Origin of the sequence: Cryobacterium sp. Sr3 (assembly GCF_004402835.1) — a bacterium.
Taxonomy (GTDB): Bacteria; Actinomycetota; Actinomycetes; order Actinomycetales; family Microbacteriaceae; genus Cryobacterium; species Cryobacterium sandaracinum.
The window spans coordinates 1-85,931 of sequence record NZ_SOFA01000009.1; the positions used below are offsets into that span (position 1 = coordinate 1).

Genomic DNA, 85,931 nt, shown 5'->3' on the forward strand with positions numbered 1-85,931 from the left:
CGTGCGTGGGCCAGGACAGCGTCGTACTGGCCGCGGTCGTGTTTGCGCATATTGCGGCGAAGCTCGCGGCTGATCGTCGACGGTGACCGGCCGAGTCGCCTGGAGATCTCCCGGATGGAGAATCCTTCTCGTCTGAACAAAGCGATCCGCTCACGTTCGATCAGGCTCAGGTACCGTTCGTGTCTGTCTGCCTCAGCAAGTCGTAGCGGCGCGATCCCACCACGTTGAGATCGCCAACGGTGACCGGTCGTGCGTCCGATCCCCACGCGCTTCGCGGCGGCGATCGGTCCGATCCCGGCAAGTATGAGTTTCCAATACTCGTCTTCGCGGTTGAGGTTTCTCTTGCGCCCACGTCTGGCCATCTTCACACTCCAAATCTTGGTGGAGTGTTGCGACGAGACCTAGAACTCGCCTGGCGTTTCTGGCCCTGTTTTCAGTTGGCGTTAACAGGCAGGCCAACGCCCACGCCGACGGCCAGATCCTCGCGTTCTGGCACGCCTTCGCTGAGCTGTTCCGCTGGGACTTCCTGCCGGTCGATTTCCTGCACGCGCTCTACGCAGACTGGATGAGCGAGGAGTTCCCGGCTGACACGCCTCTCTTGAAGAAGGCCTTCACCCGCCGCATCAAGACGGTCGCCACGGCGTCAGGCGAGTGGCTCTACACCCGCTCCCGCCCGGGGTCGATGATGGATGCGGCTGAGCCGCTCACGGCCCGGGTGCCCGGCTGGACCAGGAACCGATCCGATGACGCGCAGTATGGCTTGCGCCGGAGCAAGTCCGCGACGATTACCCGCTGAGTGCGCGGCAGCTGCCAGACTCTGTGGTTCCTGCCCGAAGCGCCCTGCTTGTTCATAGAATTAATACAGATTAATAGAAGTTAAGAGCCGTGCCTGAGCCGTTCGACCACGCCTTCCTCAAGCGCCTGCACCTGTTGGGCACAGAGAACAGAACGCTGCACCGCACCCAAACCGAGTTGCCTGATAAAGTTATCAGCGTGGAGCATAAATGCGACAGCAAGCGGGCTATGTAGCGTTCTCGCAACATATCGAGATATAGTTGCGCATATGCAACGCATCATCGACCAGATCATCGAGGGGTCCGGGCTGTCCAAGTCCGCCCTCGCGGCGCGGTCTGGGCTCGCGAGGTCGACGCAGTACCGGATACGCGATGGCCTCGTCGACCCAGCCATTGGCACCGTCCGCGAGCTTGCCCTGGCCGCAGGCTTTGAGCTCGTGCTCTCCCTGGCGCCGCTGTCAGACCCGGATGCGGCACGGGCAGCTCGGGTGATCCTTGATCCGCTGTACGAGGCTTCATACGTGCTGACTCAGCACGGCTTGACCACAGGGACGACCGGAGAGGCGAAGAAAGTCGACGAATGGGTCGAGCGTCTTCGCCGGTGGGTGCCAGACGGCAACCCGGTGGACATCGTTTCGCAGGCCGGGCAGAGCTCGAGCCTTCTGCACCGACCCGGCACTGTGTTTCTGCGCGGCCGCGTTACTGAGCTCAAGCTCGCCTCGGCCGGCGACTTCTCCCAGCAAGAATGGCTGATTTCCGGCGCTGCTGTCATCGACCGAATCGGCGTGCCGGATGACGAGGGGGCCCTGTACGGCGGTGCTCTGCCAGGCACCAGCGCCTGCCCGTACATCGTGCACACCGCAGATACTCACCGCTTCGCGCGACTCCTGGACAACATGGAGACGGTTCGCCCCAACAAGGCGAACCTCATCATCGCCGAGTACACCGCCGGCGTCGAGGTCGACTCGTGGGAGGACGGCAAGATCAAGCTCGCGGCTCCGATCCAGGGTCTGCTCGACGCCTTCGGCATCAGAGGCGCCCTCGGAATAGCCGCAGAGCGCATCGCCCGGAGCTGGTGAAGCATGGATGAGACCAGCAAGCCTCAGAACAGCTCGGATAAATACAGAGCCTGGGCCGTCAGCGCTGACCGCTTCGTGAAGCAGCCGAGACCGAAGCCGGCCAGCGCTACCGGCCGGCCGCCGGCGCCCCGTACCTCTCTCAGTTCCTCGGCAACGCAGGTCCAGCTCGAGGAGACGGGCATCACCTGGGATCGGTCCGCCGTCGATTGGTCGCTTCTCGAGCGCTCAACTGTGGACCGCGCGCGCAGCCGGTTCCGCGCCTCCCTGCCGGAGTACATCTGGGACGCTGCCGCGCTGGAAGGCAACCCGTACACGCTCCCTGAGGTGCAGACCCTCCTCGAAGGCATCACCGTCACCGGGCACCGCATCGCGGACCAGGACCAGATTCTCGCTTTGAACGACGGGTTCAACCTCACCGACGAGCTTGTTGGTGCCAGCAAGTTCTACCTCGACAAGGCAACGAGCGATGAGATCCATGCAAAGGTCGCCGTTTATGGGGCGATCGAATCGGGTCACTTCCGCGGCGAGGGCTCAGCCGGCGGTGGCGGACACGTCAGCATCGGCGCCCTCGGAACCTTCCACGCCTCCGAGCCCGGCGAGAATGGCACGACCCTCAAGCGAGAATTCTCTCGCTTGAGGGCCTATCTCCTCGAAGACGTTGAAGACCCACGTGAGCAAGCCATCGCGTACTTCTGCGCCGCGACGAGGCGACAGTTCTCCTTCGACGGCAACAAGCGCACGGCGAAGCTGATGATGGCCGGGCACCTGATGCAGAACAGCTACGACGCCATCTCCATCTCGGCCAGACGCCAGCTGGAGTTCAACCAGCTCCTCGCCCCCCTGTTCGACACCGGCGAGGCCACCGCGATGATGCAGTTCATCATCGACTCGCGTCCCGCGTAACGCAGCAGGTCACCGAGCCGGAGCGCGGCGCCGCACGACGCACGCGAACACCCGCACCACGCGACACAGCACCACCCCCGCCAGCCAATACGCTGAGCGGGCACCGACATATCCCTTGGGGGGAACCACTATGACCAAGTTTCAACGCACCATCCTCACCGCCACCGCAGCGCTCACACTCGCAGCCCTCCTCACCGGATGCAGTATCGCCGCCGGTGACGTCGCTGGACTCATCCCCGGCGCAGCCCCTGCGCCGGCCAGCGCGGCTCCCACGCCGACCGTGATCCCCGGCGACCGCGACGGCAACGGCAAGATCTCCGCGTTCGAGACGGAGCAGCTGGCCAAGAACGCGCTGCGCGACTACACGATGCCCGATGGCGGCGTCGTCACGATCGACCCGACGCAGCCGCTGCCCGAGCCTGTAGTGGAAGCGGTCAAGGCCCAGGCCGCGCCAACCGTCGCTGCGGTTGGCGCTACTTTGAATCAGCAGTACGCACTTGTCGACCTCCAGAACGAAGCCGATTCAACTCAAGATGCGACCGGCAAGGGTGTCATCTTCGTCTATCCGTGCAAGAGCGCGACCGACCTGCAAGGTGGCTACGAGAACGTGTGGGCCACCGCAGCCTCGCGTATCCGCGCAACCGGGATCGCCGCGGTCCAGAGCAAGGACATTGTCCTGTCCGATGCTCAGTTCTGGGCCAGCAGCCGCGGCTACGAAGTCATCGTCTTCGGGTAGCACGCGGTTCCCGGGACTCAGGGCCGAGCGTTGACCAGGTCATCGGCCGTGCATGATCGAGGCAAAGCGGCGACGCCGAGTACCTGTGCATCTGGCCTCCCACACACGTCCTACGAAGGGTTCAAAGCCATGTCGAATAACGAGGAACCCCAGAGCGCCACGCACCTCTGCCCCGCCTGCGGGACCTGGCTCTGCGACGACTGCGGCGCCCAGCGACCCTACGCCAGCAGATTCTCAGCCCAGGCGCAGCACTGCGCGAGCTGCCGAAGCCTGAGCGGGCACATGACGCCGGCACGTCATCGCACACGCCGCGCAGACGATCACGAGGCTTCGTATCAGTCGTGCATCGCCGACGGTCTCGCGCTGCGTTATCCGCTGGAGGACGCCCGTGGCGTCAATCAGCAACAGAACCGGGACGATGCTGCTGGTTGAGCGCGGCACGTTCACCCAGACAAGCAGAAGAAGGACGCGACAATGAACACCTCAAGCATCGACCTCGGCGCCCGCGTTGGACTCATCGGAGATGTTCACGGCAACCTCCCGTTTCTCCGCGGTAGGCCGGACTGGCCTGTGACCGCATAGCTGTTGAATTCTCTGCGGACAGCGCGCGAAGTGCTGACCAAGGTGAACTCCCGTGCTCTAGCCGAAGCTGATAGCGGTCGTTGCAACAATGCACAGAGATGTGTACAGTTGCAAGCATGACAGCGCTGCGCATGCCCGTATCCACCGCCGCCCGCAAGGGGATCTCTGCGGTTGCCGCCGATGCGGCCCAGCAGCGTATCGTGCTCACGCGAATGGGTCATGACGTTGCTGTGATCGACTCGGCAGAGCGCCTCGACGAAACAGTGCGCGTGCTCAGAGACACATCGCGTGAGGTTCTGGGGGCATACGCGAATCTCGCCGAAGCTCGAGGCGGTCAGAACTCCTTGGCTGACGTGTGCGCCCGACTGGGTCTCAACGAGACCGTCGTTCGTGAGCGAGCTGTGCGGTTGCAGGCTGCGCAGATTCCTGCTGCACGCTATTGAAGCCTGGCAACCGTCTTCCCGACGACCAGGCCGAGATCGTCTTCTCCGACGTGTTCGTCGAGCAGCTGGAAGCCTGCTCCAGCGTAGAACGCCTCGAGATCATGACGACCGTGGTCGCCCTGTGCTCTGATCCTGGCGGAAGCCACACACTCAGTGCCCGGGGCAACGACCGCATGCTCGTCGGTTGGAACACCGTAGCCGTCGTAGAAAAGACGAAACGAGTTGTCTATCGCGTCGACGAGAACGTAGCGAGCATCTACGTGCTTTGCGTCGGACCTCGACGAAACGACGAGGTCTATGACCTGGCCACAAGCCTTGCCTCCTCCGGACTGTTGACCGACGAGGAGGTCACTCAGCTCTGGGAAGCGCTGAGCCTGCTCGACGTCGCCGCCGAGTCAGTAGGTCTCGATGGCTGGGACTACCTCCCCGAGGCTGCGCCGGATGGACAGCAGCGCGCTGCTGTAGCGGCCGGGCTGCTGTCCGAGTCCATGGCAGCGCTTCTGTCGAAGGATGAGATCTCAGCCGCTCTGGAGCGCGGCTGGGGCGAGAACGGGCCCGACAAGACCAAAGCGCTCCTCGCTGCGTTGCAACGTGCCCGCGGCGGCGCACACTTCGACTCAGCCGAGTGGGTAATGACCAATCGTCAAGAAGACCGGTGCAGCAAGCAGATGCCTCGAGCGGGCCGCAAGTGCATCCGCAAGGCCGGCCACCCCGGACCGCATCGCGCCAGCGCCTAGCAAAGGACAGTTCACGATCGCGCATGTCGGCGCCCTGGCACTCCCGGCTGTGAACGATCGCGCATGTCGTCGCCCCGACGCCTGCGCTCGAGCGGGCTGCCAAATAAAGTGTCGCCGTCGTTGTCCAAATAAAGTGTCGCCCCGAGCAAGCCGCTTTGGCAGGCGACACTTTATTTGGCAATCCAACGCGCTCTTCGACACCATCAACCGGCGCAGGCCCTGCTCGACGACGTCTAGGCGCTGAAGGAGCTAAGCACCACTGTTCCTGCTCTAATTCGTGTTTAGCAATGACAACCACCATTTAGGTGCGGGCCCTCCGGCCGAAAGTTACCTGAACACCTGATTCATTGCGGAGTCACCTGATACCTGGAGGTATCAGGTTCACAGCCCGCGTGGAGGGTTCGAGGGGTCTCGCTACGGTCGGGCTGAGGGCACTGTCCTGACCGACGTTCCTAGCCGGCCTGTCCCCGACGAGTAGCAGCGCGCTTGTCCCTCAGCAGCGTCGCGTGAGCGTCCTCCCGCGCTTCCGCGACGATCTGGTCACGCACGCCCTGGTCGCTCAAGTCGCGCAGCTGTGTCGAACGTGGCGCCGTGCGCTCGATCCTGCCGGGCCGCGATGGTGACGTGAAGTGGAGACTCGCGAACGCAACGCGCACCGAGATCCTGCTTAACGGCGCCGATCTGCGGCATGCACTCGAAAAAGACATCTGGCCGGTTACGAGCTCGCTGTCTTGGCGAGAAGAGAAACTACTTCGCGGCGGGTGTCTGAGAAAGCTTGACGATCCACTTCGGCGTCTCCACGCCGACGCGGCGGTCTGCGTTCACCCGAACACGCGCGGCTACTGCCTGAGCTTTCGGGCTAGGTCGGCTGTCACTCTGACGTTGCTGAATCTCGTTGATCGTCATGTTGTGCCTCCTGTTCCTGCACTAATTATGCGTGAGGTAGCCTGAAAATACCACGTACAGCACTGAAAATTCGAGCGCGGCTGCCAATTGGTATAGGCACATCATCGTCGTCAGCGGACGGTAATTCGCTGCTCGGTGTTTCGTAGGCAGGTGCTTCGCTGGCAGGACCAGCGGATAACCCCGTAGGCCCCTTGTCCAGGAACCACTGCGTTGCCGCTTCGATAAACGCTCGTTCTGGCTTGGTCTTGGATTCGAGCGCGTCGAGCATTTCAAGGCCGGTTATCTGCGTGGTCTCCTCTGCCGCCAGGGTCAGGTTCAACGCATACTCGGCGCGCTTCCACCATTGCTCCTTGCGGGCGTTCTTCGTCGTCGCGATGTAGGCGATAACGGCAGCGACGACGGCCAAGCACCCTGCGAACCCGGGAGACTGTGCGAAATCCGGGAACCAAAAGAGGAACGCGCCGCAGAAGTCGCGCAGATTGTCGAATACCGGGCCCATCCGCCCAGCATGTCAGAGACAGGGAACGGGCCGGACGCAAATCCGCCTCGACGCGCTGCCAGCCCCCTTTTTCTGCGCAGCCTCATCTCGGTTCAAGGGGGTGGTTTTTTACCCGTGATAATCGCACTTATCCGCACTATCGGCGCTAAGTTTCTCCTGCCGGAAGCGGACGCGATGGCGGGAAAGCCTTTGCGCCGTCAGCGTGAGCAAGTACACCAAGCAGTTTCGCTTTTCACGAAGTTTCTTGAATCGCGTTGGCCGGCTGTTGGAGCCCGGCGAGGCCAACTGCAAAGGCCGTGTGCGCTTTTTCGACGCGGGTCGAAGAGGGTGCTCGGCGCCGAGTTAGCCCAGTTGGAGGTGAACCCCAGTGCTGGGTGAATTGAGCGTCGATGATCTTCTTGACCGTCCCCCGATACATCCAGAGTTGAACAGAATCATTGTGGGAACGTCCCAAAATTGTTCGTGCTCCGTTGATGTCAGCGTGGGATTTTCGTCCGCAGAACCGGCAGCGGAAGAGTTCTCCGCTCCTGTTGCGGAAGTCTATGTTGGTGCAGCTCGCGCACTGCTGGCTCGTATACGCAGGGTTCTCATACGTCACCGCGATGCCGGCCACTTCCGTGAGAGAGGTGAGTTTCGCTTTGACGGTAGCCCTCGCGGATCTGCTCAGTAGATGGTTCATGCGTGGACTCATGCTGCCGCCGCGAAAGTCGAGTCTCTCGACCACGATCGCTCGAATACTGCGCCGGGACAGCTGGTTCAGGATTCGGTTGACTTCGTTCACCGTGTGTTCGCGGATGCGGCGGGTCAGCGCCCGGTAACGCCGTGACGCGTTGGGCTTGATACCTTGCTTCTGCAGGGCGCGTGTCAGCGCGAGAAGTTCCGCATCACGCTCTTTGCGCCAGGTGAAAATGGTGTTGCCGAGCAGTTGCCCGGCCGACGTCGCAAACATGTGGGACAAGCCCCAGTCCAGGCCCAGCACAGTGCCATCCGTGCGTAGTTGTGCCAGAGCGTTCTTTCGCAGCAAGCTCACACTCACTTGGTTATCTGTGTCGACGCGCACTTGCGCGTAGTGCAGCACCCGGCCGGGCGCAGTCTCCATGTGCCTATACGACGACAACGGAACCATGACGGGGTGGCCTCGATCCAGGGTGGAAATTTTCACCCAGTAATCGAAGGTCTTCGCGCGCGAACGCTCCACGTTCGCAATCAGGCTGTCCATCTGCATCGTGCGAATTGAACCCAGACGAGGGCGCGGGTGCGACCGAGTCACCTGCTTGATCATTTGGCGCGACAACCGATACGCGGCTGCCGGTGGCGCCTCCTCATCCGTTGGGAGAAGAAGGGAACCGTCTTTGAGCCACCACGCCCGGAAGGCGTTCACCCGATACAGCCAGAATTGGGTGTTCTTCGGTATTCTCGACCCGCGAATCAGGACAGCAACGCGCTGCTTCGCTATCTCTTCCCACGACCGAGTAGCCGCAAAGGCCTGTTTCGTGACACATTGCCACTGCCGCTGAGACAAGACACTCGTCTCGGCGAGAGGTTTCGTGTCGAGGAACTTCGGAAAGTGCGCGCCCTCGAAACGCGTTCGCGTGAGCCCTGAATGCACTCGGACCAGACCCGCCTGCCAGGGGGCTAGCATCGCGACGATCGCTTCCGTTTTGCGCACGTTCGCGGAGTTCGGCAACGGATACGTGCGCACAACCTCTCGCGGCTTCCTCCCCTTCGTCAGCGGCACAACGCGATCGGTCAACGACCCGTTGCCGAGCGGCCCGAGAGGCTGGAGGATAATGGCGCTCACCGAATTTCCTTCGGTGCGCGCTCGAGCCATCGCCAATTCAGTGTCGCGAGATCAAGGAGAGCGAGATTCCGCGTCTGACCATCACGCCCGAGCGACACAACCTGCCGCCCAGAAGCGGGCAGCGTGACCTGATCGGCTAAGTGCATGTGGCCGTGGAACACCAACGACGGGGCCACGCCGTCCCAGACCCTCGTGACGAGCGCGCGTGACCGGCTTGAGTAGTCCAGGGCTTCCGGGCTCCAACGCATCGGATTGCTGCTGAGCATGTCTTCCGAGGCCGGGGTGCCACCGTCGATGGCTTCGTGCGTTAGCAGGACATCTGCCGGGCCGCCGCTGATGGCTCGCTCGACGTCTTGCTCCGTGGGTAGCTCACCGGGGAACCAATCGATACCCTCTGATCGCATCTCAGAGTCCACGGAAGCGGCGCCGCCGAACGATGCGAAGGTCCTCTTCCCGATCTCGAACCGATAACCGCGGGGGAGGACTTCAACGACTGAGCTGAGCGCAACTGGGTTTCCGGGCTCAGACGCAAACGCTTCTTCGAGCCAGTCCCAGTTCTCGTGGTTGCCCGGTGTGACGAGCACACGCGAGATGCCGGCCCGGGCGCACCAGAAGTCAACGGCGTCGAGGAATTTGCGGCCGCCTGCACCGGGCCAGATCCCGAAGTCGCCGACGTGCAGGATCGTTCGCACTCCAGGGGCGTTTCGAGCGATCGACGGGACGGCCTTGCCAATCCAGTTGACGTTTCCGTGCCAGTCGCCTGCGATGACCACGTGCGTCTCGTCGGTCGGAGTCAGCGGTGCCATCTAAGCGCAACTTCCGGATGGGTCTCGAGCTGTCCGCGGGGACGCTTGGAGGCCTCGGCGAGCTCGACGAACATGCTCACCACCAGTCGTCCGACTCGACGATTTGCTTAACAGCGTCGACGTCGCCCCCGTCACGGAGCCACTCCACGGGGGTTTGACGCCCCTCGGCGACGAGGCTTGACTGCGGCGTCGCCATGAATCCAGCGACGCTGTGCCAGTCCCACCGCGGGGTGAAGACCTGGATGATCTCGGTGAGCCCGGGAATGAGCTTGTTCGGGTGTCCGACATTGAACTGCCAGACAGGGAATCGGAACCTGCCAGAGACCTCGATCGCGTACAGGCGTCCCTCGGACACGGCAGTCCGCACGGCTTCGTCGTTCCACCCCAGAAAGACGGTGGCGTCTTCGAGCGACATCGTGGCAAACAGGTTGGACAGCCATGCCTCGGCCGCGCCCAGCTGCAGCGATCCTTTGTTGACTTCTTTTGATGTCGAGGCCAACTCTTTCGCGGTGAAGGCTCCCGATTCGATCAGGAACCGCTCCTGCTTCTCACTTAGCCAGCTCGTTGAGACGGGCCTCTGGCTCAGCAGGAATTCGGTCAAGGCGCGGGTTAGGAAGCCCGAGTCGCCCCCTACCTGGTCTATCGCTTCTCCGAGCTGTCGCAGGGCGTCATCCAATGCCGGCGGCGGACCGACTTGTCCGTCGGCGCTGTCGTGGGCGGACGTGGAATGGGTCATGAGCGGCAGACTAGAGGCATTTCGCCGTCGTTTCCAGCGTGTAGATAGACCCCCGAAGTGCCTTTTACCTTGCCGTATGGCGGATTCTTCTCTTATATGAGCGAACCGTCGACTCACCCAACGGTCAGTCAGCGCGTAGGCTCCCAGCAGATTTGCAGGTCGGGAGACGTGGCGCGGGGACGTTGTTGGTCGAGCACCCTTCCCATCGTCAGTCTTCGAGTCCGTGGCCCGGCTTGCCGGGCTTCGTGGTTGGCTCAGACTCCGTGAACCACTCGGGATGCTCCAGTCTCCTCTTGCGCTGCGCGGGCGTCATTGCCTGGTTCGCCGTGTGCTGCTCGGGTGACACTGTCGGCAAACGGAGACGGCGATTACGTCCGTTGATCGTGAGGAGTTTCTCAGCATCCTCATCCTCTTCATTAGACAGAGGCTCCCGGTTCGCCTCAGTAACGTCGGGCTCCATGGTTGCTGGGGGAGGCGTCTGCGGGGCTTCCTGAGCCTCATTGGCCTCACGCAGGGCAGAGAGCGACACACCGCCTGGAACTGAAGACGTAGCTGGCTGCTCGGGCAGCGTGGCGGCCGATTCATCGAGCTCCTGTGGTTCAGTAACGGGGGCTTTTGCCTTCATGTGCTCAGCGATCATGCGCTGGGTGTTTGCGTTCGCTTGTTCGTCGACCTCGGCCAGCGCGGCCCTCATCCGTTCCTCGATGGACGGCTTCACGGCAGGAGCGGTCATTCGCGGATCAGGGGCGATCACGGGCTGAGCCTGCGCCGTGCCGTCGGGGGAGGAGGTCGCGGTGGTCTGTGCCTGTTGCGCCTTCCGTGTCGCGTCTTTCTCGCGGTTCGCATTCGCCAGGCGGGCCAGCTCGGTGAAGTCACCAAGGCGATCGGCCTCGGTCGCCGCTTCGAAGTCTTCGAATATGGCTGGGAAGAAGTCGGCCGCCGCCTGGTCCTCGGCCTGCGCTGCGCGCTCCGAGCGGGCGAGCCGCTCGACGACGGTCTGAGCATCGGCGAGCTCCTGAGCAGAAAGCACAGGAAGTGGTTTCGGGGCGCCGACACGCTGCTTCTCGGGGCGCCGCTCTCGCTCTTGGCCAGAGGCATTGGCTTCGAGCTGCTGGATGGTGCTGTCGAAGGCGAAGTGGTCGCCGAGAGTGGTGCCGCGGACTGGCGTTTTCATGACGTCCAGCCGGTAGGACAACGCGTGCTTCTCGCCGGGCTTCCCCGCGCGACTAACACGGTGGTTCACGGTCACATCGTGCTCGGACATGACCTCGACGAAACCGCTAAGGTCCACGGAGCGAGGGTCCTCCATCGAGTCTTCGAAGGCGGCGCGGATGATGTCGTGGTTCGAGATCTCACCTTTGGCGGCCATGCGTCGGTCCCGAGTGCGGCGCTTCTCGGCTGTCCGTTCCGTCACCGAGGGGAGCTTCTGTTCGACGCCGTACTCGGCGCCATGCTGCTTGATGAAGTCATCAGCACGCTCGCGCAGCCGGCCGATGTCAGTGAGCGCGCCGGACATCTTGCGGCCGGCTTCCCAGACTTGGCCGTCAACCTCCATCCGCTCGACGACGACCGCTTGGAGGACTGCATGAACATGGAACAACGCTCGGCCCGGTGAGCCATCGAGTGTTGCCGTACCCAAACCGTCGGCCTGTCCAACGAGCTTCATTTGAACGCCCGGGTAGAGCCGGGTCATCATCGCTGTGACGAACTCAAACGACTGTCGCACCTGCTCGGGATCGTCTGGGTTCACCTCGTCGAGACCGAAGCTGACGATGACGTGCACGGCCTGAATCTCGTCGACGTAGCCGTCACCCTCGCGGCGGACGTGCGTGGCCGCGGTGCTGCCTGCTGCGACGGCCCAGTACTTGCGCCCGTTCGGACGCGCGCGCCGGACGTACGTCGCGACCTCGCCAGGCTCGGGCAGCTCGTACTTCGCTGGGACCTTCCGCTTCGCGCCCTGCTTGCCGTGCACACGGCGCACCGCGGCGAACTCCCGCTCGGCGGTGGGGACTCGGCACCGGATGCCCTCTGAGTACAGAACGCGTGGCTCAGTGCCGCCGGCTTTTTCTTTCTCGGTGTATCTCAGCAAGCGTGCGGCAACCGCCGTCTTACCGATCACTACGACTGGAATGGCAGCACCGCCAGTAGCTTCGCGTCGCGCTCAGCATCCGCCGTCATCTGCATGCGAATATCGACCAGAGCACGCTCGACGCCGCGAATCGCATCAGTGTCGACCTTGCCCATAGCGTTCGCGACCTTCGCTATTTGGTTCCAGTTGTGGCCTATGAAGTGGAGCTCGCGCGTGCGCTCGTTGTAGCTCGTCGTGACGCCTCGGACTGCGTCGCGGACCTCCGCGAGCAGAGCCTCGTCAACGGCGGCCACGGGGCGCTGAGCCTTTGCGGACTGGTGCGTCTCGTCGCGCTGCAGCGACGCGACGAGCCTGATCACCTCGCGGATTGCGTCGGGTCCTGACGCTGCGCCGAGCTCGGCTTGAACGAACGCGAGGTCATCTGCGTCGTCGGCCGTCATCCTCACGGTGACGACAACGTCCTTCACCGGGCGGGCCGAGCTGCGCTCGTCAGCCCTCTCGATCGCAACTGCGCCGCGGCTCACGGCAAAGGACTCGGCGGCCACCTGAGGGGTGTCCGCCTCGGCCATCGTCGGGCGCTCCCAGCTCTTCGCTTCGCTCATAGCCCGCGCCCTCCGTGTGGTCTGTTGACTAGCCTGTCTCGCATCCGGAACTCCGCTTCTTCGAAGCTTGGTCCCGTGCTCAGCAGTCTAGTGAACAGACCACTGGCAAGCAATCCGACCGAAATCATTTTCGCTGCGCTCCATGATTCGGTCGGACCGGGCGGTCCCTCTCGCTCCGCTCGATGGTCTGCCCTTTGCATGCGGGGGCGCTGCCCACTCGACCCCGATCAAGACGGGCGCTGCCCCTCTCGATACTCAACCCGTGCGGGAGGGCGTTGCCCTCCCGAGACGCTGCCTGACACGACGAAGCCCCGCACACCTGAACGGTGATGCGGGGCTTCGTCGTGTCAGGCAGCCGTTACAGGCCGAGCTTGGCTCGGAGCGTCTGGAGCCACTGGCTTTCGCTCATGTCGTCCGTGACGGCCTCGACGCCGTACGTCGCGTACAAGTCGGTGACCAGCTCCATGCGCTGCCGATCGCGGTTCGCGATCACCTTCGCGCGGAGTAGACCCATACGCTTTTCGGCATCGGCGAAGAGCTGCTCATCGGTCTTCGGCACTTTACGCCTGGGCTCGACCCTCGTTGCCCAGGGGCCTACCTGCGTCGCAGTGGCGGTGCTGTGGAAGTCATTCATCGGAGATCCGTTCCTTCGTTTGTTCGTTGTCGTTTGTCAGCCCCTACTAGAGGGACTCGGTCTATGGGGTGCGAAACCGATATGCGGAGCCGGTGGCCCTCAGCTGCGTTCCTGGTCTCGTTCTTTTCGATGTGCCACGTGCAGTGCCCGTCAAGGCACGCCAGCTGGTCACGGTGGTCGCGAGCGACCTCGGGCCACGCCGTCTTCTCGCTCCTGTAGCAGTCCGACCAGTCACGACCGCGCTCGGACTTGGCGGCGAGGATGAGAACGGCATCGTCCGCATCGTGCATTGCGAAGGAGAACTGCAGAGCCTTCAGCACGGCGGTCTCGGCCTCCTCAGCGCGGTCCGACGGGACCGACAAGACGATCTCGTCGTGCACGATCGCCCGCAGGCATGGCAGGCACGGCAGGCACGGCAGGTGTGATCGTCCCTGCCAGGCTCGAAAGCGGAGACGTGTGCGGGGTCCTGACGATGTGCGGCGATCGCCGGTGTCACGCCAGTTCTCCTTCTCGTGTTCCAGTAGTTCGGAAACTTCTCACCAGCTGGCGCGCAAAATGTCAGGAGCCTGCTTGCGCGCATCCGCGAGACGACGCAACACTGTCCGGTCGGTCAAGGGCTTTCCTGACTCCTCGAACTGCTGCGCCAGAGTTTCCTTTGTCACGTCGTGCCCTGTCGTGGCGCGCGACACGATCCAATTGACCTGTCCTGCCCGGTCATCCGGGATTGACTCAACTGTGTGCAAGCGCGTCATCTGATCCACGGGCGTGACAACCTCTGGCGCACGAGTGGCAGGCGCGTCAGTGACCGCGTCAAGCGTGACAACCTCTGCCGCGCCCGTATCGAGGACGGTGACCGCGGCGACAGTGTCCGCGACCGCAGTGTCATCCACCACTGTCAAGCTGACAGGCACAGATGTCATTGGTACGACAGCGTCCCCGGTAGACACCAGCTCTGCGACAAGCTCTTCTGCCGGTGTCAGTAGGCGCACGAGCATCTCGCTGGAGAGCAACAGCCCGACCGGCGGGATTGCACCCACGAAGATTGCGAACGCCATCGAGATGCCCTGGGCCTGGTCGTATACGGCTGCTGTGTGCACACCAGCACCAACCACCGACACGGTGGCGAATCCCGACAATGTGACCCATGGCCACGCTGTCGCACGGCGTGAACGACCGCGCCACGCGAAGATCACGAGCATTGCAGTGACGATGCTGCCATCCACGATCAATGGCCACGCCCACGCAATATCGGCTGGGATGCCTGAGCGGGACGCGAGGTCACGCAACACCTCAAACGACAGGACGAAGGCGAGCATGGAAATACCAGCCACCAAAACCGTGGCCACAGCGGTCAGCCAACGGGAGACGCGAACCGGAGCTGATGCCCCTCTCGTTGTATTCATGCTGCTCTTCCTTCCTGGCTTTGGTTGTCAGTGGTGTGCCACGTGCAGCCCACATAGGTGCACGTCATGAGTTCTCGGTGGTCGCGGGCGACTTCGGGCCATCCCTTCTTCTCGCTGCGGTAGCAGTCAGCCCAGTCGCGCCCTCGATCAGACCTGTCGGCCAGAACAAGAACCGAGGCCGCATCCGGCGCGATCCGGTAGGCGAATTGAAGCGCGTCCAGCACAGCCGCCTCCGCCTCATCGGCACGGTGCTCAGGGACGGAGAGCACAATCTCGTCGTGGACGATGGCCCGCAAGCCTGGCAACAACCACTCAGGCAGGCGCAAAACGCCCTCCATCATCAGATCGCGTGCTGTGCCCTGCCCGATGTGCGCAGGCGCCTGGGTGTATTCCTTGCCCGGCTGCACCCGCATCCGGCGACCAAACGCATTGGCGATTACCTGACGGGAGGCATCAGCGCGTATCCACTTTTTGAACGCAGCCAAGCCTGGAAACTTCAGCTCCAGCGTCGCGAGTTGCTTCTCAGCGTCGGCAAGGCTGTATCCGGCACTGGCCGCCAGCGCCGCTGGCCCCATGCCATAGGTTGTTGCGTGCGTGATCGCCTTAGCGTCACCGCGCCGAGGGTGATGGCCGGCGCCACGGACCCAACCGTCTCCACCGAATACCGCCGCTGCCATCTCGTCGTGCATGTCCTTGCCCGGCGCCAGCGCCGCGATGTAGTTCTCGTCCTGGCAGTGCATCGCCATTGCACGAGCATCGATCTGCGACAGATCCGCGCCGATGAGCACGTGCCCGACGTCGGGCAAGAGCATCGCTCGCTCGCAGATGTTGCCCCGATCACGCTTGCCCATGACCGACAGTCCGGGGTCGGTAATACTGATCCGCCCTGTGGCCTGTACCGCAGCCACACCCGGGTGCACACGCCCGTCTGAGCTTCTGTGCTTCAACAGCGTCTGCGCCATCGACCGCTCCCCGTTGAAACCTCGAATCGTCTGGCACAACTCCACCAAGCCCACGTTCTCCGGGTGTTGGGACTCAAGCTCGGTCAGCGCTTCCTTCCCCGTTGCCAATGCACCCGTTGGCGTCCGAGGTGGCGTGACACCGAGGTCGATGAACGCCCTCTCAAGCGCCAGCATTCCAGCCGTTGTCGTGTGCGGCTTCTTGCCCTCGAGAGGCAGACCGTAAGCTTTGTGCAGCCGCTGCTTCAGAGCGAAAATGCGCTCAGCTCGCTCGGTAACCATCCGCTGCGCCAGATCCAAGTCAACACGGAAACCGTGCTGCGCAATGTGACCCAGTCTCCACATCACACGGTGTTCTCGCCGCAGGTAGTCATCGACGACCAAGTGTTTGGACAGCTCGCGCACCAGCTCAACGTCCTGCACGAGGTACCGCACGTAGTCCGGATGGTCCACGGGGATCTTGTCGTACCCCTCGAACTCACGGGCTAGTGTCTTGAGAGCGGAGCCGCAGTCTCCTGCGAGCTTCCCGTCAAGTCCCAAGCGCTTGGCGAGGGCATCTAAGTTGTACCGGCGCGCGTCAACCTTCCCCGAAAGCGGTGGATCGTTTTGTCGGGCAGCCAGCAGTGTGTCCATCACGCGGTCCTCGCGCACCAGACCCGCCAGATCGAGGCCGTAGTACAGCTCCAAGGCAGGCAGGTCGAACCCGAGCACGTTGTGCCCGACGACGAGGTCGGCCTTCTCGATCATCTCGACCACCATGGCGAAGTCCGTGGTCGTGACCACTGGGGAATCGCCAACGGCGAAGCCGGCGAGTCGAACGAAGCCTGGGCCGTAGTCCCACAGCCGATCTGCGTCGGCGGTTTCAAGGTCCAAGAAAAGAGTGCTCACGACGCATCACCGCCCAGCTCTGCGATCGTCTTCCCGCTCATCGGAGGCATCGCCCGAGCGACCCGCTGCGTGAAGCCCTGGCGACCCGTGAACTCGATGAGCTCTCCGGGCGCAGCGCCGGCGGCAGGACGCGGGCCTGCCGGTGCAGGGGCCGCAGCGGGACCCGGGGCAGGGCGAGAGGACGGAGTAGGTAGCGGGGTGACACCGGCAATAAGCCGTTCGATGACGTACGCCTTACCCCCCGCATGTACCTTCCCGTCCTTGCGGATGCGGAGGCCTTCATACCAGCGAGGGTGCTGGCCGTAATACATAGAGAGTTTGCGTGCGTCCAGTTCATCCCACGCCTTGCCGTACGGCGGGGACGCATCCGGGTCGGCTTTCGCCTGAGCGAGCACCTCGGAAGCGCCGAATCGTGTGCCGACGGGGAACCGGCCCTCGACCCACACCCAGTGCTCACCGTTGTCCACGGCCTCGCTGTCGGCGGTCTCTCTGACCGTGAGCACGGTCGACAGGAAGCCGTTGATCCCGGCATGTTGCAGGATGCCGCCGACGACTCGCTGCCACTCCGTGAAGGACTTGAATCCGAACGGCTTTGTAGCTTCGGGCTGCCCTTCTGCGTACCAGGCCCGAACAAGCATCAGTACGGCGCGTAGGAGCTCTGCACGGTTCTCAGGTACCCACGAGTCCAGGTCGTGCCTGAAATTATCCCGCGTCTCGAGGTCGGTGCGGTCGGAGGCCAGGCGGCAGGTGTACACGCGGCGAATCATGTCGCCGGGGATCTGAACGTTGTTGCCGAGCCCGTACCAGCTCGCCATGTTCGGCAAGCTCAGGACCTCAGACGTCCCGAGCTTTCGTCCCTCATATATTTCCGAGGTGAGAACAGCGCCCAGTGAGTTGGAATCGAGACGTGATGTGCCGTCCTTATCCTGGACCTCGTCAAGATTGATCGTGTCTGCGCTGACCCGCAGCTTGGCGGTGATTCGCTTGTCCATTTCCTCGTCCGACTTCGGCGCTGTCTGAATGGACGCGGGCACGCCAAATGCGACGCGGTGGATGACGTCGAGGCAACCGCCTTTGCCGACACCGCGATGAATTCCGTCGAAGACGAGCATGGGCACCTTGCCTACGTTCGCCCGGATGACGGGTGTGATCAGGCCGGCGATGGCGTGCGTTTGATCCGCCTCAGACGCAAACGCCCACCCATCGAGCCCGCCCACACCGTCCATCGCGAAAAGCTCGTCGCGGATGAGCGCCACCGCGGCAGCGAGGTCCGCGTCGGTTGGGTGCTCGGGCACGACGATGCCCTGGACATCGGGAGCCAAGTCCAGGAAGACGCTGTTTTCCGGGTTGTACCCCGGGGTGGTGAGGACAGCGCCGTCGGTCAGGACGAGGGGGGAGCGAGTGATCCCAGACAGCCACGGCAACCGGTCGCTGTGGTCCGCGACGAGGTCGACCAGCGCGTCGGCCAGCCCGGCGGGCAGAATCGACCCGTTCGGCGTGGTGTACGGGTACACGACGTCAAGTAGCTCGCGACGCAGCGCACTGCGGGTGAGTGGGCTGGCCTTCAGCACGCCATTCTGATTCTTTCCGTCTCGGCTACGGCGCACGCGGACTAACTCGCCGTCGCGCTGGAACACCCGCACGCCGCCGCTGCCTTGGATCAGCGCATCGAGCAGGTCCAGGGACACCTGCCGCATGTCCCGGCTGACGTCAATGCCAACGCGGCCGTCGAGTAGGTTGCCGGTGGTTGCGAGGTTTGCGATCCCGGTGGCTGCCCTGTCCCGGATTGCCTTGCGCATCTGGTCTCGTTGGCGCTGGGGCAGATCGGCAGGTCGCGACTTTGCGTTCGTAACCCAGGCCTGCAGCAGCTCGTGACGGGCGTCGTCGCCGGACTGCCGGGCGAGCAGGTCGTCGAGCCCATCCTTGTCGGCTCCGGGCAGACGAGCGAACTTGACGCTTGCGGCGCCGTACCCCTCGCATGCCTCGCCGAGCGCCGCAGCGCCGTCGTAGACGCGGATGTTCGTCTTCGCGTCCGCGTCGGGGATGATCACTACTGGGCATCCCCGGACGACGGCCAGGAACGGCGTGGGGGAGCCGGACTCGTCAACGCCATCACCAGCGACTCGCCAAGCCCAGATGCCGGCAATGCGGTAGATCGACCAGGTGTCAGGGGCCCAAGCGAGTGCAGCCAGAGCCTGCTTGACGCCCTCGACAATGAGGACGACCTCGGGGTCCTTCACGGCGCGCAGCTCCGGCAGCGTCGGAGGGTTACCCTCCTTGCCAGGAGACACGTACTTGCGGAACAGCCCCGCGGGCGTCCTGACGCTGTCTGGGGCTGGCTTTACTTGCCCGGTTTCGGATCCGTCCGGGTGCGTCATCGGAAAAACAAGCGTCGGGAACACGCCGTCGCCACGATTGGCGATCCACTGTGCATACTTGGGCAGGTCATCGCGCACGTACGCGCTGCGGATGCCTTGCTCGGCCGCCACGGACGCAGGGATCGCGCTGTTGCGAAGCTCCTGCGCGTGCTCCCGAGTCAGATTCAGGTAGTCGTCGAGGGGCGAGTCGACATCGGTGGCAGAGTCACCAGATCCGGCGCGATTCTCGTCGTTTCCGTCTAGATTGGTCATTGAGGACGTCTTTCCTTCATGGCCCCGAGCAGTTCCAGCTGCTGCGGGGCCCTTTATATATTTAGGTAGCCGGTGCGTTTCGAGTCGTCAGAAGGACGCCGGCGCGACATGGTGTTGAAGTCGCAGCAACTCGAGCGCAGGGCGCGGGCGACGCGAAAGCGCTGATAGAGGCTCGCTGAGGCCCTTTGAATGGCGCGGTGGGTATGCGAGCGGACGCGAACGCGCGAGGTAAACGCTCACTGAGGAGAGCGGGAGGGCACGCCCGGTGACTGCTCTCCGTCTTGCTCTCCGAGTATTTCCCCTGAGCAGCGGCCGTTTCCACGGTGTTGGAGAGCAGGAGAGCAGGACGGCGTGCCTCAGGCCATCACGAGTGTGCGTGTGCGTGTGCGTGTGCGTGTGCGTCATGCACGTACGCACGCACAGAAGCGTGCACACACACTGCCCCGCGTAGAGATCTCCATTTCCTGCTCTCCAGCTCTCCCAGTTGAGGTACTTCCCCGTCGTGGTGCGCATCTCGGCGGAGAGCAAGGGGGATTCTGCTGCTCTCCCCTTGCTCTCCCGCTCTCCGTTTGCTCGCCCAGCGGAGCCCCGCTTCGCTCGCCAGCCACGCGCGAAACCCGAGTGGCCGGGCGTCGTTGCCATGGTCGAGTTGATCCTCGGAACCGGAGACTGTCCGAGACCCCATCGGACTCGCGGGAGTGCGGAGTCGTCGCTCTGGTGTGTACCGGGATACTCGAATGCGCGGCTTGTAACGGGTGTACGGGCCGCGGGGCTTCCACCGAAGCCTTGGTCTGCGGGCCGTCCGCCGATTGTGCTCACTTGTGACCACCGCCGCCCAAGAAGAGGCCGCGCAGTCGCAACGCCTGCTGGGCAGAGAGAGCAGGTGCAGAAGCCGCCTCAGCGCGCGCCCACGCGCGAATCGCCTCAAGTTCCGTCATCGGCGGCGACTTCTCGGTTCGCGCAAGGAGCGTGGCGGTCATCGGGTGCCCCGCGAGGGGGCGACTAGCGCCTCCAGGTACGCATCGAGGTCGGCAGGAAGGATCCGCCAGCGCCCGCCCACCTTGTAGGCAGGTAGCCGTCCGGTGCGGATATCGTCGCGAAGGACGTAGCTCGATCGCCCGCTTGTGTCCTCCGCCTGCGGTACGGTGAGCGCGCAACGCAGGTCGTCGTATGTGGGTGTCGATGCATCACTGGGTATCACGGAACACTCCTAAGTAGGTCGTGTCCCGAAGAGGCCGCCGCATCGAGATTGAGTTTTTCCGGCCATGGATTGTGTTGAGTGAAGGCTCCGCCGGATCTTGCTGTTCTGTTATGTTTGCTACATTAGTTACGTTTCCTATGCATGTCAACACTAGGAAAGGATCCGATTCGTGCCCATTACTCCAGAAACCGAACTGCGCGAACGCGACTGGAACGTCAGTGCGTCACACGGACTCATCGACGTTCACCCAGGCATTGCGATACCGCGCCTCGTGCGTGCAGGGGGGCCGCTGAGTCGTGTGCCGTCAGCCGATGTGGGTGGCGCGGCCCTCGACGAGGGGTTCCGACTCGAGATTGAAGCTGTGTACAGTCAGCTGCTCGGCTACTACACACTGCGCTCGTTTACCCTCGTGGCGCCAGAGGATGAAGAAGTCACAGGTGTACTACTGCGCACTGTGACGCCCCTCGGCGTCATGCGCTGGATACTCCCGCGCACATTTCAGCTCGACGCCTCGGCGCTCAGTGTTGCCGTCGTGGACTTCGTCGCACCCGAGCTCAAGCCATATCGGAAGGCGCCCAACGGGGGATCGGTGAGCATCGATCTGACGAATGTCGGAACTGTATATCGCCTAGCGACGATTGTGCGCTATCCGCCGGCGAAGGCGGTGGCCGAAACGTTTTGCCTCCAGGCCCGCACGGCCACCAATTGGATCGCACGAGCCCGAGCCGTCGGCCTGACCTAATCGAGGGCGGGAGGCGTCCCCACCCCGGCGTACCCCGACGGGGTGGAGCCGGCACCGGGCACCGGGGTGGAGCCAGCACCGGGGTGGAGCCAGCACCGACGCTTCTGTTCCGAGCTATCGCCAGTCGTAGGTGACCCGGTCTGGATTAGCGCCTTTTCGCCCCACCGCTTCCGGCGGTACGCGGTGAATTCTTGGGACGATTAGCTCTTTGATCACATGGCGCTGCCACACGATGTCACCGGACTTCTCCCGTTCCGCCCACCTTTCGCGGACCCGTCCGGACTGAGCCAGCTCCAGCACGAGGGGGTCAGCGGCTGCCAGCGATTCGAGCCTTCTCCGTGCATCTTCAATCTTGGGTTCCACAAGATCGCGCTGTTCTGTGAGCATCCGCAGGTCGCGGCGACGCTCGGCCTCCATCGCAACCTGCTCAAGCCATTCCTGGTGACCTCGGATCTCCTCCAGAACCGCATCGCGCTCTGCGTTGATATCCTCGTCCTGTTCGCCCAACGTTGCCAGGAAATCAGGGCGTTCCAAGCGAGCCAGCACGAGCTCCGTGATGATCAGGTCAAGGTGCTCCTCGCGCATCGAAACGTGAAAGCCTGGGCGCCCCGGCACGCCGATGCACTCATACGCGTGGTACCGAGGGCGGGGGAGTCGCTCGCCGTTCTCGTCATGCTTCTGAACTCCGCCGTTCTGCCGGCCGACACGCATGCGGGCACCGCACTCTCCACAGAGAGCGATGCCGGAGAGTAGATGCTTGGCTGGCCAATTGTTGGACTTGAAACCCCGTGAGCCCATAGCAAGCTGAAGCTTTTTCCAAATCTCCGGGTTGATCAGCGGAGGCCAGATGCCTTCGTATGTCGCGAGTTCACCCTCGGTTGGATTGTGCACGCGCTTGCCTGTGTAGACGGACATGGTCAGCATCTGCTTCACAGCGGGGGCGGTCCACCCCATCGACTTGCGGTGTACCTCGCGCGCCGGGCGTCGTGGCGGGATGCCCTTCTCGTTGAAGGTGGCTGCGATGTCGTAATAGGAGCGGCCCACGAGTACCATCGCCGCTGCTTCCTTCACGACCCAAGCTTGGTCGGGGTGTTCAATCACTCTTTCGAGGACCCGCATTCCGTTGGGTTTCACTGAGTAAATCCGCTGATACCCGTACACATTTTTTCCGTGAGGTCGCCCGCTCTTGGCGGCAGCCCGCATATCTCGTTTAAGTCGCTCGCTGGTCTTGTCGGACTCGTATTCGGCGTCGGATGCGTCTTCGCGCAGGCTATGACGGTCGCGGGAATTGCTCGGGTCGTACACGCGATTGTGCGTGAGAACCCAAATCCGAACCCCACGGTCGCGGCAGAGGTCAATGAGATCGATCCACTCTCCCGTCCTGCGAGAACCTCGGCTCGACTCCCAGATCGCGAGCAAATTAGCTTCAAATCTGCCCTCATCGAGGTCTGCGACAAGTTGCGCGAAGCCCTCTCTGCGCTTGGTCGCGAACCGACTGGCACTGCGGTTGTCATCGCGGTACAGGTTGGAATGGACCTGCCAGCCGCGCCTATGCGCCTCTGCGGTGATTTCGTCGTGTTGTTGATCGGGGCTCTTACCCGTGCCCGAGCGGTCGAGTGAGACGCGCAGATACTCACGCACGAGTAGGTTTTGGTCATCCAGCACGTTACTGACCCTATGGGGTGACCGTGTCATGCGTGAACTGTGCCGAGGCCGTGGGGGTTAACGCCAGGACGAAGCTCTGGCCGTAAGAGTTTGATCAGTGGTGCGTCGCGCGCTGGTCACAAAGTTTGCACACCAAAACCGGCATTATCGTGTGTGCCAAGTGCGGGAAACAAGTCCCCGCCTAGTTGGGTTCGCCGCAAGTTCGCCGGTGGATAACCCTGGTGCAGTGACTGGGACCAGCCGGGGATTCCGATCTGATTCAAAGACCCTTCAGGCAGATGACATCTCGACTGCTAACAGGACTTCCAGGCACCGCGCTCGTATCGCTGCTACTCCCAGTCTGCGGACGTGAGATTGAACGGATGCCATTTCCACCCCGTTCCACGCTTCCAGTGCAGAATTCCGCGCGCGGGGCGCACAAGGGTGCTCGCTATCCAAATGTCCGTAAGGTTCGGCGGTACGTCCGGTTCGTCTGCGGGCAGCGGCGCCTCCGTGTCATCGTCATCCGCTTCGAGTTGGTCGAGCGCGCTCCACGCACTTGCAGAGGCAACCCAAAGGAAGGCGTGCTGCTCGGTGCCTCCGTGTCGAGCCAGTTTGAAAGTGACATCAGCGGCGATGGCGAAGAGCCCGTCCAACCAGGTTCCGAATGTCAGGGGGTAATCCCAGCTGTTCCACCCAGCCGCGGACAGGTGAATGAACCCGCGCTGCCCTTCCAGATGGTAGGCGGTCTCAACGCCAAGCCGCGCGAGCTGGTCAGGTACAACCTCGGACAAGAGCTCAGTGTTGTACGCGGTGACTAGTGCTGGCAATCTCCGCACAAGCGTCTTGACCTTCGCGACGCTGTGCACAAGCGTGACCTCCCACGCCGGGTCCTCAGGGGCGATGTCGATTCTGCGCCCGAACTTCGCCAGTCCATGTTGCATCCTGTAGTAATCACTGTCCCAATGGCCGAAAACCTCCAATGGCGCGGAGCCTGATGAAAGCTGGATGATCGCGTCCGGCATGCTGGCGGCAGATCCGTCGTCGAACGCGACAACGGGCACGGAAAGAATGCGGGATACGATTTGCCGCGCCCACACTTCTTCTTCTCTGGGTTTCACGGGCATGTCCTCACCATAAGCCTCGGGGAAGTGTGAACGAAGCGTTGGTATCACTTAGCCGTACGGCTATGTGGGTCGCTGATGGACGCCCCTGGTAGAGGACGGTGATCCGCTCGTGGCCCAAGTCTCCACGGGGGCTAGGGCAATTCGTGCAGCCTTGACTACAGGTGGAAAGCGGGAACTCCGTGGGCTCTGAGCGCCCTGTGCCACGGCGCGACTTTCGAGTGTTTAGTATGAGGTACGTTGCTCATGGGCGCACAGCAGAACCGGCATAAGGGCGCGGATGTTTTCCGTATATACGGTGGTTTTCATGGGGCCAACACGTTCTTTCAGTCGCGCAGCCGCTGGGCTGAAGTCATGTCGTGGGCGCCGAGGGCCTTTCGATGCTGCCGTGTCATGTTCACCCGGTCGCGACGACCTCGGCGTCGCCAGGACACCGCTGAGTTGATCCCAATGCCCGGCGCCGCTGATTGTGTACGCGTTCGTCGCGATGCTCCACAAAACCTCTGCCCGCATCGAGCGTGGCGAACGAATTCCACACAGGACTTTGTCGATGCCTTGGCTTAGCAGTTGGGTCTAGCTTCGGAATCGATGCTGAGGCGTGGCACAGCCTAGTGCTCTCTGTGAGGCGCGTACCGAAACGCTATCTAAGGAAGTGGTCTTTCGCCTCGTTGTCGACGAGCCAATTCTCGCGCGGGCTCGGATCGATAGGGTTGGGGTCATGCTCCGGACAATCCTGACTCAGATGGCTGCTTTCTTAGCGGTCGTTGCCAGCGTTTTGCTTGCCAACGACCTGAAGACCGTGGTGGACACACCCTGGAAATTGGTCTTGGGGGTCAGCGTTTTGCTCGTCGCCGCCGTGGCAGCCGCATGGGAGATTATCGGCACTGCTAGATCTCGTCCCAGTCGCTACCGCGGTGATCGGCGCGGCGAAAAGATTCTGAAGCACATGACCAAGATGCTTCGCACCCAGGAGCACTGTGTGATCTCGTCCAACGACTTGAGCTGGGTGAAGGGAGACGCTCGCGATGTTCTTCTTGACAAAGCGTCGAAAAAAACGCTCACTCTAGTGATGCCTTGCGCGAATGAACTCAGCTCCATCTTGACTGCCGCAGGCGCAGTTGCGTATTACTACGGCGACCACGACTTTAAGTTCGCGAGCCGGTTCACATTGGTCAACCACGGAAGGTCGGACGCATGGGTTGCGATCGGTCACGGGACTAGAAATGAGCACACAATTAGGACGATAGATTCCAAGGATGATCCAGCGGTCCACCTCGCAGACGACCTATTTCGCTTGGTTAGGCGACGCGCTATGGCGGAGGCGCGGAGTGAATAAGGAAATTCGATTCTTGGCCGAAAAGAGTCAAGACACGGTCACTCGTGAGTGGGACTTGATCGCACCGGAGAGAGACGCGCAAGTTGCTGGGCACCACGACGCATCTTTCAGTTCTGTGCTCGAACCCTGGGTGCTCAATCGCTTGGGCGAAGCGCGAACTGTCATCGACGTAGGGTGCGGTACCGGGCGTCTAACTTCTAGCCTCCAGCGTGCAAACAGAAGCACCATGGGGCTGGATCCCAGCGCTGCGAGTATCGCCATCGCACGCGAACACGACACTGAGAGTGACTACGTCATCGCTACCGTCGAAGACTGGACGGCGGAAAATCCGGCGGCCCGATTCGATTTAGTCGTCGCGAACATGGTGCTGATGGATACGCTTCGTGTTGACGACGTATGCGCGGCGCTGGCCCATCTCGCTCAAGCGGGCAAAGTTGTCCTCACACTAACGCACCCCGCCTTCTGGCCGCTGTATTGGGGATATGCAAGCAACCCGGGGTTCGATTATTCGAAAGAGATATTGATCGAGGCCCCTTTCAAGACGAGCTCACACGAGTTTGCACTAACAGCGACTCACGTACATCGGCCGCTCAGCAGCTACATTGATGCGCTCAAGAATAATGGGTTCGAACTTTCACATTTTGAAGAGCTGCGTGGTCCCGAGGACCCCGCCATATTCCCGTTTCCCAGATTTATTGGCATCGAAGCTGTGCCCCGTGGAAGTTAATCTCCTGACGCTTCGTTTCTTGGCGTTTGGGGTGACGTCTTTTCCGCATTGGTGCCGGGGCAGAACGGGCCCTCATTCCGGTCGAAGCTGTTGCTCTGTTGGGACTTGCGCGATCCGTGCCACGCTCTTTTGCTAGGCAAGGTGGCAGTAGCAGTAAGAGACGGCAGCGTGGCGCTCGAACGTAAGCTTCCCTCCGATGGGGAAGCCCTCAATCAAAATGCGTCAGTATATGGTTCGTCCGGATGGGTTCGTCCGGAGGCTCCGTTCGCGCCTCGAACCAGCCAGTCACTTCCTTGAAAGGCGTTGGGAGGCAGGCCTAGGTTTACTAAGTCATGACGTTTGTGACACTCGGCTGATGCGGGTTGCTCCGATGCCGCCGTGGATTCGTCAGTGTTGTAGTAGTTGAGCCAGGGTGCAAGAGCTGCGGTTCGTTCGTCGTTGCCGGCGGAGACTCGGCTGTAGGCCCATTCGGCGGCTAGGGTCCGGTTGAAGTGTTCGACCCTGCCGTTGGTCCAGGGGCAGCGCGGTTTGATGAAGCGCTTCCGTCGCCAAATTGCGTGCTGTCGACGGCGATAGCGCGCGTAAAGCGCTCGGAGATATATGGGCATTCCCAGGGAATTTAGATGTTCCTGCACCCACCTCTCAAAGCAACATTGTCCGGAGCGAACTGCGCCGTGGTGATCGCGGGCGTCATGCTGCTGACCGGGTTTCTGGGACTGCGCCGCGGCATCCGGATCGCGATCTCGCTCCTCACCCTGCTCGGGTTCGTGGTGCTCGTGACGCCCGAACCCAGTGTGCTGCGTGCCGCTCTGATGGCGACGATCCTGCTGCTCGGGATTGCCTCCGGTCGGCCGGGCCGAGGTGTGCCGTTGCTCGCACTCGTCGTGATCCTACTGCTGGCGGCCGACCCATGGCTGGCCCGCAGTTACGGGTTCGCTTTGTCGGTTCTGGCCACGGCCGGCCTACTCGTGCTGGCCGGGCCGCTGACCCGAATGCTGCATCGGTGGCTGCCCACCTGGCTCGCCGCCGTGATCGCCATCCCGCTGGCCGCGCAGCTGGCCTGTCAGCCGGTGCTCGTTCTGCTCACTCCCACCCTCCCGCTCTACGGGGTGCCCGCGAATCTGCTGGCCGGTCCGGCAGCCCCGGCCGCCACCGTCATCGGTCTGATCGCGTGCCTGCTCTTGCCCTGGCTGCCCGGTGTCGCCGGGGGAGTGCTCTACCTGGCCTGGCTGCCGGCCGCCTGGATCGCGGCGATCGCCCGAACATCCGCAGAGCTGCCCGGCAGCCGCCTACCCTGGCTGGGCGGCCCGCTCGGTGTTCTCGTGACCGTTCTACTGACGGTGGCCGCGGTGGCGCTGGTGATGCGGGGCCGGGGGCAGGTTCGGGCGCGCTGGCCGATCGCGGCGATCGCGGTGCTGGTTCTCGCCGCCGGAAGCTACGCGGGCAGCCTGATCGGGGCAGGCGTCGGCCGGGCCGTGGCCTTCCCCGCGGACTGGCAGATCGCGGCCTGCGACATCGGGCAGGGTGATGCGGTCGTCGTGCGCGACCGCGACCGGTACGCGCTCGTCGACGTGGGGCCCGACCCGGCCCTGCTCGCCGACTGCCTCGACACGCTGGGGATCGACCGAATCGACATCCTCGTGCTGACCCACTACGACCTGGACCACATCGGCGGGGTCGCCGCCGTGATCGGCCGCGTCGACACGGCGCTGGTCGGCATCCCGGAGAACGCCGACGATGAGCGACTGCACGATGCCCTCGCCGCGGGCGGTGCCGAACTGCGGGGCGCTGCCCGCGGCGACACGGGCACCCTCGGGGAGCTGCGCTGGGAGATCCTCTGGCCGGTGCGGGGCTCAGCGGTGATGCAGACCGGAAACGAGGGGAGCGTGACGATCGGATTCGACGGTCGCGGCATCCGTTCCCTGTTCCTCGGGGATCTCGGCGAGGAATCCCAGGACGCGCTCAGGCGCAGCTCCAGCCCGGGCGAGGTGGATGTCGTCAAGGTCGCCCACCACGGGTCGGCAGACCAAAGCCCGGAGCTCTATGCCGATCTTCGGGCAACGGTGGGGCTGATTTCGGTAGGCAGGGAGAACGGCTACGGCCATCCCACCGACACGGTCCTGGACATTCTTGCGGCCGCGGGCACACTGCCCCTCCGCACCGATCAGCAGGGACTGCTGGTGATCGCTCCGGGGCCAGGTGGTGGTGCGCTGACGGTCTGGAGCGAGACCGTGCGGAACGAGACCGTGCCGGACACCGACCCCGGATAGTCTTAATGGATTCCGCACAGCCTCAATCGAAGGAACCCCGAGTGGCCGCACGCACAGCTTCATCCGGCCGGACCGCGCCCCGCGCTGTGCCGAAGTCGGCCGCCATCCCGCAGCTGGCCTGGCACCAGGTGCGGCCGGCGCCGATCATCCTGGTCTCCGGAACCGAAGTGTTCCTGGCCGAACGCGCGATCCGCCAGCTGCGGGACTTCCTCAAACTCGAAGACCCCAGCCTGGAGATCAGCGACGTGCAGGCCGACAGCTATGCGCCCGGCGAACTGCTCACCATGGCCAGCCCGTCCCTCTTCGGCGAACCGCGGCTGATCCGCGTCAGCTCCGTCGAGAAGTGCAGCGACACGTTCCTCGCGGAGGCCCTGGACTACCTGCAGAACCCGGCCGAGGACACCTACGTCGTGCTCCGGCACGGCGGCGGCGTGCGCGGCAAGAAGCTGCTCGACACCATCCGTTCGGGCGTCGGCGGCGCCATCGAGGTCGTCTGCACCGAGCTGAAGAAAGACTCCGACCGGCACGACTTCGCCTCCGCGGAATTCAAGACGGCCGGCAAGCGGGTCACTCCCAGCGCGCTGCGGTCCCTGGTCGCCGCGTTCTCCGGCGATCTGGCCGAACTCTCCGCGGCCTGCCAGCAGCTCATCGCCGATGTCGGCACCGAAGTGACCGAGACGACCGTGGACCGCTACTACGGCGGTAGGGTCGAGGCCAACGCGTTCAAGGTAGCCGATGCCGCCATCGCCGGGCATCAGGGGGAGGCGCTCGTCATCCTGCGCCACGCCCTGTCCTCCGGCGCCGACCCGGTCCCGGTGGTGGCCGCGTTCGCCATGAAGATCCGCACCATGGCGAAGATCTGCGGGGTGCGCGGCGGCTCGGCCCAGCTTGCCTCCCAGTTCGGCCTCGCCCCCTGGCAGGTCGAGCGGGCCCAACGTGACCTGCGCAGCTGGTCCGACGAGGGTCTCGCCCGCTGCGTCGTGGCGCTGGCCGAAACGGATGCCGCAGTGAAGGGTGCCGAGCGCGACCCCGTCTTCGCTCTCGAGCGGCTCATCGGTGTGATCGCCCGCCGCGGTGAGAGCTGACCAGACCCGGCTTTCGCGCGCCTCCTTACCCTCGACGGTGAGCTCCGCGCCAGGGAGGGGTCGCTCACTGTGGTGCGCGCCGACTGATGCCCGAACTGAGAGGTGTGGGCCTGGGCGGACTCGGCGCGCACGACACGATCAGCGCGGCGAGCGGCAGATAGGCGACGGCTGCCAGGACCGCCGTCAGGGCGATGCTGCTGCGCCTGATCGGGCCCGGCCGTGATGAATTTCAGGTGACCGGTCCCCGACGGTTCGAGCCTCTGCCCGGACACACGAAAGCCCCCGCCGAGATGGCAGGGGCTGTTGTGTACGCCGGTCAGGGCCGGTGAACGATCCTGATCCCGGTCGGGCGCAGACTAGACGAGGGCGTTGACCGACTTCGCGATCGCGGACTTCTTGTTCGCGGCCTGGTTCTGGTGGATGACGCCCTTGCTGACGGCCTTGTCGAGCTTTTTCGAGGCAACGGCGAGGCTGGCAACAGCCTTGTCCTTGTCGCCCGAGGCGATCGCCAGGCGCGTCGCGCGGACAGCGCGCTTGAACTCGCTCTTGACCGACTTGTTGCGCTCCTGGGCCTTTTTGTTGGTGCCGATACGCTTGATCTGCGACTTGATGTTTGCCACGTTTATACGCTTTCGTTAGATTCTTTTTCGGATGGGCCGCTTGGCGGTAGAGGGCGCCGTACGGCAATTATCGTGTGGGGTGGGACCCAACACGCAAGCCAACAGGCAACGATACCAGTTATTCGTTCAGGTCGACAATCGGCCCGGGCCAGTCGATCGCAACCTCCGTGAGGATGCCGCTCAGCACCGCGGCGAAGCGTTCCGGTTGGGCCAGGCTGACGAGGTGCGACGCCCGGGGGACGATCACGAGGCGCCCGTCCCGGCAGGCGGCGAGGAAGCGGCGCTCATGCAGCCGGAACTGATCCAGAGAACCGTTGACCAGCCACACCGGGCCGGGATAGCGAGCCAGGCTGTCCAGCGGGCGGAGGCTGCCGGTGGCGCCGAGCCCGGCATCCATCACCGTCAGCGGCACACCGCCGGCGAGCGTGTCGGCGGCCCCTGCCGATGGGAGGAGCACCCGCACGAGTGTGGTGTGGAGCCACAGTCCCTGGTCGGGCAGTCGGCGGATCAGCCGGGCCAGGCCCCGGTAGGCGTCCAGCAGCCAGCCGGCCGGGAGCGCGCAGCTTCCCGCGGCGACCAGCCCGGCCACCTTCTGCGGGTGGCGCGCGGCGTACTCGATGGCGTAGTAGCCGCCGAGGGAGAGGCCGACCAGCAGCACCCGGCCGCCCAGAGCAGCGACGCCCTCGTCGATGGCGGCCAGGGCGCCCGCCACGGTGAACGTTTCGTCCATGCGGGCGCCGTGCCCCGGCAGATCGATCGCGAGTGCCGGATGCCCGGCCTCGCCCAGCATGGACAGCTGTCGTCGCCACATGGTGCCCGACGTGCGGATCCCGTGCACGAAAAGAACCGGGACGGCGGGTGTCATTCATTCCTCCTGGTGAGCAGCCGCACGAGAGGGTGACGACGATACCGATGATAGACATCAGGGAGTAGCCGCACCAGATCAGCAGTGACAGCACCCGGTTCGCGTCAATCACTTCTGGCTCTTCCGTGGGTGAGTGCTCGGCCGGGCGCTGCGTCTGTGGCCAACTCAGGACATCCGTCGCACGGGTGGCCGGGCCACCGCGGACCAGTGCGGAACCGGTGCGGATGTCCGGCCTCGCCCGGTCGGATCTCCTGAATTGGCCACACTACCCGCCGAAGAGCCACGGCAGTGGTTCACGGCAGTGGTTCACGGCAGTGGTTCGCTGCGAGCCGCCGGGTGCGGCCGTTCCCGCGCGCAAGCCTGGAACGATGCGCGGCAACGGCGAAACCGGGACCCAGCCACCTATGGGAGAATTGCAAGACCATGTCACCGAGACCCCTCACGGCGCTTGAACCGGCCGCCACCCCGCCCGAGTTCATCCGCAATTTCTGCATCATCGCCCACATCGACCACGGCAAGTCCACGTTGGCCGACCGGATGCTGCAGATCACCGGCGTCGTCGATGACCGTTCGATGCGCGCCCAATACCTTGACCGGATGGACATCGAGCGCGAGCGCGGCATCACCATCAAAAGCCAGGCCGTTCGTATGCCGTGGGAACTCGACGGGCAGACCTACGCCCTGAACATGATCGACACCCCCGGCCACGTGGACTTCACCTACGAGGTGTCTCGCAGCCTGGCCGCGTGCGAGGGAGCAATCCTCCTCGTCGACGCCGCCCAGGGGATCGAGGCGCAGACCCTCGCCAACCTCTACCTGGCGCTGGAGAACGACCTCACCATCATCCCGGTGCTGAACAAGATCGACCTGCCGGCTGCCGACCCCGACAAATACGCGAAGGAGCTCGCCAGCCTGATCGGTGGCAGTCCCGACGACGTGCTCCGGGTTTCCGGCAAGACCGGTGTCGGTGTCGCCGAACTCCTCGACCGCGCCACCCGCCTCATCCCGGCCCCGGTCGGCGACCCGGCCGCCCCGGCCCGCGCGATGATCTTCGACTCGGTCTACGACAGCTACCGTGGCGTCGTCACCTATGTGCGCATGATCGACGGCAAGCTGGGCCCGCGCGAGAAGATCCAGATGATGTCGACCCGTGCCACGCACGAGATCCTCGAGATCGGCGTCACCTCGCCCGAGCCCACCACCAGCAAGGGCCTCGGCGTCGGCGAGGTCGGCTACCTGATCACGGGCGTGAAGGATGTGCGCCAGTCGAAGGTCGGCGACACGGTGACCACCGCGCTCCGCCCCGCCACCGTCGCCCTTCCGGGCTACACCGAGCCGAAGCCCATGGTCTTCTCGGGCCTCTACCCGATCGACGGCAGCGACTACCCGGCCCTCCGGGAGGCCCTCGACAAGCTCAAACTCTCCGACGCGTCCCTCGTGTACGAGCCCGAGACATCCGTCGCCCTCGGTTTCGGTTTCCGCTGTGGTTTCCTCGGGCTGCTGCACCTGGAAATCATCACCGAGCGGCTCGACCGGGAGTTCGGCCTCGACCTGATCACCACGGCGCCCAGTGTGATCTACGAGGTCACCACCGACGACAAGAAGTCTGTCACGGTCACCAACCCGAGCGAGTTCCCGAACGGGAAGATCGCCAAGGTCGAGGAGCCGATCGTGAAGGCGGCCATCCTCGCACCCAAGGACTACGTCGGCGTGATCATGGAGCTCTGCCAGAGCCGCCGCGGCACCCTGCTCGGCATGGACTACCTCGGCGAGGACCGGGTCGAGATCCGCTACACGATGCCGCTCGGTGAGATCGTGTTCGACTTCTTCGACAATCTCAAGAGCCGCACCGCCGGCTACGGCTCGCTCGACTACGAACCCATCGGCTCTCAGGAGGCCGACCTGGTCAAGGTCGACATCCTGCTGCAGGGCGAACAGGTCGACGCGTTCAGCGCGATTGTGCACCGCGACAAGGCCTACGACTACGGCGTGCTGATGACGGGAAGGCTGCGCAAGCTCATCCCGCGCCAGCAGTTCGACGTGCCCATCCAGGCCGCGATCGGCGCCCGCATCATCGCCCGCGAGTCCATCAGTGCCATCCGCAAGGATGTTCTCGCCAAGTGCTACGGCGGCGACATCTCCCGCAAGCGCAAGCTGCTGGAGAAGCAGAAGGAGGGCAAGAAGCGCATGAAGATGGTCGGCCGGGTCGAGGTTCCCCAGGAGGCGTTCATCGCCGCCCTGTCCGGTGACGAGCCCCCGAAGAAGAAGTGAACGGATGCGCCGCGCCACCTTCACCGATACCGCCGTCACCTACGCGTCCATCGGCGGCACCCTCGCCCCGGACCTGCTCCGGTTCCCACCCAAGGGCTACCGGCCCCTCGAGCGCACCGTGCGCCTTGGCAGCGGTGAGGAGCGCTTCCAGCTGGCCTCGAAGTCGCTGATGACCTGGGGCGTGCAGCGGGGGAGCGGAATGACCGTCACCGACCTGCTGGACGGCACCGGCCAGCAGTACACGGGACTCGTCTTCGACGCCGACGGCCAGGCCGCCCGCGACCAGAAGCCCGAGCCGGACGAGGCCGTCTTCGCCGAGGACGGCACGCCCTACATCGTCAACGGCATGTCCGCGCACCTCACGAGCAAGTTAGGCCCCTTCACCATCGACGCCCCCGTGCGCGTGGTCTACGTGATCGATGAACCCGACCGCCTCGGCTTCGCATACGGCACCATGGCCGGGCACCCGGCCAGCGGCGAGGAATCGTTCATCGTCGACAGACGCGAGGACGACTCGGTCTGGCTTACCATCCGCGCCTTCTCCCGCCCCGGCAACTGGTTCTACAGGCTGGGCTGGCCGTTCGTGCGGCGGCAACAGGCCAAAATCACCGCTCGGTACCTACGCGCGCTGCATCCGATCGGCGCGGTCTAACCGCATGGGCAGTGCCCTTCCCCTCGGCGACCCCGCACCCAGCGACGGACTGCTGCCGGCCTCGGCCGCCGTGGGAGCAGCCCAGCGCGATTTCGGCGTCTACCTGCACGTGCCGTTCTGCCGGGTCCGCTGTGGCTACTGCGACTTCAACACCTATACCGCCACCGAGTTGCGGGGCGCGAGCCAGCATGACTATGCCGGCCAGGCGATCACCGAGGTCCAGTCGGCCGGCCGGATCCTGACTCAGTCGGGCGTGCCGGCCCGCCAGGCGGCGACCGTCTTCTTCGGCGGCGGCACCCCCACCCTGCTCCCGGCCGACGACCTGGTGCGGATGCTGGAGGCCGTGCGCTCCACCTGGGGGATCGCACCCGGCGCCGAGGTGACCACCGAGGCGAACCCCGACTCCGTCGACGCCGCCTACCTCGGCCGCCTCGCCGAGTCCGGCTTCACCCGGGTATCCTTCGGCATGCAGTCCGCGGTACCGAGCGTGCTGGCCACCCTCGAGCGCACCCACGACCCCGAGCGGGTGCCGCTTGTGGTGCAGTGGGCGCGCGAGGCCGGCCTCGACGTGTCCCTCGACCTGATCTACGGCACACCGGGGGAGACCCTCGTCGATTGGCGCACCAGCCTCGAGCACGCCATCCGGCAGGCTCCCACCCACGTCAGCGCCTACTCGCTTATCGTCGAGGAGGGCACCAAGCTGGCCCGCCAGATCAAGCGCGGCGAACTGGCCCCTGTCGATGACGACGTTCAGGCCGAGTTCTATGAGCTGGCCGACGACCTACTGTCCTCGGCAGGCTACGGCTGGTATGAGGTCAGCAACTGGGCGACGGATGACGCGCACCGCTCGCGCCACAACCTCGCCTACTGGCGCAGCCAGGACTGGTGGGGTGTGGGGCCCGGAGCCCACAGCCACATCGGTGGGGTGCGCTGGTGGAACGTCAAGCATCCGTCGGCCTACGGTGATCGGATTCGCGCCGGCGACTCACCGGCCGCCGGGCGGGAGACCCTCGATGCGGCCACTCAGGAGGTGGAGCGGGTGCTCTTGCTCACCCGAATCCGCGAGGGTATCCCCATCGACTCGCTCAGCCCGCTCAGGCGCCACGAGGTGGCGGGACTCATCGCCGACGAACTCATCGACGCGAAAGCAGCCCTCTTCGGTTCGATCGAACTGACCCTCAGAGGACGCCTCCTGGCGGATGCCGTCGTGCGCCGCCTGCTCGCCGACTGAACTCAGTTCACGAACTTGATCGACAGCGGATACGTGTAGTACTCGCCCCGGTTTGCGGCCAAGGCGGCCATGATGCCGAACACGACCATCAGAACGGAGGCAGCCAGGAGAACGAGGTAGCCGACGAGGATGATCGTCAGGACGCCGCCGACCGCGTAGGCGATCAGGAGCGTGAGCTGGAAGTTCAGTGCGGTCGCGGTGTGTGCCCGGATGAACGGGCCGCGGTCCTTGAGCACGATGTAGCCGATCAGGGCCGGCACGAAATAGAACAGAATGCCGCCGACGTGCACGAGGGTGGCCCACAGTTTCTCGTCGGCCGGGTTCATCGGGGTGGGAGCCTGGTTCGGGTTGGGCGGCGGTGGTGGGGTGGAATTGGTCATTGGTGCTCCTTCTGAAGAAAAACCGAGTGCGCCGGGCTACTTGATCAGGCGCAGGGCGAACGGGTACCGGTAGTGGTTGCCGTCCTTCGCCTGGAGGTAGCCGAGCACCGAGAAGACAACACCGAGGATGTACAGCACCCAGGCGAGACCGCCGATGACGCCGCCGATGCCGAATGTGAGGAAGCCGATGACCGTTGCAAAAAAGTTGATCGCGAAGTAGCCGATCAGAAGCGTGATCTGAAAGTTGAGCGCTTCCTTCGCCTCGACGCTGGTCAGAGGTCCGCGGTCCTTGAAGAGCAGCCACAGCACCAGGGACGGCACGAACATGAGGATCCCGCCCAGATGTGCGAGGGACGCCCATTGGCGGTCATCCGCCTCCGTCAGGGGTGCCGACGGTCCCGGGGCGGCAGGCTGGTAGGGCGGTTGCGGCGGCCGTTGGCCCTGGTACGGATCATCGGATCCGGGACCAGTGAAATTACTCATGATCATGCCTTTCAGTGCACCGGGGAAGAGGTGCTACATGCCTAAGTTACTGCGCCCCAACATTGGGGAGCAATGGGTAAGCCCAGCCGGTCGCGGTATGATTGGCAGTCACATACCGCGAGTGCCAATCGATGCTGCACTCGCGACGCTGGGAGGAGGCGAGCGCCATGGTGTCCGATCGCAGTCTCGAAGTCCTGCGTGTGATCGTTCAGGACTATGTAGCCTCCCGCGAACCCGTCGGTTCCAAATCTATCGTCGACCGGCATTCCTTCGGGGTCTCGGCGGCCACGATCCGCAACGACATGGCCCTGCTCGAAGAGGAAGAGTTGATCGCGGCTCCGCACACCTCGTCGGGCCGCATCCCCACCGATAAGGGCTACCGCCTGTTCGTCGACCATCTCGCCGATCTGCGCCCGCTCTCGGCGGCGCAGCGCCAAGCCATCGAGACGTTCCTCGGTCAGTCGGCCGACCTTGACGAGGTGCTGGCCCGCAGCGTGCGGCTGCTCTCGCAGCTCACCCATCAGGTCGCCCTGGTGCAGTATCCGTCGCTGTCCCGCGCGAAGGTGCGCCACATCGAACTGGTGCCCCTGTCCGAGACTCGCCTCCTGTCGGTTCTGATCACGGATGCCGGACGGGTCGAGCAACGCGTCGTCGACCTGCCCCGGCCTCTGGCTGAACCCGTTCTGATCGAACTGCGCACCCGGTTGAATTCTGCTCTGGTCGGGCTGGGCATGAGCGAGGCCGCCAGCACCCTTACCGGCAGCTCTCTCACCGCCGGCTCCGGCCTCGGCCCGCTCGAGCAGCAGGAGGCGGTGGATCTGATCGCCGGCACCCTGCGGGACCAGGTCGGCGCGAACAGGCAGGACCGGCTCGTGATGGCCGGCGCCGCCAACCTCGTGCGCACCGAGGAAGACTTCACCGGCAGCATTTTCCCGGTGCTCGAGGCCATCGAGGAACAGGTCGTGCTTCTGCGGCTGTTCGGCGAGATGGCCTCTGACCAGCACGGCGTGTCCGTCAGTATCGGCCGGGAGAATGCCCCGTTCGGTCTGGCCGAGACATCCGTGCTCACCAGCGGCTACTCCTCGCAGGGCGGCAACCTGGCGCGCCTCGGCGTACTCGGCCCCACTCGGATGGACTACTCGAACAACATGGCGGCCGTCCGTGCGGTCGCCCGCTACCTTTCACGCCTTCTCGGCGAGAATTGACCAGTTCCCCTCGGCCCAGAAGCCGGCGGAACACCACATTTCAGAACAGACCTAGGAGAGCCAGCTTTGGCTGACCATTACGAAGTACTCGGCGTTGCCCGCGACGCCTCGACCGACGAGATCAAGAAGGCCTACCGCAGGCTGGCCCGGCAGCTGCACCCCGACGTGAACCCGGGCGCGGATGCATCCGAGCGCTTCAAATCCGTCACGCACGCCTACGACGTGCTCAGCGACGTCAAGCAACGCGACAACTACGACCGTGGCGGCAACGGCCGCTCGGGCGGCGGCGGAGGCGCCGGTTTCGACGGCAACTTCGGCAACTTCGGCGACATTTTCGAGACCTTCTTCGGCGGCGGGGGATCCAGCCGCGGGCCTCGGTCGCGCCGAGAGCGCGGCCAGGATGCCCTGATCCGGGTCGACCTCGACCTCGATGAGATCATCTTCGGCACGCACCGGGAGCTCGAGGTCGACACGGCCATCATGTGCGCGACCTGCAGCGGCACGTGCTGCCAGCCGGGCACCGCGCCCGTCACCTGCGACATCTGCCACGGCACCGGCACCATCCAGCGCGCCGTGCGGTCGCTGCTCGGCAATGTCATGACGAGCAGCCCCTGCGGTTCCTGCCGCGGCTACGGCACGATCATCGCCACTCCCTGCGTCACCTGCCAGGGCCAGGGCCGCGTGCGAGCGCGTCGCACGGTCCCCGTCGACATCCCGGCGGGGGTCGACACGGGCCTGCGCCTGCAGATGCCCGGCAGCGGCGAGGCCGGTCCGGCCGGCGGTCCCAACGGCGACCTCTACCTTGAGATGAAGGTGCGCCACCACGACGTGTTCAGCCGTGACGGCGACGACCTGCTCTGCACCCTCGAGGTGCCGATGACGGATGCCATCCTCGGCAGATCCGCGACCGTCAAGGCGCTCGACGGCGACATCGAGGTCGAGCTCAGGCCGGGCACGCAGAGCGCTGAGATCATCACGGTCAAGGACCGCGGCGTAACCCGTCTGCGCGGGAACGGACGCGGCGACCTGAAGGTCGGCGTGCACGTGGTCACACCGACCCGTCTCGACCACAAGGAGCGGGAGCTGATCGAGGCCTTTGCGGCCCGCCACAAGGCGCCGGTTCCTGCCCTCAGCGCCTTTCAGCAGGGACTTTTCGCCAAGCTGCGCGATCGGTTTCGCGGCTAGGCGTCGATGGCACACTTCTTCATCGATGAGGCGCTCCACGCCGCCGATTGCGTGCCGGGGGCGGTCGTCGGCATCGGCGGCGCCGAGGCCCGGCACGCGGTCACCGTCAGCCGGGTGCGCCCGGGCGAGCGCCTGCAGATCGGGAACGGGGCCGGGCTCATGCTCGCCGCCACCGTCGTTGACGCAGATGCGAGGCTGCTGACCCTGCGCGTCGAGACGGTGACCGTGACCGCGCTGCTGACGCCGCGCATCCGTCTGGTCCAGGCTCTCGCCAAGGGAGACCGGGACGAATTGGCTGTGCAGGCGGCCACGGAGCTCGGCATCGACGGGGTGATCCCGTGGGCCGCATCCCGCTCCGTGACGCGCTGGGAGGGAGCCAAAATCAAGAAGGGCCGGGATCGCTGGTCCAGCATTGTGCGCGAGGCCTCGAAACAGTCGATTCGCGCGTGGCTGCCCACGGTCGGGGAACCGGCGAGCACCAAAATGCTGGCCGAGCTGGCCGGCACTACCCGGATGCTGCTGCTGGAGCCCACCGCGAGCGAACGGCTGACCTCGCAGGCGGCGCCGACCGACGACCGGGATATCCTGCTCGTCGTCGGACCCGAGGGCGGCATCTCCCCGGCCGAGCTGACCCTGCTCGAGCAGGCAGGCGCCACCCGGGTGCGCCTGGGCGACAATGTGCTGCGCACCTCCACCGCCGGCCCGGCCGCCCTCTCCATCCTGAACGTGACGCTCGGCCGCTGGTAGCGCGTGAGCTTAAGATAGAGACATGTCTTCCACCGGCCAAGAACCGTCCATCTTCACTCGCATCGCCGCGCGCGAGGTCCCGGCGACCATCGTCGCCGAAACCGAACGGATCATCGCCTTCACCGACATCGCCCCGCAGGCGCCCGTGCATGTCGTCATCACGCCGAAAACATCCGAGTACAGCAACGTGGTCGAGCTCGCGGCCGGAGACCCCGGGCTGCTGACCGAACTCATCGAGGTGGCGGATGCTGTGGCGGCCCGGCTGTCCAACGGCCAGTTCCGGCTCGTGTTCAATACCGGCGCCACCGTCGGGCAGACCGTTTTCCACGTCCACGCTCACCTGCTCGCCCCGCAGGCCGCCGGCGGAACCCTCGGGGAGGGAACGCTTGGTTTCCGGTGAGCCCGGGCCGGGCCAGGCCGAGGTGCACATCACGGTCGACGGCATTGCCATGGTGCGCCTGCTCGGCGCCGACGACCGTCTGCTCGCCGCCGTCGAGAAGGAACACCCCGGCGTCAGCGTGCACGTGCGCGGCAACGAGGTCACCCTGATCGGTGAGACCGAGCACGTCGAGGCGGCGCGTCGCCTGATCGAGGAGCTCCTGCTCATGGTGCGCGGCGGGCGTGACCTCGCCGAGTCCGAGGTGAGCACCTCCTCACGGATGCTCGACACGGACAGTTCCACGAGCCCTTCCGAACGTCTGGGCCCGGCCATCCTCAGCTCCCGCGGCAAGAGCATCCGCCCCAAGACCATCGGGCAGAAGGAATACGTGGACGCCATCGACACCGACACCATCGTGTTCGGGATCGGGCCGGCCGGAACCGGCAAGACCTACCTGGCAATGGCCAAGGCCGTGCAGGCGCTGCAGCGCAAGGAGGTCGAACGGATCATCCTCACCCGCCCGGCCGTCGAGGCCGGGGAACGACTCGGCTTCCTGCCGGGCAGCCTCACCGAGAAGATCGACCCGTACCTGCGCCCCCTGTACGACGCCCTGAACGAGATGATGGACCCGGAACTCGTGCCCAAACTGCTCGCAGCCGGAACCATCGAGGTGGCCCCGCTCGCCTATATGCGCGGCCGCACGCTCAACTCCTCCTTTGTCGTGCTCGATGAGGCGCAGAACACCACTGCCGAACAGATGAAGATGTTCCTCACCCGGTTGGGGTTCGGCTCGAAAATGGTCGTGACCGGGGACATCACTCAGATTGACCTTCCGGCGGGCTCGAGCGGGCTGCGCTTGGTGAGCCGGGTGCTCGACGGGGTCGACGACATCCGTTTCGTGCGTCTGAGCAGTGCCGACGTCGTGCGGCACTCCCTGGTCGGCCGGATCGTCGACGCCTGGACCGCATACGACGCGCAGAAGCAGGCCGAGCGCTACGAAAGCGATCAGGCGCGGGAATTCGCAGGTCGCGGACCCGGCCGCCCCAACTCTCCCCGCGACCGCCTTCCGAAACGGAGATCCTCTTGAGCATCGAAATCAACAACGAATCGACTATCCCGGTCGATGAGGCCGCCATCCTGCGTCTGGCCGCCTACGCTCTGGACTCCATGCACGTGCACTCTGACGCCGAACTGGCGATCGTCCTCGTCGACGAGGGTGCGATGGAGCAGCTGCACGTGCAATGGATGGATGAGCCGGGCCCCACCGACGTGCTCAGCTTCCCGATGGACGAATTGCGCCCGGGCACCGAAGACGCCGAGACCCCGCCGGGGCTGCTCGGCGATATCGTGCTCTGCCCGCAGGTGGCCCAGGGCCAGGCCGAGACAGCCGGGCACAGCGCCCTCGAGGAACTCCTGCTGCTCACCACGCACGGCGTGCTGCACCTGCTCGGATTCGACCATGTGGAACCCGCCGAGGAGAAGGAAATGTTCGGCATCCAGCGAGACATCCTGATCGGCTTCGCCCTGCAGGAACGCCTCCGCGACCGATGATCTGGTGGTTTCTCACGGCGGCCATCCTGTTGGTCGCCTTCGGCGGCCTGATGGCCGCGGTGGACTCCGCCGTCACGAGCCAATCCCGGGCCGACATTCTTGACCTGGCCGAGAAGTCCCGTGCCAAGCGCTCCCTGACGGCGATCGCCGCCGACACCGGGGCGCACCTGAACACGATCAGTTTTGTACGGATCATCGCCGAGACCACGGCGGCCGTGCTGGTGACCCTCGTCTTCGCGACCACGATCGAGGAGCTGTGGCTGGCACTGCTACTGTCCTCCCTGCTGATGACCGCGGTCTCCTTCGTGCTCGTCGGCGCCAGCCCGCGCAGCGTGGGCCGGGCCCACCCCGTGGAGTTGCTCTCCGCGACCGCCCCGCTGGTGCACTTCCTCCGGGTGCTCCTCGGCCCCATCGCCAACGCGCTTGTCGCCCTCGGCAACCGGGTCACCCCCGGGCGCACCCGGCTGGCCACGTTCACGTCGGAGGTCCAGCTGCTCAGCATGGTCGACGAGGCCACCGAGCTCGACGTCCTCGAGGAGGACGACCGGGAACTGATCCACTCGATCTTCGAGTTCAACGAGACCGTCGTGCGCGAGGTGATGATTCCGCGCACCGACATGGTCACCATCGAAGCGGACTCATCGATCGGCGCGGCGATGGGCCTGTTCCTGAGTAAGGGCTTCTCCCGGGTGCCGGTCATCGACGGCGAAGTGGATGACGTCACGGGCATCCTGTACCTGCGCGATGTGGCCCGGCTCGTCTACGAGCGGCCGCCGAACGCGGAGAGCCTCACGGTGCGGGAGCTCGAGCGACCGGCCGTCTTCGTGCCCGAGTCGAAGAAAGCCGACGCGCTGCTCCGCCAGATGCAGCTCGAGTCAAACCACCTCGCGATGGTGGTCGACGAGTATGGTGGCATCGCCGGACTGGTCACCCTTGAAGACCTGATCGAGGAACTCGTGGGAGACATCTCCGACGAGTACGACCGCGACGTTGTGGAGGTCGAGGTACTCGGCGACGGTCGCTTCCGGGTGAGCGCGCGGCTTCCGGTCGACGAGCTCGGTGAACTGTTCGACCTGGAACTGGACGACGACGAGGTGGATTCGGTGGGTGGCCTGCTGGCCAAGGCCCTCGGGCGCTTGCCGGTGGCGGGCTCGGTCGCCAGGGCGAGCGGGTTGGTCCTCACCGCCGAACGCACCGAAGGCCGCCGCAAACGAATCAGCACCGTGCTGGTTGAACGAGACCAAGCGCTGATAGACGCGCAGAACGCATTCCTCGGAGTGTCGGACGATGAGAGAGTGAACGGTCATGACTGAAGTAGAAGGATTCCGAGCGGGGTTCGTGTCGTTCGTGGGACGCCCCAACGTGGGCAAATCCACGCTGACGAACGCGCTGGTCGGGGAGAAGGTCGCGATCACGTCGTCGAAGCCGCAGACCACCCGGCGCGCCATCCGCGGCATCGTGCACCAGAAGAACGGTCAGCTGATTCTGGTCGACACCCCGGGTATCCACAAGCCGCGCACCCTGCTGGGCGAACGACTGAACAGCCTCGTGCAGTCGACGCTGTCCGGCGTGGACGTGGTGGGCCTCTGCATTCCGGCCAACGAGCCGATCGGCCCGGGCGACCGGTTCATCAACGAGCAGCTGGACAACTTTCCGCGGGCCCGCAAGGTGGCCATCGTGACCAAGATCGACATGTCCTCCAAAACCAGTGTCGCCAACCAGCTCCTCGCCGTGTCACAGCTGCGTGACTGGGAGGCGATCGTGCCGATCTCGGCGACCAGCCGCATCCAGCTTGATATCCTCAGCGCAGAGCTGCTGCGCCTGCTGCCCTTGTCGGATGCCCCGCTCTACCCGGCCGACGCGGTCACCGACGAGAGCCTCGAGTCGCGCATCTCGGAGTACATCCGGGAGGCGGCGCTCGAGGGCGTCACCGACGAGCTGCCGCACTCGATCGCCGTGACCATTGACGACATCATCGAACGCGACGACCAGGAACTGGTCGAGATCTACGCGAACCTGTTCGTCGAGCGCGACAGCCAGAAGGGCATCATCATCGGCAAATCCGGCAGCCGGTTGAAGGATGTTGGTGTGCGCGCCCGCAAACAGATCGAACCGCTGGTGGGAAAGCGGGTCTTCCTCTCGCTCCGGGTCAAGGTCGCCAAGGAGTGGCAGCGCGACCCGAAACAGCTGGGCCGCCTCGGCTTCTAGCCGGCACTCCGCCAGCACCCCGAACCGCCAGCACCCCGAACGAATTCGACGCAGATTTTGCCTGTATCGGCCTCGGACAGCCGGAAACCGGCCATTTCCCGAAATTATCCGTCGAATTCGTTCAACGCCGGATGCGATCGGGTGGCGTGACTCGATCCGCTGCCGAGGGTGCTGCCGAGGGTGGTAGCCTGCACTTATGTTTTTCGGTGAGCTGCTTCTTCGCTGCCGCGACGAGTCCTAATCTGAGGCCTCCCTCGTCGCGGAGTTCGTCGTTGGCTACCCACCATTCGCGAGGAGATCCCAGATCATGAAAAACAATCAGACCGCATCCCGGATGCCGATTCACAAGTACCGCCCGTATCAGGAGCAGTTCACGATCGAGCTGCCCGACCGCACCTGGCCGGACAAGCACATCACCGCGGCCCCGCGCTGGTGCGCCGTCGACCTGCGGGATGGCAACCAGGCGCTGATCGATCCGATGAGCCCCGAGCGCAAGCGCATCATGTTCGACATGCTCGTGCGGATGGGCTACAAGGAGATCGAGGTCGGCTTCCCGTCGGCCAGCCAGACCGACTTCGACTTCGTGCGCAGCCTGATCGACGGAAATGCCATTCCAGACGACGTGACCATCCAGGTGCTCACCCAGGCGCGCGAGCACCTGATCCGGCGCACCTACGAGTCGATCGCGGGCGCCAGGCAGGCCATCGTCCACCTCTACAACTCCACCAGCGTGCTGCAGCGCAAGGTCGTGTTCCGCGAAGACAAGCAGGGCATCATCGACATCGCGTTGGCCGGCGCGCGTCTCTGCCGCGCCGCCGAGGCATCCGTCCCCGGCACCACGGTCTACTACGAGTACTCCCCGGAGAGCTACACCGGTACCGAGCTGGGATTCGCCGTCGACGTCTGCAACCAGGTGCTGGAGGTCCTCGAGCCCACGCCGGAGCGCAAGGTCATCATCAACTTGCCCGCGACCGTCGAGATGGCCACACCCAACGTCTACGCCGACTCCATCGAGTGGATGTCCCGCCACCTCGCCCACCGCGAGAACGTGCTCATCTCCCTGCACCCGCACAACGACCGCGGCACAGCCATCGCGGCCGCGGAATTGGGCTACCTGGCCGGGGCCGACCGCATCGAAGGCTGCCTGTTCGGCAACGGGGAGCGCACGGGCAACGTCGACCTGGTGGCGTTGGGCGTCAACCTGTTCACCCAGGGTATCGACCCGCAGATCGACTTCAGCAACATCGACGAGGTCAAGCGCACCGCGGAGTACTGCAACCAGCTGCCTGTGCCCGAGCGCAGCCCCTGGGCCGGCGACCTGGTCTTCACCGCGTTCAGCGGCTCGCACCAGGACGCCATCAAGAAGGGCTTCGAGGCCATGGCAGTGGATGCCGCCACGCAGGACTGCGGCGTCGACGACCTGCTCTGGGCGGTCCCATACCTGCCGATCGACCCGAAGGACCTCGGACGCAGCTACGAAGCCGTGATCCGGGTCAACTCCCAGTCCGGCAAGGGCGGCGTGGCCTACCTGCTCAAGACCGACCACGCCCTGGACCTGCCGCGCAAGCTGCAGATCGAATTCTCCGGCGTCGTGCAGTCCAAGACCGACCAGGAGGGCGGCGAGGTCACCAGTGAGCAGATCTGGGAGATCTTCAACGACGAGTACCTGCCGGCCAGCCACACCACGCCCGACGCCAAGTGGGGTCGGTTCGAGCTGCACGCCACGCGCACCTCGAGCGACCTCTCCGGTTCGGTTGAACTGTCCGTTGACCTGCGCGACGACACGACCGTGTCCAGCGCGGTCGGCGCGGGCAACGGCCCGATCGCGGCGTTCCTCGGCGTGATGGCCGAACGCGGCATCGCCATCACCCTCTACGACTTCGTCGAGCACGCCATGTCGGCAGGCGGCGACGCCCTCGCCGCGGCCTACGTCGAACTCGACGTCAACGGCACGCGGTTCTGGGGCGTCGGCATCGACGCGGACATCTCGACCGCCTCGCTCAAGTCGGTGGTGTCGGCGGTCAACCGCGGCATCCGCGCCGAGGCCGGCAAGCGGTCTCTGGCGGACGCGACCGCCTGACCCCGGGTAGCCTCAGCCGGCACGTGAACTCAGCCGGCGCGTGAGCAGAAAATCGTCAGCCCGGCCGAGTGCCTTCCCCGGGGGAGGCGCTCGGCCGGAGCGATGGTTCTCGGCTGCGTGCTGTCAGTCCGGCTCTAGACCCGCGCCGTGTCCTTCGTCTTCGCCCGGTGCGTCGGAGCGACGTGAGTCGGGTCGGCAGTCGCCCTGGCCGGTCGTGCCTTGGGCGCAGGGGTCAGCACCATCGTGCAGTCGTCGATCGCGCCGGCGAGCAGGTCGTAGAGCTGGCCGTCCGGGTCGGGAACGCACGCTTCCGCGATGCCCTGCACGGACACCCGGATGATGGTCTCCGCCGTGCGGTCCGTGAACTTGCTCCGAGACCAGGATCCCATCGAGGCGATGAAGTCTCGCGCCCACCGTTCGGTCGCCGGTGCCGCGTCAAACGAATTGCGGATGCGCAGGGCGACGTCGTCGGGAATGGTGCCGTTGGCCTCGGTCAGGTACCGTTCGCAGTTGAGGATCCCCACGGCAAGGGCCCGTTGGTGGTCTGCACTCGTGACCGGGAGCGCGGATGTGGCCGCCCGCAGAGCGATCAGCAAGCGCACCCGTGCGTTGTCCCCGCGCAGACCGATCACCGACGGGATCAGCGGGACCAGCCGGGCCCGGGCGGTGTCCGACGTGCAGTCGTTCACCATCCGAGCGACGGAGGCGAGTAACGGATGAGTGCAGGCAGGGTGGTCACTCCAGGCCACTCCGGCGAGATAGGAGGCGAACTCCATGAAACAGGCGCCGGAACGTGGGTTTCTGTGCTTGCCTCGGGACAGGACCGGCATCAAATCCGGCATCGAATCGGGCACGTTGCCCTTCATCATGTTCATGAGGTTCCTCCAAACGACGTGAGATCTTCTTACCAGTCTGACCCGGGACGCAATGAAAGGCGAGAGCGGAATCCGTCGTTTGTGGACCAGTTTCGGGCCCGTTCGGGGCCTCAGGCGCCGCGGTTCCTGCGCCGCCGGAAGGCGACGATATTGTCGCGCCGCCACCGGGGCCAACTGCCGATCGCGCGCTGCTGCGGCAGGCTCCAGCCGTACCGCGCGGCGAGGATCCGGATGACCGTCGTCACCACGACGCAGGCGATCCCGGCGATGGTGATGGGCACCTGCAGCATGAAGAGCACCACGAGCAGGCCGCTGCCGACCCCGGCCGCGACGGCGTAGAACGAGCCGACGTGCATCACGGCGATCGGCACGTTCAGCATCATGTCCCGCAGGGCCGACCCACCCACCGCCGTGACGACCCCGACGAACAGGGCGGGGATCTCCGGCAGGCCGACGGCGAGTGCCTTGCTCGTGCCGAGGGCGCCGAACAGCCCGATGGTCACGGCGTCGAGGGCGATGATGAACGGGCCGAGCCGGTTGAACAGGCTCTGCAGCAGCATGCCGAGCAGAGCCGCCCCCGCGCACACCGGCAGGTACCAGTTACTCTGCAGCGCGGCCGGCACGCCGCCCAGCAGGATATCGCGGAGCAAACCGCCGCCGAGCCCCACGGTGACGCCGATCAGCGCGATGCCGAGCAGGTCGAAGCGGCGGTCGGTGAAGCGACCGGCGAACATGGCGCCCTGCACGGCTCCGATGGCCACGGCCGTGAGGTCGAGCCAGAGCGGGATGAAGAATGAGGTGGAGGGCACCCCTAATGAAACCACTGAAACGGTGGGTATCGGCGCGCTTGACGACCCCGCGCTCCCGCCAGGTGGGAGAATTCAGGGGTGCCTGTCTACCGTGATGATGTCGTCGTGCTGCGCACCCAGAAACTGGGCGAAGCCGACCGCATCGTCACCATGCTCACGCGCCAGCACGGGAAGGTGCGCGCGGTAGCCAAGGGTGTGCGCCGCACCGCGTCGAAATTCGGGGCCCGGCTCGAACCGTTCATGGTCGCCGACGTGCAGCTTTGGGAGGGGCGGAGCCTCGACGTCATCACGCAGGCGGAGTCCATCGCTTCTTACGGAGCCCTGATCACGGCCGACTACCCGAGCTACACGGCGGCCAGCGCCATGGTCGAAACCGCCGACAAGCTCACCGAGGCGGAGGGTTCGCTGCAGCAGTACCTGCTGCTCGTGGGTGCCCTCCGGTCGCTCTCCCGCCGTGAGCACGGCGCCGGCCTTACCCTCGACTCCTATCTGCTCCGAGCACTGTCGATGGCCGGCTGGGCACCCAGTTTCCAGGACTGCGCACGGTGCGGAGCCCGGGGAGCCCACTCAGCGATGGTTGTGCAGGCTGGCGGGATCGTCTGCGACGATTGCGCAGCCCCTGGTTCGCCGAGGCTCGATCCGGCCACCATCACCCTGCTCGGCTCCCTCCTGACCGGCGACTGGGAGCACACCAAATCCACCCCTCCCCAGACCAGAGCCCAGGCCACCGGGGTTGTCGCCGCCTACACGCAGTGGCACCTCGGGCGCGGCCTTCGATCGTTGGAACACGTGAGTCGATGACCCCTGCGCCCTTCCTCAATCCCTTCGGCCAGAAGCCCCTGACCCACAAGGATGCGGTGCCGTTCAAACCCTTGGACTGGACGGGCCTGTACCCGCCCGCCCTGCCGAAGCAGGCCGTTCCCGAGCACGTGGCGGTCGTGATGGACGGCAACGGCCGGTGGGCGAACGCGCGCGGGCTGCCTCGGGTGGAAGGCCACAAGGCGGGGGAGGCTGCGCTTCTCGACGTCGTCGCCGGGGCCATCCAGATCGGCGTCAAACACCTGAGCGTCTACGCGTTCTCCACCGAGAACTGGAAGCGGTCACCCGACGAGGTTCGCTTCCTGATGGGATTCAACCGGGACGTCCTGCACCGCCGGCGCGATCAGCTCAACGAATGGGGGGTGCGCGTGCGGTGGGCCGGACGCAAGCCCCGGCTGTGGGCATCCGTCATCAAGGAACTGCAGTTCGCCGAACGGCTGACCACCGGGAACGACGTGCTCACCCTCACCATGTGCGTGAACTACGGCGGGCGCACCGAGATCGCGGATGCCGTGCGCGCCTTGGCTGAGGACGTGGCCGCAGGCAGGTTGAAGCCCGCCGGGATCACCGAGAAGTCGATCCAGCGGTACCTGTACACCGCGGACCTCCCCGACGTGGACCTGTTCCTGCGCAGTTCGGGGGAGCAGCGCACCAGCAACTTTCTGCTCTGGCAGAGCGCCTACGCGGAGATGGTGTTTTTGGACACCCTCTGGCCGGACTTCGGCCGTGGGGACCTGTGGCGGGCGATCGAGCTCTACGCGGCCCGTAACCGCCGCTACGGCGGCGCCGTGGACGCCCCGACCGTCTAGGCCGGGAATACAACGTGGGGCTCCATCGGTTGACCTCACAGTGAGTGAAGCCATCAAAGTAGACATCTGGTCCGACGTTCAGTGCCCCTGGTGCTACATCGGAAAGCGCAAGTTCGAGGCCGGGGCGGCCCTGTTCGACGGGAACGTCGAGGTTGAGTATCACAGCTTTGAACTCGCCCCGGATACCCCGGTCGACTTCGATGGCAGCCCCGTCGACTACCTCAGTCAGCGCAAGGGCCTGCCGGTCGCCGAGGTCGAGCAGATGCTCGAGCGCGTCACCGGCATTGCCGAGAGCGTCGGGCTGCACTACGACTACGACTCCGTGCATCAGACCAACACGGTCATCTCGCACGAGCTGCTGCACTACGCGAAGGCGCACGGCCGCCAGCTCGACATGAAAGAACGACTGCTTAAGGCCTACTTCGTCGACGGCCGCCACGTCGGCCGGATCGCCGACCTCGCAGACCTCGCCGCCGAAATCGGCCTGGACCGTGACGACGTCATCCGCGCCCTGACCGCCCACGACTTCCTCGCGGATGTCAAGGCCGACGTCGCTCAGGCCAACGCCTACGGCATTCAGGGGGTGCCCTTCTTCGTCATCGACGGCAAATACGGGATCTCCGGCGCCCAGGACCCCGACACCTTCGTCCAGGCCCTCCGCCAGGCGCACACCGAAAAATCCGAGGAGAAGAACAAATGAGCGACGCACCAGATACCACCGCCCCGGTCGCCCCCGCCGAGGCCGCGTCCGTTCCCACGATCGAACTTCTCGGCCAAGCCGCGGCCGGCGGATGCTGCGGCGGCGGCTCCTGCGGCGTCTAGCCGGGTCGTCAGGTAGGCGTCCCGGCGTGGGGGAGAATTGAACGGATGACTTCCGTAACCCAGACCAGCCCGGCGAACCTCACGATCGGCCCGCTCACGCTCGACGTGCCCGTCGTTCTCGCGCCCATGGCAGGGATTACCAACACGGCGTTTCGTCGTCTGTGCCGTGAATACGGCGCAGGCCTCTATGTCAGCGAGATGATAACCTCCCGTGCGCTGGTCGAACGCACGCCGGAGTCGATGCGACTGATCAACCATCACGAGAGCGAAAAGACCCGCTCAATCCAGCTGTACGGCGTGGACCCGAAGACCGTCGCCGAGGCGGTCACCCTGCTTGTGGCCGAGGACCGGGCCGACCACATCGACCTCAACTTCGGCTGCCCGGTTCCCAAGGTCACCCGCAAGGGCGGCGGCGCCGCCCTGCCCTGGAAGCTCGGGCTCTTCCGTCAGATCGTCGAGGGTGCCGTCACCGCGGCCGGTGACGTGCCGGTTACCGTCAAGATGCGCAAGGGCATCGACTCCGATCATCTGACCTATCTGGAGGCTGGCAAGGCGGCCGAGGGCGCCGGTGTCGCGGCCATCGCCCTGCATGCCCGCACGGCCGCCGAGTACTACTCCGGCCAGGCCGACTGGTCCGCCATCGCGACCCTCAAGAAAACCGTCACCAGCGTGCCCGTGCTCGGCAACGGTGACATCTGGTCCGCCGAGGACGCCCTGCGCATGGTCGCGAAGACCGGCTGTGACGGCGTCGTCGTCGGGCGCGGCTGCCTGGGCCGCCCCTGGCTGTTTGGTGACCTCGCCGCGGCTTTCCGCGGCGGCGAGTTCGGCGCGGCGGCTGCCAGGATCCAGCCCAACCTGGGCCAGGTCGCCGACGCCTTCCGCCGCCACGCGGTGCTCTTGACCGAATTCTTCGAGAGCGAGGAGCGAGCCTGCCGGGACATCCGCAAGCATGTGGCCTGGTATTTCAAGGGCTACCCGGTCGGCGGCGACCTGCGGGCGAGCCTGGCCTCGGTCGTCTCGCTCGCGCAGCTCGACGATCTGCTGGGCACCCTCGACGGCGATCAGGACTACCCCGGCGAGGGCGCCGAGGGGCCCCGGGGTCGGGCCGGCAGCCCGAAGAAAACCTCACTTCCTGAACACTGGCTCGACTCCCAGGAGCTGGTGTCGGCGGAACGCGCCAATCTGACCGAAGGTGAAGGGGACACAAGCGGTGGCTAATGAGACCGGATACAGCAGGCACGACGAGGAACGCTGGCTGCCTGAGGAGCACGGCTCCAGGCGCAGCGATTTCGCTCGCGACCGGGCCCGGCTTTTGCACTCGAGCGCTCTGCGCCGGTTGGCCGCGAAGACCCAGGTGCTGAGCCCGGCCGCCGGTCTCGATTTCGCGCGCAACCGACTCACCCATTCTCTCGAGGTCGCCCAGGTCGGGCGCGAACTCGCTCTGCGGCTGGGCCTCGACCCGGACATCGTCGACACCGCCTGCCTGGCGCACGACATCGGCCATCCGCCCTTCGGCCACAACGGCGAGAAGGCCCTCAACACCTGGTCCGCAGACATCGGCGGCTTCGAGGGTAACGCGCAGACGCTCCGCCTGCTCACCCGACTCGAACCCAAGGTCTTCGGCCGTCACGGCCGCAGCTATGGGCTCAATCTCACCCGGGCGAGCCTCGACGCGAGCTGCAAATACCCCTGGCCAGCCGACTCGTCGGTCGCCGATCCGAGCGGCCGCGCCAAGTACGGCTTCTACCCGGACGACAGGGAGGCCTTCGAGTGGATGCGCTCCGGCGCCGCGGAGCGCCGGCGCTGCATCGAGGCGCAGGTGATGGACCTCTCCGACGACATCGCGTATTCCGTGCACGACTTCGAGGACGCCGTCGTCAACGGCTACATCGACGTCGGCCAGCTCGGCAGCCGGACCAACCACGAGTCGCTTCTGGCCACGATGACCGAGTGGACCGGCGATGGTCTCTCCGAGGAGGACCTGGCCGACGCCTTCGACCGGCTGGACTCGCTCAACGCCTGGCTTGAGACCTGGTCGGGCAGCCGCCGCGACCAAGGCCTGCTGAAGAACTTGACCAGCCAGCTGATCGGCCGCTTCAGCGGTGCCGCCGTGCGCGCCACCCGCGACGCCAACCCGGGGGGCGACCTGATTCGGTTCGGCGCCCACGTGGTCGTGCCGCGGGAGGTCGAGGCGGAGATCGCCGTGCTCAAGGGCATCGTGGCGACCTTCGTGATGACGCGACAGACCCGCAAGCCCATCTATGTGGAGCAGAGGCAGGTGCTCACCCTGTTGGCGCGCACGCTGCACGCGACGGGGGACGAACACCTCGACGCGGGATACCGGGAGGACTGGCACGCAGCCGCCGACGCCGCAGCCCGCAAACGCGTCGTCGTCGACCAGGTCGCCAGCCTTACCGACCAGTCCGCGCTGGCCTGGTACGAACGCCTGGTAAAGCACTGACCCGCGCGAACAACAGCACGGACAGCACGGGCAGCACCGCACAGAACGACGCCACTACACCGAACACCGACACGGGCAGGACTAACATTCAGCTATGGCAGGCCTGATTCGACAAAACGACATCGAAGAGGTCAAGTCCCGCACCAACATCGCCGACATCGTCGGCGACTACGTGAGTCTCAAGTCCGCCGGCGTGGGATCGATGAAGGGGCTGTGCCCCTTTCACGACGAGCGCAGCCCAAGCTTCCACGTGCGCCCACAGGTCGGTTTCTACCACTGCTTCGGTTGCGGCGAGAGCGGCGACGTCTACTCCTTTCTGCAGAAAATGGACCACGTCAGTTTCAGTGAGGCCGTCGAACGGCTCGCCGGCCGGGTCGGTATCGAGTTGCACTACGAGGGCGGCGCCGGCGAGGCTCCCGACCACACCAATCGGGCCCGCCTTTACGCCGCCAACCAGGCCGCGGCCGACTTCTTCGTGGAACGCCTCGGCAGCCCCGGCGCCCTGGTCGGGCGTACCTTCCTCGGCGAACGCGGCTTCGACTCCCTCGCGGCCGCCCGGTTCGGGGTCGGCTTCGCCCCGAAAAGCTGGGACGAGCTCACCAACCACCTGCGCGCCAGGGGGTTCTCCACCGAGGAACTCACGCTGTCCGGTCTCGTTTCCAGCGGCGACCGCGGCGTGTACGACCGGTTCCGCGGCCGCCTGGTCTGGCCGATCCGGGACATCACCGGGCAGACCATCGGCTTCGGGGCGCGTCGGCTCCTCGACGACGACAAGGGACCCAAATATCTGAATACCCCCGAAACGCCGATCTACCACAAGTCCCAGGTGCTCTACGGGCTTGACCTCGCCAAACGCGACATTTCCCGAGGCCACCAGGTCGTCGTCGTGGAGGGCTACACCGACGTCATGGCCTGCCACCTTGCCGGGGTGACGACCGCGGTCGCCACCTGCGGCACATCCTTCGGGGTCGATCACATCAAGGTGCTGCGTCGCGTGCTCGGCGACGACAGCGGGGTCGGCGAGGTCGTGTTCACGTTCGATCCGGATGCCGCCGGCCAGAAGGCCGCCGTGCGCGCATTCAGCGAGGAGCAGCGTTTCTCCGCCCAGACGTACGTGGCCGTCGCGCCCGAGGGACTGGACCCCTGCGACCTGCGACTGCACCGCGGCGATGACGCCGTGCGCCGGCTGATCGACTCGAAAAAGCCCATGTTCGAATTCATGATCCGGCAGTTGCTCGGCCAATACAACCTCGACACGGTGGAGGGTCGCGTCGCCGCGCTTCGCGCCGCGGCGCCGATCGTCGGCGACATCCGTGACCCGACCCTGCGACCCGGTTACACGCACGAGCTGGCGCGCATGCTCGGCATGGAGCTCGGCGAGGTCGGCAAGGCCGTCTCCGCCGCCCTGTCGCGCTCCCGGAGCACCGGTACGGCCACTCCGGGATCTCGGCCGGGGGAGAACGAGCCGGTGCCCCGGGAGCAGCCGTTCTCCATGATCGACCTGGCGACCGACCCCGTCACCCGGCTGGAACGCGACGGTCTGATGGCCATGCTGCAGCGCCCTACCGTCGTCGGGGTGGATCTGATCCAGCGCGCCGCGGCCACGAACTTCGTGAACACCTCCCTGGCGGTGGTGCGCGACGCCATCGCGGCCACCGCGCCCCAACACGACGCCGTCGACTGGCTCGACCGCATCGTCGCCGAGGTCCCGGCCACGCTGGAAAACCTGGTCAAGGAGTTGGCGATGGCTTCCCTGCCCGAACGGTCCGAACGCGAAATCGGCCGCTACGTGCGCGACATCACCGTGGCCCTGATCGACCGGGACCTGCTTCGCCAGAAAGCCGAACTGCTCGGTCGGCTCCAGCGCGCGGATGCGACCAATCGCGACGTCTATGTGGCACTCCAGCGGGAGCTGGTGCGAGTCGAGGCCGAGCGCCGCAACCTCCGGGAGGATTAGACCGGGCTCGTCTCGCCCGGCTCCTCCTTGGTTGCAGCTCGATAAAGATGCATCGTATTGCGCCGGGACACCGCGCATTCTGTGCTATTTCTTTTCCTACAGCAATGCTGGCCGTGCACGATTCCTGCGCCCGGCATCGGTTTTCTAGAGGAAGAGGCTCACGGCTATGGCATTCTCATCCACTTCACGCGCGAGAGGGCTCAGTGCCGCCGCGGTTGTCGCGGTCGCCGCGTTGACCCTGGCGGGCTGCTCCGCCGGCGGAACCGACGACGAGACCAGCTCGGGTGGCGAAGCCATCACGATCGGCACGACCGACAAGATCACGTCGCTCGACCCGGCCGGTTCCTACGACAACGGCTCGTTCGCGGTGCAGAACCAGGTCTTCCCATTCTTGATGAACACGCCCTACGGCAGTCCGGACGTCGAGCCCGACATCGCCACGGCCGCCGCGTTCACCAGCCCCAACGAGTACACGGTCACCCTCAAGCCCGGTCTGAAGTGGGCCAACGGCAACGAACTCACCTCCTCCGACGTCAAGTTCACCTTCGACCGCCAGCTGGCGATCGCGGACGACAACGGCCCCTCCTCGCTGCTCTACAACCTGGACAGCGTCGCGGCCCCCGATGACACCACGGTTGTCTTCACCCTCAAGCAGGCGGACGACCAGATCTTCCCGCAGATCCTGTCCAGCCCGGCTGGCCCCATCGTCGACGAGGACACCTTCTCGGCCACGAAGCTCACGCCGGACCAGGACATCGTCGACGCCAACGCGTTCGCCGGCCAGTACGTCATCACCAGCTACGACTTCAACAACCTGGTCGGCTACAAGGCCAACTCAGACTACGAGGGTCTCCTGGGCGCGGCCAAGACCGACGTCGTCAACGTGAAGTACTACGCCGACGCCTCCAATCTGAAGCTCGAAGTGCAGCAGGGTGATATCGACGTGGCGTTCCGTAGCCTGTCGGCCACCGACATCGAGGACCTGCGCGGCAACGATAAGGTCAAGGTCGTCGACGGACCCGGCGGCGAACTCCGCTACATCGTCTTCAACTTCGACACCCAGCCGTTCGGCGCCAAGACCGCCGAGGCCGACCCGGCCAAGGCCCTTGCCGTGCGCCAGGCCGTGGCCGACCTGGTCGACCGCGACGAAATCGCCGAGCAGGTCTACAAGGGCACGTACACCCCGGTGTACTCCTACGTTCCCGCCGGACTGACCGGTGCCACCGAGTCCCTCAAGGGCCTCTACGGCGACGGTGAGGGTGCCCCCGACGTCGACAAGGCCGCGGCAACCCTCAAGTCCGCCGGCGTGACCGGTCCGGTAAAGCTCAACCTCCAGTACAGTAACGACCACTACGGCCCGTCGTCCGGCGACGAGTACGCCCTGGTCAAAGACCAGCTGGAAGCCTCGGGCCTCTTCACCGTCGACCTGCAGACCACCGAGTGGGTTCAGTACTCGAAGGACCGCACGACGGATGTCTACCCCATCTACCAGCTCGGTTGGTTCCCGGACTACTCTGACGCCGACAACTACCTGACCCCGTTCTTCCTCGAAGGCGGCTTCCTCAAGAACCACTACAGCGACACGGTGGTCGACGCCCTGATCCTGAAGCAGGCCGTCACCGCCGATCCCGCCGAGCGCACGAAGCTGATCGAGGAGATCCAGGACAAGGTCGCCGCGCAGCTGTCGACCGTGCCGCTGCTCCAGGGCGCCCAGGTTGCCGTCACCGGCCCCGATGTGACCGGAACCAGCGACACGCTCGACGCGTCGTTCAAGTTCCGTTACGCGGCACTGGTCAAAGGTTAGTTCGTCAACCGGTTAGCATTTTCTAATTTGAAACCCGGGGGCATCCAGCCGCTTGCGCGCTGGGTGCCCCCGTCACGTTCTAATCGCACAGTCCTATCGTTAGGCAGGAATGACCACTGTGACCACGCGCCCCCCGTCGCCCCGCGCGACGGGACGCAAGAAACGTCCCGCAACTGACGGCGGGATCGGCCGGTACATCCTGATCCGTTTTCTGCTGATCTTTCCCACCATCTTCATCCTCGTGTCCATGGTCTTCTGGCTGATGCGCACGACCGGTGACCCGATCACGGCCGCTCTCGGCGGGCGTCTCGGGCCCGAACAGCTGGCCGAGCGCATCCAGGCCGCCGGCTACGACCGGCCCATCTTCGTGCAGTACATCGAGTACCTGGGCCAGGTGTTCACCGGCAACTTCGGCACGACCATCAGCACCAACCGTCCCGTCTCCGAAATCCTGGTCACCTATGGGCTGGCCACGTTCGAGCTCGTGTTCTACGCCCTCGTCGTCGCGTTCATCGTCGGGATTCCCCTGGGCATGGTCGCCGCCTATTGGCGGGACAAATCCGCGGACGCCTTCCTCCGGGTTTTCGCGATCCTCTGCTACGCCACGCCGGTGTTCTTCTCCGGGCTGTTGTTCAAACTCGTCTTCGCCGTCTACCTCGACGTGCTTCCCGTCTCCGGGCGGGCCTCGACCGGTTCCGAGCTGCAGATGCAGCTGTTGCCGAACCAGACCGGCCTGTACACGATCGACGCCATCCTGACCGGGGACCCGACCGTGCTCGGGGACGTTCTCGAGCATGCCGTGCTCCCCGCGCTGACGCTCGGGCTGCTCACTGCGGGGGTCTTCCTCCGCCTCGTGCGCACCAACGTGATCGGAACCCTCGGCACCGATTACGTCGACGCCGCTCGCTCGCGTGGGGTGAGCGAGTTCCGCCTGGTGCGGAAGCACGCCTACCGGCCGGCCCTGATCCCGATCATCACCGTGATCGGCCTCCAGATCGCCCTGCTGCTCGGCGGCGCCGTGCTGACCGAGACCACCTTCGAATGGAAGGGCCTGGGCTTCATGCTCTCCGAGTTCCTCAAGGCCCGGGACTTCGTGGCCGTGCAGGGGATCGTCGCCCTGCTCGCCGTGATCGTCGCCCTCTCCAACTTCGTCGTCGATATCATCGCCGCACTGATCGACCCGAGAGTGAGGTACTGAGATGAGTGACGCCACCGTGATCTCCGCCCGGCAGAAGCGCAGCGTCTGGTCCCGCCTCCCCGTCGTGCACCAGCTCAGGCAGAGCATCGGACTCCAGCGCGGGATGCTGGTCGCCGGCCTGGTGATCACCACTCTCTTTGTGCTGACCGCCATTTTCGCCCCCGTGCTCGCGCCCTACGGCTTCAGCCAACTGCGCGACGCCGACGGCGCCTTCGGAGCCCAGCAGCCGCCCGGGGGCGCGCATCCGCTGGGCACCACCGTCAGCGGCTACGACGTGCTCTCCCGAGTGCTGTGGGGTGCCCAGACCGCCCTGTTCGTGATCATTGTGGCCGTCCTGCTGTCGATCTTCGCCGGGGTGTTCCTCGGACTGGTGTCGGGCTATTTCGGCGGCTGGCTCGACCGGATCCTGGTGGTCGTCTCCGACGCCGTCTACGCGTTCCCATCGCTGCTTCTCGCCATCGTGATGTCGATCGTCATCTCCGGGGGCAAGTCCAACCTGATCGGCGGTGTGCTGGCGGCGGCGATCTCGATCACCGTGGTCTTCATCCCGCAGTACTTCCGAGTGATCCGCGCCGAAACGGTGCGGATCAAGGCGGAGGCCTACGTGGAATCCGCACGCGTGCTGGGTGCCGGCAGCGGCCGGATCATGTTCCGGCACGTGTTCCGCAATGCCACCCGCACCCTTCCGCTGATCTTCACCCTGAACTCGTCGGAGGCCATCCTGACCCTCGCGGGCCTCGGCTTTCTCGGGTTCGGCATTGAACCGACGGCCGCCTCCGAGTGGGGCTACGACCTCAACAAGGCCCTCTCGGACGTCACCAGCGGCATCTGGTGGACGTCACTGTTCCCCGGCCTGGCCATCGTGCTCGTCGTGCTCGGCATTACGCTGGTCGGCGAAAGCCTCAACGACCTGGCCGATCCCCGCCTGCGCGGACGCCGCGCAGTCGGCCAGTCGGCCGGGATCGTCGCGCAGACCTCGGTCGTTCCCGGTGGCACCCTCGTCGCCGGCCCCGGCGGGCTCGGCGGACTGGAAGGCACCGCAACCCATCCCACCGAAGGACTCGAGGACCGACCATGACCGACGTGCTCACCATCACCGATCTGGGCATTTCGTTCGCGACCGACGCCGGAGCCGTTCGGGCCGTTGACGGCGTCACCCTGCGGGTCGCTCCCGGCGAGGTCCTGGCCATCGTCGGCGAGAGCGGGAGCGGTAAGACCGTCACCGCCAAGACCATCCTCGGGCTGCTGCCGGAGACGGCGACCGCCTCCGGGGCCGTCATCCTCAGCAGCAAGGACGGCTCGAGCGAGAGCAACGTCATCGCGCTCAGCACAGCCCAGCTGCGGCAGGTTCGCGGCACCGACGTCTCCATGGTGTTCCAAGAACCCTCGACCGCGCTGAACCCCGTCTTCACGGTGGGTTGGCAAATCATGGAGGGCATCCGCGCGCACGGCCAGTTCAGTCGCAAGGAAGCCCGTAAGAAGGCCATCGAGATCCTCGGGCGGGTCGGTATCCCCGACGCGGAAACCCGCGTCGACTACTACCCGCACCAGTTCTCCGGCGGCCAGAAGCAGCGCGTCGTGATCGCCATGGCCCTGGTGCTCGACCCCGGCCTGATCGTCGCCGACGAGCCGACCACGGCGCTCGACGTGACCGTGCAGGCCGAGATCCTGGACTTACTGCGCCGCTGCCGCGATGAATTCGGCACGGCGATCGTGCTCATCACCCACAACATGGGCGTGGTCGCAGACCTCGCCGACCGGGTTGCGGTGATGTACCAGGGCAAGGTCGTCGAAGAGGCGGATGCTCAAACCCTCTTCCGCTCGCCGCAGAACGACTACACGAAGAAGCTGCTCGCCGCCGTGCCTCACGTGGGCCAGGGGGTCGTGCACGCCGCCGCCCGTGCCACGGCCCGCGCGGCCGGCTGGGAGCAGCAGGCGCCGGTCGTCGTCGCCGACCAGCTCCGAATCGAATACCCCGGCCGGCTCGGCCGGTCCGGTTTCACCGCCGTCGACGGCGTGAGCTTCCTGATCCGGCCCGGTGAGGTTCTCGGTCTGGTGGGGGAGAGCGGTTCTGGCAAGACCACGATCGGGCGGGCCATCGCCGGCCTGACCCGGGTGACCGGTGGCTCTCTGACCGTGATGGGCCACGAGATGAACGGGTTCAAGGAGCGTGCGTTCCGGAAGTTCCGCAGCGACATCGGGTTCGTCTTCCAAGACCCGGCGTCGAGTTTCAACCCGCTGCTGACCATCGCCGACTGCGTCGCTGAACCGCTGGTGGTGCACGGTCGGGCGAAGAACGCCGCCCATGCTCGCCCGCGGGTCAACGAGCTCCTCGAGGCCGTGCAGCTGCCGCGTGCCTACGGCGACCGTTACCCGCACGAGCTGAGCGGCGGCCAGCGCCAGCGCGCGAGCCTGGCGCGGGCGCTCGCCCTGGAGCCGCCCCTGCTGATCGCCGACGAGCCCACCAGCGCTCTCGACGTCTCCGTGCAGGCGCGGGTGCTGGAGCTGTTCGCCGAACTCCAGCGGGAGTTCGGCTTTGCCGCGCTGTTCATCAGTCATGACCTGGCTGTCGTCGACCTCGTCGCGGACCGGATCGCGGTGCTGTACCGAGGAAAACTTGTCGAGGAGGGCACCAGCGCCGAGGTTCTCGGTGCACCCAAGGATCCCTACACCCAGCGGCTCCTGGCCTCCCTGCCCGTGCCGGACCCGGCCGAGCAGGCCCTGCGCCGGGAGGGACTGCGCCGACTGCGTGAGGCAGGATAGACACATGATCCGCGGCGCCGCACCGACAAGTCCGACAAGTCCGACAAGTCCGATCTCCACCAGTGACCTGACGGTCGAGTACCCGCCCCACGGTGCCAGCGGCGCATTCACGGCCGTGCGTGGCCTTACCCTGCGGATCGGGGCCAGCGAGGTGCTCGGACTTCTCGGGCAGAGCGGTTCGGGCAAGAGCACGCTGGCCCGGGTTCTGTCGGGCGCCGCGTTCAGCCACGGCGGCGGAGGCACCGGCGACGTTCGACCAGAGATCACCGGGGGAGAGGCGACGGTGCTCGGGTACCGGCTCCGCGGCATCCGTCGGCGCAAGCTGGCCCGGCTCACCTTCGGGGTGGGGCACCTCGCCCAGGATGCCGCCGACACGCTGCCCTCGACTCTGACGGTGGCGGAGATCGTGGCCGAGCCCGTGCTCGACCGAGACCGGCGCTACGACCGGCACATCCTCGACGAGCAAGTGGCGACCATGGTCGACGCGGTGCGGCTTCCGTTGTCGGTGCTCACCAAATTCCCCTACGAGCTGAGCAATGGTCAGCGTCAGCGGGTGGCGCTGGCCCGGGCGCTGGTATTCGGGCCGTCGGTCCTGATCGCGGACGAGCCGACGGCCGGCGTCGATGCCACCGTCCGGGACGCCGTGGTCGACCTGATCGGCGAGCTGCAGCGCGAGCGGGCCTTCTCGGCGCTGGTGATCAGTTCCGATCTCAGCGTGCTTCGCCGGGTCGCAGACCGAATCGCCGTGCTGCACCAGGGCGTGCTGGTGGGGCTGGGCACGATCGACGAGGTGTTCGACGACCCGTGGCATCCGTATGTCGCCGGCCTGGCTGCGGCTCTGATGGGGGAGGCGCCGGACGAGGAGAACGACGACGACAACTACGATTACGAGAGTGAATCCGACGAACATGTCATCGAAAACTGAATCCGTGCAACACCAGGCCGTTCTCACCGACGAGGTCACGCCCCTTCCGGCGCACCGACGACCGGCCCCCGGTCCGATCACCATCCTGCCGCGGCCGGAACCGGCCTTCTCCCGGGCGGTCGAGGCTGCCGGGGGAACCGTGACGGAGCTCTCCGGCGAGACCCGCGGACTGATCTGGCTGGACTACGGCCGGGCCGACGAGCTGCGCGCCACCCTGCACGCGTATCCCGGCATCGGGTGGGTGCAGCTCCCCTGGGCGGGCGTCGACGCCTTCAGTGGGGTGCTTGCCGGCCTGGACCGCCCGGACCTTCTCTGGACCAGCGCGAAGGGCGCGTACGCGCAGCCCGTCGCCGAACACGCCCTGGCTCTCACCCTGGCGATGTTGCGGGTGCTGCCGAAGCGCGCTCGGGCCGAGGGCTGGAGCACGCTCTCCGAGGGGCGCTCGCTCTACGGCCTCAACGTGACCATCATCGGCGCTGGTGGGATCGCCCGTGAGCTGATCCGCCTGCTCGCGCCGTTCGGCACCCACGTCACAGTGGTGCGCCGCAGCACCGAGCCGGTGCCCGGTGCGGCTCAGACGGTGGTGACGGACGCCCTCTCCGGCGTTCTCCAGACCAGCGACGTCGTCGTCGTGGCGGCTGCGCTCACGGGCGGCACCCGCCACCTGATCGGCCGGGCCGAACTCGAGCTGATGCGGCCCGAGACCGTGCTCGTCAACATCGCCCGCGGCCCGCTCGTCGACACGGACGCTCTGGTGGCAGCGCTGGCCGCAGGAACCATCGCCGGCGCGGCCCTCGACGTGACGGATCCGGAGCCGTTGCCGCAGGGGCATCCGCTCTGGGCCGAGGCGCGGTGCTTGATCACGCCGCATTCGGCCGACACGCCCGAGATGACCGCCCCGCTCCTGGCCGAGCGGATTCGCCTGAATGTGGGTGCCTTCCTTGCGGATGGGCGGTACGTCGGGGTCGTTGACCCTCAAATCGGCTACTGACGGTTGACGCCGATTTGGCAGATCACCAACTTTTGATAAAGTAACAGAGCTGTTCAAGCGACATTCCTCGATAGCTCAATTGGCAGAGCAGCGCACTGTTAATGCGCAGGTTCTTGGTTCGAGTCCAAGTCGGGGAGCGAAAGGCCACCAAGGGCTCCACCCCTGGTGGCCTTTTTTGTATCCCGTTCACTTCCGTGCGACGCGGTCGCAGAAAAGGCGGCATCCGTGGAGTCCTGGCTCACCGTGAGCACCGTTCTGGCCGTGCTCGTCGTCGGGCTGCTCGCCCTCTGGCTGGTCACCCTTGTCCGGGCCCGGCGCGTGGTCTTCGACCGCACGGCGGCCGAACGGCTACGCATTGACCTGCAACTGTCTCTTGCCGAACAACAGGGCCGGCTCGGCATCATCCGGGATCTTCAGGACGTGGCCGTGCTGTCCGTCGCGCGGCTGATCACCCGTGCCGAAGGTGCCCGCTACACGGCCGAGAGCGACCCGTCCAGCGCCGTGCGGGTGGCGACGGCATTGGTCGACGATGGCCGGGTGGCGCTGGCCGACATGCGCCGCGTGCTGACGATCGTGCGCGAGGGTGAATCTGTCTCCGCCGCCCAGCCGGGCCTGCAGTCGGCGAAGGACCTGTTCCGAGTCATGCGTGACGCGGGCGTCACCGTGGTCTTCACCGAGTCAGGCGAGCGGTTCCCGCTCAAGCCGGGCGCCGAACTGGCCGTCATCCGTATCCTGCAGAGCGCGCTGGCCAACACCCTCACTCATGGAGGACGAGGCACGGAGGCTCGGGTCACGATCTCGTGGACTCAGGACGGGCTGCAGCTGCTGGTCGCGGATGACGGCATCCGTGCGGTGGCTCGCCGGGACAGTGCCGACGCCGCCGACTTCGCCGCGCGCACGAAGTACACGATCGACGACGACCTCAAGGCGCTGAGTGCGAACGTAGCCGGGGCAGGCATCACCCAGATGCGCGAGCGCACCGCGATGTTCGGTGGCATCTTCAACGCCGGGACCGTGCCCGGCGTCGGGTTCACGGTCACGGCCATCTTCCCGTCATTGCGCTTCCACAACGGCATCCACGGAGTGGACCTCGACCGCGGCTGATTCTTTCGCCGGGCCAGCGGATCAGGCCGGGCCTACCTGGTCAATCTTCAAGGTTGTCGACGCCGGGCATCCAGCTGAGCCCGGGCGTGCCCCAGCCACGCTTGCGGGTCACCTTGAAGGCGATCTTGGCGTAGAAGTGCTCGAGGCGATCCACGTACAGGGTGCCGTCGAGGTGGTCGTACTCGTGCTGGAAGATGCGGGCCAGCCAGTCTTCGGCGTGAATCTCGAAGGGCTTCTGCTCAAGGTCCACCGCGCGCAGGCTGGCGGAGGGGGAGCGTAGCAGCGGGAAGCGTTCGCCCGGATAAGACAGGCAGCCCTCGACGTCCTCGTTCTCGTCGGCCTCGCCCGAGGGAACCGGGGTGATCCACAGTTCCGGGTTGATGGCCGCGCCACGCCACAGGTGGCCGTCGTCATCGAGGTAGTTGTAGGTGAAGAGCCGGAGCGGCACTCCCACCTGCGGCGCCGCCAGACCGACGCCGGGCGCGGCATCCATTGTCTCGAACATGTCCCGCACGAGTTCATGCAGATCATCGTCGAAATCAGTGACGGGAAGGGCGGGGAAGTGGAGAACGGGATCTCCTGAAATTGCTATCGAACGAACGGCCATTCTTCAAGGATAACGGGCCGGTTCTCGATAGGCTCGTTTGAGTGAACCCCGACCTGACCGACCTGGCTGCGGAAATCGCAATCAATCCACGTCAGGCAATAGGGATTCCACTCGCCCTGGTGGGTGCCGTATTCCTGTCGCTGGGAGCTCAATTCCAGCATCGCGGCGTCACGAAGGTCGAGGCCAAAACGGCTGAGGTCACCGGGGGACTCAACCCGCGCCAGTTGATGCTGCTGCTCGGTCGGCCTTCCTGGGTCTTCGGCACGATAATGCTCGGGCTGGCGATCGTTTTCCAGCTCTCCAGTCTGGCCTTCGCCCCCATCATCATGGTTCAACCGCTCGGCGCCGTCGCCCTCGTGATCACGTCTATCCTGAACTCCCGCATCACCCGGGTCCCCGTCAACCGCGCGTCGAAGATCGCGATCGCGATGTGCGTCGGCGGCGTGGCCCTTTTCGTCACAGTGGCCGCGTTCACCGCCGTGGACAAACCAGTCACCGACGGCAACCTGATCACGATCCTGATCGTGCTCGGCGTCGTGTTGTCCCTCTTCGGCGTCGCGTTCCTCAAGCTGCGTACCCAGTTCAAGGCGATGTTCTACATTGTCGGCGCCGGGGTGCTCTACGGGTTCGTCGCGACGCTGGCCAAGGTCGTCATCAACCGAACCCAGAACGGCAACTTCGAGTGGCTGACCCTGACCTGCGTCATCGGGCTTTTGCTGGCGGCGGTGCTCGGCGCCTACTTCGTGCAAAACGCTTACGCGTCCGGCCCGCCGGACCTGGTCATCGCCGGACTCACCGTGATCGATCCGCTGATCGCCGTCGGCATCGGCATCGTCGTTCTGGGCGAGATCGAACAGGCTCCGCCGTGGGCGGCTGTCGCCTTCCTCGTCGCGGGTGTCGTCGCCATCGTCGGGGTCTTCCTGTTGGCCCGGTATCACCCTCTCGCCGACGACTGACGGCGCTCCAAGCACTCCGTTGGGCGTCCGCGTGGGCGCGCCGCCCCCGGTATGGCTGTTGCAGCACCGGATTAGAATAGGGTTCTAGAAGACTTCGTCAGCGTACGCGCCGTCGAAAACATGATTTATCGCCGGATGACGAACTCCGGCTCACTTACGTTGGGACATTGTCTTTTGTCAGATTTGACCGATTTGCCGAGCGAGTCGTGCCCCCGCGAGCCGGCGAAGAAGCCTCTCCGCATCCTGATCGCGGCGGACACCTTTGCCCCCGACGTGAACGGCGCGGCCCGGTTCGCCGAGCGTCTTGCCGCCGGGATGGTGGGCCGCGGGCACGAAGTGCACATCATGGCTCCAGCCGCGTCACGCAAGTTCGGCACGTGGACCGAGGTGCATGAAGGCCAGCCGATGGTCGTGCACCGTCTGCAGAGCTGGCGCTGGTACCCGCACGATTGGCTGCGGTACGCCCTGCCGTGGTTCATTCCGCGAGAGACCCGGAAAATCCTTGATACGGTCAAGCCGGATGTCGTCCATTTCCAGTCCCACATCAACGTGGGTCGTGCCGTCACGATCGAGGCAGCGAAGCGCGGCATCCGCATCATCGGCACGAACCACTTCATGCCAGAGAACATGCTGGAATTCACCCTTGTCCCAAAGGGCCTGCACGATCGCCTCATCAAGGCCGCCTGGCGGGCTGCGAGGCGTACCTACGGCCGGGCGGAAGCGGTCACCACACCGACCCTGCGAGCCGCCCAGTTCCTGGAGCGCTACACCGGCCTCGAGGGCGTGCTGGCGATCTCATGCGGCATCGACGCCCACAACTACTCGCCGACTTTCGCGCCACGCACCGAGAACCGCATCCTTTTCGTTGGCCGCGTGACCGGCGAGAAACAGATCGACGTGCTGCTGCAGGCCGTGGTCCTGCTCTCGCCCGACCTCAATGTGAAGGTGGAGATCGTCGGTGGCGGCGACCAGAAGCGCAACCTTGAACATCTGTCGCAGGCGCTCGGACTCAGTGGTCGGGTCACGTTCACGGGTTATGTGACGGATGCCGAACTGGCGACCGCCTACACCCGCTCGACGGTGTTCGCGATGCCGTCGATCGCGGAGTTGCAGAGCATCGCGACTATGGAGGCGATGGCGTCTGGATTGCCGATCGTGGCCGCCAACGCCATGGCGCTCCCACACCTCGTGCACGATGGCCAGAACGGCTACCTGTTCGAGCCCGGAAACGCTCAGGACCTCGCCGACAAGCTCACGACAGTTCTGACGGCCGCACCCGACGACCTGAACGCGCTCAAAAACAGTTCCCTCCGGCTCATCGGTGTGCACGACATCAACCGCACCCTGAACACGTTTGAGTGCCTGTATCGCGGGGAACCGGTTATCGACGCGGTCACTTCCGACGCGGCCGCCCGCGGCGCGGAGTAGGCGGGCGAGCCCGCCTTTCGAGCCTGTATCGTTGAACCCGGTGATCAACCCGATCACCACAGAATCGGTCGCACACTCGTCAGAGCAGTTGCGTCGATTGGGGCGGTAGCTCAGCTGGTTAGAGCAGCGGACTCATAATCCGTCGGTCCCGGGTTCAAGTCCCGGCCGCCCTACTGCAATATGCTGGTCAGATGTCATATTTCTGTTTTTGTTTATTTCATGTTTGAAGTCAGCTACCTATGCAGCTACCTGGGTCATTTCGTGGGCGTTTTTTCAATCCCCAAAGAATGACTGATGTCCGCGGAACCAGGCTTTGGAGAAGCTGCTTTCGGGCCTCATTCTTGATGAGTTTTTGGCTGGTAGAACACGGGAAGGCGGGAACGGTGATCGTTCCCGCTGCGGGGCTGCGCGACAACGACCTCATTCCCGGATCGTCGAATTCATCGTGGAGCAAGACGGCGACGTCCTCGAACTCCTGCTAAACGGACGCATCTGTTCCTCAAAGAGCACTGGGAACACGCGCTGCACGCAAGTACAGATTCCGGTGGGCGGTCGATGATGATGATCAGCCGGGCGGAGTTCTCGACGCCGGCCCTAGTAGTCAGTTCAAGTGTGATGCCACTTCGCCCCAAACCGGCTTCTTCGATCCTCATAGGAATAGACGACGCTGAGTGGACCTGGGATCCCAGCGTTCCTCATCGGAGGGAACAACGACGTCCTGCAGAGGCCGTCGATCGTTGATCGTTGTGCGTCGAGAGCGTCCTTCGTGGACGACCAGTCCATGGCCTCTAGGTACGTGTACTCGTAGAACACAACTGAATAAACTCCAGCCGGCAGCCGGCAGCCGGCAGCCGGCAGCCCGCGGTCGCCTGTGGATTCCTCCAATGATCCGCTGATGCTCACTTCGGAGTACAGCCCCGGAAACTGGCCCCTAAACTGCGGGATGGTTGCCCTCTCCGCCTCGACCTAGGCAAGCAACGCCTCCGCGTTCTCGACTTGCGCGTCGTCAGCCTGTGCGGTGCGCTGCTCGGCGTACGAACCAGAGCCCGAAGGCACGGAAGCCGACGAGCACGCGGTGGGTTTGTCGGCTGGTTTATTGATCCATGCCGTCTCGGGAATGGACAGGAACTTTGGTGCCTGATTGGTGCTGAATCGCTCGGGGAAGCGTTTCCGTGCCGGGTCACGTCCCGCTGAGTGGTGGAATTTCTCAACACCATGCAGGTCAGTAGTTTAGGCGGCGGCGAGTTCGGGGAGGATCACCGCCTCGTCGAGGACCTCGATGGGGTTGTTCATGACGGCCAGCTCGAGCATCGAGGCTTCGGAGAAGTAGCGGCGTTCGTCGGCTTCCCACTCGTCGTGCTGCTCGATCAACACCGACCCGGCCAGGCGCAGCAGGGCCGCGGCGTTGGGGAACACGCCGACGACGTCGGTGCGGCGTTTGATCTCCTTGTTCACCCGTTCGAGCGGGTTCGTGGACCAGATCTGGCGCCAGTGCCGCCGCGGGAAGCCGGCGAAGGCGAGGAGGTCGGGTAGCGCGTCGACGAGCATCGCCGCGACCTTCGGGTGCGATCGGCCGAGCATGGTCGTGACTTCTCGGAACTGCTTCTCGATGTGCTCGCGGTCCGGCTGGGCGAAGATGGTGCGGATGATCGAGGCGACCATGTCCTGCGATCCCTTCGGCACCACGGCGAGGACGTTGCGCATGAAGTGCACCCGGCAGCGCTGCCAGCCGGCGCCCTGGAACACGGTCCCGATGGCCTTCTTCAGGCCGGTGTGCGCGTCAGACATGACCAGCTTGACCCCGTCGAGGCCGCGAGTCTTCAACGACCGCAGGAAGCTGGTCCAGAAGCCCTCGTTCTCGCTGTCGCCAACGTCGAAACCGAGGACTTCCCGGCGCCCGTCGGCAGCCACGCCGACCGCGACGACGATGGCCTGGGACACGATCCGGTGCCCGACGCGCGCTTTGCAGTAGGTCGCGTCGAGGAAGACGTAGGGGAAGTCTTGGGCGGCGAGGGTGCGGTCGCGAAACTCGGCCACCTCGGCATCCAGGCCCGCGCAGATCCGGGACACTTCCGACTTCGAGATCCCCGTGTCCGCTCCGAGGGCCTTGACCAGGTCGTCGACCTTCCGGGTCGATACACCGTGGACATAAGCCTCCATCACGACAGCGAACAACGCCTGGTCGACCCGACGGCGGCGCTCCAGCAGCGCGGGGAAGAAGGAGCCGGCGCGCAGCTTCGGGATCTTCAGATCGAGGCCCCCGGCCGTCGTCGTCAACGTGCGCGGCCGGGTGCCGTTGCGGTGGGTGGGGCGGTCGCCGGAGCGTTCGAACGGGGCGGCACGGATGAACGCGGTCGCCTCCGCATCGATCAGTTCTTGGTAGAGAGTTTCGGTCGCGACGCGGATTCGGTCGGTGACATCGGTGAGTTTGAGTTCTCCCAGCAGGTCGAGCAGGGCAGACTGGTCTAGAGCCATCGTGTGGTGTCCTTTGTGAGTTCTTTGATCGGTACTCGCTGACCATCCCACGGTGGCTCTTCACGTTGACGAAGCAACACTCAAGAGCGGGAAACCACACCACTCACGGGGACGTAACCCATCAACGCCATGAGAAGCAGGAGCCATGCTCCGACGTGCGGTTCGGTGCTGGTGCCGGAGGTGATTATTGATCCGGCAACCATCAGCCAGGATCCGCATGCCAGGCCGGCCGCGAACCCTCTCCACAGATATGTCTTGCGGCGCCCGGCGGCCGCGCCCTGACGGAGCGCGAAGGATGCGATGAGGGCAGAACCGAAGCACACCGAGGCAAAGAGAACGATCGCGGACCCCGTCGGCCAGGTCGAACTGACCCCATCGCTGTCCCACTGACGGGGCAGTTCGGTCGGAAGCTCCTCGCGCCAGAGGAGCCAAGTCGTGACGACAACGGCGAGAGGCGCCCAAAGCGTGACCGCAGCGATGACGTCACGAGCGCGTGTCTGGCCGGAACTGCCTGCATCCATAGCTAGCTTCCTTCAATCAGTCGACGGATCTCGGGCTGGGACAATCCCAGTTTCCGTGCCTCGGTGAGGAACTGTTCGGCGAGCTCGGTCAATCGGACGAAACCGGGTTCGATGTCCTGGCGGACCCAGGCTCCACGGCCTTGGCGCATCTCGATTATGCGTTCATCGCGCAACTCGCCCTAGGCGCGGAGCACGGTGTGCATATTGACCCTCAACGCGGTGGCCAACTCGCGAGCAGGTGGAAGACGCTCGCCGGGCTTGAGCTCATCATTGAGGATCGCGGCGCGCACTTGAACAGCGATCTGCTCCACAAGCGAAACCCTGGACGCATGATCCACCCGAAACAACATGTTCTACAGACCAATAGAACAATGCATCACTCACTCCGGGTGCCAGTTGCGAACGTCTAATGGGAATTCCTGCCCGGCCCGCGAGCATGTGCGATCCTGTCTCCCATGGGGAGACTGAATCGACAAGATGCGGCCGTCTGCAATCCGGAAGCGGTCGTGTTCACAATGTTGCTGAGGGTTATTCTCGGCGTGGCTTCAGCCGCAGCCCTGGCCACCGGGGCACATCTCGTTGCCGCACTGGCCCATCCCCAAGTTGCGGCCCCCTCCCTCATGGTTGAACTTATGCTCAGCACATTTGGTGGTCTCGTGTTCAGTTTGGCCGCAGTTGTTGGTGCCTCTTTAGCGCTCTGGATCATCGATCATCGCTTGCAGCGTCCACGTGTCGTGCAGGGGGTCATCGCGGGCATCGGTGCGGTCCTCCCTGGACTGGGGCTGTTCGCCTTCCTCGGCCAGACAGCGACCGTGGGGTTCGGTGGCGCTGCCAGCATCCTCGCTTTCGTCGCGGTGGCGTCCTTCACTCTGATGTACATCAGGTCGAACGCGCACACCTCGAGTGGCCCGAGGCCGCACCGACCCTTCGCGAGGGCCAGCGGCATCAAGATCTAACGGCATCATCACGGCGGCTAGGAGTTGCGGGCGTGACCTAGATGCGTTTTCAGCCGTCGAATACCTCGCCACTGGCGAACGCCGCGCCTTCAGGCATCAGTTCGACGCGGGCCGCCGGGCAGTCATCAAACGTGACTCGACCCACAGAAGGCGCCGCTCCCGAGGAGAAGGCGGCTTCCACCCGGTAACACGTGAATACCTGGCTTGGGCCGTTGTAGTGCTGACCATCATCGGTTAAAACATCGGGTCGAGGTCCGGAAGCAATGAAGACCGAAACTTCGGCAGCAGAATCCGTCGAGGAGATGTCGTAGAGGACCACACCGCCCTCCCGAAGATCAAGATCGGATGTTGACGCAACCGAACCGCTCCATCGCTCGCCCCGGAGTGAGTCGAGGTAGCGTACCGGTTCGTTTACTGAAGGCTGGTAGAGGCTCCGGCTCAATGGGTCTTCGAAGGAGGCGATCTGTCTTCACAGCGTGCCATCGATCCCGCTGTCGTATCCGTGGTACTCGGTGTGGCAACCGGTGAGGGAGAGTGCAATCCCTGAGAACACCAAGAGAGCACCCCACTTGCGCCCGCGTGTCAGCATCACGTGGCAGCTTCTCACTATCGATCCCCATTCAATTCCGCTCGACGTTAGCGAAAACGCTCCTCGTCGAACAACTGAGTGCCGCCCTCCATGGTCCATGCTGCGGCAAACGGCATCAGTGTTTCAATGGTGGCGACGCGAACGCCCTCGGCGGTCGGTAGAAGCACCCTGATGCCCGGGTAGTAATCGAAAAGGACTTGCCTGTCACGCCCGCACGGGCCGACGACACCGCGCCCATGATTGCCAACAGCGACGATTGTCGTGATTTCTCGCCCGCCCTGTGCACGCGCCGCGCCAAGTGCAACCAGCTCGGCGCACGGACCGCCGGTGAAATGAAACAGATTCACCCCAGCGAACATGCGGCCGTCCGCTTCTCGAACTGCCGCGCCCATAGTGTGTGCACCATCTTCGTCGGGCCCGGCATCCGTGTTCGCGTCGATGGTTTCTCTTGCGAGCTCAACGAGCTCAAGGTCTTCGGCCGTCGGCACCGCGAGTTCAACGTTGGGGAGCATGAGTGCAATCCTACGGATTGGACCGGATGCACCTCCTGCATGCCTTACTCGCAAGGCGGAGGGTCAGCGGGCGGTGCTGCCCTGCTCCTACCTGAGCGGTGAGCCGTGCACGGCCGCGTCGGCTGTGCCTCCCGCCCGGGAGCGTGGGCCAGCGAAGCAGTGACAACGGCGTATCCTGCGCGCTACGCTGCAGGCACGGCGGGGCCGAGTGCATTGGGGGATGGTGTGAAGGTTCTGGGTGCCGTCGCGGCCGGGCTGATGGCCTTGGGTGTCGCCGCGCTTCTCGTCGTGTTCGCCCTGGAAAACCGGGTCACCGAAGCCCTCGAGGCGCAGGCCACGCAGCTGGCTGTCCCCGCCGACTGGGAGCAGGTGAACGACACGGTTCGCCGCGAACAGTTCCTGTGTATGAGCACGAACCCGTGCCCGAGCATCTCCCGGCGGTGGGTGACGGACACCCCCGTTAGCGTCCACGACTTGGAGCGCATGGCGACGGGCGCGGGCCTCAGATTCTCGGTGGAGGGCACCTGCCAGCGGCCGCCGACGGCGTTCTCCGAAACGGGGGTTTGCACCTTGTACGGTGTCCGCAGTGAGAACCACTACCAGGTCTGGGTGAGCGACCGTCCGCAGGAGCCCCAGCAGGTGTCACTGGAAGTGCGTCCGAACCGCCCCTACCTCACTCAACCTCAGGGGTGAGGGTGTCCACCCTGTCCCGGAGGGTGGCGACTTCGGTGCGGAGCTGGTGCAGCTCGTAGGCCCTGTCGTCGAACCCTCTACCGGAACGCCGGTGAGGTCGCTTCTACGACGCCACCGACGGAACCTCCTAGAAGCTGTCAGACGCAGCGCCTGGCACGGGCCACCGCCACCTTGATGAACCTTCGGCAAATCGTGCTGTGCAAGCGCAGCAATGGCCTCTGGACTCAGATCACCGAGGGTCGCATCAGGTTAAAGACATCTGGCTGGGCCTCGAGGAGCCGGGCGTTCAAGGCCTGGACCCCATTCAGCTCGGCAAACAGAAATTCTTGATCGGAAACGGGGACCATCATGAGCCACGTGATGACCAGGTCGTCCGACTCCAGGTCCTCAATGTCGTTCCAGAGAAAAGGCAATACAAACAGTGCGTGTGGCACTGAAACGGCTTGATCAAATCCCGACATCACGTCAGGGAAGATCGTGTCTGGCCAAATTGAATGCTTGCCGGAGGCGATATTGAGTGCGCTTCCGATCAAACCGCTTTGGATCACTTTCCAATTGGTTCCAGCCGCAGCCAGGAGTTCTACCCCGAGGTTTTTCCCGCCACCGGTTGAGAGGTTCGTGTACTGACTCATTCCGATAGTGGCGTAGGAGGTCACGCCGAACTGGGGGATGTTATCGCATTCGATCAGGTTAAGCGACGGCAGGCCTTCCTCCCCTCCCGGAGAGAGCAGGATCTTGGGCTCGACAGAAGGCGCAACGCCGAAAGCGGTCATGGTGTGACGCGTGATCTGTCTGGCTGTGAACATGGCTCTCAGAATTCCGCGAGGTTCGTGCGCGGCGCGGCGAGGCGAGGCGCGGTTCGTCTTCTTGGTGTCCGCCGCAACACCGTGCGGTTGTGGTCCAAGAAGATTCCCGGACGGAGCCTACTTAGGCAACTCGACCGGCTGCGGCCAAACGTGGACGTACCATATCCTCAATTGACGTCACCGTCTGTGACCACTTCGATCCAGTTGGCTCACGCCGAACAGAATTTCGCATCGACGAGACCACTCGGAGTTCGAGCAAACGGTGTGTGAGACCGGATGCTCAGCGAGGATCTAAGGGAACGTCCTACGGGCACTCGCCATCGCGGTGCTGGGGTTCTCGTTTCATCTACGCCGATTGCAATTGATCCGCGACGGCCGCGGCTTTGGAGTTTCTGAGCAGCGGCACGGAGGCGGCCATCACGAGGATGAGGGCCATTCCGCCGCCGATGATGAATCCAAGACGGGACTCTACGGCGTCCATGGCTAACCCCACCATGACGGCGGCAACGGCGGCACCAGCGTTGACTGCCGTGTTGATCCAGCTAGATGCCTCGGTGCGCACCTCTGCAGCGGTGAGGTCGTCCGCGAGTAAGTAGCCGGTCACGAGCGACGGGGCCAGGAAGAAGCCCACCGCAGCGAGTCCGAAGCCGAGGGCCGCGACAAACTCAATTGTCGTGAGGAGTGCGCACAGCGCGGTCATGACTGTGACCGAGATGAGTAGTCGTTTTACGAGCGAGCTCCTCCAGATTCGCTGGCCGTAGAGCAGGCCTCCGACTGCGCTTCCGGCGGCGAAAGAGGCGAGAAGGAAACCGGCCACGCCGACCGATCCCTGTCTGTCGGCGATTGCGGGTGCGACCACCTCCACGGTCCCGAGTATGACTCCCACGCCGAGTAGCGCGATCAACACTGCGACGAACCCGCTCTGTCGTAACGGCCGTGAACTCTTCCGGGGGGAAGCGGTGACGGCAACGTGCTGTCGCGACACCGAGCTGCTTGTCATGCCGAGGGTTCCGGCCAGCGCCACCGTGGCTGTAGCGAGAAGTCCGACCGTCGGCGATGCCGCACTGAGAATGGCCGCCGCGATCAATGGCCCCGTCGTGAACAGTAATTCCTCACAGACCGCATCGATCTGTACGCCTTCGTCCGCAGTGCTCCCGACGCTGTCAGCGAACCCCAGAGCACACGCATCGCGGCACCGAGCGGTGGAGGGAACAATCCGACAATGGCCGCGAGCCCAACGAGCGCCCCTGACGAAGGGTCGGGCTGGGCTGTCAGCGCAGCAATGCCGCCGAGACCGGCAGCGAAGGCCATGGCTAGCGAGTTGAGTGCGAACCGCTGTCCGCGTCGGTCGACGAATCGTGCGCGGTACGGGGAAGCGATCACGTTCGCGAGCCCGAAAGCGCCCGTAGCCGCGCCGGCGGCCGCGAAAGAATCCGTGCTTCGCTGCACCGCGAAGAGCAGCACTAAGGTCACCATGGCGAACGAGAGTCGCCCGACGAGCGCGGGGACAAAGACCCTCAGTGCGCCGGTCGTGCGCAGTACCTCGAGGTAGCCGCTACTCATGTTCGCGGGGCTGCGTCGTGGTTCACGACCTCGAACAACGTGAGGGTGGCACTCATGCGGATGCCTTCTGGTGTGGCGGAGGGCATCGCTTCATCGTGGATAAGTTTCCCGATCTCGCGTGACATGTCGCGGATACGTAGTCGACGGGGCTGACCTGGCCGAGGGAGGTGTGTCGGCGGCGCCGGTTGTAGCGGTCCTCGATCCAGGCGCCGACCTCTTTGGATGCCTTGTTTTTGCTGGGCCAGGCGACGCCGAGCTCTCGGGCCACGGTCGACACGGGCCGACCGGTGTTGATCACCAGCTTGACGGCCTCGTCTTTGAGTTCAGAAGTGAACTCGCGGCGTGTGTTTCCCATGATGAACATTCTCTCGTGTGAGGTGTCCACCAACCGGGGTCAAGGCCAGTGTTGACTGTCTTGACCATCAACGGACGCAATGTGGCGCCTAATATTACATCAGCCACACGCCTCGATTGGATGAGGCGATGGCGGTGGCGCCTGCACCCAACGCTCCCATCACGTCATCCTTGTCACAGACCAATCCGCCCGCGATCAGCGGAAGCTCGGTCTCGTCACGCACCCATGAGATCACTCGGGGCATGCATCCGGGCAAGATCATAATTGCATCCGGTTCGGAGATCTTCACCTGCTTGGATACGTTGTTGTAGCTGAACGAATCGACCAGGAACAGTCGATGTATCGCTAGGAGACCGGCGGTCTTTGCCGCTTTCACCATGATGGATTTTGAACTCAGGACTCCGTCAGCTTGTGTGTGCGCTTTCAGGAAATCGACGGTGACTGGCTTGCTAGAAAAGCCATCAAGCAAGTCCACATCAACGAAGACCATTTTTCCCGCGCTCTTCAAGGACGCCACGATGCTGTGAATTGTCATCACGGACCCAAAAAGCACAAAAACAACGGGACAAGGGGCGCGTAGGACCGACCTCAATCCGTCTTCGTCCTTGATGCTTGCGATCACGGGGTGAAGTGATAGAACCTCGTCGATCAGGGTCGATCCGTCGGCCAAGCGATGATCTCTAGCGGGTGATGCTCGCACGATTTCATCCCTTGTTAAAGACCCGCCGTAGCAAGATCACCCACATGGCGAGATCACCCGTCGGACGCACCTGATTTGGACACAGTGAACCCTAGTATGCCCGATTAATAGGCTAAATATGATGCCGACCGGTGGCAGGCGGTGGCGCTACTTTTCAGGCCCGTGCGCCGCAAGACTCCAGTTGCACGATCGTCACCGGGCCTGCAGAGGGTTCTTGTTCGAGACAGAACTGTCCGTGCTAGTCTTTCCAAGACCTCATAACTTAATACTCGTTCCAGGCCTGGCCCGGGACTGTTGCTTAAAACCTAGAGAACAGCGACCCCCTCATGTGAGGGGATCGCTGTTTTTTTTGTATCCCCGAAGAGGTGGAACTTTGCTCGACACCAGCAAACAGGAACAACCAGAACGAATGGAACCGATCGCATTGATGAGTCTTACCCGTGAACAAATTGTTAGTGCCTACGTTGACATCCTCGGCAGCGAGCGAGTGATAACCGACGAGCAGACGCTGAAGGACAACAGTTCGGACCGGTACTACAAGGTAGAGAACATCTTCGGCATCTACGCCCTGCCACTTCCCGCAGCGTTGGTGAAGCCTGGTACCCCGCTCGAGGTGGCGCAGGTTTTGAAGTTCGCGAACGAAAATGGAATCAACGTTGTGCCGAAGACCGGTGGCTCCGCAACCGAGGGCGGTCTTGAGACGGTCGTCGAAAATTCGATCGTTGTGGATGGTTCGGGCATGAACCAGATTCTCACCATCGACACCACCAACATGCTCGCCACCGTCCAATGTGGTGTCTGTCTCGAAGACCTCGAAAACGAGCTTCGCGAGATCGGATACACCACAGGGCATTCGCCACAGTCCAAGCCGCTGGCACAGTATGGGGGGTTGGTCGCAACCCGCTCGATCGGGCAATTCTCCACTCTCTACGGCGGAATCGAAGACATGCTCGTTGGTGTCGAAACGGTCTTCCCGAACGGCGAAATCTGCCGCATCAAGAACGTGCCCCGTCGAGCGGCTGGGCCCGACATCCGCCACCTTGTAATTGGCAACGAGGGGGCGCTCAACTTCATCACCGAAGTGACCGTTAAGATTTTCCGTTACTACCCGGAGAACAACAAGTTCTACGGCTACCTGCTGAACGATATGAAGACCGGCCTTGAGATTCTTCGGGAGGTCATCACTCAGGGCTACCGTCCGTCCGTTGCGCGACTCTACGACAAAGAAGATGGGCTGTACCACTTCAAGCACTTCTCGGACGGTCGCTGCGTACTCATCTTCGTTGCCGAAGGACCCAAGCCCCTCGCTGACGCAACGGGAGCCGCAATCGAAGAGATCGTCTCCACCTTCGGTTCCGCGGATCGAGTCGAAGACAAGCTCATTGAAGACTGGTTCGACAACCTCAACTGGGATGTCTCGAAGATCGAAGAAGAACGTGTTGAGATTCGCGAAACTTTGATCAATGGCTTCACCACGGAGATCTCGGGCAACTGGAGTGTCATTCATGACATCTATACCAATGCGCTTGCCCGCATCCGGAACGAGATCTCGGCGGAGTTCAGCCTGCTCGGTGGCCACTCCAGCCACAGCTATCTCAACGGAACCAATTTGTACTTCGTCTACTACTACAAGATTGACGTGGATCCCACAGAAGAACGCGCCACGTACCACGACCCGATCCAGAACATCATCGTCGAGGAGACCCTGAAACTGGGCGGTTCGATGTGCCACCACCACGGCGTCGGGAAGCACCGCACGCACTTCCTGGCCGAGGAATACGGCTCCTCGCTGTACATGCTTGAAACGCTCAAGGCCGCGTTCGACCCGAACGGGATCATGAACCGCGGAACCATCTTCCCGCTCAAGAAGTAACGCTCCTCCTCCCGGCGCGGGTGCGCCAGGACGCACACAGTGACTATGACTCCTGGCGTACCCGCTCATACCAATATCGAAAAAGAAATTGAGAAAACGCATGACTGACGTCAAAATTTCGGACTTCCAGATGGACTTCTTCTCCATCAAGGGCAAGAACGCCATCGTCACCGGCGGCAACACCGGACTCGGACAGGCATTCTCGCTCGCCCTGGCCAAGGCAGGCGCGAATGTGTTCGCCGTCAGCATCATGCCCGACGACGGGGAAACCGGGTCGCTGGTCGATGCGGCCGGCGCGAAGTACGCCTATCTAATGTCGGATATCACGGTCGAGGGAAACCCCAAGAGAGTCGTCGAGGCCTGCATCGAGGAATTCGGCAGCATCGATATCCTTGTGAACTGCGCCGGTCGCAGCATCAATGAGTCCGATGTCACCAAGTACACGCGCAAGCAGTGGGACCCTATGGTTGCTCTCAACCTCACTGCGGCCTTCGAGATGTCGCACGAATGCGCCAAATACATGATCCCGCAGGGCAGCGGCAAGATAATCAACATCTGCTCGGTGTTTACCTTCCTCGGTGGCCAGTGGTCACCCGCGTACGCCGCCACTAAGCACGGCATCGCCGGATTCACCAAGGCGTACTGCGACGAGCTGGCGCAGTTCGGAATTCAGGTGAACGGCATCGCCCCCGGCTACTACGCCACCGAGCTCACGTCTGCAACCCGCGCCAACGCTGACACCAACCAGCGCGTTCTCGACCATATCCCGGCTAACCGGTGGGGTCAGACACAAGACCTCATGGGGGCAACAGTGTTCCTCGCAAGCCGCGCTTCCGACTACGTGAACGGGCACATCCTGAGCGTCGACGGGGGTTACTTGGTGCGCTAAGCGCCGGTAAATAACGATGAATCTAACAATGACAAAGAAGTACATTCTTGGGATCGACGGCGGCTCGCAAAGTTCGAAGGTCGTCATCTTTGACACCAAAGGACGAGTTGTGTGCGAGGCCAGCCAGGCCTTGGAGCCCCTTCACACACCCGAGCCGGGCGTTGTAGAACATCCACACGACGACCTCTACGACTCCATCGTTGCGGCTGCGTCCCGTGTAATGGAGGCGTTCCAAGGCGATCCAGCAGACATCATCGGGGTCGGCCTGTGCACCATTCGGTGTTGTCGAGCCTTGACCCGCGCGGACGGCACTCTCGTCGAGCCCGTCCAGAGCTGGATGGACCGACGCCTCGCCAAACCGTACGAAAAGACCAACGATGATGTCGTCTACGTCACGACGACGTCGGGCTACCTCATGGGGCGGCTCACCGGCCAGCTCACTGACACCGTCGCCAACTACATCGGTCCATGGCCAATGGACGTTGAGGCATGGGACTGGTTCAGTGACAAGGAAACCTTCGACTCCTACAACGTGAACCTGGACATGTTGTACCAGCTCCAAATGCCCGGCGACATCGGCGGCTACGTGAATGCACAGTTTGCGGCCATCACTGGAATCCCGCAGGGCCTCCCAGTGGTGCACACCGCAAACGACAAAGCCGCCGAAGCTCTCGGAGCCGGGCTCCGGGACGAGACGACGGGCCTGGTATCCCTCGGCACGTACATCACGGGGATGATCGTCGGCAAAGAATACGTTGCTGAACCGAATACCTACTTCTCCAATTTTGCGTCAGAACCGCACCGGTACATCTATGAGTGCGGCGGTATTCGCCGCGGCATGTGGACCGTTTCGTGGCTCCGCAACCTGCTCGGTAAAGAGGTAATTGAGGCCGCAGCGGCGGCCGGAGTGAGCGGAGATGAATATCTCAACTCACTGGCGTCTACCGTTGCGGCGGGTAGCGACGGTCTGATGTGCGTCCTCGATTGGCTCGCGCCTCCCACGCAGCCTCACAAAAAGGGAATGTTCCTCGGATTCGATGAGCGTCACAGCTACGCCCATATGTACCGCGCCATCCTCGAAGGCATCGCCTTCACCATGAAGCAAAACATGGTGGGCATGGAAGAAGAGCGACGCGCCAGCATCGGGACGCTCGTTGTGTCGGGAGGTGGTTCCTTCAGCGACCTTTGCATGCAGATCTTTGCCGATGTTTTTGGCATTCCTGCGGTGCGTAATGAAGTGCGCAACGCCGCCGGCCTCGGCGCCGCCATCTGTGTCGCCGTGGCCTGCAGCGTGTACCCGACCTTCGATGACGCCTCAAGCCACATGGTGCATCGCGAGGACTGCTTCGCGCCCAACCCCCAAAACGTTGACCTCTACGCCCAACTACGTGCGGTTCACGCCGAAATTGCTGCGCAGAACGACGCCATCCTCCAACGCACACACCGCATCCTCCTCGATCACAAAGGAACATTTGTAGATGCCTAAGCCCGGTCAATCAAAGAAGATTTTCCAACTCGTCCTCCTAATTTTGGCGGGAGGTTCCATCTACCCGTTGGTCTACCTGCGACAGAACTTCGAAGCGACCATCCTCGAGGTCTTCGAGATGTCCAACGCCGAGTTGGCGACTCTCTACTCGATGCTCGGCATCATCTTCGTGGTTGGCTATCTCCCCAGCGGGTGGTTGGCTGACAAATTCTCAACGAAGTACATGATCACTTTCTCACTGACACTCACAGCGGCAGCGGGATTGTTTTACGCCCAAATCCCGGACAAGTCGACGTTGGTCTTTATCTTCCTCGTCTGGGGCTTTGCCTCGGTGTTCACGTTCTGGAGCTCGCTGTTGAAAGCCGTGAATCTGCTCGCCGACAAGAACGAGGAAGGCAGATTCTTTGGAGCCCTTGATGGAGGGCGCGGAGTAGTTGAGGCGGCCCTGGCCACCGTGGCGGTTGCCATCTTCGCTGCGTTTGTTGGCGACGGCCCGTCAAATATCGCCCAGACTGAGGCAGGATTCCAGGCGGTCGTGTACATGTACTGTGCTGTCCTCATCGTGCTCGCTGTAGTCCTCTTCTTCGTGCTCTCAAGTGAAGAGAAAAAGATGGCCGGGACGACTAGTGACGAGTCGGTCGAATCGACCTTTGCTGCCGTCCGTCGAATCCTTAAAATCCGTGAAGTATGGGTTCTGATGTTCGCCCTATTCTGCGGATACACACTATTCTGGGCCTACTACTACTTCTCTGGATATCTGACCACCAACCACGCGGTGACCCCAGTTGCTGCCGGCGTAGTGACCGTCGTAGTGATGTGGATGCGCCCCATCGGTGGCTTCGGAGGCGGGTACCTCGCCGACAAACTCGGCAAGTCTCGAGTGCTGTCGGCGGCCATGTTGATTTCTGCGCTGGGGCTTATTGGTTTGGCAATTATGCCCGGTGGTTCGGCCATTGGCCTGGTGTACGTGCTGGTCGTGTTGGTAGGTCTGTTCGTGTACGTCATCCGCGGTGTCTACTGGTCTTTGCTTGAAGACTGCCGTGTTCCCGTGGCGGCGACCGGAATTGCGATTGGGCTCATCTCATTGGTCGGTTACCTTCCAGACATCTTCCTGCCACAGATCAGCGCGGCAATCTACACCGCCTATGGTGATGACGTGGCTGGCGCCAATAACTTCTACTTCCTGATCACTGCTGGCATCGGCCTGGTAGGTGCGGCTGCTGCAGCGTACTTTGCCATTTTGGTCAAGAGGCGCAAGGTCGCAGAGGCTGCGCTAGCCGAGGCTGAGCAGGGCACTGTTCCGACTATCCCGGTTAGAACCTAAACCTCGATTCACCGATCAGTGCGGGGTGCAGGTTGGCCCCGGATCTCCTGTCATCGCCCGGACCGTTGCTCGGCCCTGACCTGATGCTTGGCCCGGGCCGAGCATCAGGTCAGGGCCTCCCACAGTGAACCGTCCCGGGTTTATGCCGCCGTTTTGTTGGCGGCTCCGTCTCTTAACGGGCCGGCTTCGACACACGAAGGTTACGTGGCCTTGCCCCCGGTTAGTAGACACGGGGTTATGCGGCTTTAGCGAAGACCGCGTTCTGGTTTGAGTATTGCAGCTCGAAGTCGACGGGGCTGACCTGGCCGAGGGAGGTGTGTCGGCGGCGCCGGTTGTAGCGGTCCTCGATCCAGGCGCCGACCTCTTTGGATGCCTTGTTTTTGCTGGGCCAGGCGACGCCGAGCTCTCGGGCCACGGTCGACACGGGCCGACCGGTGTTGATCACCAGCTTGACGGCCTCGTCTTTGAGTTCAGAAGTGAACTCGCGGCGTGTGTTTCCCATGATGAACATTCTCTCGTGTGAGGTGTCCACCAACCGGGGTCAAGGCCAGCGAGTCGCGAAGCTAAGCGGCGGTATCGCGTTGGCGCATTGTGGCCGGTCTTGCGTGTTCCCAGTCTTCCTCGTCAGTCTCAGCGCAGATCGTCGAGACCGGTATCGTTGGCGTAGGCGGTGAGAAATACGCGCGTGGCCTCCGCTGCATGGGCCCTCATTGCGGTGGTCGTCGGGAGGGCCTCGTCGCCCAAAAGCATGGCTTTGTTGACCAGCGCGGCGAGTACCAGCCAATTCAAGGTCGTGGCTGCTACTGCTGGGCTCGGTGCGCTCAGGAGTCCGCGCTGTACGAGCTTGGAGATGACGATGGCCATCGATTGGATCGATCGTTGGGGACCGTTTTCGAATAGGGCCCGGGCTAGTTCGGGGAAGCGGCTGACCTCTCCGATCACTAGGCGTCGTAGGCGGAGCAGCCTCGGTGTCATGACGATTCGCATCTCGTCCATGGCGTATTGCATGAAGTAGGGCGCGAGATCTGCTTCGTCGTCCGGAATGCTGTCGAGTTCGTCGAGATTGTCGCTGGCCCCCGCGGTCATCGTGGTGACGAGCTCAACGAAGAGGACCTCTTTGCTTCCAAAATGCTTGTACACGGTCTGCTTGGACACACCGGATCGCTCTGCAAGCTCATCCATGCTGGTGCCGAGATAGCCATCGCGGAGAAAAAGTGTTTCCGCGGCCTCGAGAATGGCACGGTGCTTGCGCGCCGAACTCGATCCGAATGATTCGCTCATGGCGTCCTCGCATTTCGGGGTTTGAGTTTCTGGACTAATGAGTCTAGTTTAGAACGCAGAGGAACTGATCAGTCCAGTCTAGTTTGACTCCGTCGAAATGAGGATGTCCATGTCCAGCCTTGTGACAACCGCTCTGCACGACCGTGTCGCCTACGATCTTCGCGGATCCGGTCCTTCGGTGATCTTCGTCGCCGGCGCCGGTCCGTGGCGCGATATCGACCCGGTCACTACTTCGACCGCGGAACTCCTCGCCGACAAGGGCTTAACTAGCATTGTCTACGATCGAGTGGGCCGAGGGGACAGCCGCGCAGACGGGCCGATCACCCTTCACCGCGAATTGGCCGCCATCTCTGCACTGGTAGACGCGGCAGGTGGTAGCGCCCTGCTCTGCGGGCACTCATCCGGATGTTCACTCGCGCTGTTGGCCGCGACGAAGAGGATCTCCTTGACCGGTCTCGCCCTCTGGGAAGCGCCCCTCGCCCCACCGGACAGCGGTGCCAAAGAGCTGGCGAATGACCTCCGCGAACTTCTCGCCGCAGGACAGCGGGAGCGCGCCCTCGACCTCTACATGCACGACATGCCGCCCGAGATCCTCGAGATCGTGAAATCGATCCCGGCAATGATTACTCAGGCCGACAGTCTGCAGCCTGACGCCGACTCGCTCGCCTGGGCGGAATCGGCACCGCACTCACAGTTGTTCGAACGCATACAGGTGCCAGTGCTGGCAATGGTAGGCACGAAGAGCTACGACGAAGTGATGGTGCCCGCTGCAGAGTCCATTGCCTCCGCCATTCCCGATGCGAAGTGGGTGCGGGTGCCCGGCGCCGACCACGAGTGGGAGCCCCTCGCGATGGCCGACATACTCGCCGAATTCAGCCGAGGAACAGCTCGATGACCGCCCAGCGAGCTGAGCTCCACTTCTCGAGCCCGTTGGCCCATCCAGCGATGCCCGCCTCGTGGACAGTGGTGGCAGTTCCCAAGTCAAAAACCTTCTTTGGCACCGGACGCACGATCAAGGTCGACGGAACGATCGATGGTCATCCGTTCGCCGCAACACTCATGCCCGACGGGCAGGGCGGCCACTTCCTCTCCCTCAACGCCGCCCTGCGAAATGCTGTCGGCAAGCGGATCGGTGACATCGTCGACGTGCATCTGGCTGAACGAACGAAATAGACAGCGAAAATCTCGCATCACACCGATACGTCGCGCAGCACGCGGATCCTCGCTGAATCGCAAACGATCGTTTGTACGACATGCCCAGAAGTGGAGGAGCGCGTGTCACTTACCCTGTAAACCTGTTGGGATGCTTTACGCCGAGTGTTTTGAGGGCGCGTGTGAGCATTTCTTCGATTCGTTCGGGGAGGTCTGCGCGTTCCGTGAGTCGATTGGAGATTTCCTGCACGCCGTAGAAGTACGCGACCAGGTGCCACGCCTCCTGGTCATGGTCCAGGCCGGCAGGTATCTCTTCGGCGGCCTCGGCCTCGCGAAGTAGCAGCCCGATGCGCGCGACCCAGCCGACATACGGTGTTGGCAGGGTGGCTGGGATCAGTTGGTACTCCCGCATCAGTCGCACTGCGGCCCGCACGCGAACGTCGTTTTGGAAGGCGTCGGCCACGCCCCGGATCGAGGCGACGATCGCTTCCATCCCGTGAACGGGCGGGGCATCGTCGAGCACGTTGGCGAATGGTGCTCGGGAAAACGCGGAACCTATGAGGTCCAGGGCGATATCCGACTTGGCGCTGAAGTGGTACTGAACCTGGCCCTTTCCAGTCGCTGCCGCATCGGCGATGAGGCCAATCGAAGCACCTGCGTAACCACGGTCGGCGAATTCAACCGCAGCGGCGGCCAGAATGCGCTCGCGCATCTCCGCCGACCGAGAATCGTTGCGTGCCAATCGTGCCTCCAGAGATTAACCAAAGTCCGAGCCTGACCCGCTGTGGTGTTGACTCCGTGAACGAGGCCACATCCAGACGGCATCCGCGAGCAGTGCTGTACAAGCGTAGCCATCACCTCCCAAAAGCCAGCCCGAAAGTACTGTACGATCGTACAAGTCCCGGCGAGATTAACATCTCGATGCAATGTGGGGATACCGGGGGGTCCGGGACTATGGCTTCCCCAGTCAGATTGATCTCTGACTGGGGCCGCCAACCCGACTGCGTCACGGTCAGAGCGAAGAAGGCGTCAGATGACTGCACCGCTGCAGTTGCGCCGCCGCTTCGAACGGCACGCGTCTCGGAGCTGCAGCCGGCCGGTTCGGGGGAGCCGCGAAAAAGCCCCGGCTTCGCTGCACCCGGGGGAGGTGAGGAAGCTGCCGGGGCCAATCCTTGTGGAGTGGGGGGACTCCGTCACCAAGGGTATGAAGGATCGGCTAAATACCGGCTGGGCGAGCCCGCGTGTCGATGAATAACTATCGGACCGACTAGCCGCCCAGAAGAGACCACGCTCAGCTGGAGGTGCTGCCCGAACGATCGAGTGGACGAACGCGCATGAAGGAACCTGCCTCGATATTTCGGCCTACGCATCGGACAACACGACGGTGATTGGCGTCTTCAGGATCGGATCCGGCAGACCCTTCGCCCCCTAAACGCAGAGAAATGTCATACGGGACGAGGGGACGGACGGCAATAGTTTCCGTCGGCGCTGAGAGGGGATACGAGTCGCGCAGGATGGATGTCCATTGGCGTGGTTAAGCTCTGACTGGAGCGGGGAGGCCGCCCGGTGAGGACCGATCATGACAACCGTCCATGAGCTATTCCGACACGCCGGCGTGCGCTACGATGGCGCTGTCTCCTGGGGAGAGGAGGTGCCGCTCGCGGGCCCTGGGGTGTACGTCGTGTCCACGAGCGCGAACCGTAATGACAATGCAGGGCTGACTGCGTGCCCCTGGATTTAGCCGCGGTCAATTCACTTCTCGAGGTTCGTCCGGAGACGACCATCGACGGCGATCAAGCCGATGCTCAGCAGGTCGGCAATCGCCTCAACGCTATGTGGCCCGCCGGGGAGCCTGTGGTTTACATCGGGTTAGCCGGAACGAGCACTCACCAGCGGGTGGGCCAGTTCTACGAGACTGCCATCGGCGCGCGGGGTCCTCATGCAGGAGGCTGGCCGGTCCAAATGCTCGACACCGCTCGACTCTGGGTTCATTACGGGCCTGCCGATGCCCCTGCTGTCGCCGAAGCTGCGATGGTGGATCGCTTTGTAGAGGGTCTGGCGGGCGACGTCCGTCGCTCTTTGATCGACCCGGCGACGCCGGTGCCATTCGCGAACCTGACCTTCCCGACAGGCCGTCGCAAGATTCACGGTTTTCGCGGTGTCAAGGCACCGAGGAACGTGTCAGAAAGCCGAGGCGGCCCTACAGGCACGGAAGGCGCCGCCGTCGTCACTGGTTTCGGTCGAACTCAGGGTCTAACAGACGCCGACCTGGCCGCGGGTCAGATCCGTATCCCCCGAGAGTCGAAGCAGCTCTTCCCCGAATCGAAGTTTGAGATCAAGGTTGAACTGGGTGGCGAGATGTACCCGGCGTCGTGGGACCCGCGCGAAGGCGGAGACAAAGAGCGCTCAGGTGTCATCCGTGTCGGACGAGAGGTGCTCACGCGGCACATGTCTGCCAGTGGGTCGCGGATCGTCGAGGATACGGGCCGCGGCTATCGATTCTTATGAACGAACCCTCACCGGTGGCTAATCGCTGTGGGAATGGAGCGTCCGCAAGCCGAACCCTCTGCGGCACGCTCATAGGAATTTGGCGTTTCGTGGGCGGTGCGTGAGCGTAGCTTGGGTGTCACGTTTCTCGGAAAGGCGTCGCGCCTCCATGGCGATCTGAGACGGCAGCCAAGCGCCATAGGCGAACTCTGTCCTCTTCCGCGAGGTGAACTGAACCACCGGACGAGCACGAATGATAGCTTCCTGCTTTTGGACTCCGTCGAGGCTCATCTCGAAGTCCCACGCGCACCGACCGTAGCGCTCCAGCGTGAACGGAAGAGTAGGTGCGTTCGCGTGATCAGGGGCATCGAAGAGCGAATCAATGCCCCCACCACCGTGCGATGCCGTGAAGTGAGTATCCAGGCCGTTACCTCGATCAATCTGCCAGTACGCGGCCATGATCTGCGTGGTTTGGTTGCCGGTGTTCACGACTTCGAGGCTGAAGCCGGCAATCCGCCGTCCTGGCACCGTGCTCCGTTCCCCAGTCCACTGCTCACCGGATATCGAGACCACTGGACGATCCCAGCGCCAAGCGCGAAATGCTGTCCAGTGTTAACGCCGACTGAAAACAGGGCCACTTCTGCCAGGCGAGTTCTAGGGCGAATTCCAGCGGTCGTCGCAACACTGGTTGGTTAGCTGGATTCTAGTTCGTCGACGAGGAGCTCGGC

85 protein-coding genes, 2 tRNA genes and 1 pseudogene are annotated in these 85,931 nt (G+C 64.1%); 51 read left to right on the forward strand and 37 right to left on the reverse strand.

Annotation, left to right across the window (positions count from 1 at the left end):
• Positions 1–368, reverse strand: a 368-nt coding sequence (locus E3N94_RS17020; RefSeq protein WP_241987044.1) for a helix-turn-helix domain-containing protein, incomplete at its 3' end; no start/stop codon positions are given.
• A 158-nt stretch (positions 369–526) separates the two neighbouring features.
• On the opposite strand from E3N94_RS17020, the gene E3N94_RS02745 reads away from it, so the two are divergent.
• The 7 genes from E3N94_RS02745 (at position 527) to E3N94_RS02770 (ending at position 5,274) form a co-directional block, all read left to right on the forward strand.
• The gene (locus tag E3N94_RS02745; protein ID WP_241987047.1) at positions 527–796 is read left to right on the forward strand and encodes a hypothetical protein; all 270 of its coding nucleotides are present in this window, start codon (positions 527–529) and stop codon (positions 794–796) included.
• Between the two features lie 89 nt (positions 797–885).
• Entirely contained in the window at positions 886–1,029 is a 144-nt protein-coding gene (locus E3N94_RS16920; protein ID WP_206750947.1) for a hypothetical protein, read from the forward strand.
• Between the two features lie 34 nt (positions 1,030–1,063).
• On the forward strand, positions 1,064–1,873 hold the full coding sequence (locus E3N94_RS02750) for a hypothetical protein (protein ID WP_134569730.1): 810 nt from the start codon (positions 1,064–1,066) through the stop codon (positions 1,871–1,873).
• Between the two features lie 3 nt (positions 1,874–1,876).
• Positions 1,877–2,776 carry a hypothetical protein gene (locus tag E3N94_RS02755; RefSeq protein WP_198416247.1) on the forward strand — a complete coding sequence of 300 codons (900 nt, stop codon included), beginning with the start codon at positions 1,877–1,879 and terminating at the stop codon, positions 2,774–2,776.
• Between the two features lie 130 nt (positions 2,777–2,906).
• The gene (locus tag E3N94_RS02760; RefSeq protein WP_134569731.1) at positions 2,907–3,512 is read left to right on the forward strand and encodes a hypothetical protein; all 606 of its coding nucleotides are present in this window, start codon (positions 2,907–2,909) and stop codon (positions 3,510–3,512) included.
• 698 nt (positions 3,513–4,210) lie between these two features.
• Entirely contained in the window at positions 4,211–4,537 is a 327-nt protein-coding gene (locus E3N94_RS02765) for a hypothetical protein (protein ID WP_134451536.1), read from the forward strand.
• Positions 4,534–5,274, forward strand: coding sequence for a hypothetical protein (locus E3N94_RS02770; RefSeq protein ID WP_134451538.1), 741 nt, complete (start codon positions 4,534–4,536; stop codon positions 5,272–5,274). Before E3N94_RS02765 ends, E3N94_RS02770 begins: the two co-directional genes overlap by 4 nt.
• 747 nt (positions 5,275–6,021) lie before the next feature.
• Here the strand turns inward: E3N94_RS02770 and E3N94_RS16395 are convergent.
• The 12 genes from E3N94_RS16395 to E3N94_RS02825 form a co-directional block, all read right to left on the reverse strand.
• On the reverse strand, positions 6,022–6,180 hold the full coding sequence (locus tag E3N94_RS16395) for a hypothetical protein (protein ID WP_158252064.1): 159 nt from the start codon (positions 6,178–6,180) through the stop codon (positions 6,022–6,024).
• 25 nt (positions 6,181–6,205) lie between these two features.
• A complete protein-coding gene (locus E3N94_RS02775) occupies positions 6,206–6,679 on the reverse strand; it encodes a hypothetical protein (protein ID WP_134569732.1) in 474 nt (157 codons plus the stop codon).
• A gap of 232 nt (positions 6,680–6,911) precedes the next feature.
• Entirely contained in the window at positions 6,912–8,480 is a 1,569-nt protein-coding gene (locus E3N94_RS02780) for a zinc ribbon domain-containing protein (protein WP_166790037.1), read from the reverse strand.
• On the reverse strand, positions 8,477–9,286 hold the full coding sequence (locus tag E3N94_RS02785; RefSeq protein ID WP_134569734.1) for a metallophosphoesterase: 810 nt from the start codon (positions 9,284–9,286) through the stop codon (positions 8,477–8,479). The genes E3N94_RS02780 and E3N94_RS02785 overlap by 4 nt, the downstream gene beginning before the upstream one ends.
• A gap of 76 nt (positions 9,287–9,362) precedes the next feature.
• The gene (locus tag E3N94_RS02790; protein ID WP_134569735.1) at positions 9,363–9,962 is read right to left on the reverse strand and encodes a hypothetical protein; all 600 of its coding nucleotides are present in this window, start codon (positions 9,960–9,962) and stop codon (positions 9,363–9,365) included.
• A gap of 268 nt (positions 9,963–10,230) precedes the next feature.
• A complete protein-coding gene (locus tag E3N94_RS02795) occupies positions 10,231–12,141 on the reverse strand; it encodes a relaxase/mobilization nuclease domain-containing protein (protein WP_166790039.1) in 1,911 nt (636 codons plus the stop codon).
• The gene (gene mobC / locus E3N94_RS02800; RefSeq protein ID WP_134569737.1) at positions 12,141–12,713 is read right to left on the reverse strand and encodes a plasmid mobilization relaxosome protein MobC; all 573 of its coding nucleotides are present in this window, start codon (positions 12,711–12,713) and stop codon (positions 12,141–12,143) included. The genes E3N94_RS02795 and mobC overlap by 1 nt, the downstream gene beginning before the upstream one ends.
• Positions 12,714–13,071: 358 nt before the next feature.
• Complete coding sequence (locus tag E3N94_RS02805; RefSeq protein ID WP_134569738.1) at positions 13,072–13,347, reverse strand: hypothetical protein; 276 nt, start codon at positions 13,345–13,347, stop codon at positions 13,072–13,074.
• Complete coding sequence (locus E3N94_RS02810) at positions 13,344–13,727, reverse strand: hypothetical protein (protein ID WP_134569739.1); 384 nt, start codon at positions 13,725–13,727, stop codon at positions 13,344–13,346. The genes E3N94_RS02805 and E3N94_RS02810 overlap by 4 nt, the downstream gene beginning before the upstream one ends.
• Before the next feature lie 156 nt (positions 13,728–13,883).
• Positions 13,884–14,693, reverse strand: a complete 810-nt coding sequence (locus E3N94_RS02815) for a DUF2637 domain-containing protein (protein WP_166790040.1) — start codon at positions 14,691–14,693, stop codon at positions 13,884–13,886.
• A 53-nt stretch (positions 14,694–14,746) separates the two neighbouring features.
• Positions 14,747–16,582, reverse strand: a complete 1,836-nt coding sequence (locus E3N94_RS02820) for a DNA polymerase (RefSeq protein ID WP_134569741.1) — start codon at positions 16,580–16,582, stop codon at positions 14,747–14,749.
• Positions 16,583–16,593: 11 nt separating this feature from the next.
• The gene (locus E3N94_RS02825) at positions 16,594–19,227 is read right to left on the reverse strand and encodes a DUF3854 domain-containing protein (RefSeq protein WP_134569742.1); all 2,634 of its coding nucleotides are present in this window, start codon (positions 19,225–19,227) and stop codon (positions 16,594–16,596) included.
• Between the two features lie 1,370 nt (positions 19,228–20,597).
• Between E3N94_RS02825 and E3N94_RS02835 the strand changes: the two genes are divergently transcribed.
• Positions 20,598–21,170: a hypothetical protein gene (locus E3N94_RS02835; RefSeq protein ID WP_134569744.1), complete on the forward strand. Its 573-nt coding sequence runs from the start codon at positions 20,598–20,600 to the stop codon at positions 21,168–21,170.
• Positions 21,171–21,284: 114 nt separating this feature from the next.
• Here the strand turns inward: E3N94_RS02835 and E3N94_RS02840 are convergent, their stop codons facing one another.
• Entirely contained in the window at positions 21,285–22,835 is a 1,551-nt protein-coding gene (locus E3N94_RS02840; RefSeq protein WP_166790041.1) for a recombinase family protein, read from the reverse strand.
• Positions 22,836–23,164: 329 nt separating this feature from the next.
• Complete coding sequence (locus E3N94_RS02845) at positions 23,165–23,941, reverse strand: hypothetical protein (protein WP_134569746.1); 777 nt, start codon at positions 23,939–23,941, stop codon at positions 23,165–23,167.
• 715 nt (positions 23,942–24,656) lie between these two features.
• Here E3N94_RS02845 and E3N94_RS02850 point away from each other — a divergent pair.
• Positions 24,657–25,274 (forward strand): hypothetical protein, encoded by a 618-nt coding sequence (locus E3N94_RS02850; RefSeq protein WP_134569747.1) that lies wholly within the window; start codon positions 24,657–24,659, stop codon positions 25,272–25,274.
• Positions 25,267–26,001: a class I SAM-dependent methyltransferase gene (locus E3N94_RS02855; RefSeq protein ID WP_166790042.1), complete on the forward strand. Its 735-nt coding sequence runs from the start codon at positions 25,267–25,269 to the stop codon at positions 25,999–26,001. Before E3N94_RS02850 ends, E3N94_RS02855 begins: the two co-directional genes overlap by 8 nt.
• 305 nt (positions 26,002–26,306) lie before the next feature.
• Here the strand turns inward: E3N94_RS02855 and E3N94_RS17025 are convergent.
• Positions 26,307–26,546 (reverse strand): annotated as a pseudogene (locus E3N94_RS17025) (integrase core domain-containing protein); the annotation flags it as partial.
• A gap of 78 nt (positions 26,547–26,624) precedes the next feature.
• On the opposite strand from E3N94_RS17025, the gene E3N94_RS02865 reads away from it, so the two are divergent.
• Both E3N94_RS02865 and holA read left to right on the forward strand, forming a co-directional pair.
• Positions 26,625–28,271, forward strand: coding sequence for a ComEC/Rec2 family competence protein (locus E3N94_RS02865; protein ID WP_134569750.1), 1,647 nt, complete (start codon positions 26,625–26,627; stop codon positions 28,269–28,271).
• A gap of 41 nt (positions 28,272–28,312) precedes the next feature.
• Positions 28,313–29,356 carry a DNA polymerase III subunit delta gene (gene holA / locus E3N94_RS02870; RefSeq protein WP_241987045.1) on the forward strand — a complete coding sequence of 348 codons (1,044 nt, stop codon included), beginning with the start codon at positions 28,313–28,315 and terminating at the stop codon, positions 29,354–29,356.
• A 356-nt stretch (positions 29,357–29,712) separates the two neighbouring features.
• Here holA and rpsT read toward each other — a convergent pair whose 3' ends face one another.
• Together rpsT and E3N94_RS02880 are read right to left on the reverse strand one after the other, a co-directional pair.
• Entirely contained in the window at positions 29,713–29,976 is a 264-nt protein-coding gene (gene rpsT / locus E3N94_RS02875) for a 30S ribosomal protein S20 (RefSeq protein WP_104100003.1), read from the reverse strand.
• A 118-nt stretch (positions 29,977–30,094) separates the two neighbouring features.
• A complete protein-coding gene (locus tag E3N94_RS02880; RefSeq protein ID WP_104100002.1) occupies positions 30,095–30,841 on the reverse strand; it encodes an alpha/beta fold hydrolase in 747 nt (248 codons plus the stop codon).
• Between the two features lie 423 nt (positions 30,842–31,264).
• Between E3N94_RS02880 and lepA the strand changes: the two genes are divergently transcribed.
• The 3 genes from lepA to hemW are packed head-to-tail and all read left to right on the forward strand — an operon-like array spanning position 31,265 to position 34,995.
• On the forward strand, positions 31,265–33,112 hold the full coding sequence (gene lepA / locus E3N94_RS02885) for a translation elongation factor 4 (protein ID WP_104100001.1): 1,848 nt from the start codon (positions 31,265–31,267) through the stop codon (positions 33,110–33,112).
• Between the two features lie 4 nt (positions 33,113–33,116).
• On the forward strand, positions 33,117–33,764 hold the full coding sequence (locus tag E3N94_RS02890) for a DUF1990 domain-containing protein (protein WP_104100000.1): 648 nt from the start codon (positions 33,117–33,119) through the stop codon (positions 33,762–33,764).
• Positions 33,765–33,768: 4 nt separating this feature from the next.
• Complete coding sequence (gene hemW, locus E3N94_RS02895) at positions 33,769–34,995, forward strand: radical SAM family heme chaperone HemW (protein WP_104169679.1); 1,227 nt, start codon at positions 33,769–33,771, stop codon at positions 34,993–34,995.
• Positions 34,996–34,997: 2 nt separating this feature from the next.
• Here the strand turns inward: hemW and E3N94_RS02900 are convergent, their stop codons facing one another.
• Positions 34,998–35,375: a DUF4870 domain-containing protein gene (locus tag E3N94_RS02900; protein WP_241977423.1), complete on the reverse strand. Its 378-nt coding sequence runs from the start codon at positions 35,373–35,375 to the stop codon at positions 34,998–35,000.
• A gap of 36 nt (positions 35,376–35,411) precedes the next feature.
• Positions 35,412–35,858 (reverse strand): DUF4870 domain-containing protein, encoded by a 447-nt coding sequence (locus E3N94_RS02905; protein WP_134401611.1) that lies wholly within the window; start codon positions 35,856–35,858, stop codon positions 35,412–35,414.
• Between the two features lie 167 nt (positions 35,859–36,025).
• Between E3N94_RS02905 and hrcA the strand changes: the two genes are divergently transcribed.
• The 9 genes from hrcA (at position 36,026) to leuA (ending at position 45,213) form a co-directional block, all read left to right on the forward strand.
• A complete protein-coding gene (gene hrcA / locus E3N94_RS02910) occupies positions 36,026–37,063 on the forward strand; it encodes a heat-inducible transcriptional repressor HrcA (protein ID WP_134569752.1) in 1,038 nt (345 codons plus the stop codon).
• A 66-nt stretch (positions 37,064–37,129) separates the two neighbouring features.
• Positions 37,130–38,248, forward strand: a complete 1,119-nt coding sequence (gene dnaJ, locus E3N94_RS02915; protein ID WP_104099997.1) for a molecular chaperone DnaJ — start codon at positions 37,130–37,132, stop codon at positions 38,246–38,248.
• Between the two features lie 6 nt (positions 38,249–38,254).
• The gene (locus E3N94_RS02920; RefSeq protein WP_134375022.1) at positions 38,255–38,995 is read left to right on the forward strand and encodes a 16S rRNA (uracil(1498)-N(3))-methyltransferase; all 741 of its coding nucleotides are present in this window, start codon (positions 38,255–38,257) and stop codon (positions 38,993–38,995) included.
• A 22-nt stretch (positions 38,996–39,017) separates the two neighbouring features.
• Positions 39,018–39,395 carry an HIT domain-containing protein gene (locus E3N94_RS02925; RefSeq protein ID WP_134569753.1) on the forward strand — a complete coding sequence of 126 codons (378 nt, stop codon included), beginning with the start codon at positions 39,018–39,020 and terminating at the stop codon, positions 39,393–39,395.
• Positions 39,396–39,444: 49 nt separating this feature from the next.
• Complete coding sequence (locus E3N94_RS02930; protein ID WP_134343403.1) at positions 39,445–40,461, forward strand: PhoH family protein; 1,017 nt, start codon at positions 39,445–39,447, stop codon at positions 40,459–40,461.
• Positions 40,458–40,925, forward strand: coding sequence for an rRNA maturation RNase YbeY (ybeY, locus tag E3N94_RS02935; RefSeq protein WP_104099994.1), 468 nt, complete (start codon positions 40,458–40,460; stop codon positions 40,923–40,925). Before E3N94_RS02930 ends, ybeY begins: the two co-directional genes overlap by 4 nt.
• Positions 40,922–42,238 carry a hemolysin family protein gene (locus E3N94_RS02940; RefSeq protein WP_134569754.1) on the forward strand — a complete coding sequence of 439 codons (1,317 nt, stop codon included), beginning with the start codon at positions 40,922–40,924 and terminating at the stop codon, positions 42,236–42,238. The genes ybeY and E3N94_RS02940 overlap by 4 nt, the downstream gene beginning before the upstream one ends.
• Complete coding sequence (era, locus tag E3N94_RS02945; protein ID WP_104099992.1) at positions 42,231–43,133, forward strand: GTPase Era; 903 nt, start codon at positions 42,231–42,233, stop codon at positions 43,131–43,133. Before E3N94_RS02940 ends, era begins: the two co-directional genes overlap by 8 nt.
• Positions 43,134–43,440: 307 nt before the next feature.
• Positions 43,441–45,213, forward strand: a complete 1,773-nt coding sequence (leuA, locus tag E3N94_RS02950; protein ID WP_134343374.1) for a 2-isopropylmalate synthase — start codon at positions 43,441–43,443, stop codon at positions 45,211–45,213.
• 134 nt (positions 45,214–45,347) lie between these two features.
• On the opposite strand, the gene E3N94_RS02955 is transcribed toward leuA, so the two are convergent.
• Together E3N94_RS02955 and E3N94_RS02960 are read right to left on the reverse strand one after the other, a co-directional pair.
• The gene (locus E3N94_RS02955; RefSeq protein ID WP_174720215.1) at positions 45,348–46,088 is read right to left on the reverse strand and encodes a hypothetical protein; all 741 of its coding nucleotides are present in this window, start codon (positions 46,086–46,088) and stop codon (positions 45,348–45,350) included.
• 110 nt (positions 46,089–46,198) lie between these two features.
• Positions 46,199–46,897: a TRIC cation channel family protein gene (locus E3N94_RS02960; RefSeq protein WP_233191248.1), complete on the reverse strand. Its 699-nt coding sequence runs from the start codon at positions 46,895–46,897 to the stop codon at positions 46,199–46,201.
• A 78-nt stretch (positions 46,898–46,975) separates the two neighbouring features.
• Between E3N94_RS02960 and recO the strand changes: the two genes are divergently transcribed.
• The 15 genes from recO (at position 46,976) to E3N94_RS03030 (ending at position 62,550) form a co-directional block, all read left to right on the forward strand.
• Positions 46,976–47,698 (forward strand): DNA repair protein RecO, encoded by a 723-nt coding sequence (gene recO / locus E3N94_RS02965; protein ID WP_104099989.1) that lies wholly within the window; start codon positions 46,976–46,978, stop codon positions 47,696–47,698.
• A complete protein-coding gene (locus E3N94_RS02970) occupies positions 47,695–48,525 on the forward strand; it encodes an isoprenyl transferase (protein ID WP_104099988.1) in 831 nt (276 codons plus the stop codon). The genes recO and E3N94_RS02970 overlap by 4 nt, the downstream gene beginning before the upstream one ends.
• Positions 48,526–48,565: 40 nt before the next feature.
• Positions 48,566–49,225 (forward strand): DsbA family oxidoreductase, encoded by a 660-nt coding sequence (locus E3N94_RS02975; protein WP_134401607.1) that lies wholly within the window; start codon positions 48,566–48,568, stop codon positions 49,223–49,225.
• Positions 49,222–49,347, forward strand: coding sequence for a hypothetical protein (locus E3N94_RS17425; protein WP_255409015.1), 126 nt, complete (start codon positions 49,222–49,224; stop codon positions 49,345–49,347). The genes E3N94_RS02975 and E3N94_RS17425 overlap by 4 nt, the downstream gene beginning before the upstream one ends.
• 45 nt (positions 49,348–49,392) lie before the next feature.
• A complete protein-coding gene (dusB, locus tag E3N94_RS02980) occupies positions 49,393–50,565 on the forward strand; it encodes a tRNA dihydrouridine synthase DusB (RefSeq protein WP_134569755.1) in 1,173 nt (390 codons plus the stop codon).
• Positions 50,558–51,808: a deoxyguanosinetriphosphate triphosphohydrolase gene (locus tag E3N94_RS02985; protein WP_174721875.1), complete on the forward strand. Its 1,251-nt coding sequence runs from the start codon at positions 50,558–50,560 to the stop codon at positions 51,806–51,808. The genes dusB and E3N94_RS02985 overlap by 8 nt, the downstream gene beginning before the upstream one ends.
• Positions 51,809–51,902: 94 nt before the next feature.
• The gene (gene dnaG, locus E3N94_RS02990) at positions 51,903–53,765 is read left to right on the forward strand and encodes a DNA primase (RefSeq protein WP_134401605.1); all 1,863 of its coding nucleotides are present in this window, start codon (positions 51,903–51,905) and stop codon (positions 53,763–53,765) included.
• A 166-nt stretch (positions 53,766–53,931) separates the two neighbouring features.
• Positions 53,932–55,569 carry an ABC transporter substrate-binding protein gene (locus tag E3N94_RS02995; RefSeq protein ID WP_104099983.1) on the forward strand — a complete coding sequence of 546 codons (1,638 nt, stop codon included), beginning with the start codon at positions 53,932–53,934 and terminating at the stop codon, positions 55,567–55,569.
• Positions 55,570–55,687: 118 nt separating this feature from the next.
• The gene (locus tag E3N94_RS03000) at positions 55,688–56,767 is read left to right on the forward strand and encodes an ABC transporter permease (protein ID WP_233194008.1); all 1,080 of its coding nucleotides are present in this window, start codon (positions 55,688–55,690) and stop codon (positions 56,765–56,767) included.
• A 1-nt stretch (position 56,768) separates the two neighbouring features.
• Complete coding sequence (locus E3N94_RS03005; RefSeq protein ID WP_104099981.1) at positions 56,769–57,845, forward strand: ABC transporter permease; 1,077 nt, start codon at positions 56,769–56,771, stop codon at positions 57,843–57,845.
• On the forward strand, positions 57,842–59,530 hold the full coding sequence (locus E3N94_RS03010; protein WP_104099980.1) for an ABC transporter ATP-binding protein: 1,689 nt from the start codon (positions 57,842–57,844) through the stop codon (positions 59,528–59,530). Before E3N94_RS03005 ends, E3N94_RS03010 begins: the two co-directional genes overlap by 4 nt.
• Before the next feature lie 4 nt (positions 59,531–59,534).
• Positions 59,535–60,455: an ATP-binding cassette domain-containing protein gene (locus E3N94_RS03015; RefSeq protein ID WP_134569756.1), complete on the forward strand. Its 921-nt coding sequence runs from the start codon at positions 59,535–59,537 to the stop codon at positions 60,453–60,455.
• The gene (locus E3N94_RS03020; protein WP_134569757.1) at positions 60,439–61,446 is read left to right on the forward strand and encodes a D-isomer specific 2-hydroxyacid dehydrogenase family protein; all 1,008 of its coding nucleotides are present in this window, start codon (positions 60,439–60,441) and stop codon (positions 61,444–61,446) included. The genes E3N94_RS03015 and E3N94_RS03020 overlap by 17 nt, the downstream gene beginning before the upstream one ends.
• A gap of 64 nt (positions 61,447–61,510) precedes the next feature.
• Positions 61,511–61,583: transfer RNA gene (locus E3N94_RS03025), tRNA-Asn, on the forward strand.
• Between the two features lie 88 nt (positions 61,584–61,671).
• Positions 61,672–62,550, forward strand: coding sequence for an ATP-binding protein (locus E3N94_RS03030; protein WP_134343382.1), 879 nt, complete (start codon positions 61,672–61,674; stop codon positions 62,548–62,550).
• Positions 62,551–62,590: 40 nt separating this feature from the next.
• Here the strand turns inward: E3N94_RS03030 and def are convergent, their stop codons facing one another.
• Complete coding sequence (gene def / locus E3N94_RS03035) at positions 62,591–63,157, reverse strand: peptide deformylase (RefSeq protein ID WP_104099976.1); 567 nt, start codon at positions 63,155–63,157, stop codon at positions 62,591–62,593.
• A 41-nt stretch (positions 63,158–63,198) separates the two neighbouring features.
• Between def and E3N94_RS03040 the strand changes: the two genes are divergently transcribed.
• From E3N94_RS03040 to E3N94_RS03050, 3 genes are all read left to right on the forward strand, one after another.
• Entirely contained in the window at positions 63,199–64,113 is a 915-nt protein-coding gene (locus tag E3N94_RS03040; protein ID WP_104099975.1) for a DMT family transporter, read from the forward strand.
• A gap of 192 nt (positions 64,114–64,305) precedes the next feature.
• Positions 64,306–65,541 carry a glycosyltransferase gene (locus E3N94_RS03045; protein ID WP_241976872.1) on the forward strand — a complete coding sequence of 412 codons (1,236 nt, stop codon included), beginning with the start codon at positions 64,306–64,308 and terminating at the stop codon, positions 65,539–65,541.
• Between the two features lie 99 nt (positions 65,542–65,640).
• Positions 65,641–65,714 (forward strand) — tRNA-Ile (locus E3N94_RS03050).
• A 1,057-nt stretch (positions 65,715–66,771) separates the two neighbouring features.
• Here the strand turns inward: E3N94_RS03050 and E3N94_RS03055 are convergent.
• The 3 genes from E3N94_RS03055 to E3N94_RS16855 form a co-directional block, all read right to left on the reverse strand.
• The gene (locus E3N94_RS03055; protein ID WP_134569758.1) at positions 66,772–68,016 is read right to left on the reverse strand and encodes an IS256 family transposase; all 1,245 of its coding nucleotides are present in this window, start codon (positions 68,014–68,016) and stop codon (positions 66,772–66,774) included.
• Between the two features lie 80 nt (positions 68,017–68,096).
• Positions 68,097–68,537 carry a hypothetical protein gene (locus E3N94_RS03060; protein ID WP_134420987.1) on the reverse strand — a complete coding sequence of 147 codons (441 nt, stop codon included), beginning with the start codon at positions 68,535–68,537 and terminating at the stop codon, positions 68,097–68,099.
• Positions 68,538–68,716: 179 nt separating this feature from the next.
• Positions 68,717–68,848: a GntR family transcriptional regulator gene (locus E3N94_RS16855; protein ID WP_241986217.1), complete on the reverse strand. Its 132-nt coding sequence runs from the start codon at positions 68,846–68,848 to the stop codon at positions 68,717–68,719.
• 144 nt (positions 68,849–68,992) lie between these two features.
• Between E3N94_RS16855 and E3N94_RS03070 the strand changes: the two genes are divergently transcribed.
• Entirely contained in the window at positions 68,993–69,493 is a 501-nt protein-coding gene (locus E3N94_RS03070; RefSeq protein WP_134415244.1) for a hypothetical protein, read from the forward strand.
• A 49-nt stretch (positions 69,494–69,542) separates the two neighbouring features.
• Here the strand turns inward: E3N94_RS03070 and E3N94_RS03075 are convergent, their stop codons facing one another.
• From E3N94_RS03075 to E3N94_RS03080, 3 genes are all read right to left on the reverse strand, one after another.
• On the reverse strand, positions 69,543–69,812 hold the full coding sequence (locus tag E3N94_RS03075) for a hypothetical protein (RefSeq protein ID WP_134569759.1): 270 nt from the start codon (positions 69,810–69,812) through the stop codon (positions 69,543–69,545).
• A 150-nt stretch (positions 69,813–69,962) separates the two neighbouring features.
• Entirely contained in the window at positions 69,963–70,085 is a 123-nt protein-coding gene (locus E3N94_RS17430) for a hypothetical protein (protein WP_277870376.1), read from the reverse strand.
• Between the two features lie 44 nt (positions 70,086–70,129).
• Positions 70,130–70,594 (reverse strand): cytidine deaminase, encoded by a 465-nt coding sequence (locus tag E3N94_RS03080; RefSeq protein WP_198411527.1) that lies wholly within the window; start codon positions 70,592–70,594, stop codon positions 70,130–70,132.
• Positions 70,595–70,819: 225 nt separating this feature from the next.
• Between E3N94_RS03080 and E3N94_RS03085 the strand changes: the two genes are divergently transcribed.
• Positions 70,820–71,287: a hypothetical protein gene (locus E3N94_RS03085; RefSeq protein WP_134569760.1), complete on the forward strand. Its 468-nt coding sequence runs from the start codon at positions 70,820–70,822 to the stop codon at positions 71,285–71,287.
• A gap of 224 nt (positions 71,288–71,511) precedes the next feature.
• Here the strand turns inward: E3N94_RS03085 and E3N94_RS03090 are convergent, their stop codons facing one another.
• From E3N94_RS03090 to E3N94_RS03105, 4 genes are all read right to left on the reverse strand, one after another.
• On the reverse strand, positions 71,512–72,060 hold the full coding sequence (locus E3N94_RS03090) for a suppressor of fused domain protein (protein WP_166790044.1): 549 nt from the start codon (positions 72,058–72,060) through the stop codon (positions 71,512–71,514).
• A gap of 379 nt (positions 72,061–72,439) precedes the next feature.
• Complete coding sequence (locus E3N94_RS03095; RefSeq protein ID WP_134569762.1) at positions 72,440–72,910, reverse strand: MFS transporter; 471 nt, start codon at positions 72,908–72,910, stop codon at positions 72,440–72,442.
• Positions 72,911–73,708: 798 nt separating this feature from the next.
• The gene (locus E3N94_RS16400) at positions 73,709–74,011 is read right to left on the reverse strand and encodes a transposase (protein WP_166790045.1); all 303 of its coding nucleotides are present in this window, start codon (positions 74,009–74,011) and stop codon (positions 73,709–73,711) included.
• Positions 74,012–74,105: 94 nt separating this feature from the next.
• On the reverse strand, positions 74,106–74,681 hold the full coding sequence (locus E3N94_RS03105; RefSeq protein ID WP_198416249.1) for a glycerol-3-phosphate responsive antiterminator: 576 nt from the start codon (positions 74,679–74,681) through the stop codon (positions 74,106–74,108).
• Positions 74,682–75,084: 403 nt separating this feature from the next.
• Between E3N94_RS03105 and E3N94_RS03110 the strand changes: the two genes are divergently transcribed.
• From E3N94_RS03110 to E3N94_RS03125, 4 genes are all read left to right on the forward strand, one after another.
• Entirely contained in the window at positions 75,085–76,584 is a 1,500-nt protein-coding gene (locus E3N94_RS03110; protein WP_241986135.1) for an FAD-binding oxidoreductase, read from the forward strand.
• Positions 76,585–76,684: 100 nt separating this feature from the next.
• Positions 76,685–77,473, forward strand: a complete 789-nt coding sequence (locus E3N94_RS03115; protein WP_134569763.1) for an SDR family oxidoreductase — start codon at positions 76,685–76,687, stop codon at positions 77,471–77,473.
• Positions 77,474–77,501: 28 nt separating this feature from the next.
• A complete protein-coding gene (locus tag E3N94_RS03120; protein WP_134420199.1) occupies positions 77,502–78,959 on the forward strand; it encodes an FGGY-family carbohydrate kinase in 1,458 nt (485 codons plus the stop codon).
• Positions 78,952–80,283 (forward strand): MFS transporter, encoded by a 1,332-nt coding sequence (locus E3N94_RS03125; RefSeq protein WP_134569764.1) that lies wholly within the window; start codon positions 78,952–78,954, stop codon positions 80,281–80,283. The genes E3N94_RS03120 and E3N94_RS03125 overlap by 8 nt, the downstream gene beginning before the upstream one ends.
• Positions 80,284–80,518: 235 nt before the next feature.
• On the opposite strand, the gene E3N94_RS03130 is transcribed toward E3N94_RS03125, so the two are convergent.
• Positions 80,519–80,785, reverse strand: coding sequence for a transposase (locus tag E3N94_RS03130; RefSeq protein ID WP_166790046.1), 267 nt, complete (start codon positions 80,783–80,785; stop codon positions 80,519–80,521).
• A 128-nt stretch (positions 80,786–80,913) separates the two neighbouring features.
• A complete protein-coding gene (locus tag E3N94_RS03135; protein ID WP_134569765.1) occupies positions 80,914–81,564 on the reverse strand; it encodes a TetR/AcrR family transcriptional regulator in 651 nt (216 codons plus the stop codon).
• A 178-nt stretch (positions 81,565–81,742) separates the two neighbouring features.
• Here E3N94_RS03135 and E3N94_RS03140 point away from each other — a divergent pair, with 178 nt between their 5' ends.
• Positions 81,743–82,459 (forward strand): alpha/beta fold hydrolase, encoded by a 717-nt coding sequence (locus E3N94_RS03140; protein ID WP_241987046.1) that lies wholly within the window; start codon positions 81,743–81,745, stop codon positions 82,457–82,459.
• Positions 82,456–82,737: a DUF1905 domain-containing protein gene (locus E3N94_RS03145; protein WP_134420828.1), complete on the forward strand. Its 282-nt coding sequence runs from the start codon at positions 82,456–82,458 to the stop codon at positions 82,735–82,737. The genes E3N94_RS03140 and E3N94_RS03145 overlap by 4 nt, the downstream gene beginning before the upstream one ends.
• A gap of 109 nt (positions 82,738–82,846) precedes the next feature.
• Here the strand turns inward: E3N94_RS03145 and E3N94_RS03150 are convergent, their stop codons facing one another.
• Positions 82,847–83,458 (reverse strand): TetR/AcrR family transcriptional regulator, encoded by a 612-nt coding sequence (locus E3N94_RS03150; RefSeq protein ID WP_134420830.1) that lies wholly within the window; start codon positions 83,456–83,458, stop codon positions 82,847–82,849.
• Between the two features lie 983 nt (positions 83,459–84,441).
• On the opposite strand from E3N94_RS03150, the gene E3N94_RS03155 reads away from it, so the two are divergent.
• Complete coding sequence (locus E3N94_RS03155) at positions 84,442–85,224, forward strand: hypothetical protein (RefSeq protein WP_134420832.1); 783 nt, start codon at positions 84,442–84,444, stop codon at positions 85,222–85,224.
• Between the two features lie 69 nt (positions 85,225–85,293).
• Here the strand turns inward: E3N94_RS03155 and E3N94_RS03160 are convergent, their stop codons facing one another.
• A complete protein-coding gene (locus E3N94_RS03160) occupies positions 85,294–85,692 on the reverse strand; it encodes a hypothetical protein (RefSeq protein WP_134420834.1) in 399 nt (132 codons plus the stop codon).
• Positions 85,693–85,931 lie beyond the last annotated feature (239 nt).

Bases quoted from the DNA above. Each gene is read 5' to 3' on its own strand.
- E3N94_RS02750 (WP_134569730.1), top strand. From the start codon at position 1,064: ATGCAACGCATCATCGACCAGATCATCGAGGGGTCCGGGCTGTCCAAG.
- E3N94_RS02755 (WP_198416247.1), top strand. From the start codon at position 1,877: ATGGATGAGACCAGCAAGCCTCAGAACAGCTCGGATAAATACAGAGCC.
- E3N94_RS02760 (WP_134569731.1), top strand. From the start codon at position 2,907: ATGACCAAGTTTCAACGCACCATCCTCACCGCCACCGCAGCGCTCACA.
- E3N94_RS02765 (WP_134451536.1), top strand. From the start codon at position 4,211: ATGACAGCGCTGCGCATGCCCGTATCCACCGCCGCCCGCAAGGGGATC.
- E3N94_RS16395 (WP_158252064.1), bottom strand. From the start codon at position 6,180: ATGACGATCAACGAGATTCAGCAACGTCAGAGTGACAGCCGACCTAGC.
- E3N94_RS02775 (WP_134569732.1), bottom strand. From the start codon at position 6,679: ATGGGCCCGGTATTCGACAATCTGCGCGACTTCTGCGGCGCGTTCCTC.
- E3N94_RS02785 (WP_134569734.1), bottom strand. From the start codon at position 9,286: ATGGCACCGCTGACTCCGACCGACGAGACGCACGTGGTCATCGCAGGC.
- mobC (WP_134569737.1), bottom strand. From the start codon at position 12,713: ATGAGCGAAGCGAAGAGCTGGGAGCGCCCGACGATGGCCGAGGCGGAC.
- E3N94_RS02805 (WP_134569738.1), bottom strand. From the start codon at position 13,347: ATGAATGACTTCCACAGCACCGCCACTGCGACGCAGGTAGGCCCCTGG.
- E3N94_RS02825 (WP_134569742.1), bottom strand. From the start codon at position 19,227: ATGACCAATCTAGACGGAAACGACGAGAATCGCGCCGGATCTGGTGAC.
- E3N94_RS02845 (WP_134569746.1), bottom strand. From the start codon at position 23,941: ATGCCCGTGAAACCCAGAGAAGAAGAAGTGTGGGCGCGGCAAATCGTA.
- E3N94_RS02850 (WP_134569747.1), top strand. From the start codon at position 24,657: ATGCTCCGGACAATCCTGACTCAGATGGCTGCTTTCTTAGCGGTCGTT.
- E3N94_RS02865 (WP_134569750.1), top strand. From the start codon at position 26,625: ATGTTCCTGCACCCACCTCTCAAAGCAACATTGTCCGGAGCGAACTGC.
- E3N94_RS02880 (WP_104100002.1), bottom strand. From the start codon at position 30,841: ATGACACCCGCCGTCCCGGTTCTTTTCGTGCACGGGATCCGCACGTCG.
- lepA (WP_104100001.1), top strand. From the start codon at position 31,265: ATGTCACCGAGACCCCTCACGGCGCTTGAACCGGCCGCCACCCCGCCC.
- E3N94_RS02890 (WP_104100000.1), top strand. From the start codon at position 33,117: ATGCGCCGCGCCACCTTCACCGATACCGCCGTCACCTACGCGTCCATC.
- hemW (WP_104169679.1), top strand. From the start codon at position 33,769: ATGGGCAGTGCCCTTCCCCTCGGCGACCCCGCACCCAGCGACGGACTG.
- E3N94_RS02900 (WP_241977423.1), bottom strand. From the start codon at position 35,375: ATGACCAATTCCACCCCACCACCGCCGCCCAACCCGAACCAGGCTCCC.
- E3N94_RS02905 (WP_134401611.1), bottom strand. From the start codon at position 35,858: ATGAGTAATTTCACTGGTCCCGGATCCGATGATCCGTACCAGGGCCAA.
- hrcA (WP_134569752.1), top strand. From the start codon at position 36,026: ATGGTGTCCGATCGCAGTCTCGAAGTCCTGCGTGTGATCGTTCAGGAC.
- E3N94_RS02920 (WP_134375022.1), top strand. From the start codon at position 38,255: ATGGCACACTTCTTCATCGATGAGGCGCTCCACGCCGCCGATTGCGTG.
- E3N94_RS02925 (WP_134569753.1), top strand. From the start codon at position 39,018: ATGTCTTCCACCGGCCAAGAACCGTCCATCTTCACTCGCATCGCCGCG.
- E3N94_RS02930 (WP_134343403.1), top strand. From the start codon at position 39,445: ATGGTGCGCCTGCTCGGCGCCGACGACCGTCTGCTCGCCGCCGTCGAG.
- E3N94_RS02940 (WP_134569754.1), top strand. From the start codon at position 40,922: ATGATCTGGTGGTTTCTCACGGCGGCCATCCTGTTGGTCGCCTTCGGC.
- era (WP_104099992.1), top strand. From the start codon at position 42,231: ATGACTGAAGTAGAAGGATTCCGAGCGGGGTTCGTGTCGTTCGTGGGA.
- leuA (WP_134343374.1), top strand. From the start codon at position 43,441: ATGAAAAACAATCAGACCGCATCCCGGATGCCGATTCACAAGTACCGC.
- E3N94_RS02955 (WP_174720215.1), bottom strand. From the start codon at position 46,088: ATGAACATGATGAAGGGCAACGTGCCCGATTCGATGCCGGATTTGATG.
- E3N94_RS02970 (WP_104099988.1), top strand. From the start codon at position 47,695: ATGACCCCTGCGCCCTTCCTCAATCCCTTCGGCCAGAAGCCCCTGACC.
- E3N94_RS17425 (WP_255409015.1), top strand. From the start codon at position 49,222: ATGAGCGACGCACCAGATACCACCGCCCCGGTCGCCCCCGCCGAGGCC.
- dusB (WP_134569755.1), top strand. From the start codon at position 49,393: ATGACTTCCGTAACCCAGACCAGCCCGGCGAACCTCACGATCGGCCCG.
- dnaG (WP_134401605.1), top strand. From the start codon at position 51,903: ATGGCAGGCCTGATTCGACAAAACGACATCGAAGAGGTCAAGTCCCGC.
- E3N94_RS02995 (WP_104099983.1), top strand. From the start codon at position 53,932: ATGGCATTCTCATCCACTTCACGCGCGAGAGGGCTCAGTGCCGCCGCG.
- E3N94_RS03005 (WP_104099981.1), top strand. From the start codon at position 56,769: ATGAGTGACGCCACCGTGATCTCCGCCCGGCAGAAGCGCAGCGTCTGG.
- E3N94_RS03010 (WP_104099980.1), top strand. From the start codon at position 57,842: ATGACCGACGTGCTCACCATCACCGATCTGGGCATTTCGTTCGCGACC.
- E3N94_RS03015 (WP_134569756.1), top strand. From the start codon at position 59,535: ATGATCCGCGGCGCCGCACCGACAAGTCCGACAAGTCCGACAAGTCCG.
- E3N94_RS03020 (WP_134569757.1), top strand. From the start codon at position 60,439: ATGTCATCGAAAACTGAATCCGTGCAACACCAGGCCGTTCTCACCGAC.
- def (WP_104099976.1), bottom strand. From the start codon at position 63,157: ATGGCCGTTCGTTCGATAGCAATTTCAGGAGATCCCGTTCTCCACTTC.
- E3N94_RS03055 (WP_134569758.1), bottom strand. From the start codon at position 68,016: ATGGCTCTAGACCAGTCTGCCCTGCTCGACCTGCTGGGAGAACTCAAA.
- E3N94_RS03060 (WP_134420987.1), bottom strand. From the start codon at position 68,537: ATGGATGCAGGCAGTTCCGGCCAGACACGCGCTCGTGACGTCATCGCT.
- E3N94_RS03070 (WP_134415244.1), top strand. From the start codon at position 68,993: ATGGGGAGACTGAATCGACAAGATGCGGCCGTCTGCAATCCGGAAGCG.
- E3N94_RS03080 (WP_198411527.1), bottom strand. From the start codon at position 70,594: ATGCTCCCCAACGTTGAACTCGCGGTGCCGACGGCCGAAGACCTTGAG.
- E3N94_RS03090 (WP_166790044.1), bottom strand. From the start codon at position 72,060: ATGACCGCTTTCGGCGTTGCGCCTTCTGTCGAGCCCAAGATCCTGCTC.
- E3N94_RS16400 (WP_166790045.1), bottom strand. From the start codon at position 74,011: ATGGGAAACACACGCCGCGAGTTCACTTCTGAACTCAAAGACGAGGCC.
- E3N94_RS03115 (WP_134569763.1), top strand. From the start codon at position 76,685: ATGACTGACGTCAAAATTTCGGACTTCCAGATGGACTTCTTCTCCATC.
- E3N94_RS03120 (WP_134420199.1), top strand. From the start codon at position 77,502: ATGACAAAGAAGTACATTCTTGGGATCGACGGCGGCTCGCAAAGTTCG.
- E3N94_RS03125 (WP_134569764.1), top strand. From the start codon at position 78,952: ATGCCTAAGCCCGGTCAATCAAAGAAGATTTTCCAACTCGTCCTCCTA.
- E3N94_RS03130 (WP_166790046.1), bottom strand. From the start codon at position 80,785: ATGGGAAACACACGCCGCGAGTTCACTTCTGAACTCAAAGACGAGGCC.
- E3N94_RS03135 (WP_134569765.1), bottom strand. From the start codon at position 81,564: ATGAGCGAATCATTCGGATCGAGTTCGGCGCGCAAGCACCGTGCCATT.
- E3N94_RS03145 (WP_134420828.1), top strand. From the start codon at position 82,456: ATGACCGCCCAGCGAGCTGAGCTCCACTTCTCGAGCCCGTTGGCCCAT.